The organism is Streptomyces bikiniensis (genome assembly GCF_000716625.1).
GTDB classification, from domain to species: Bacteria; Actinomycetota; Actinomycetes; order Streptomycetales; family Streptomycetaceae; genus Streptomyces; species Streptomyces bikiniensis.
In genome coordinates this window covers 1-83,679 of sequence record NZ_JNXJ01000026.1, presented here as the reverse complement: position 1 = coordinate 83,679, position 83,679 = coordinate 1, and the positions used below count along the sequence as shown (strand labels likewise).

Below are 83,679 nucleotides of genomic sequence, written 5' to 3'. Positions count from 1 at the left end.
GGGGTGGCGGGGTCGGCGGGGGCGGCGTGGTGGACGGGGTCAGTGGGGCGGACGGGGTCGGCGGGGTTACGAGTGGAACGGGAGGCCTGCGTCGGCCGCGAGCTCCAGGTCGTCGCCCTCGGGCGGCGGCAGGAGGGTCGCGGAGCCGTCGCTGACGGGGACGACGCCGAGGTCGAGGAGTTCGGCCATGGCGGCGGAGCCGGCCATGTCGCGGACCTGGAGCTGGTAGCGGGCGGTGGTGCGGTAGGAGCCGCCGCCCTCGTCGCCGGTGCGCTGGAGGAAGCCGGAGTCGGTGAGGAAGGCGGCGGCCTTGCCGACGATGCCGGTGGTGGAGCCGGCGAGCCGGCGGGCGTCCTTGGTGGCGCCGGTGGCGCTGCGGCGGGCGTAGGTCCGCCAGGCGGCCTCCAGGCCGGGGGCGTCGGAGGCCGGGTCGGTGTTCTCGCCCTCCTCCTCCGCGCGCTGTTCGAGCCGCAGGCAGGCCTGGCGCACGAAGGCGTCGACGCCGTTGACGGTGAACCGGCCGATGTACGCGTCGTCGGCGAGGTCCTCGGGACGGGGGAAGGCCATGGCGGCGACGGCGAGGTGGGCCAGGCCGTGCAGGAACCGGTCGGCGGAGTCCGTGGAGGCGCGGCGGGCGTAGTCGCCCATGCGGACGGCGAAGACGGAGTCCTCGGCGGCGGTGACGGCCATCCCCGCGCGCGGGGAGACCTCCAGGACGACGAGGCCGAGGCCGGTGGCGACGGCGTCGGCGAGGCGCGCGAAGGCGGGGTCCTCGCGGTAGCGGCGCAGGAGTTCGGCGTACTCGGCGTCGCGGGCCGGGAGCAGCTTGGGCTGGAGCCCGAAGGAGACGAGCCGGGCCGCGTCGGCCGCGTCGGCGGGAGTGACCCCGGAGCCGCCGGAACCGCCAGACGCGGTGGGGGCGACGGGAGCGGCCGGGGTCTGCGGGGGCTCAGGCCTGTTCCACGCGTCGGCGTGCGGGGGCTCCTGCTCGCTCCACGCGTCGGTGTGCTCGGCGCGGGTCTCGCTCACGGCTGGGGCTCCTCGGGACGGTTCTCGGTCGGTACGGCGCGGACGGCGGGCGGGGGTACGGGCAGCGGGACGGGGGTGACGGCGGCCGGGGCGGCGGCTCTCTCGACGGGAGCGGGCGGTTCGTCCGTGAGCCGCACGGCCCGTACGGAGGGGACGTCGCCCCGCCGTCGCGCGGCCCCGGCGCGGGACGGCCCGGCCAGGGGGACGGTGCCGAGACGGGGGCGGGTACGGGGGGCCTGCGCGGCGCCGGGTGCCGCCGGGGCGGCGCCGCGGCCGGGGGCCGGATCCGGCCCGGATACGGAGGCGGGGTCGGCCGCCGGGGCCGCCTCCGGGTTCCGCTCCGGTCCGGACGCGAGGTCCGGGTCCGCCGCCGGGTTCCGCTCCGGTCCGGACGCGAGGTCCGGGTCCGCCGCCGGGTTCCCTGCGGGCTCCGGCGCGGAGCCCGGGCCGGGCGCCGGGTCCGCCTCGGGTCCGGTTGCGGTTTCCGGTGCCGGTGCCGGTGCCGGTGCCGTGGCTTCCGTGACCGTGCCTTCCGTGGCCGTGTTTTCCGTGGCCGTACCTTCCGCACTCGTGGCTTCCGGACGGGGTGCGGGGACGGCGGCTTCGGGCAGTGCGGTGCCCGCCTGGTCCGGCGGTGCGGCCGGAGCGGGTCCGGCCCCGTCGGTACAGGAGGCCGGGGCGGGGGGTACGAGGGTCACGTCGCCTCCGTGCGGTCGGCGGCCATGCCCGCCGCGTCGAGGAGTGCCGTACCGACGACAAGGTCGGCGCCGCCGAACTCGGGGTCGTCCAGCGGGGTGCCGTCGTCGACGGCGAAGAGCAGCCGCTCCTCGCCCTGGCGGTAGGCGGTGCCGACCGGGGGGCTCGCCGCGTGGACGGCGAGGAGGGCGACGAGGTACGGCAGGTCGGGGTCGATCGCGCGGGCCTCGGCGAGCAGACCGGAGAGGCGGCGCGGGGCGTCGTGCTCCAGGTCGAGCAGACGCATGGCGTGTCCGAGCTGCTCCTCGCTGAAGCGGGAGTCGTCGGGGGTGGCGATCAGGTCGGGCTCGGGCATCTCCGCGCCGAGGTGCTCGCGCTCGACGGGCGGGGTGAGGAGCAGGTCGACCAGGTCGCCGAGGCGGACGGAGGCGGGGGTGCGCAGTCCGGTGCCGTGGGCGAAGAAGGCGTCGGTGGCGCGGGTGGCCTGCTCGACGGGGAGCGTGAGGACCGGGGCGACCAGCTGCCCGTACAGGTCGAGTCCGGTGTACGCGGCGGGGGCGGCGAAGGCCTGGCGGTCCTGCTCGGCGCGGAAGAGGGGTCCGGCCTCCAGGAGGCGGGACTGGAGCTGGGTGTGGCGCCGGATGCAGTCCTTGACGATGTCCACGAGTTCGGCGGCGCGCCGCTTGTGCTCGGCCGTCTTCGCGTCGGTGGCGGCCTCGGCCTCGTCGCGTGCCCGGCGGATGTTGGTGAGGATCGCGTTCTCGTGGCGGTAGCGGTCGGCGACGTGGTCGAGGGCTTCGGCGATCATGTCGGGGACCGTCTGGAGCCAGTCGACCGCGCGGACGTTGCGCCGGGTGGCCTCCAGGGTCCTGCGGAGGGTCTCGGCGTACTGCACGGTCCGGTACCGGGCCTGCTCGGCGGCGAGTTGGGCGTCGGCGAGGCGGCCCCGGTTGATGAGGACCTCCAGCTTCACCTCGGCGGCGATCTGGGCGCTGGTGACGTCGGTGTCGAGGGCTCCGACGAGGACGTTGACCGCTTCGTCGGTGGTGCGGAGGTAGACCCCGCCCCCGTACCCCGGGACCTCCTCGACGAGTTTGAAGTCGTAGTCCCTGCGGACGTAGACGCCGTCGGTGCCGAAGGTGCCGTAGACGGCGCGGAAGCCGCGGTCGACGCTGCCGACGTTGATCAGGTTCTCCAGGACCCAGCGGGCCACGCGCTCGTGCTCGGCGGCGGGGCGCTCGGGGGCCTGGGCGGCGACGCGGGGCAGCAGGCGGGCGACTATCTGCTCGTGGTCGGCGCCGGTGTCGAAGTCCATGTTGAGGGTGATCAGGTCGATCGCGGCGAGGGCCACCTCGGCCATCGCGTAGACCGTGTACTCGCCGGCCAGGTTCGCCTTGCGGGCGTCCAGGTCGTGCAGCGGGGCGGTGCACGCGAGCGCGCGGAGCCGCCGCGCGAGCCCTTCGTCGGCGGCCGGGCCCTGCGCGGGCCGCGGCCCCGCGCTGAGCTGGGGCGGAGCGAGGTCCGTCGAGGCAGGCGAAGTCACGCTGCACAGATTAGGTCCTCACCCTGACAACGGTCGAAACAGTGCGGATACGCCCGGACCCGCGGGGTTCAGCCGCGGGTGCCCGGCGGGGTGCCGGCGGTCCGGGCGCAGGCGTCCGCGACCCGGGCGCGGGAGTCGTCCAGGTAGCGGGCGAGGAGGCGTTCCGCCGTGCCGCGCTCGCCGGCGCGCAGGGCGTCCAGGATCTCCCGGTTCCGTGCGAGGAAGGGCTCGTGGAGGGCGCGCGGGTCGTCCACGAGGTGGAAGACGAGGCGGAGTTCGGCGAGGACGCCGCGCATCAGTTCGTCGGTGCGGGCGCTGCCCGCGAGGGCGACGAGTGCGCGGTGGAAGTGGATGTCGGCCGTGGCGACGCCGTCCCAGTCGTCGGCGCGGGCGGCGTCCTCGCCCGCCGCGACGGCGGCGGCGAGGCCGTCGAGGGCGAACGGCGGCCGTCCCAGGCCCCGGACGACGGCGCACTCGACGAGCCTGCGGGTGCGGTGGATGTCGGCCACGTCGTCGGCGTCGAGGACGCGGACGAAGACGCCCCGGTTCAGCTCGTGGACGAGCAGGCGCTCGTGGGTGAGGAGGCGGAAGGCCTCCCGCAGGGTGTTGCGGGAGACGCCGAGGGCGCCGCCGATGGCTTCCTCGGAGAGCCGGGTGCCGGGCGCGAAGCGGCCCTCGGCGACGCGGGTGCGCAGGATGTCCGCGACCCGTTCCGCCGTGCTCGTGCGTCCGAGCGGCGCGCGGTCGTCCGCCAGGTCCCCGGCCCCGGTCCCCGCCCGTCCCGCCACGGCGTTCCCTCCCGCTCCGTCGGCTTCTGCCGTCCTCCGCCGTCCTCCGCCGTTGTTCCCGCGGTGTCCGCCGGTCCGGCCGCACGGCAGTCAACCGCACGGGGGCGGACGGGACAACACGCTTCCCGCCGGACCGCTCCCCGCCGGATCCCCGTCGCATCACTGCCGGATTCTTGTCGGATCGTTCAACAATCCTCTACGTTGAGAGCATCCCACGGTCCCGCCGTGCCCGCGTGGGCACGCCCCACCCCGCGAGGCGCAGATGAGCACGAACCGGGTGTCGATCGACCTCAACGCCGATCTCGGCGAGGGCTTCGGCCGCTGGACCCTGACCGACGACGAGGAGCTCCTGTCGGTGGTCACCAGCGCCAACGTGGCCTGCGGCTTCCACGCCGGGGACGCGGCCACCATGCGGCGCGTGTGCGACCTCGCGGCCGCGCGCGGGGTGCGGATCGGGGCGCAGGTGTCCTACCGGGACCTGGCGGGGTTCGGGCGGCGGTCGATGGACGTCCCGGCGGCGGAGCTGGCAGCCGAGGTGGCGTACCAGATCGGCGCCCTGGAGGTCTTCGCCCGGGCGGCGGGCTCCCGGGTCGCGTACGTGAAGCCGCACGGCGCGCTCTACAACCGGGTGGTCCGGGACGGCGAGCAGGCGGCGGCCGTCGTCGAGGGCGTGCTGCTCGCGGGCCGGACGCTGCCGGTCCTGGGGCTGCCCGGCTCCCGGCTGCACGAGGCCGCCGCGGCGGCCGGGCTGCCCGTCGTCGCCGAGGCCTTCGGCGACCGGGCCTACCGGGCGGACGGCACCCTGCTGCCGCGCGGGCAGGAGGGGGCGGTCGTCACCGATCCCGCCGAGGTCGTGGAGCGGTCGGTGGCCCTGGCGCGGCTCGGAACGGTCACCGCGCACGGCGGGGCCTCCGTGTCCGTCCGGGCCCGTTCGCTCTGTCTGCACGGGGACACCCCGGGCGCGGTGGAACTCGCCCGGCGGGTCAGGGAGAGCCTCGAATCCTCCGGGGTGCGGGTGGAGGCCTTCGTATGAGCGAGGACCTTTCCGGTGCCCCTTCCACGGACGTACGCGTGCGCGTGCTGCGCGTGGGCGAGCGGGCGCTGCTCGTGGAACTGGACGGCGGCGCCGAGGCGGAGGCGTTCCACGCCGAGGTGCTGCGGCGGCGGGCGGCCGGTGTCCTGCCCGCCGTGCGGGAGGTCGTGCCGGCGGCGCGGACCGTGCTGCTGGACGGGGTGACGGACCCGGACCGGCTCGCCGCCGAGCTTCCGGGCTGGGAGGTGGGACCGCTCTCCGCGCGCGTGGAGCGGGTGGTGGAGGTGCCGGTCCGCTACGACGGGCCCGACCTGGCGGAGGTCGCCGCGTGCTGGGGCGTGTCCGCCGAGGAGGCGGTGCGGATCCACACGGGGACCGGGTTCCGGGTGGCCTTCTGCGGGTTCGCGCCGGGCTTCGGCTATCTGACGGGGCTCGACGAGCGGTACGAGGTCCCCCGGCGGGCCACCCCGCGTACCGCCGTCCCGGCCGGTTCGGTCGCCCTGGCCGGGCCGTACACGGGTGTGTACCCGCGCTCCTCCCCCGGTGGCTGGCAGTTGATCGGCACCACGGACGTGGTCCTCTGGGACACCGGGCGGGACCCGGCGGCGCTCCTCTCCCCCGGCACCCGGGTCCGGTTCACGGCCGAGGACGCGCGGTGACGGGCCGGGGGGTGGCCGTGGTCCGGCCGGGGGCGCTGACCACCGTGCAGGACCTGGGGCGGCCGGGGTACGCGCACCTGGGCGTGGTCCGCTCGGGCGCGCTCGACCCGGCGGCCGTACGGCTCGTCAACCGGCTCGTGGGCAACGCGGAGGGGGCGGCGGTCCTGGAGACCACCGTCGACGGGTGCGCGGTGCGGGCCCGGTGCGCGGTGACCGTGGCGGTGGGCGGCGCGCCCTGCCCGGTCCGGGTGGACGGGCGCCCGGCCGCCTGGGGCACGGCGGTGCGGGTGGCGGCCGGATCGGTGGTCGAGGCCGGGACGGCCGTACGGGGGCTGCGGGCGTACGTGGCATTCGGCGGCGGGATCGAGGTCGAGCCGGTGCTCGGCAGCCGCTCCACCGACCTGCTGTCCGGCCTCGGCCCGGCGCCCCTGGCGCGGGGGGCGGTCCTGCCGCTGGGCACGGAGACGCCGGTACGCGTGCCGATCGACGTCCCTCCCTGGCCGGGACCGCCGGACGCGCTCGTGCTGCGGGTCCGGCTCGGGCCCCGCGACGACTGGTTCACGCCCGGCGCGCTCCGTACCCTCGCCACGCGCGCGTACCGGGTGTCCCCGGCGAGCAACCGGATCGGGCTGCGGCTGGAGGGCCCGGCCCTGGAGCGGGCCGTGCCCGGGGAGCTGGCGAGCGAGGGCATGGTGCTCGGCGCGGTCCAGGTGCCGCCGGACGGGCGCCCGGTGGTCTTCCTCGCGGACCATCCGACGACCGGGGGCTATCCGGTGGTCGGGGTCGTCCGGGAGGCCGATCTGGGCGCGGCCGCCCAGGCGGTGCCGGGGACGGCGGTGCGGTTCGTACCGGTGCGGTGAGGTGGGGTCCGGCCCTCCGTCACGGCCGCGAGCACGGCGGCGAGGGCGTCGTCCGCGCGCACGTCGAGGGGCCCGGCGCCAGGGACGGGGCCGGAGGTGGAGACGGGGCCGGGGTCGGGACTGAAGTCGGGCGGCCCCGGTCGGTTTCCGGCGGCGCCGTCCCCGCGCGCGTGGTGTCCCCGGTCGTCGGCCGGCCTCCCTCGCCGTCGACGGTGCTTCCCGGCCGCCGGTCGGCGTCCCCGATCATCGGTGGACCCCCTCGGGGGCGCGCGGCTCCGGGGCGGGCAGGGCGTCGTGGGCGCGGAGGAAGGCGGTGACGGAGCGGTCCCAGGCGAAGCCCTCCGCACGCGCGCGTGCGGCCCGACGGCGGACGGCCTCCGGGACGGCGAGGAGGCTCTGGACGCCGGAGGCGAAGGCCGCCGGGGTGTCGGCGGCGGCCGCCCCGGCCGTGCCGACGACCTCCGGGAGGGCCGAGGAGGCGCTGACGACGACCGGGGTCCCACAGGCCAGGGCTTCGAGGGCGGAGAGCCCGAACGTCTCGGCGGGCCCCGGCGCCAGGCAGACGTCGGCCGCCGCCTGGAGGTCGGCCAGGGCCTCCCGGTCGGCGAGGTGCCCGACGAACCGCACCGGCAGGCGCCGCTCGCGCGCCCGCCGCTCCAGGGCGGCCCGCAGCGGCCCGTCGCCCGCGACCACGAGCGCCGCCGAGGTCCCCACGTCCCGCAGCTCCTCCAGGGCGTCCAGGGCCGTGCCGGGCCGCTTCTCGACCGAGAGGCGGGAGCAGAGCAGGAGCAGCACCCGTTCCCCGGCCGCGTACCGGGCCCGCAGGGCGGCGTCGCGGCGGCCGGGCCGGCAGTGGTCCAGGTCCACGCCGAGCGGAGCCCGTACGACGTTGCGGGCCCCGATCCGTACGAACTCGCGCTCCGCCCACTCCGTCGTGCAGACGATCCGCGCGAACGCCCAGGCGGTGCGGCGGTTGAGCCGGTCCGCCGCGCGGGCCGCGAGGGCGGGCGGCACGCCCCAGGTGCGCAGGACCCCGTCCGTGGTCTCGTGGGAGACCATGACCGAGGGCACGCGGGCGCGTCGCGCCCACTCGCCCGTCCACCGCAGGGTGGTGCGGTCCGAGACCTCGATCCGGTCGGGGGCCAGCTCGTCGAGGAGGCGGGCGACCCGGCGCCGGTCGGCGAGGACCCGGTAGCCGCCGGTGCCGGGGAGCACGGGCCCGGGGAGGGTGACGACCCGGCCCTGCTCGGTGCGGCGGTCGCTCGCGGTGGCGCCGGGGACGACGAGGACCGGTTCGTGCCCGGCCGCCAGGTAGCCGCGGCCGAGCCGGTCGAGGGCGGTGCGGAGGCCGCCCGAGGCGGGGGTCACGAAGTTGGCGAGCCGCACGATCCGGAGCCCGCCGCGACCGCCCGTACCCGTACCCGTGCCCGTACCCGTGCCCGTATCCGCACCCGTATCCGTACGCACGGCAGTCCGTGTGTCGTTCACGCCGCCACCGCCGTCCGCTCGTGCAGGACCTCCCGGTAGTGCCCGATCAGTTCGTCGCCGAGGGCCTTCCAGGTGCGGCCCTCCACGGCGGCGCGGCCGGCCCGGCCGTGGGCGGCGCGCAGGTCCGGCGCGGCGGCGAGCGCGGCGACGGCGCCGCGCAGGAGGTCCGGGTCGCCCGGGGGCACGAGGAGCCCGGTGCGGCCGTGGTCGACCAGGTCCAGGGGCCCGCCGGCGGCCGGGGCGACCACGGGCACCCCGCTCGCCATGGCCTCCTGGACGGTCTGGCAGAAGGTCTCGTACGGGCCGGTGTGGGCGAAGACGTCGAGCGAGGCGAAGGTCCGGGCGAGGTCGGCGCCGGTGCGGCGGCCCAGGAACCGGGCGCCCGGCAGGGCGGCGCGCAGGGCGGGCCCGCTCGGGCCGTCCCCGACGACCACGACCCGTACGCCGGGGAGCGCGCACACCCCGGCGAGCAGGTCCACGCGCTTCTCGGGGGCGAGGCGGCCCACGTAGCCGACGAGGAGTTCGCCGTCCGGGGCGAGGGCGCGGCGCAGGGCGGGGTCGCGCAGTTCGGGACGGAAGCGGGCGGTGTCGACCCCGCGGCCCCAGAGCCGGACGCGGCCGATGCCGTGGGCCTCCAGGTCGCGCAGGGCGGCGGAGGACGGGGCGAGGGTGCGGTCGGCGGCGCCGTGCACGGCGCGGAGGCGGCGCCAGGCGGTGCCCCCGCCCGCCCCCACGTACGTGCGCGCGTAGCCGGCGAGGTCGGTCTGGTAGACGGCGACGGCGGGGATGCCGAGGCGGGCGGCGGCCGTCATCCCGCGCACGCCGAGGACGAACGGCCCGGCGAGGTGGACGAGGTCGGCGCGGTGCGCGGCGATGGCCGCGGCGACCCGGCGGCTGGGCAGGGCGACCCGTACCTGCGGATAGCCGGGCAGGGGCAGGGAGGGCACCCGGACGACGGCGCAGGGGGCGTCGGCGTCCGCGGCCGGGTCGGCGACGGCGGGGGCGATGACGAGCGGGGCGTGGCCCCGCCGGACGAGGTGGCGCGCGGTCTGCAGGGCGCAGTGCGCCACACCGTTGACGTCGGGAGGGAAGGATTCGGTGACGATGACGACACGCATACGGGTGTTGTCGTCGCGCCCGGCGTGTCCCCGTCGAAGTCGATCTGGACGGGGAGGGAACGTCCCGTGAGCGTTTCCCGCGCGGGGCCCGTGGAGGGGCGGGCCGCTCCACCGGCCCGACCCGCCCCGGGCAGGTCCTAGACCTGCAGATCCGGCCCTATCCGGTTGCGCACCGCCAGCTGGACCTCGACCTCCTCGGCCGGGTCGGCGGCGAGGCGGCGCAGGCGTTCGGCGACGCGGATGTCGCCGGTCTCGGCGTGCTGGGCCGCGACCTCGCGGGTGGTCTCCTCGCAGTCCCAGAGGCATTCGACGGCGAAGCCGGTCGCGAAGGTGGGGTCGGTGGCGGCGAGGGCGCGGGCCGTGCGGCCGCGCAGCTGGGAGGAGGCCGTCTCCCGGTAGACGTGGCGCAGCACGGGAGCGGCGCAGGCGATGCCGAGGCGTCCGGCGCCGTCGACGAGGAAGGGGAGCGCGGGGGCGTCGGGGCCCTGGGAGCGTACGGTCTCGCGCAGCGCGCCGAGGACGGAGGGGGAGTCCTCGGCGGTGCCGCGGCAGGCCAGCACCTCGGAGGCGGCGGCGCCGAGCGCGTCGGGGCGCCGGACCCACGCGCGGGCACGGGCGACCGCGTCGTCGCCGCACATGCGCCGGTAGGCGGCGACGGCGGCCTCGGCGACCTCGCGGGAGCCGTCGTCGGCGGCGTGCTCGACGAGGTCGAGGACGGCGGGGTCCCGTGCCTCGGCGAGGTGGTGGAGGGCGGCGCCCCGGGCCCCTTCCGCGCCGTCGCGGGCGGCGGCGAGGAGTTCGGGCCGGTCCTCGGGGCCGGCGACGGCGGTGAGGCAGCGGGCGGCGGGGCCGTACAGGACGGCACCGCGCTCGTACCCCTCCTGCGCCCAGTCGAGGACGGCGCGCACGCTCCAGCCGGGGCGGGGCCCGGTGGGGCGCATCTGGCGCTGCCAGCGGTCGAAGGAGCCCTGCTCCATGGCGGCCCTGACGCGGGGCCCCACGGCGTCGCGCCGGTCCTCGGCCCACAGCCGCCAGGGGCGGGGCTCGAAGGCGTCGCGCACGGTGCGGGCCAGCTCGGCGTCGCCCTCGGCGCCGGCCGGGAAGCGGGCCAGGACGGAGGGGGCGAGCGCGCGGAGTCCGGCGTCGTCGTCGCGGAGGGCCAGCTCGTCCAGGGCCCAGGCCCAGTTGGTGCCGGTCGCGGCGTAGCGCCGGAGCAGCAGCAGGGCGTCCTGGCGTCCGTAGGAGGCGAGGTGGCCGAGGACGGCGAGCGCGAGCCCGGTCCGGGACTCCTCGGTGTCGAGGTGGTCCTCGGCGCCGAGGAGGTGCGCCTCGATCTCGTCCAGGCCGCCGTGGAGGTCCAGGTAGAGACGGGCGTAGTAGAGGGAGCGGTTCTCGACCTGCCAGTCGTGGCGGGGATCGTCGAGGACGCAGTGGTTCAGGGCCGCGAGGGCTTCGGCGCGGGGCGCGGCGAGCGCGTGCAGGGTGCCGTCGCCGCGGCCCCGCTGCAGCAGGCCGAGCAGGGTGCCGCTCGGCGCTATGACTGGTTCGAACATGGGAGGACGCCTCACATCAAGCTGTCGACACGACCGGGGGATGCCGGGATGACCGGGATGAACCGGGTCAGGCGGTACATCGGTGTACGCCTAGGCCGTGCGGCGGCATGTCGGTCCGCTCGTCGTCCTGCGCTTGCCAGTGATCATCTTCCTCTGCCTCTCGTCGGTGGCCCGTTCTGCCGGGTCCGACGTCATGATGACCCACCCATTTCGCCACCGCGACCACATTTACGACGCCGCCTCACCTGGGGTTCAGCGCCCGTTCACCGGGCTCCGAAGAGTTCCAGGAGTTCGGCCCTGCCGAACATCCGGGCGGTGTCGGCGGCGGACGGAGTCCCTGCCTCCGGATTCGCGCCACCGTCGAGGAGGGCGCGGATCACGTCGGTCTCGCCCTTGAAGACGGCGCCGGCGAGCGGGGTCTGACCGCGGTCGTTGGCGCGGTCGGCGTCGGCGCCCCGCGCCAGGAGGGCGGAGACCGCGGCGGCGTGGCCGTGGTAGGCGGCGAGCATGACGAGGGAGTCGCCCCGGTCGTTGGTGAGGTTCACGGGGACGCCCGCGTCGACGTAGGCGGCGAGGGCCTCGGCGTCCCCCGCGCGCGCGAGGTCGAAGACCTTGGACGCCAGCTCGATGACCTCGGGGTCCGGAGTCTCGCTCATCGGGTGGGACCGCCTCTCTCCTACGGTGTCGGGCCGCGCGCGGGGAGCGCGGCCGTACGGGTGAATCGACAGGGTACTGCCCGTCCGGGGACATGACCGTGCGCGACGGAGGCAAAGATCACGGCGTCCCGTCCCCTCCGGAACCGCCTTAAGGGCACCCCGGGCGTTTCGCCACCGGGCCGGGCGCGCGCCGTCCGCCGGTCAAGTGAAATACCCCGTTTTTCACTCCAATGCACCTTTAGTCACATAGATACTTGCCGTGAACCTGGAAGAACTCGTGGTGACTGTCCCCTCACCCAGGAGAACACCCAATGATCCTGTCCATCTCAGGCGTGGTCCTGCTCGGCATCATCTGCTTCCTGTTCTTCAAGAAGGACGGACTCAAGGCCTCCCACGCCCTCGTCTGCTCGCTGTTCGGCTTCTACCTCGCGGGCACCGCCATCGCCCCGAGCATCACGGCGGGCGGGCAGAGCCTCGCCGGCCTCCTGGGCGGGATCAAGTTCTGACGCCCCTCAGCCCCTTCCACCACTTCAGGAGTACGACGTGGCCCGGCGACCACTCCCCCGCATTCTGAGCAGCGGCAGCGCGCAGATCGCCCGTAGTCGAGAGATCGCGCGCACGGCCGCCGACAGCGCCACCGATGTGCTCCATCCGCTGATCACGGTCTCCCGCGGTCTGCGGAAGCTGGCCGCGTCCGCGCGCGCCAAGTGGGCCGCGACCCCCAAGGAGCGGCGTGGTCCCACGCTGTTCCTGGTCGCGGCCTGCGTCCTGGTCGTCGCCCTCCTGCCGTACGGGCCGTTCCTCGCGCTCGTCGTGCTCATGGGCGCCGCCGCGTGGAAGGGGCGCGAGCGTCCGGTCGTGAAGACCGGACCCGACGAGGCGGAGACCGCCCGCCTCAAGGGCCTGTACGAGGCGCTCGTGCCGTGCTTCTCCGTCCCCGAGGACCCCTCCCCGCTCTTCTCCCACGGGGGCGACTGGAGCGGAGCCTTCGGGGAGTACGCCTTCGACGGGGACGGACGGCTCACCCGGCTGCGGATCTCCTACCCCCCGTACTTCGCCGACGGCGAGCCGGCCGCGCGCGCCCGCGTCGAGCAGTTGCTGCACGCCAAGTCGGGGCGGGGCCGCGAGTACCGCTTCGACTGGGACGAGGAGGGCAACCGGCTCGTCCTGAGCGTGCTGCCCGCCCTGCCCACCACCATCGCCGCCCAGCGCTTCGTCACCGTGCCGGGCGAGACCGTCCTCGGCTTCACCGACGCCGACGCCGTGCAGCGGACCGTGCCGGTGGTCGCGGGGGAGGCGACGGAGGACGCCCCGGCCGTGGTCTGGCGCACCGGGCCCCGCTCCACCGAGCCGCACCTGCTGGCCGTGGGCCGGCCGGGCAGCGGCACCACCTCCCTGCTGCGCTCGATCGCGCTCCAGGCGCTCCCCCACGGCGACGTCCTGATCGTCGAGGGCGGCGGGACCGGCGAGTACGCGTGCCTGACCGGCCGCGCCGGGGTCCTGGCCGTCGAGTGCGGGCTCTCCGGGGCCCTGGCGAGCCTGGAGTGGGCGGCGCACGAGACCGAGCGGCGCCTGATCGCCGCGAACCGGGCCCGGCAGGCCGGCCTGCCCGCCCCGGAGGACACCCGGCGCCCGCTGTGGATCCTGCTCGACCGGCCGGGCGTCCTCGGCCACCTGGCTGCCGCCGACGGGCGCCCCGACCCGCAGGAGCTGCTCCGGGTGCCGCTGCGGCACGGGCGGGCGGCGCAGGTCACGGTGGTGGTGGCCGAGCAGTTCGACGACGTGGACATGCTGAGCGAGGCGGTGCGGAGCCACACCAGGGCCAGGATCGTGCTCGGCCCCGCCGCCCCCGGGCAGATCGAGGCCGTCCTCGGCGCCCAGCCGCACACCACGCCGACGCCCGACGTCCCCGCGGGCCGCGGCTACGCGCGCCTGGGCACCGGCCCGGTCCTGCGGCTCCAGGTGCCGGCGACGCCCGACCCATACGACGACGCGACGAGCGACGCGCACCGCCGGGCGGTCCTGGACCTCCTGCCGGAGCGGAGCCCGGCCGCGCCCGCGACGGCTCCCGCGCCGACGGTGCTGATCGAGAAGATCCCCGTCACCTCCCCCGAACCGGCCCCGGCCCCCCGCGCCGAACCGGCCCCGGCGGGTCCCGGTCCGGGGCCGCTGCACGCCCCCGTTCCGGCGGAGGGCTGAGCACCGGACACGCCGGAGGGGCGGGTACGGACACCACGTCCGCACCCGCCCCTCCGCACGTTCCGGTGGGCGGCCCCGGTGCGACTACGCGACGAACGACCGCGGCGGTTCCGTCCCCCCGCCCGCCGCCCCCGACTCGACCAGGCGGGCCGCGGCCGCGAGCCGGACGGCCGCCTCGTCGGCGACCGGGCCGCCGACCGTGAAGGGCAGCCGGACGAAGCCCTCGAAGGCCCCGTCGACACCGAAGCGGGGGCCCGAGGGCACCCGGACGCCGACCCGCTCGCCCGCCTCGGCGAGCCGGGAGCCGGAGAGGCCGCCGGTGCGCACCCAGAGGGTCAGGCCGCCGCGCGGGACCGTGAACTCCCAGTCGGGCAGCTCCCTGCGGACGGCGGCCACGAGCGCGTCCCGGTTCTCCCTGGCCTGTTCGCACCGCAGGCCCACGGCCTCCTCCCAGCCGCCCGTCCGCATGAGCCAGTTCACGCCGAGCTGCTCCAGGACGGGGGTGCCGAGGTCCGCGTAGGCACGGGCGGCCACCAGGGAGCGGATGACGTCGGGCGCGGCCCGGACCCAGCCGATGCGCATGCCCGCCCAGAGGGCCTTGCTGGCCGAGCCGACGGTCAGGACGGTGGAGCCCGCCGGGTCGAAGGCGCAGACCGGCCGGGGCGCCTCCAGGTCGGCGTCGAGGCGCAGCTCGGCCATGGTCTCGTCGACGACGAGCACCGTTCCGGCCGAGCGGGCCGCCTCCACCAGCTGCCGCCGCTGGTCCTCGTCCGCGAGCGCGCCGGTCGGGTTGTGGAAGTCGGCGACGACGTACGCGAGGCGGGGAGCCGCGTCCCGCAGCACCTGGCGCCAGCGGCCCAGGTCCCAGCCGCCGAGCCCCTCGGACATGGCGACGGGCACGAGCCGGGCCCCGGCCTCGCGCATCAGCTGGAGGATGTTGGCGTACGAGGGGGACTCGACGGCGACGCGCTCGCCGCGCCCGGCGAAGAGGTGGCAGATCGCGTCCATGGCGCCCATGGCGCCGGTGGTGACCATGATCTGTTCGGGCATGGTGGGGATGCCGCGGGCGGTGTACCGGTCGGCGAGCATCTGCCGCAGCACGGGCAGGCCCGCCGGATAGTCCCCGTGCGTGTGGGCGTAGGGCGGCAGCTCCTCCAGGGCGCCCTGGAAGCCCCGGGACAGCCAGGGCTCGGGGGCGGGGAGCGCCGCGCAGCCGAGGTCGATCATCGAGCCGAGGGCCTCGGGCGGCAGCGGTTCGAGGCCGCGCGCGGGCAGCGGGTTCCCGGCGGGGACGGCCGTCCAGCTGCCGGCGCCGCGCCGCGACTCCAGGAAGCCCTCGGTGCGCAGCGCCTCGTAGGCGGCGGCCACCGTGGTCCGGCTGACGGCGAGCGCGAGGGCGAGCTCCCGCTCGGCGGGCAGGCGGGCGGCGACCGGGACGCGGCCCTCCAGGACGAGCAGGCGGATGCCGTCGGCGAGGGCGCGGTAGGCGGGCGGCTTGCGGGCGCCGGGCACGGCGGGCCGGGCCTGCTGCGCCTGGAGTTGCCGGGCGAGCTGCGCCGGCCCCACCGCCGAAGTCCACTGAGCCATGGAAATCAGTCCACCTTTCCCGAATTGGCCATGGTTGGCCTTCAATCCCCTGCCACAGAGTGGCACGAGTCAGTCCACTACCACCACCCTGGGGGGCAGCACCTTGTCCATCGCCTCCGGCCTCCGCGGCCGGCACCTCACCCGTCGTCTGATCCAGCTGTACGTGGGGCTGACGCTGTACGGCGTCAGTTCGGCGCTGCTCGTGCGCAGCGCGCTCGGCCTGGAGCCCTGGGGCGTCCTCCACCAGGGCCTCGCGGAGAAGACCGGGCTGACGATCGGCGTGGTGTCGATCGTGGTGGGGGCGGCGGTGCTGCTGCTGTGGATCCCGATCCGGCAGCGGCCCGGTCTCGGCACGGTCTCCAACGTCTTCGTGATCGGCCTGGCGATGGACGGCACCCTGGCCCTGGTCCCGGAGTCCGACGGCCTGGCCGTGCGGGTGCCGCTGCTCGCGCTCGGAATCGTCCTCAACGGGGTCGCGACCGGTCTGTACATCGCGGCGCGGTTCGGTCCCGGCCCGCGCGACGGCCTGATGACCGGTCTGCACCGGCTCACCGGCCGCTCCATCCGCCTGGTGCGGACGCTGCTCGAAGTGGCCGTGGTGGCGACCGGCTTCCTGCTCGGCGGCTCGGTGGGCGTCGGCACGGTGCTGTACGCGCTCTCGATCGGCCCGCTGGCCCAGTTCTTCCTGCGCCGGTTCGCGGTCCCGGAGCGGGAGGGCGGCATCACGGTGGCCTCTTCCGGCCCCGCCCCCGCGGAGGGCCCCGCTCCGGCCGGGGAGCCCGCTCCGGCCGGGCAGCCCGGTCCGGCGGAGGACGCCGGCCCCGTGACGGCCTCCCGTCCCCCGGTGGTCGCCCCCGGGACACCGGAGCAGGCCATACTGCGGCGGTGACCCGCGTACGCCACCCCTATCTCGACCATCCCGCCCCCCTCCCGTTCGCCCACCGCGGCGGCACGGCGAACGGCCTGGAGAACACCGCGGCCGCCTTCCGCCGGGCCGCCGCGGCGGGCTACCGCTACTTCGAGACCGACGTCCACACGACGTCCGACGGGGTGCTCGTGGCCTTCCACGACGCGACCCTGGACCGGGTGACGGACGCCTCGGGCCGGATCCGCGACCTGCCGTGGGCGGCGGTGCGCGAGGCCAGGGTGGCGGGCCGGGAGCCGCTGCCGCTCTTTGCCGACCTCCTGGAGGAGTTCCCGGAGGCCCGCTGGAACGTGGACCTCAAGGCGGAGTCGGCCCTGGGCCCGCTGGTCGACCTGATCCGCAGGACCGGCGCCTGGGACCGGGTCTGCGTGGGCTCCTTCACCGAGGCCCGGGTGGCCCGGGCGCAGCGCCTGGCCGGTCCGCGGCTCGCCACCTCGTACGGGGTGCGCGGAGTGGTCGGGCTGCGGCTGCGGTCCCTGGGCATCCCGGCGGCGCTGCGGGCCGGGGCGGTGGCGGCGCAGGTCCCGGAGCGCCAGGGCGGGGTCCCGGTGGTCGACCGGCGGTTCGTCCGGGAGGCGCACGCGCGCGGGCTCCAGGTCCACGTGTGGACCGTGAACGATCCGGCCCGGATGAACTCTCTCCTCGACCTGGGGGTGGATGGCATCATGACCGATCACCTGGAGACGCTGCGCTCGGTGCTGACCGAGCGGGGCGCGTGGACCTGAGCGCGCTCCCGGGCGGCCCGGGACGGACCGGGGAGAACACGGACCGCAAGGGGCACGCGCCCACGGGGACGAACGAGGGGGCACGGCCGTGACCGCTGACACCACCGGGCCGGAGGAGCACACCGCCGGCCCCGCCGAGCGGCGGCGCGAGCAGCGCGGCTGGTACTTCTACGACTTCGCGTGCTCGGTGTACTCGACGAGCGTGCTCACCGTCTTCCTCGGCCCGTACCTGACCTCGGTGGCGCGGGCGGCGGCCGACCCGGAGGGGTTCGTCCACCCGCTGGGCGTGCCCGTGCGGGCGGGCTCCCTCTTCGCGTACGCCGTGTCCGCCTCGATCGTGGTCGCGGTGGTCGCGATGCCGCTGGTGGGCGCGGCGGCCGACCGCACGGGCCGGAAGAAGCCGCTGCTCGCGGCGACCGCGTACCTGGGGGCGACCGCCACGGCCGGGATGTTCTTCCTGGACGGCGACCGCTACCTCCTGGGCGCCTTCCTGCTGATCACGGCGAACGCCTCGCTCTCGGTCTCGATGGTGCTCTACAACGCCTATCTGCCGCAGATCTCGGAGCCGGACGAGCGGGACGCGGTCTCCTCGCGCGGCTGGGCCTTCGGCTACACGTCCGGCGCGCTGGTCCTCGTCCTGAACCTGGTCCTGTACTCGGGCCACGACTCCTTCGGGCTCACCGAGGGCGAGGCCGTCCGGATCTGTCTGGCCTCGGCCGGGGTGTGGTGGGGCGCGTTCACCCTCGTGCCGCTGCGGCGGCTGCGGGACCGGCGGCTCCCCCCGGAGGACCGGGAGCGGGCCGGCGGGGGCGCGGTCGGCAGCGGCTGGCGCCAGCTGCGGGCGACCCTGAAGGACATGCGCCGGCACCCGCTGACGCTCTCCTTCCTCCTCGCGTACCTGGTCTACAACGACGGCGTGCAGACGGTGATCTCGCAGGCGTCCCTGTACGGCTCCGAGGAGCTGGGCCTGGACCAGACGACGCTCATCACGGCGGTCCTGCTCGTGCAGGTGCTCGCGGTGGCGGGGGCGCTCGGCATGGGGCGGCTCGCCCGGTCGTACGGCGCCAAGCGGACGATCCTGGCCTCGCTGGCGGTCTGGACCCTGATCCTGGCGGCCGCCTACGTCCTGCCGGCCGACGCGCCCGTCTTCTTCTACTCCCTGGCGGCCGCGATCGGCCTGGTCCTGGGCGGCAGCCAGGCCCTGTCGCGCTCGCTGTTCTCGCACCTGGTGCCGCGCGGCAAGGAGGCGGAGTACTTCTCGGCGTACGAGATGAGCGACCGGGGGCTGAGCTGGCTGGGTCCGTTGGTGTTCGGTCTCGCGTATCAGCTGACGGGAAGCTACCGGGATGCCATCATCTCCCTGTTGATCTTCTTCGCCGTCGGCTTCGCGCTGCTCGCCAGGGTGCCGGTGCGGCGGGCGGTCGAGGCCGCAGGAAACCCGGTGCCGGAGCGTATTTAGACGTGGCGGTGAAAGGGCGGTAGTGTACGCGTTTGGCCTGCCAGGCGGACCGTTACTGCGTGCTGCTTTGGTGAAGACACCACGTCACACCTGCCGTCAGATGTGACAAAACGGGCACTGGTGGGTACAACAAGGGGCGGCACGACGGGCGACGCATGACCCGGCACGGGAATCTTTACCGCCGACCGGACGTTGACCGGATAACGACGACAGCGACATCTGTCCTGTGGGCGACAAGCCCGGGAGGCACGATTCATGAGTGAGCGAGCTCTTCGCGGCACGCGCCTCGTGGTGACGAGCTACGAGACCGACCGCGGCATCGATCTGGCCCCGCGCCAGGCGGTGGAGTACGCATGCGAGAAGGGACATCGCTTCGAGATGCCCTTCTCGGTGGAGGCGGAGATTCCGCCGGAGTGGGAGTGCAAGGTCTGCGGAAGCCAGGCGCTTCTGGTGGACGGGGACGGTCCCGAGGAGAAGAAGGGCAAGCCTGCGCGTACGCACTGGGACATGCTCATGGAGCGGCGCACCCGCGAGGAGCTGGAGGAGGTCCTCGCCGAGAGGCTGGCCGTCCTGCGCTCCGGCGCCATGAACATCGCCGTGCATCCGCGCGACAGCCGCAAGTCCGCCTAGCGGACCGCCGGACGGGCAAACGCCGCGGGGCCCGGTACACGAAGACGTGTACCGGGCCCCGCGGCGTTTGTCGTACGGGCTCCCCCCGAAGTCCCGAGGGGGCGCCGAGGTCAGGGCGTCAGGGGCGGGCGGGAGTCGTCGGCCCGGTACGGGCCGCGGGGGGCGTCCTCGCGGACGACCTCGCCCTGGACCACCTTGCCGTCCGGGCGGTGGATGCGCGCCTGCTGGAAGGCGTCCTGGAGGCTGCCGGGGGTCGCGGCGCTCATCCGGCGCTCGACCGCCCTCTCCGCGGACCGGCCGAGGAAGGAGCGGACCGGGGGGATCAGCAGGAGCAGGCCGGCCGCGTCGGAGATCAGGCCGGGGAGGATCAGGAGCAGGCCGCCGAGCATCAGGAAGCCGTTGCGGTCCTCCGCGCCGGTCCGCTCCGGCGCGGAGGGCACCCCGCCGGTCCGGGCGGCCTCCTGGGCCTGCTGGAAGGTCGAGGTCAGGTTGCGGAAGGCGCGCCGGCCGGCCCGCTTGACGACGACGGTGCCGAGCACGGCACCGCCGACGAGCAGGGCGAGGACGGTCAGCCCGCCCGCCGCGTCCGCTACCACGGTGAGCAGCCAGATCTCCAGGACCAGCCAGGCGGCGAGGCCGAGCGGGAGGAACGTACGCGCGCGGGAGCGCTTCTTGGGGGCGGGGGAGGGCGGTACGCCGGTCGTCATGGTCCCCAGTGTGCCTGGAGCCCCGCCGGAACGGCGTAAAGGGAAGATCAGTACGGACGGGGTCAGGAGGGCTTGCGGCCCAGCCGCTTGCCGACCTTCTCCGCGCGCGCCGTCAGGCCCCAACCGGTGACCCGCCACAGCGCCTCGACCAGGATGTCGCGGCTCATCTTCGAGTCGCCGACCTCCCGCTCCACGAAGGTGATCGGGACCTCCACGACGTGGTAGCCCGCGGCGACCGCGCGCCGGGCCAGGTCGACCTGGAAGCAGTACCCGGCCGAGGCCACGTCGTCCAGGCCCAGGCCCTCCAGGGTCTCCTTGCGGAAGGCCCGGTAGCCGCCGGTGACGTCGCGGATCGGCACGTCGAGCATCACGCGCGAGTAGAGGCTGCCGCCCCGGGAGATGAACTCGCGGGACTTCGGCCAGTTCACGATCCGGCCGCCCGGCACCCAGCGGGAGCCGAGCACCAGGTCCGCGCCCTTGAGGGCGGTGAGCAGCCGGGGCAGCTCCTCGGGCTGGTGGGAGCCGTCGGCGTCCATCTCGACCAGGACGCCGTAGCCGTGCTCGATGCCCCACCGGAAGCCGGCGAGGTAGGCGGCGCCGAGCCCTTCCTTGCCCTTGCGGTGCAGGACGTGCACGTGGTCGTCCTCGGAGGCGATCTCGTCCGCGAACTTGCCCGTGCCGTCGGGGCTGTTGTCGTCGGCGACGAGAACGTGCGCGTCGGGTACGGCTTCCCGCACCCGCGCGACGATCGGCTTGATGTTGTCCGCCTCGTTGTAGGTCGGAATGATCACCAAGGCCTTGCCGAGCGGGCCGTAACGCCTCTGGCCACCGTCGTTCACTACTGCCCCTTCGGATGCAAACACAGGCCCCCACCATAGCGAGGTCCCCGGGATGCTCCGGCGTGGCGGGTCGGGTGGGGCGGGTGACGTGCGGCGCGGTACCGATCGGGCGGCGCGGTCCCGGCCGGGGGGCGCGTCACGCGCCCGGCCGCGCGAACACCGTCCGTCCGTGCACCACCGTGCGCAGGCAGACGGGGAGGTCGGCGCCGGGCGAGAGGTCGGGCAGGCCGGGCGTGCCGGAGCGCGGGTCGGTGGACCAGCGGGCGACCCGGTCGTCGGGCGCCTGGACGACCAGCTCCTCGGTGCGCCAGACCGCGTAGTCGGCGGGGGCGCCGGGAACCAGCGTCCCGGCGTCGTCGCGGCCGACGGCCCGCCAGCCGCCCCGGGTGTGGGCGGTGAAGGCGGCGCGGGCGGAGATCCGGTGCCCGGGGGTGCGGTGGAAGGCGGCGGCCCGGACGGTGCCCCAGGGGTCGAGCGGCGTGACAGGGCTGTCGGAGCCGAAGGCCAGCGGCACGCCGGCGCGCAGCAGCGCCGCGTACGGGTTGAGGGTGCGGGCCCGCTCGGCGCCGAGCCGGTCGGCGTACATGCCCTCCTCACCGCCCCAGAGCGCGTCGAAGGCGGGCTGGACGGAGGCGGTGAGGCCCAGCTCGGCGAAGGCGGCGATCGTCTCGGGGGTGAGCATCTCGACGTGCTCGACGCGGTGCCGGGCGGCTCGGATCCGGGCGGGGCCCAGCTTGTCGGCGGCGGCCCGGAAGCCCTCGACGACCGCGGTGACGGCGGCGTCCCCGATGGCGTGGAAGCCGGCCTGGAGCCCGGCCTCGGTGCAGGCGACGACGTGGAGGGCGACGGTGGCCGCGTCCAGGTGGGCGGCGCCGGTGTGACCGGTGTCGGCGTGGTCGGCGTACGGCTCGTGGAGGCAGGCCGTGTGGGAGCCGAGGGAGCCGTCGGCGAACAGGTCCCCGGCGGCGCCGAGCGCGCCGAGGTCCCGCGCCCGCTCCACGTCGAGGTCGGCCCAGTAGCCGACGACCCGGGGTCCGGCCTCCTCGCGGGCGAGGTCGAGCAGACCGGTGAAGTCCTCCTCGGAGGAGATCCGCGGGCCGCCGCACTCGTGCAGGGTGCCGATGCCGAGGGAGGCGGCCCGGGAGCGGGCGGCGCGCTGGGCCTCGGTGCGCTGGCGCGCCGACACGGCGCCGAAGGCGGCGGCGCGCACGGCGTGGTGGGCGTCGCCGGTGAGGGGCCGCAGGCCGTCGTGGAAGCCGTCCAGGTCCCGGACGCCGGGCACCAGGTCGAGCATGGCGGTGGTGACGACGGCCGAGTGGACGTCGATCCGGGTCAGGTAGAGCGGGCGGCCGCCGGTGAGGCCGTCGAGCTCGTCGCGGGTGAGCGGGCGGCGCTCGGGCCAGCGGGAGGCGTCCCAGCCGTGGCCGAGGAGGACGCGGTCCCCGGGGCGGGCGGCGGCGTGGGCCCGGATGCGCTCCGCCGCCTCGGCGAGCGAGGCGGCGGAGGAGAGGTCGAGCCCGGTGAGGGCGAAGCCGGTGGCGGTGGTGTGCACGTGCGCGTCGACGAACGCCGGGGTGACGAGCGCGCCCTCCAGGTCGACCACCTCGTCCACGCCGGACGCGAAGGCGTCGGCCGCCCCCTCCGACCCGACCCAGGCGACGTGCCCGCGCTCCACCACCATGGCGGTGGCGAAGGGGTCGGCGGGGCTGTGGACTTCTCCGCCGCGCAGCAGCACGGTGCGGTGGTCGCCGGAGGGCGCGGCAGGCATGGACTCGCTCATGGCTCCAGGCTAGGACCTGGGGGGACCCGGTTTGTCCGGCAGGTCCCCCGACGGGTCGCGCCGGGTCCCCGGGGCGGGTGCCGGCGGGTCAGACGCGCGGGGGCCTGGCCTCGTACGGGGTGGACAGGACCACCGTCGTGCGGCTGGACACGCCGGCCTGGGAGCGGATGCGGCTGAGCAGGTGCTCCAGCTCCAGCGGGGTGGCGACCCGGACCTTGAGGATGTAGTTCTCGTCGCCCGCGACGCTGTGGCAGGCCTCGATCTCGGGGATGTCGGCGAGCCGGTCGGGGGTGTCGTCGGGGGCGCTGGGGTCGAAGGGTTTGACCGAGATGAAGGCGGTCAGCGGCAGGCCCACGGCCTCCGGGTCGACGACGGCGGCATAGCCGCGGATGACACCGCGCTGCTCCAGTCGGCGGACGCGCTGATGCACGGCCGACGTGGACAGGCCGGTGGCCTTGCCCAGGTCGGTGTAGCTCATGCGCCCGTCCTTGACGAGCAACTCCACGATCTGACGATCCAGCTCCTCCATGCGGTGACCCTAGTGCTCCGGAGGGGGCGGGGCACAGCCCGGGGCGACCCGTATGGGGCGCTATGCGCCGTCACGAGGCACCTGCGACGGGCATGTGACGAACACCACAGGTTTGCGCCCGACCCGGGGCGACGCCTCACGATTATGCGGAGTTCCGCATGGGAAGTGCTTGCTGTGGTCGAAGGCCGCACAGATCCGGCCGACCCAGCCGAGGGGGAGATTCTCCATGCAGGAGCCTGTTGATTCGGTCGACACGTCCGACGAGCTCGACGCGTACGACACCTTTGAGATGTTCCGGGTCCTCTGCCCGGAGTGCGTGCAGCCCATCGCGCTGCTCGCGGACGAGGACGTGCTGCCGGAGCACGCGCTCTGCCCGACGCCGTGGAACCCCTTCGTGCTCACGGTGTGCCCGGGCACGGGCCTCTCGGCCTCCGAGGCGTCCGCCGCCGACGACACCCTGGAGGTCCAGGAGCAGGACACCGCGCTGCTCCTGACGCTCCCCCAGGGACTCGACTGGCGCACGCAGCCCTTCTCGCACGTCGGCGGCCCGGGCTCGCGCCCGATCCGGGTGCCGCAGATGCGCCGCGCGGCCTGAGGCCGCGACACCGGCGGACGTTCCCGTACCGCGTGACGGCGCGGTACGGGAGACCGGACGGCGCGGGGAGCGGGACCGCCCGGGTACCGGGCGAACTGCCGCTCGAATGCGCTCGGCGGTGACCCCTGACCGCCGGGGCGCGTTGGTCAGGGCATGACCACGCTGCACACGACGCCCAGCGGTTACGGTCGGCACCGGCAGGCCGAGCCGCGCATTGAAGAATCGGTTCCTCAACCGGCTGCGGCGCCGACGACGACGATGACCGTGTCCGCGCCGGCACCCGGATCCGCGGCCGGGACCGTGCCCGCGCCCGTGCCGGCGCCGGTCAGTCCGCCCCTCCCCGCCGACCCGCCGGTCACGATCACCACCCCCGTCCCGGTCGCCGCCCCGGTCCCGCTCTCGGCACAGGCCCCGGTCTCCGCGGCCCTCCCCGCCCCCGTCCCGGCGCACCCGCCCATCTACCAGGACGTGCTCTCGCTCTGGGCGAGCCAGGGCCGCACCCTGCCCGGCCACCGCGACCAGGAGTGGACCCGGCTCGCCGCGGGACCCGTCTGGGCGGACCGGACCGTCCGGGTCAGCGGGACTCTGGTCCGACCAGGTGACGGGCGATGACCACCCGCTGGATCTGATGGGTTCCCTCGACGATCTGGAGCACCTCGGCCTCCCGCAGGAAGCGCTCCACCGGGAAGTCCGCCGTGCAGCCGTACCCGCCGAGCGCCTGCACCGCGTCCGTCGTGACCCGCACGGCGGCGTCCGTGCAGAAGAGCTTGGCCATCGCCGCGCACCGGCCGAAGGGCCGCCCCCCGTCGCGCAGCCGCGCCGCCTCCAGGTACAGCGCCCGGCCCGCCTCGACCCGGGTCGCCATGTCGGCGAGGAGGAAGCGGAGCCCCTGGAAGTCGGCGATCGGCCGGCCGGACCGGCGTCGCTCCCGGGCGTGTCCGACGGCCGCGTCCAGGGCGGCCTGCGCGAGCCCGACGGCGCAGGCGGCGATGCCGAGCCGTCCCGAGTCCAGGGCGTCGAGCGCGATCGCGAAGCCCTGCCCCTCCCCGCCGAGCCGCCGCGCGTCGGGGACCCGTACGCCGTCGAAGCGCAGTTGCGCGGTGGGCGAGCCGCCCATGCCCATCTTCCGCTCGGGCGGGTCCGCGTTCAGGCCCGGCGCGTCCCCCGGGACCAGGAAGGCCGTGATGCCGCGCGCCCGGGCCGCCGGTGCGGGCCATGACCGTGCGGAAGTCGGCGATCCCGCCGTGCGTGATCCACGCCTTGGTGCCGTCGGTCGTCCACGCGTCGCCGTCGCGGACGGCCCGGGTCCGCAGCGCCGCCGCGTCGGACCCGGCGGAGGGTTCGGAGAGGCAGTACGCGCCGAGGAGGCCGCCGCCCGGCAGCGCGGGCAGGTGTGCGGCCCGCTGCTCCTCGGTGCCGAAGCCGGCGAGCGCGTGGCAGGAGAGGGTGTGGACGCTGACGCCGAGGCCGACGGTGAGCCGGGCGGCGGCGAACTCCTCCAGGACCTGGAGGTACGCCTCGTACGGCTGGCCTCCCCCGCCGTACGCGGGGCCGTGGGGCGGTCCGAGGAGTCCGGAGCGGGAGAACAGGGCGAACAGTTCGCGCGGGAAGCGTCCGGCGGCCTCCTCGGCCGCGGCGGACGGGGCGATCTCCCGCGGGGCGATGTCGCACGCCAGGGCGAGCAGCTCACGGGCCTCACCGGTGGGCAGTCGGCGCTCCACGCCGTTCGCGGGGGTGTCGGACACGGCCGGACGCGGGCGGGCCGCACGCGGGATACCGGGGTCGCGGGGAGTACGCCCGCCCGGCGGTCCGGGACCACACGGCCACCGGGGGATCACACCGACGCCGTCACATGAGGCCCGCCCGGGTGACGAACACGGCGAGCAGCACGACCAGGGTCCAGCCGAGGACGTTCTCCAGGATCTTGGGCCCGTCGTCCCGGGGACCGCCCGTGCGGGCGCGGAGGAGGGTGAGGCTGTGGGTGGTGGAGGTCATGACGAACACCATGCGCCACGGAGGCGGCTCCGGGGTAGAGATGTCCGTCACGTCCCCCGGGGCCGCCCCGCCGTGCCGGAGGGCGCCGGGGACCCGGGAGGCCTTGCGCCGAGCGGCCGAAGGGCGTTCGGGGACCCGGGGCCGGCGGGCCCCTCCTGTGCCGGACGCCACGTCGCCGCCCGCGTCGCGCCGCACGATCCGGAGGGGACGGTCAGGGGCGGGCGGGCACCTGTCCGAAACGTCCGCCCGTCCGCCCCGCCCTCACTTGCGGCCGACGCCCGCGTACATCGCGACGTCCGGCGCCGGCCTCTCCGGTCGCCAGGCGGAGCAGGAGACCACGCCGGGCTCCAGCAGCTCCAGGCCGTCGAAGTAGCGCGCGACCGCTTCGGGGGTGCGCTGGGTGAGCTTCGGGGTGCCGTGCTCGTTCCAGAAGGCCACCGCCTCGTCGACGTCCGGCATGTCGGGGCGGGTGACCGTGTGGGAGAGGACGAGGTGGCTGCCGGGCGCGAGCGCGTCCATGAGCCGGCGGACGACTCCGTACGACTCCTCGTCGTCCTCGACGAAGATGACGACCCCGAGCAGCATCAGCGCGACCGGTTTCGACAGGTCGAGCGTCTTCGCCGCGGCGGCCAGGATCGTGTCGACGTCCCGCAGGTCGGCGTCCAGGTAGTCGGTGGCGCCCTCGGGCGTCCCGACGAGGAGGGCGCGGGCGTGCGCGAGGACGAGCGGGTCGTTGTCCACGTACACGACCCGCGCGTCGGGGGCGACCCGCTGGGCGACCTCGTGCGTGTTGTCGGCGCTCGGCAGTCCCGTACCGATGTCCAGGAACTGCCGGACGCCCTCCTGCACGGCCAGGTGCCGCACCGCCCGTCCCAGGAACAGCCGGTCCGCCTTCGCGTACTCCCCGATCCCGGGGTGCAGTTCCCGGATCCGGTCCCCGGCCTCCCGGTCGACCGGGTAGTTGTCCTTGCCGCCGGTCCAGTAGTTCCATATCCGGGCGGTGTGCGGCCGGGACGTGTCGATGCGCGATTCGATGTCGGTCACGCCCTCAACGTAGCGCAGCGCTTCCGCAACTCCCGCGCCCGGACGGCGCTTTGGCCCTCACCGGTTCGCGCCTTCCGCAGGTCCGGGCCCGCTCACACCAGCCCGAGCGACCGCAGCGCGCGCTGCTGGGCCGGGGTCGGGCCGGTCGGCCAGTAGACGTAGCAGACGCCGCCCGTACCGCTCCTGACCCTGCCGTTCGCGTCGTACCGCTTCGTCCGCAGCCAGATGTTCTCCCATTCGCGCCGCCGGTAGACCCGGCGGACGGCCTCGTTGCTCGGGGACGCCGGGTCGTTGGCGACGACGTCGCCGTCCGGGGTGAAGCCGACGACGGTCATCAGGTGGCCCGCGGTGCCGTAACCGGCGCCGGTCAGCTCCTCCTCGAGGAAGGACTGGGACGTCACGGCCGGGATGCCGGCGCGGACCAGGCTCTCCAGTTCGGTGAGCGAGCGCAGCCGGGTGACCACGGCGTTCATGCCGGGGTAGGTGGCGGCGTAGGCGGCGTTGAAGGGCCAGTTGCCGCAGCCCTCGTACTGGTGGTCGTAGGTGAAGCGGGCCGCGTGGCAGACCTGCGGGTCGGCGAAGGCCGGGTCCACCCAGGCCAGGTCCTCCGCCGAGGGGCGGCGCCCCCAGTACTCGACGACCATCTGGGAGGAGGTCGGGCTGCACCAGGCCTCGCCGCCGTTGTCGTACTCGGGGTACTGCCCGACGTGGGTGTTCTGCGAGTAGCGCGGCACGGCCAGCTCGCGGGCCGGGCCGGGCACGGAGGCCGGGACGGTGAAGCGGTCCGGGACGTCCGAGGCCACGGCGCCGACCCGCCACACCGTCGGGGTGCGGCCGCTGCCCGGCGCCCGGTACAGGGTCAGGCGCAGCCGGTACGAGCGCAGCCGCAGCCCGCTCGCCGGGTCGTCGATCGCGAAGGTGTCGGTCCAGACGCTGCTCCTGCCGTCGGTCTGGTCGTCCACCGAGGTGCGCCGGATGTCCTCCTCGCCGTCGCCCGAGGTCCAGCGGCCCAGGACGTACCGGGGGACGGCCGTGGAGTCGGAGTACGTGCCGGACAGCTCGACCTGGATCCAGGTGCCCGGGGGCGTACGGGCGTTCCAGGAGGCGATGACCTCGGTGGCGGGTGCGGCCGGGGTGTGCACGGGCGAGGTCCAGCTCGCGTACTCCCAGGTCGAGGTCCGCCCGGTGTGCGGGTCGGTGTGGTCGGTGCGGCCGGCGGGCCGGTCGAGGACCAGGCCCGGGCGGAGCCCGGGGACCGCCCTCGTACCGGTGGAGGTGCCGCGCCGCCAGTCCGCGTACGAGGACCAGAAGCGGTTGTCGACCGGGCCGGGCGCGGGGGCGCGGCCCCTGGGGGCGGCAGCGGAGGCGACGGCGGGGACGGCGGCCGCGGCCGTTCCCGCGGCGGCCGCGAGCGCCGCGGCGAGGACGGTTCTGCGCGGGGTGGAGCTGGTCATGGGCGGTGACCCCCAGTCGAGAACGGTGGGCGTACGGATGTGTCGAGGTGGCGTACGGGTGTGCCGACGTGGTGTGCGGGCGCGTCGACGTGGCGTGCGGGTGTGCCGACGCGGCGTGCGGACGGGTCGCGCGGGCCCACTATCCCGGCCCCGGCGGGCCTCCGCCAGCACTTCGCCCCGCGTCGCCGGACCAATATTGGTCTCGCCCACTGACGGCGGCACCTCCCTGACCTGGGACGGTCCCCGCTCCCCTACCCTGGGCCCATGGACGACCTCGACCGCGCGGCCCGCGCGCTGCTCCGGCTGCCGCCCTCCTGCGGGCCGGTCCGGCTGGTCGCGGTCGACGGGCACGCGGGCTCCGGCAAGTCCACCCTCGCGGCCCGCCTCTCCGCCGCCCTCGGTGGCGCCCCCGTCCTCCACCTCGACGACCTCGCCACCCACGAGGAGCTCTTCGCGTGGACCGGCCGGCTGCGGGAACAGGTCCTGGAGCCCCTCGCGCGGGGCGCGGCCGCGGCCTACCGCCCGTACGACTGGCGGCTGCGGCGCTTCGGGGAGCCGCGCGCGCTGCCCCCGGCGCCGGTGGTCCTCGTCGAGGGCGTCGGCGCGGGCCGGCGGGCGGTGCGGCCCTTCCTGGCGCGCCTGCTGTGGATGGAGCGCGGCGCGGAGGGGTCCTGGGAGCGGGGCCGGCGCCGGGACGGCCCGGAGCAGGCGGCCTTCTGGGAGGGCTGGACCGTGGCGGAGACTCGCCATTTCTCCGAGGACCCCTCCCGGCCCTTCGCCGACACCCTGGTACGGGAGTGCGGGGAGGGGTACGAGTGGCTTCCCGGGCCCCGTGTGACAGCGGGCACGGACCAGATCATCACCCACCGTGACGACTTTCTGTCCGCGAACTGAGGGGCCCCGGGTCCACTTGCGCAAGTGCCCCAACTCCGCTTGACCCCAGGGGCGTACAGGTCTTACGTTCTGAATGTGCGGCTTTTCGGAGCCGCCGCGGACGCGAAGCCCCCGGTTGTTCCCCCGTGATCGGGGGCTTCGTTCTGCCCCGGGAGCCCCTTCGGAAGCCCTCCCGAGGCCCCTCCAGGGCCCTTCGCGTCCCCTGTCGCTCACCCAGGGTCACCGCTTCCGGATCATGCGCTTCTCCTTAAGCGCGCACCCCCTGCGCAGGTACGATGCCCCCAGGTGCGGTCAAATCCCGTCCATGCGATGACGGTTGTGGGGGACCCGATGGACATCGGCACACAGGGCTCGCAGCCCCCGGCCGAGCTCGCCTGGCTGCGCGGAGTCGACGCCTACACGATGGGCGCCTATCCGCAGGCCGAGGACGAGTTCCGGGCGGCGGTACGGATCGATCCCGGGATGGCGGACGCCTGGCTCGGGCTGCACGCGCTCCGGGTCGACACCACGACCGCGCTGCTGCGCATGCACCGCCACCGCGAGCGCTTCGGCGAGCAGCGGAACCGCTACCGGCGCACCCTGAACTCCTGGTACTGGCTGGGCTGGTGGGTGCAGCCCGTCCTGGAGAGCCCGCGCGACCTGCTGCTCGCACACGCCTCCCACTGGCTCGACGGGCGCCACGTGCCCGAGCTGGACCGGGCCCTCGCGGGGCTCCCCCCGGTCGACACCGACCCCCAGGTGCGCTTCCTGCACGCCTGCCGGGCCTACCTCGTCAAGGACTGGGACCAGCTCGTCCGGCTCACCGAACCCCTCGTCGACGACCCGCTGCTCGGCATCGAGGCCGGGCTCTTCGGCGGCATGGCCCGGGTGCGGCTGGAGATGTACGGCCAGGCCGAGCCGCTGCTGTCGGCCTCCCTGATGCGGTGCCGCAGCGAGCAGCCGCAGCGCAAGGAGCTGCGGTACTGGCTCGCCCGCGCCCACGAGGGCACCGGGCGCAGCGCCGCCGCCCTGCCGCTCTACCGGGCCGTGCACCGGATCGACCCGGCCTTCATGGACACGGCGGCCCGGCTCGCGGCGATCACCGCGTACGACGGCTTCGAGGGCTACGACGGCCTGGAGGACCCGGCCGGGCTCGCGACGGTCGCCCTGGGCACGGTCGGCGGCGGTCTCGGCCAGGACGCGGTGGACACCGTGCCGGGTACCGAGCCCGACGCCGGCGGCCCCGGCGACGGGCTGCTGCTCGCGCCCGACCCGGTGCCGCCGGCCGCGCCGCCGTCCCCGGAGGCCGTACGGCAGACGGCCCGGGTCCCCCGGCAGCCGGAGCCGCCGCGCTTCCCGGCCGGCCCCACCGATCCGGCCCTGCTCGCGGAGGCGCTGGCCGAGCTGGAGGGCATGGTCGGCCTCGAACCGGTGAAGCGGCAGGTCAAGGCGCTCTCGGCGCAGCTGGAGATGGCGCGGCTCCGGGCCGACCGGGGGCTGCCGGTCCAGCCGCCCAAGCGGCACTTCGTCTTCTCCGGCCCCTCGGGCACCGGCAAGACCACGGTCGCCCGCATCCTGGGCCGGGTCTTCTACGCCCTCGGGCTGCTCGGCGGCGACCACCTCGTGGAGGCCCAGCGGGCCGACCTGGTCGGCGAGTTCCTGGGGCAGACGGCGGTCAAGGCCAACGAGCTGATCGACTCGGCGGTCGGCGGGGTGCTCTTCGTGGACGAGGCCTACGCGCTCTCCAACACCGGCTACAGCAAGGGCGACGCGTACGGCGACGAGGCGCTCCAGGTGCTCCTGAAGCGGGCCGAGGACAACCGCGACCACCTGGTGGTCATCCTGGCCGGCTACCCCGAGGGCATGGACCGGCTGCTGTCCACCAACCCGGGGCTCTCCTCCCGGTTCACCACCCGGGTCGACTTCCCCTCGTACCGGCCGCTCGAACTCACCGCCATCGGCGAGGTCCTCGCGGCGGCCAACGGGGACTGCTGGGACGACGAGGCCCGTGACGAGCTGCGCTCGATCAGCGGGCACGTCGTGGAGCAGGGCTGGATCGACGAGCTGGGCAACGGGCGCTTCCTGCGCACCCTGTACGAGAAGTCCTGCGCCTACCGGGACCTGCGGCTCTCCGGTTACCCGGGCAGCCCGACCCGGGAGGACCTGGCCACCCTCCGGCTCGCGGACCTCATGCAGGCGTACGGGGAGGTCCTGTCGGGCCGCGGTCCGGTCGACCGCGGCCCGCAGCAGGAACCGCCCCCGTACTAGCCGGGTGCACTGGGGCCTGTCCGGCGGATCAGGGCCTAACTCCGCGCGGGAGCCGGCGAGGGGTCCGCGCCCGGCAGCGCGGCCGAGGGCCGGGCCCGGGCCGTGTCCGGCACCGGATGCGGCGCCGTGACCGGGATCGTGACCGTGGCCGTCCGGGGGCGCACCCGGTGGGCGGGGTCGCGGACCTCGCCCACCAGCATCTCCAGGACGTCCTCCAGGGCGACGAGCCCGAGGACCCGGCCCGAGCCGTCCGCGACCTGCGCCAGGTGGGTCGCGGCCCGGCGCATCACGGTGAGGGCGTCGTCGAGCGGCAGCTCCGCCCGGAGCGTCGCCATCGGCCGCCACAGCCGCTGCGGCACCGCCCGCTCCCGCTCCTCCAGGTCGAGGACGTCCTTCACGTGCACGAAGCCCATGAAGGCGGCGCCCGCCTCGGCGCGGACCGGGAAGCGCGAGTACCCGGTCCGCACGGTCAGCTCCTCGATCTCGCGCGGGGTGACGGACGGCGGGACCGTGACCAGGGAGGCGGAGGTGATGAGGACGTCGGTCACCGGGCGGGAGCCCAGTTCGAGCGCGTCCTCCAGGCGCTCCTGCTCGGCCGGGTCGAGCAGGCCGGCCTGTCCGGCGTCCTCGACGAGACGGCCCAGCTGGGCGCTGGTGAAGACGGCCTCCACCTCGTCCTTCGGCTCGACCTTGAAGGCCCGCAGGACCAGCCCGGCGCAGGCGCCCAAGGCCGTCGTCACGGGCCGGCAGAGCCGGGCGAAGCCGACGAGTGCCGGGGCCAGCCAGAGCGCGGTCCGCTCCGGGGCGGCCATCGCCAGGTTCTTCGGGACCATCTCGCCGATGACGAGGTGGAGGAAGACGACGGCGGCCAGGGCGATGACGTAGCCGAGCGGGTGGATCAGGCCCTCGGGGACCCCGGCCGCGTGGAAGACGGGTTCGAGGAGGTGGGCCACGGTCGGCTCGGCGACGGCGCCGAGCGTCAGCGAGCAGACGGTGATGCCGAACTGCGCGGCCGCCATCATCCGGGGCAGGTTCTCCAGGCCGTACAGGACCTGCTTGGCCCGGGCGCCGCCGAGCGGCTCGATCTGGCTGCGCCGGACGGAGACGAGCGCGAACTCGGCCCCGACGAAGAAGCCGTTGGCGAGGACCAGGAGGACGGCGAAGAGGAGTTGCAGGGTGCTCATCGGGCTCCCTCCGCGACCAGCGGGGCGGCGGAGGCCGTCGCCACCGCCACCCGGTCCGGGCCCAGGCCCTGGTTCTGGTCCGGGTCCTGGGCCTGGGCCTGGTCCGTCCGGACGATCCGGACCGATGCGGCGCGGTAGCGGTCGACCCGGCGGACCGTGAGGTGCCAGCCGGGCAGTTCGGCCCGGTCCCCGGCGACGGGGATGCGCCCGAGGAGGTCGGCGACGAGCCCGGCGACGGTCTCGTACGGCCCGTCGGGCGCGTCGAGGCCCATCCGGCGCAGGGCGTGGACCCGGCAGGAGCCGTCGGCGTCCCAGGCGGGGCGTCCGTCCTCGGCGGGGACGGCGACCGGCTCGGGCCGTTCGTCGGCCGCGGTGTCGTGCTCGTCGCGGACCTCGCCGACGAGCTCCTCGACGATGTCCTCCAGGGTGACGACGCCGGCGGTGCCGCCGTACTCGTCGACGACCACCGCGATCGGCTGCTCCCGGCGCAGCCGCTCCAGGAGGGTCTGGGCGGGCAGCGACTCGGGGACGAGGAGCGGCGGGACCGCGATCCGGCCGACGGGGGTGCGCGGCCGGGCGTGCGGGGCGACGGCGAGCGCGTCCTTGAGGTGGACCATGCCGACGATCTCGTCGATCCGGTCGCGGTAGACCGGGAAGCGCGAGAGGCCGGTGGCCCGGGTGAGGTTGAGGACGTCGGCCGCGGTGGCGTCCCACTGGAGGGCGTTGACCTTCACGCGCGGGGTCATGACCTGCTCGGCGGTGAGGCCGCCGAGGGACAGGGTCCGTACGAAGAGGTCGGCGGTGTCCTGTTCGAGGGCGCCGGCCAGGGCCGAGTGCCGGGCCAGAGAGACCAGCTCGCCGGGGGTGCGGACCGAGTCCAGCTCCTCGGTGGGCTCGACGCCCAGGAGCCGGACGAGCCGGTTGGCGACCCGGTTGAGCAGGGCGATCACCGGCCGGAAGAGGGCGGAGAAGCGGCGCTGCGGGGTGGCGACGAAGCGGGCGACCTGGAGCGGCCGGGAGACCGCCCAGTTCTTGGGCACGAGCTCGCCGACCACCATCTGGACGGCGGAGGCGAGCAGCATCCCGATCACCACGGACACCCCGGAGACGGCCCCCGCGGGCAGTCCGGCCGCGGTGAGCGGGCCGTGCAGCAGTCCGGCGAGCGCGGGCTCGGCGAGCATGCCGACGACGAGCGAGGTGAGGGTGATGCCGAGCTGGGTGCCGGAGAGCTGGAAGGACAGCTCGCGCAGTGCGGTGACGACGGCGCGGGCGCGCCGGTCGCCGTCGGCCGCGGCCCGCTCGGCCTCGGCCCGCTCGACGGTCACGAGGCCGAACTCGGCGGCCACGAAGAAGCCGTTGGCGAGGATCAGGAGGAAGGCCGCTGCGAGCAGCAGAAGGGAGATGATCATGCCGCCGCCTCCTGGGAGGGAGCGGCGCGGGTACTACCGGACGATCCGTCCATTGCTGGAGGGAGTCACTCCTCGGGTCGAAGGGCGGCCTCGCGGGCCGCCGCGGCGGCCCCGTACACGCGAGGCGGTGGTGCGCTCGGCACCACCGCCTCCAGATTAGTCACGCGAACGCCCCGAGGGGCAGGGGGTCGGCTCCGGATGGGGGACGGACCGGGGTTCTCCCGGACGTTCCACCCGATACGGCCTCCCCGGGGGTCAGGCTCCCTCCGCGCCCGTCCCCCGGCTCTCCGCCAGGGCCCGCAGGGCGCGGGCGTCCCGGACGGCCGCCTCCCTGGCGATGCCGGGCTGGATGCCGAGCACGGGCAGGCTGGTGCCGTCGCTCAGGTCCAGGAAGACCCACGGGTCGCCGGAGCGCAGGTTGACGCGGAGGATCTCCGCCCAGGCGAGTCGGCGGGTCCGGGTGATGTTGACGACCGTGACGCCCTCGTCGTCGGCGACGACCTTGGGGCGGCTCAGCAGGACGAGGACCCCGAGGAAGAGCGCGGCGGTGAAGACGAAGCTGGCGCGCTCCCCCGGTCCGAGCCGCTCCAGCATCATCGCCACCACGGTGACGGTGGCGAACATCGCGATCCCGACGGTCAGCAGGACGGCCCGGGTGCGGCCGGGGCGGAAGGTGACCGGGAGGGCGGGCGTCGTGGGCTCGGACATGGGGTTCCTCTGTGCCTGGTGGTGCCGGTGGTGCCGGTGGTGCCGGTGGTGCCGGACGGAAGCGCTGGTCCGGCCGTCAGAGGCGGCAGGCGTGGATCGCGGTGGTGAGGATGGCGCGGGCGCCCAGCTCGTACAGGTCGTCCATGATCCGCTGTGCGTCCTTGGCGGGGACCATCGCGCGGACGGCGACCCAGCCCTCGTTGTGCAGCGGGGAGACGGTCGGCGACTCCAGGCCGGGGGTGAGGGCGACGGCCTGCTCCAGGTGCTCGGCGCGGCAGTCGTAGTCCATCATCACGTACGAACGGGCGACGAGGACGCCCTGGAGGCGGCGGAGGAACTGCTGGACCTGCGGGTGGTCCTCCGTCGCGCCCTGGCGGCGGACGACGACGGCCTCGGAGGTGAGGATCGGCTCTCCGATGACCTCCAGGCCGGCGTTGCGCAGGCTGGTGCCGGTCTCCACGACGTCCGCGATGACCTGGGCGACGCCGAGCTGGATCGCGGTCTCGACCGCGCCGTCGAGGTGCACGACGGAGGCGTCGATGCCCTGGTCCGCGAGGTGCTTGGCGACGATGCCCTCGTAGGAGGTGGCGATCGTCATGCCGCCGAAGTCCTCGGGGCCCTTGGCGGTGCCCGGCCGGGTCGCGTACCGGAAGGTGGAGCGGCCGAAGTTCAGCGGGAGGATCTCCTCGGCGTTGGCGCCGGAGTCCAGGAGCAGGTCGCGGCCGGTGATGCCGATGTCCAGCTTCCCGGAGGCGACGTAGATCGCGATGTCCTTCGGGCGCAGGTAGAAGAACTCGACCTCGTTGCCGGGGTCGATGACCACCAGTTCCTTGGACTCCTTGCGCTGGCGGTAGCCGGCCTCATGGAGCATGGCCGACGCAGGTCCGGAGAGGGAACCCTTGTTGGGGACGGCGATGCGCAGCATGGGACGGCTTCCTTTGCCTGGGGAGTTGCGTGCGGGCGGAACGGGCGGGGGTCCTGAGGGGGCGTCCGGGGACGGGCGCCTCAGAGGTGGGCGTAGACGTCGTCGAGCGAGATCCCGCGGGCGACCATCATCACCTGGACGTGGTACAGCAGCTGCGAGATCTCCTCGGCGGCGGCCTCCTTGCCCTCGTACTCGGCGGCCATCCAGACCTCGGCGGCCTCCTCGACGACCTTCTTGCCGATGGCATGGACGCCCTTGTCCACCAGCTCCGCGGTGCGGGAGGTGGCCGGGTCGCCGGTCTCGGCCTTGAGCTTCAGCTCGGCGAAGAGTTCTTCGAAGCTTTTACGGGTTCTGTTCGCCATGATGGTCCTAGAGTACGGGGTGGGCGTGGGCGACTCAGCGCCAGGGTTCGCTGACCGTGCGCAGTGTGGTGGCGGTGGCGACGGCGGCGGTGACGGCCTCGTGGCCCTTGTCCTCGGAGGAGCCCTCCAGGCCGGCCCGGTCGAGCGCCTGCTCCTCGTTGTCGACGGTGAGGACGCCGAATCCGACGGGTACGCCGGTGTCGATCGAGACCTGGGTGAGGCCGTGGGTGACGCCCTGGCACACGTACTCGAAGTGCGGCGTTCCGCCGCGGATGACGACGCCGAGCGCCACGATGGCATCGTAGCCGCGTCCGGCGAGGACCTTCGCCACGACCGGGAGCTCGAAGCTGCCGGGGACGCGGAGCAGGGTCGGCTCGTCGATGCCGAGCTCGCTCAGGGCGCGCAGGGCGCCGTCGACCAGGCCGTCCATGATCTTCTCGTGCCACTGGGCAGCGACGACCGCGACCCGGAGGTCGCCGCAGTTCTTCACGCTGAGGACGGGTGCGCCCTTGCCGCTCATGTTTCTCCTTGCCGATGGTGCGTACGGGATTGCGGTGCGTACGGGGTTACTGGTTGCCGCAGGTGGGGGCCGGGGAGCCGTCCAGCCAGGGCAGGTCGTGGCCCATCCGGTCCCGCTTGGTGCGCAGGTAGTGGAGGTTGTGCTCGCCGGCCTGGACCGGCATGGGCTCGCGGCCCTCCACGACGAGGCCGTACCGGGTGAGGGCGTCGATCTTCTCGGGGTTGTTGGTCATCAGGCGCACGCCGCGGACCCCGAGGTCCACGAGGATCTGGGCGCCGGCCGCGTAGTCGCGGGCGTCGGCGGGCAGCCCGAGCTCCAGGTTGGCGTCGAGGGTGTCGCGGCCGCGCTCCTGGAGCTCGTACGCGCGCAGCTTGGACAGCAGGCCGATGCCGCGCCCCTCGTGGCCGCGCAGGTAGACGACGACACCCCGGCCGGCCTCGGTGATGCGGTCCATGGAGGCCTGGAGCTGGGGGCCGCAGTCGCAGCGCAGCGAGTGGAAGACGTCGCCGGTCAGGCACTCGGAGTGGACCCGGACGAGGACGTCCTCGCCGTCGCCGATCTCGCCGTGGACGAGGGCGACGTGCTCGACGCCGTCGACGGTGGAGCGGTAGCCGTACGCGGTGAAGTCGCCGTGCGCGGTGGGGAGGCTGACCTCGGCCTCGCGGCGGACGGTGGGCTCGGCGGAGCGGCGGTAGGCGATCAGGTCCTCGATGGAGATGATCGTGAGGCCGTGCTTGCGGGCGAAGGGGACGAGCTCGGGCAGGCGCAGCATGACGCCGTCCTCGCCGGCGATCTCCACGATGGCGCCGGCCGGGCGCAGGCCCGCGAGGCGGGCGAGGTCGACGGCGGCCTCGGTGTGCCCGTTGCGGACGAGGACGCCGCCGGGCTTGGCGCGCAGCGGGAAGACGTGGCCGGGGCGGACGAAGTCGGAGGGCTCGTGGCGTCCGCTCGCCAGCATCCGCAGGGTGGTGGCGCGGTCGGCGGCGGAGATGCCGGTGGTGACGCCGTGGGCGGGGGACGCGTCGACGGAGACGGTGAAGGCCGTGCGCATCGACTCGGTGTTGTGGGCGACCATCTGCGGGAGTTCGAGGCGTTCCAGCTCCTCGTCCTCCATGGGGGCGCAGATCAGACCGCGGCACTCGCTCATCATGAAGGCGACGATCTCGGGGGTGGCCTTCTCGGCGGCGATGACGAGGTCGCCCTCGTTCTCGCGGTCCTCGTCGTCCACGACGACGACGGGGCGGCCGGCGGCGATGTCCCGGATCGCCTGCTCGACGGGGTCGAGGGCGAGGTCGTCGGCGTCCCACATCGGGAGGGTGCTCATGCGTGGGCTCCTTCCAGAGCGGGGGCGGTGCGGGAGCGGAGCCACCAGTCGCGCATGCCCCACAGGACGAGCGCGCCGTAGATGACGTAGACGAAGCCGGAGAAGGCGTAGCCGTTGGCGAAGTTCAGCGGGACGCCGACCAGGTCGACGAGCAGCCAGGCGAACCAGAACTCGACCATGCCCCGGGCCTGGGCGTACATGGCGACGACGGTGCCGACGAAGATGTAGGCGTCGGGCCAGGGGTCCCAGGAGAGGGTCGGGAAGGCCTTGAAGAGCAGCGCCACCGCGACGGTGCCGGCGGCGGCCGCGGCGATCATGGCGCCGCGCTCGCGCCAGGAGGCGAAGCGCACGGCGATGTGGCCGTCCGCCCCCCGGCCCTTCCCGCGCTGCCACTGCCACCAGCCGTAGAGCGCCACGAGCATGACGACGACCTGCTTGCCCGCGCTGCCGGCGAGGTGGCCGTAGAAGGCGGTGAAGAGGACGAGGCCGGCGAGGAACTGCACCGGCCAGGTCCAGACGGAGCGGCGCCAGCCGAGCGCGAGGGCGGCGAGCCCGAAGACGTTGCCGATCATGTCGGACCAGATGATGCGCTGGTCGAGGACGGTGAACGCCTCGGAGTTGAGCCAGTTCACCGGACGTTCTCCCCCGCGTTCGGGCCGAGCAGTCGCTCGACGTACTTGGCGATGACGTCCACTTCCAGGTTGACCGGGTCGCCGCTCTTCTTGATGCCGAGCGTGGTCAGGTCGAGGGTGGTGGGGATGAGGCTGATGGTGAACCAGTCGTCTCCGACCTCCACGACGGTGAGGCTGACGCCGTCGACCGTGATGGAGCCCTTCTCCACGACGTAGCGGGCGAGGTGGGCGGGGAGGCCGACCTTGACCAGCTCCCAGTGCTCGGACGGGGTGCGGTCGAGGAGGGTGCCGGTGCCGTCGACGTGGCCCTGGACGATATGGCCGCCGAGGCGGCCGCCGACGGCCATGGGCCGCTCCAGGTTGACGCGGGAGCCGACGCCGAGGGCGCCGAGGCTGGACCGCTTGAGGGTCTCGGCCATGACGTCGGCGGTGAACTCGCCGTCGCCGTGCTCGACGACCGTGAGACAGACACCGTTGACGGCGATGGAGTCGCCGTGCCGGGCGCCTTCCGTGACCAGGGGGCCGCGCAGTCGGAAGCGGGAGGCGTCCTCCAGCCGCTCGACGGCGACGACCTCGCCCAGTTCTTCGACGATTCCGGTGAACACGGTCAGGCTCCCTTGAGGGTGGCGGTGATGCGGAGGTCGGGTCCGATGCGGACGGTCTCGGTGATGTCGAGCCGCAACGCCTCGGTGATGGTGCGGATTCCCGCCCCGGCGAGGGCCTGCGGGCCGTCGCCGAGGAGGACGGGGGCGAGGTAGCCGACGACCTGGTCGACGGCGCCCGCGGCGACGAAGGAGCCCGCGAGGGTGGGGCCGCCTTCGAGGAGGACCGAGCGGACGCCCCGGGCGTGGAGCGCGGCGAGCACGTCGTGGACGCCGATCCGGCCGTCACGCAGGGGCAGCCGGAGCAGTTCGGCGTCGGGGAGGTGCCGGGTGTCGGCGTCCTCGCCGACGACGACCAGGGTGGGCGCGGCGCCGTCGAGGACGCGGGCGGTCGGCGGGATCGTGGCGCGGGTGTCGAGGACGACCCGCAGCGGCTGGACCGCGCCCTCGATCCCCCGGACGGCGAGGTGCGGGTCGTCGGCGCGCAGGGTGCCGCCGCCGACCAGGACCGCGTCGGCCTCGGCGCGCAGCCGGTGGACGTCGGCGCGGGCCTCGGGGGAGGTGATCCAGCGGGAGGTGCCGTCGGCGGCGGCGGTCCGGCCGTCGAGGGTGGCGGCGTACTTCCAGCGGACGAAGGGGCGGCCGTTGCGCACGGAGGTGAGCCAGGCGATGTTGACGGCCTCGGCCTCGGCCTCCAGGAGCCCCTTCCCGACCTCGACGCCGGCCGCGCGCAGGGTGTCGGCGCCGCCGCCGGCCTGCGGGTTCGGGTCGCCGACCGCGTAGACGACGCGGCTGATCCCGGCCTCGATCAGGGCCTGGGAGCAGGGGCCGGTGCGGCCGGTGTGGTCGCAGGGTTCGAGGGTGACGTAGGCGGTGCCCCCGCGGGCGAGGACGCCGGCCTCGCGCAGGGCGTGGACCTCGGCGTGCGGCCCGCCAGCGTGCCGGTGGTAGCCCTCTCCGACCTGGTGTCCCGAGGCGTCCGTGATGACGCAGCCGACGACGGGGTTGGGGCTGGTGGCGCCGAGGGCGCGGGCGGCGAGCTCGACGGCGCGCCGCATGGCTGTGGAGTCGGCCTGCCGGTCCACCGGGTCCTCCTGCCTCTTCGGGCACGGACTCCGGGGCCTGTCGATGACGACAGGGAGCGGGAAGAACGCCTCGCGCGGGGTGCGCCGAGGCCGAGGGCCCGGTCCGCCCGAGTACGGCGGACAGCGGACGTACGGCCGGCACGCCCCTGGAGGGGGTCGCCCGCCGCGCACTGCCTCCCATCCGGACTTTCACCGTCGGTCCAGGAATCTCACCTGGTCAACCGGCCGCTGGCTGCGGACGGGTCGCGGACTATACCGCCGGTTCGGAATTACACCGACCCCGGAGTGCGCTGCTGCTGATACAGGGCCAGTGTGCCACGCCCGTGCACGGCGGTGCGGCCCCGGACCTGTGGGCTGGCTCACAGGCTGCCACATTCCCCTTCTTTGGTCCAGACCTATTGACGCACTGGTCTAGTCCTCTTAATCTCCGTGTCACCTCCGAGGTAACGGCCCGCCGGTGTGCGCACTCCACGGGCCCAACACGACCCACCCCCTTGTTCGTTGTGTTTTCCCCACCTCCCCAGGAGGAACCGATCGTGTTGTCCCCCACGACGAAGAGAGCCTCGCTGCTCGCGTCCGGCGCGGCCGTCGCCGGACTGCTGCTCAGCTCGCTCTCCGGCGGCGTCTCGTACGCGGCCGACAACGAGTCCTGTCGCCCCGACGGCCTCTACAAGACGCCCGGCGTCGACGTCCCGTACTGCTCGGTCTACGACGCCGAGGGCCGCGAGAAGATGGGCGCGGACCACCAGCGCCGGGTCATCGGCTACTTCACCGGCTGGCGCACCGGCAAGAACGGCCAGGACGCCTACCTCGCCGACGACATCCCGTGGGACAAGATCACCCACATCAACTACGCCTTCGCGCACGTGGACGCGGCCAACAAGGTGTCCGTGGGCGCCGACGGCCCGAACAACGCGGCGACCGGCATGACCTGGCCCGGCGTCGCGGGCGCCGAGATGGACCCGGCCTTCCCGTACAAGGGCCACTTCAACCAGCTCAACAAGTTCAAGAAGCAGCACCCGGACGTCAAGACGCTCATCTCCGTGGGTGGTTGGGCCGAGACCGGCGGCTACTTCGACGAGAGCGGCAAGCGGGTCGGCTCCGGCGGCTTCTACACGATGGCCACCAACGCGGACGGCTCCGTGAACCAGGCGGGCATCAACACCTTCGCCGACTCCGCCGTGGACTTCGTCAAGAAGTACGGCTTCAACGGCGTCGACATCGACTACGAGTACCCGACGTCGATGAAGGACGCCGGCCACCCGGCCGACTTCCCGATCTCCAACGCCCGCCGCGCCGGCCTCAACAAGGGCTACGCGGCCCTGATGAAGACCCTGCGCGAGAAGCTGGACCGGGCCGGCGCCGCCGACGGCAAGCACTACCTGCTGACCGTCGCCGCCCCCTCCTCCGGCTACCTGCTGCGCGGCATGGAGACCTTCCAGGTCCAGAAGTACCTGGACTACGTCAACATCATGTCGTACGACCTGCACGGCGCCTGGAACGAGTACGTCGGCCCGAACGCCTCCCTGTTCGACGACGGCAAGGACGCCGAGCTGGCCGCGGCCAACGTCTACGGCAGCGCGCAGTACGGCGGCATCGGCTACCTGAACACCGACTGGGCGTACCACTACTTCCGCGGCTCCATGCCGGCCGGCCGCATCAACATCGGCCTGCCGTACTACACCCGCGGCCACAAGAACGTGCAGGGCGGCACGGACGGACTGTGGGGCAAGGCCGCCGCGTCCTCCTGCCCGGCGGGCTCCGGCCTGACCAAGTGCGGTGACGGCGCCGTCGGCATCGACAACCTCTGGCACGACAAGGACGACAACGGCGTCGAGTCCCCCGCGGGCTCGAACCCGATGTGGCACGCCAAGAACCTGGAGAAGGGGATCGTCGGCGACTACGTCACCCAGTACGGCTTCCCCGCCAACACCCAGCTGACCGGCACGTACGCCCGCAAGTACGACTCGACCCTGGTCGCGCCGTGGCTGTGGAACGCGCAGAAGAAGGTCTTCCTCTCCACCGAGGACGAGCAGTCGGTGGCCAAGAAGGCGGACTACGTGGTCGACCGCGGCATCGGCGGCACCATGGTCTGGGAGATGGCCGGCGACTACGCCTGGAACGCCGCCAAGGGCCAGTACGAGGCGGGCTCCACCCTCACCTCGCTGATGTACGACAAGTTCAAGGCGGCCGCCCCGTACGGCGCGAAGAAGTCCAACAAGGCGCTGCCCGCCGAGGCGGTCGACATCGCCGTGGACTTCACCGAGTTCAAGCTGGGCGACTCCAACTACCCGATCACGCCCAAGCTGAAGATCACCAACAACACCGCGACCACCCTTCCCGGCGGCACGGAGTTCCAGTTCGACTACTCCACCGCGGCCCCGGCCAACGCCTCCGACCAGTCGGGCTTCGGCACCAAGGTGATCAGCAGCGACCACACCGGCGGCAACGTCGGCGGCCTGAAGGGCGACTTCCACCGCGTCTCCCTGAAGCTCCCGGCCTGGCAGACGCTGGCCCCGGGCGCGACGGTCGACCTGTCGTTCAACTACTACCTGCCGGTGTCCACCCCCTCCAACTGGACGGTGAACATCAGCGGCAGGACGTACGCCCTCGCCGGTGACCTGGCGCGCGGCACGAAGGTCGTGGAGCCGGGCTCCGGCACCACGCCGACCACCCCGCCGACGACGGAGCCGCCCACCGGCTGCACCGCCCCGGCGTACGTGGCGGGCACGGTCTACAACGCGGGCAACGAGGTCTCCCACAAGGGCCGCAAGTGGAAGGCCCAGTGGTGGACCCAGAACCAGGAGCCGGGCACGACCGGCGAGTGGGGCGTCTGGAAGGACCTCGGCGCCTGCTGACCCCCACCTCCTGAAGGGTCCCTCGCCGAGGGACCCGTCGAAGGACCCCCGGCGGCGGAGACTCACGGCCCTTGCCGCCGCCGGGCACCCTCCGCGCCGCGCCCCCCTGTCCGGGGCGCGGCGCGGTGGCGTTCCCGGGGCCGTGCGCGACCCGCCGGAGCCCCCTTACGGGAAAAGGTCCTCCTGGGCCGCGTCCCGGGCCGTCAGGAGGGCGCCGCGCAGGACGGCCGCGTCGCCGAGGGCGGTGGCCCTGACCTCGGTGCGCAGCGGCGAGAGGGCGGCGAGCTCCGCCTCCACCCGGGCCGCCAGGGCCGCGCCGCCGCTGTGGCCGGTCTCGCCGCCCAGGACCACGCAGCCGGGGTCGAGGACCGAGACCACGGCCGCCGCGCCGACGGCGAGCCGGCGGGCGACGGCGTCTAGGAAGGGCTCGTGGCCCGAGGCGAGCGCGGTCGCCGGGTCCAGGCCGTGCTCGCGGGCCAGCGCCTCGACGGCGGCGGTGCAGGCCAGCTCGTGGAAGCCGCCGTCGCAGCCGGTGGCCGAGGGGAGCCCGCCCGTGCCGGGCACCGGCAGGAAGCCGATCTCGCCCGCGCCGCCCGAGGCCCCCCGGCGCAGCCGCCCGTCGAGGACGACGGCGGCGCCCACGCCCTGGCCGAGCCAGAGCAGGACGAAGTCCTCGCGGTCGCGGGCCGCGCCCTCGCGCAGCTCCGCGAGGGCGGCGAGGTTGGTCTCGTTCTCGACGAGCACGCGCGCGGGGAGCCGGTCCTGCAGGACGGCGACGAGCCGCCGGTGCCAGGCGGGCAGCCCCGTGGAGTCGCGGAGCTCGCCGGTGACCGGCTCGATGAGGCCGGGGGCGCCGATCGCGACGCTGTGCGGCGCGTCGACGCCGGCCTCCTTCACCGTGCGCTCCAGGAGGGAGACGGCCTTCTCCACGGCCGGTCCGGTGCCGCCGTCGTCCCCGACGGGCGCGGAGGCCTCGGCGAGCGTGGCGCCGAGCAGGTCGGCGACGGCGACGGAGACCGAGCGGGTGCGCACGTCGAGGGCGGCGAGGTGGGCGCGGCCGGCCACGATCCCGTACAGCCTGGCGTTGGGACCCCGGCGCTCGGCCCCGGCCTCGCCGACGACGTGGACGAGCCCGGAGCCCCGGAGCCGCTCGACGAGGTCGGCGACGGTCGGGCGGGAGAGTCCGGTGAGCGTCTTGAGCTGAGCGGCCGTCAACGGGCCCTCGTCCTGGAGCAGTCGCAGGGCGAGCCGGTCGTTGATGGCCCGTGCGGTGCTCGGGGATGCGGCCATGCGGCGATCCTCTCAGACGTTCCGGGAGCGGAGGTCCTCCCTGCGGACTATTTATCAGGCAGGGTTCCTGATAGTTTACGCGACACGTCGTGACGGCGGCGCACCACGGCGACAGCACGCCATGACGGCAGCACGTCACGAAGGTGGTGCGTCACGAGGGCGGCACGTCACGACGGCGGCGCACCACGACATCCGCACGATCACGACCCCGGGAGGGCCCATGGCGGCGGAGACCGTCACCACCGAACGCCTGCGGCGGGCGCGCTTCGCCGTCGCCGCCGTCTTCTGCGTCCACGGCGCGGTGACCGGCAGCTTCGCCACCCGCATCCCCTGGATCCAGGAGCACGCGGGCGTCAGCGCCGGGCAGCTCGGGCTCGCGCTCGCCTTCCCCGCGCTCGGCGCCTCGCTCGCCATGCCCCTCGCCGGGGCGGTCTCCCACCGCTTCGGCGCCCGCACCGCGCTGCGCGGCCTGCTCGTCCTGTGGACGCTCTCCCTGATCCTGCCCTCGCTCGCCCCGAACGTCTGGGGGCTGTGCGGCGCGCTCTTCGTGTACGGAGCGACCGCCGGCATGTCCGACGTCGCGATGAACGCGCTGGGCGTCGAGACCGAGACCCGGCTCGGCCGCTCCATCATGTCGAGCCTGCACGGCATGTGGAGCGTGGGCGCCCTGATCGGCTCCGCCGCCGGCACGGTCGCCGCCCACCTCGGCGCCGACGCCCGGATCCACCACCTGGTCGCGGCCCTCGTCCTCACCGCGCTCGGCCTGCTCTTCTGCCAGGGCGTCCTCGACGTGCGCAGCGCACCCGAGGAGGAGGCGCCGCCGCGCTTCTCGCTGCCGCCGAAGTCCGCGCTGGTCATCGGCGCCATCGGCTTCTGCGGGGTGTTCGCGGAGGGCGCCAGCCTCGACTGGTCGGCCGTCTACCTCCGCGACGAGCTGGGCACCTCGGCCGGGCTCGCGGCCGCCTCGACGACCGCCTTCGCCCTGACGATGGCCGTGGCACGGCTGGTCGGCGACCGGGTGGTGGACCGCTTCGGCGCGGTCCGCACGGTACGGGTCGGGGGCGCCGTCGCCACCCTCGGCGGGCTCATGGTGGTCCTCGCCCCGCACGCCGCCGTCGCCCTGGCCGGATTCGGACTCATCGGGCTCGGGGTCGCGGTCGTCGTCCCGCTGGCCTTCGCGGCGGCCGGGCGCAGCGGCCCGAACCCCAGCCAGGCCATCGCGGGCGTCGCCACCATCACGTACACCTCGGGGCTCATCGCCCCCTCCGCGATCGGCGGCATCGCCGACGCGACCTCGCTCGTCTTCTCCTTCGGCCTGGTCACACTGCTCGCGTTCGGTCTGGTGCTGGGCGCGGGCGTGCTCCGGAACGCCGACCGGAAGGCTCCGGAGGCGGCTCCGGCGGGCGGCGTCCCCGCGCAGAGCGGCGGCCCGGCCGCGTAGCGGCGGTCACCGGCCGGGGCGCCGTCCTCCCGGGCGTCCCCGGCCGGTGACCGCGCATACCATGTGGCTGATCTTTTGCGGTCATGACGCGACCGCCGGAACCGGAGAACGGGAGCGACCTCATGAACCTCGGCGTGCGCTGGACCCTGCACGGGGACGGGAGAACACCCGCTCCGGGGGCCGTCGTCCGCCCGGACGAGCGGCTCTCCTGGCCCCGGACCGTCGGACTCGGCGCCCAGCACGTGGTGGCGATGTTCGGGGCGTCCTTCGTGGCTCCGGTGCTCATGGGCCTGGACCCGAACCTCGCGATCATGATGTCCGGCGTCGCGACCGCGATCTTCCTCCTGGCGACCCGGGGCACGGTCCCGTCCTATCTGGGCTGCTCGCTCTCCTTCGTCGGCGTCGCCGCCGCCATCCGGGCCTCCGGCGGCACCAGCGCCACCGTGACCGGCGCGGTCCTGGTGGTCGGCGCCGTGCTCTTCCTGGCGGGCCTCGCGGTGCGGAGGTTCGGCGCGCGGATCATCCACGCGGCGATGCCCCCGGTCGTGACCGGCGCCGTCGTCATGCTGATCGGCTTCAACCTGGCCCCGGTCACCGCGGCCACGTACTGGCCGCAGGACCAGTGGACGGCGCTCCTGGTGATGCTGTTCACCGGCCTGGCCGTGGTCTGTCTGCGCGGCTTCTGGTCCCGGATCGCGATCTTCCTCGGCCTGGTCTTCGGCTACGCCCTGTCCTGGATCCTCGACCTGATCTTCGGCAGGATCCACTCCGTGTCGCCGTCCGGGCAGGTCACCGACCACTGGCGGCTCGACCTCTCCGGCGTCTCGCAGGCCGACTGGATCGGCCTGCCCTCCTTCCACGGCCCCAGCTTCGAGTGGTCCGCGATCCTGGTCGCGCTGCCCGTGGTCATCGCCCTGATCGCCGAGAACGCCGGGCACGTCAAGGCCGTCGGCGAGATGACCGGGAACGACCTCGACGACAAGCTCGGCACCGCGATCGCCGCCGACGGCGCCGCCTCGATGCTGTCGACCGCCGTGGGCGGCCCGCCGAACACCACGTACTCCGAGAACATCGGCGTCATGGCCGCCACCCGCGTCTACTCGACCGCCGCCTACTGGGCCGCGGCCGGCTTCGCGCTGCTCTTCGGCCTCTGCCCGAAGTTCGGCGCGGTCGTCGCCGCCATCCCCGGCGGCGTCCTCGGCGGCATCACCGTCATCCTGTACGGCATGATCGGCCTGCTCGGCGCCCAGATCTGGATCAACGCCAAGGTGGACCTGCGCAACCCGCTCAACCTGGTCCCGGCCGCCGCCGGCATCATCATCGGCGTCGGCGGCGTGAAGCTGACCTTCACCGACACCTTCGAGCTGGGCGGCATCGCCCTCGGCACGATCGTCGTCATCACCGGCTACCACGTGCTGCGGGCCTTCGCCCCGGCCCACCTCAAGGAGCAGGAACCGCTCCTGGACTCCGGCACCAGCTCGTACGAGAGCGGCGCGGACGGCGGGGCGAAGGGCTGAGGGATTCGCCCGTTCCGGGGAAGCCGGGCCCGGAAGGCTCCCCCGCGGGCCCGGCTGCTGAGAGCCTGCCCCCATGACGCAGACCCAGCAGCTCGGGCAGCAACTCGGACCCTTCGTCGCCGTCGATCCCGTGGTGGACCGGATGCGGGCGCTCCGCTCGGCCTGGCACCCGGCCGACGGGGTCGCCGTCTTCAACCGGGTCTACCTGACCGTCACCGAGGAGATCGGCCACGCCATCGAGGCGGGCACCTTCGAGGACCGGCGGGCCGCCGCCACGCTCGACGTGCGGTTCGCCGAGCGGTACCTCGCGGCGGTCGACTCCCTCGCCGGCGGGGGCCCGGCACCCGCCTGCTGGCGGCCCCTCTTCCGCTACCGGCGCCATCCCGGCGTACGGCCGCTCCAGTTCGCCCTCGCCGGGATCAACGCGCACATCGGCCACGACCTGGCGCTCGCCGTCGTGGACGCCTGCCGGGACCTGGAGTGCGCGCCCGCCGACCTGGAGGACGAGTTCGACCGGGTCGGGGACGTCCTCGTCCTCCTGGAGGAGCGCATCCGGGAGGAGCTGATGCCGGGCCCGGACCTCCTGGAGCTCGCGGACCCGCTCACCCATCTGCTCGGCTGCTGGTCCCTGGACCGGGCCAGGGACGGGGCCTGGCTGGCGGCGCGCTCGCTCTGGCAGCTGCGCGGCCTGCCCGAGCTGGCCGGGGAGTTCACCGAGCGTCTCGACCGGTCGGTGGGCCTGGTGGGGCGGATGCTGCTCACGCCCCTGACCAGGCCGTGAACCTCCCCGACCGGGCCCCGGACCGTACGGCTCCGGCCCGGCCCCGAGCCGTACGGCTCAGTCCTCCGGCAGCTCGACCGGGGCGATCTCGTCGTAGACGTCGCCCGGGCCCGGGTTGGTGGCGTCGGTGGAACCGCCCAGGTGGTGCATCACGCCCCAGACCGCGTTGAGCGCCGTCTGCACCGCGCCCTCGGCCCAGCCGGCCGTCCAGGAGATGTCGTCGCCGGCGAGGAAGATGCCCCGCTTGTCCTCCGGCAGCCGGTCCTGCATGAAGTGCGTGAACAGGCGCCGCTGGTAGCGGTAGTGGCCCGGCAGGTTCGCCTTGAAGGCGCCCATGAAGTAGGGCTCGTTCTCCCAGGAGACCGTCACCGGGTTGCCGATGATGTGCTTCCGGATGTCGACCTTCGGGTAGATCTCGCCGAGCGACTTCAGCATGACCTCCATCCGCTCGTTCGCGGACAGCGGCAGCCACTTCAGGCTGTCGTCGCACCAGGTGTACGAGAGGCAGATCGTGGCCGGCTTGCCCGGACCGTCGTCCAGGAGGTACGTGCCGCGGGTCATCCGGTCGGTCAGCGTCATCGACATGACGTCCCGCCCGGTGTCCTCGTCCTTGTCCAGCCAGAACGGCCGGTCCACCGGCACGAACAGCTTGGACGACTCCATGTAGTGGGTGCGCTCGATCGCCGTCCAGTGGTCGATCGGGAAGAGCGAGTCGTCGCAGGCGATCTTGGACAGCAGCATCCAGGACTGCGCGGTGAAGACCGCCGCCCGGTACGTGCGGATGTCGCCGGAGGCGTCGGTGACCGTGATCCGGTTGCCGGCGGTCCGGTTCAGCCGGGTCACGGCCGGCTTCGGGTCGCCGCCGTGCAGGGAGCTGAGGGAGGTGCCCTGCGCCCAGTGCACGATCTTCTCCGGCTCGCGCTCCCACAGGCGCAGCGGGAGCTGCTGCGAGCCGCCGACGATGCCGCGGTGGTGGTCGTCGGCCTCGGTGTAGACGACGCGGAGGATCTCCAGGATGGAGTTGGGGAAGTCGGTGTCCCAGCCGCCGGTGCCGAAGCCGACCTGGCCGAAGATCTCGCGGTGCCGGAAGGACTTGAAGGCCTCGGACTCGCAGAGGAAGCCGTAGAAGGTCTGGTTGTCGAGCTTCTCGACCAGCTGCGCCCAGATCTCGCGGATGCGCGGGACGTCCCGCTCGCGCATCGCGGTGTTCATGTCGGAGAAGTCGGCGCCCTCTTCGAGGCACTTGCCCCAGGCGGCGGCGACGTCGCGGTAGACCTGCGGCAGGTCGTCGATGGTCTCGGCGTAGTGCGACTCGCCCTTGAGGTCCACCACGGTCGAGGGGGTGGCCGGGGAGAGCGGGTTCGGGAAGGGCGTGGTCTCCAGGCCGACCAGGTCGATGTAGTGCTGGAGCGCGGTCGAGGAGGGCGGGAAGCGCATGGCGCCCATCTCGGCGGTCAGCGAGTCGTCGCAGCCCTCGAAGCCGACCGTCCGCAGCCGGCCGCCGATCTGGTCGGCCTCGTAGACGACGGGCTTGAGGCCCATCTTCATCAGCTCGTACGCGGCGATGATCCCGGACAGGCCGCCGCCGATGACCGCGATCTCGGTGCCGTGCTCGGTCGCCGGTATCTGGCCGAGCCCGGCCGGGTGGGCCAGGAAGTCGTCGTAGGCGTACGGGAAGTCCGGACCGAACATGGTGATCGGCGGCTGCGCGTCGGTGTGCTGGACGGCGTTGGGCACCGTGGACGTCATGGGGTACGGACTCCTTGCGCGGAAAAGAAGGGTGGGGCGGGAGGACGGGGGCTCAGACCAGGGGGCCGTAGAGGTCCGGGCGCCGGTCGCGGAGGTAGGGGTTCAGCTCGCGGGAGGCCGCCAGGAGGGCGGGGTCGACGTCGCCGACGACCAGGTCCTCGCCGCGTCCGGCGCGGGCCCGGGCGGTGCCGTCGGGGGCGGCGAGCGCGGAGAGGCCGACGAACTCGAAGTCGCCCTCGGGGCCGGTCCGGTTGGCGTACGCGATGTAGAGCTGGTTCTCGAAGGCGCGCACGGGGACGACGGACTCGGCGACGACCTCGGCCGGGTGCATGAGCGCGGTCGGCACGAGGAGGAGGTCCGTGCCGGCCAGGGCCTGCGCCCGTACGTTCTCCGGGAACTCGACGTCGTAGCAGATCATCAGGCCGACGGTGAGGCCGCCGAGCTCGGCCTGGACGACGTTCTCCCCGCCGGGCGTGAACCACTGGTTCTCGAAGGCGCCGTAGAGGTGGGTCTTGCGGTAGTTCGCGAGCGGGACGCCGTCGGCGCCGATCAGCCGCACCGAGTTGTGGAGGACGCCGTGCTCCTCGGTGTTGCGCTCCGGGTAGCCGTAGGCGACGGCCAGGCCGTGGCGGACGGCGACGGCCGCGGCGGCGCGGGCGGAGGGGCCGTCGGCCGGTTCGGCCAGGCGGGCCATGTCGGCGCCGATGGCGTAGCCGGTGAGGAACAGCTCGGGGGCGAGCAGCAGGCCCGCCCCGGCGGCGGCGGCGCGGGCGGCGGCCTCGTCGAGGATCTTCAGGTTGGCGGCCACGTCACCGAGCTCGCCGGAGCTCTGGAGCAGGGCGGTGCGCAGCGCGGGCATGGCGATCCTCGGGGGGTCCGGAGTACAGGGGGAAGACGTCAAAAACGGTACGGTTCCGGACTCGGCCGGGACAAGGCGCGACCGTTGCGGACCGACCGTCGAACCGTTGCGCGATCGTCGGCCCGAGCGGCGATTCGTTGCGCACGGCTCCTGCCGGGCCGTACGGCCGCGCCGTCGGAACGGACGGGTCCTGTGCGGCGGGCTCCGCGCGAACGGGTCCTACGCGGGCGAGCCCGAGGAGAAGCGCCGCAGCAGCGGCGAGAGCACCAGGACGGACTTGGTGCGCTCCACGAAGGGCTCGCCCGCGATCCGCTCCAGGACGCGCTCGAAGTGGCGCATGTCCGAGGCGAAGACCTGGACGACGGCGTCCGCGTCACCGGTGACGGTCGACGCGGACACCACCTCGGGGTACCGCTCCAGACCCCGCCGGATGTCGTCCGGCGAGGTGTTGTGGCGGCAGTAGATCTCGACGAACCCCTCGGTCTCCCAGCCGAGCGCCGCCGGGTCCACCCGTACGGTGAAGCCGGTGATGGCGCCCTCGGCCCGGAGCCGGTCCACGCGCCGCTTCACGGCGGGCGCGGAGAGGCCGACGAGCGAGCCGATGTCGGCGTACGAGCGGCGGGCGTCCTCCGCGAGGGCGTGGACGATGCGTTCGTCGAGGTCGTTGAGTCGCACTACGGGTGGATCACTTCTCTGCTGTGGGCGCTGCGGTGGCCAGGCGGGAGCGGCGCATGCCGTACAGGAAGTAGAACACGAGCCCGGCGGCCATCCAGCAACCGAAGACGGCCCAGGTGATCGCGTCCAGGTTGTACATGAGGTACGCACAGGCCGCGAAGCCGAGGATCGGGAAGGTCCAGCCGAGCGACACGCGGAAGGTGCGGTCCATCGTCGGGCGGGTCTTGCGGAGCACGATCACCGCGACGTTGACCAGACCGAAGGCGAACAGGGTGCCGATGCTGGTGGCGTCGACGAGCTTGCCCAGCGGGACGACGGAGGCGAGGGCGCCGCAGAACAGCGACACGATGACGGTGTTGACGCGGGGGGTGCCGGTCTTGGCGTTGACCTTGCCGAAGACCTTGGGAACGAGGCCGTCGCGGGACATCGCGAAGAGCACCCGGGTCTGGCCGTAGAGCACGGTGAGCACGACGCTGGCGATCGAGATGACGGCGCCGGCGGCGAGCAGGGTGCCCCAGAACTTCTGGCCGCTGACGTCGTTCATGATCGCGGCGAGCGTGGCCTCGGAGCCGTCGAAGTCCTTCCAGTTCCACGCGCCGACGGCGACGGCCGCGACCAGGACGTAGAGGACGGTGACGATGAGCAGCGAGAGCATGATCGCGCGGGGGAGGTCGCGCTTCGGGTTCTTCGCCTCCTCACCGGCGGTGGAGGCGGCGTCGAAGCCGATGTACGAGAAGAAGAGGGTGGCCCCGGCGGCGCCGACGCCGGCCATGCCGAGCGGCATGAAGTCGGCGTAGTTGCCGGACTTGAAGCCCATGAAGCCGATGGCGCAGAAGAGCACGAGCGCGGCGATCTTCACGAAGACCATGATCGTGTTGACGACGGCGGACTCGCGGGCGCCGCCGAGCAGGAAGACCATCGCGAGCAGGACGACGACCAGACCCGGGAGGTTGATGAAGCCGCCCTCGCCGGGGGCCGAGGAGACCGCGGCGGGGAGGGTGACGCCGATCGTGCCGTCGAGCAGCTCGTTGAGGTACTCGCCCCAGCCGACGGCCACGGCGGCGACCGAGACGCCGTACTCCAGGACCAGGCACCAGCCGCAGACCCAGGCGACGAGTTCGCCCATCGTTGCGTACGCGTACGAGTACGAGGAGCCCGCGACCGGTATGGAGCCGGCCAGCTCGGCGTACGAGAGGGCGGAGAACAGAGCCGCGAGGCCGGCGACGACAAAGGCCAGGGTGACCGCGGGGCCGGCCTCCGGGACGGCGTCGCCGAGGACGACGAAGATGCCCGTGCCGAGCGTGGCGCCGATGCTGATCATGGTCAGCTGCCACATCGAGAGGGAGCGGCGGAGGCTGCCGCCCTCGCCCTGCCCACCCTCCGCGACCAGGAGTTCCACCGGCTTGCGGCGGGTGAGGGCGCCGAGGGCGGAGGGCTTGGGGGCGGTCGTGTCGTCGACCGGTGGGGCTGCGCCGTGGTCCAGCACTGCGGAGGCTCCTTATCGCTGCCTGTGGGGGCGGAGCGGGGACCGCGGCGGTGTGCGGGCATGCCGAAGCAGACCCGCGGGGGGACGGAACCGCCGAGCAGGCGGTCGCCGCCACTCCTGGTACGAGGCATGAGCCTAAGGGTCGGGGTTCGCACTCGTAATGCAGGGTTGTTGCGCAATGGCAGATGATCATTGCGCACTTGCGGCACGAACGGGGGAAACATTGCGCTCCCCCGCATGAATCAGTACATCGGGGGCATGCAGCGATCCACGCACCCGCGTGATCCACGTGCCGGACGACCCGTTCAGCGAGGCCCGGCAGCCCGACGATCGGAGGCCTCGGTGGACTGGCTCGACCCGGAACCGTTCCTGCGCGGTACGGCCTGGCTGGACGGGAAGCGGCCCGTGCGGGCCGACCCGGACGACCTGGCGCGGCTGCCGTGGGACGTGGCGGCGCGGGCCGAACTGCCCATCGGGGTGCGGATCGAGTTCACGGCCGCGCCCGGCACGCGCGCGGTGGAGCTGCGCTACCGGGCGGCCGTGCCGGACCCGGACGACCCGCTGCGGGACCTGCGCCACTGCTTCGCGCTGTGGAGCGGGGCGCGGTTCGTCGGGGAGACCTGTGTCGCCCCGGCGGCCGAGGCCGTCGTGAAGCTCCCGCTGCCCCCGGGCGGCGGCGTCTTCAGCGTGTACCTGCCGGAGGGCCAGGCGCCCGTGCCGCTCGCCCTGCGGGCCGTCGGCGGCGCCCTCTCTCCCGCCCCAACCCGGCCCCGCTGGCTCGTCCACGGCGACTCCATCACGGAGGGCTGGTGGTCGACCCGCCCGGCCCGCTCCTGGCCGGCCACGGCGGGCCGCATGCTCGGCCTCGACCCGGTCAACCTGGGGTACGCGGGCGCGGCGCGCGGCGAGCTGCCCCTCGCCGAGCAGTTGGCGCGGCTCCCGGGCGAGCTGATCACCCTCGCCTTCGGCACCAACTGCTGGTCCCGGGTGCCCGCCACGGCCGACTGGCTGTACGAGACGGTGCGGGCCTTCGTCGGGCTCGTCCGCAAGGGCCATCCCGAGACCCCGCTGCTGATCGTCTCGCCCGTCCTGCGCCCGGAGGCCGAACACACCCGCAACGCCCTCGGGGCGACCCTCACGGAGCTGCGCCGGGCCATGGAGCGGGCGGGCCGGGACCTGGCGGCGGAGGGCGACGGGCACCTCCTCGTCCTCTCCGGCGGCCCGCTGCTCGGCCCGGAGCACCTGGCGGACGGCCTGCACCCGAACGACCGGGGGCACGCCCGGATCGCGGCGGCGGTGGCGGAGGCCCTGAGCGGGGTCCCGGGCGTCCCGGTGGCCCCTTCCCCGACGTGAGCGCGCGTGCGGACACGAGAAGGCCGCGGGCCCCGGGAGAGCGCTCCCGGGGCCCGCGGCCTTCGTGCGTGCGGAGGAGTCAGCTCCAGCTGGCGTGCAGCGGCTTGCCCTCGGCGTAGCCGGCGGCGGACTGGATGCCGACCACGGCCTTCTCCTCGAACTCGGCGAGCGAGCCGGCACCGGCGTAGGTGCAGGAGGAGCGGACGCCCGCGATGATCGAGTCGATCAGGTCCTCGACGCCCGGACGCTGCGGGTCGAGGAACATGCGGGAGGTGGAGATGCCCTCCTCGAACAGCGCCTTGCGGGCACGGTCGTAGGCGGACTCGTCGGAGGTGCGGTTCTTGACGGCGCGGGCCGAGGCCATGCCGAAGGACTCCTTGTAGGAGCGCCCCTGGGCGTCCTGGTGGAGGTCGCCCGGCGACTCGTACGTGCCGGCGAACCAGGAGCCGATCATCACGTTGGAGGCGCCCGCGGCGAGCGCCATGGCGACGTCGCGCGGGTGCCGGACGCCGCCGTCGGCCCAGACGTGCTTGCCGTACTTCTTCGCCTCGGCGGCGCACTCCAGGACGGCCGAGAACTGCGGGCGGCCGACGCCGGTCATCATGCGGGTGGTGCACATGGCGCCGGGACCGACGCCGACCTTGATGATGTCCGCGCCCGCCTCGATCAGGTCCTTGACGCCCTCGGCGGCGACGATGTTGCCCGCGACGATCGGGACCTGCGGGTCGAGCGCCCGGACGGTCCGGACGGCGGAGATCATCGACTCCTGGTGGCCGTGCGCGGTGTCGATGACGAGCGTGTCGACGCCCGCGTCGAGGAGCAGCTTGGCCTTGCCCGCCACGTCGCCGTTGATGCCGACGGCGGCGGCGACGCGCAGCCGGCCGTTCGCGTCGACGGCCGGGCTGTAGAGGGTCGCGCGCAGGGCGCCCTTGCGGGTCAGGATGCCGACCAGCCTGCCCTCCGCGTCGACGGCGGGGGCGTAGCGGCGGTTGGCGGCGTCGAGGGTGTTGAAGGCCTCGCGCGGGTCGATGTCCGCGTCCAGGAGGAGCAGGTCCTTGGACATGACCTCGGAGAGCTGGGTGAAGCGGTCCACGCCGGAGAGGTCGGCGTCGGTGACGACGCCCACCGGGCGCCGGTCCTCGTCGACGACGACGCCGGCGTCGTGGGCGCGCTTGGGCAGCAGGGCGAGCGCGTCGGCGACGGTCTGGTGCGGCTCCAGGACGATCGGGGTGTCGAGGACGTGGTGGCGGCTCTTCACCCACGAGATCACGTCGGTGACGACCTCGATCGGGATGTCCTGCGGGATGACGACCAGGCCGCCGCGGCGGGCGACGGTCTCGGCCATCCGGCGGCCGGCGATGGCGGTCATGTTGGCCACGACGAGCGGGATCGTGGTCCCGGTGCCGTCGGGCGAGGAGAGGTCCACGGCCTGGCGGGAGCCGACGGCCGAGCGGCTCGGCACCATGAACACATCGTCGTACGTCAGGTCGTAGGGCGGCTTGACGTCATTGAGGAAACGCACGTGCTGACATCCCAGTCGTTCGGATCGGCCCCTAGGCATTTCAGCCAGGGGAAAAAGCACGTAGTTCATTGTCCCACGGGTGTACGCATACCAGCCCCGGGCCGATCCTCCGAGCCTTGCGGCAGGAGGTTAGGAGGATCCTCCGAATCCCCCGCCCAGGGAGAGGAGGACGGAGAGGCGGGTGGGGTTCTCGTCGGCGGCCGTGGCGAAGACCTCCCGGGCGGTCCGCCACTCGCGCGGCCGGGCCTCGGCGTACCCCTGCCAGCCGGTGACGACGAGGGCGACCGGCCGGGGCAGGTCGGTGAGGCAGTCGGCGAGGGCGTCCCAGTTGCGGCCGAACCAGTCGGGCAGTCCGAGCGCGTCGGCGCACCGGTCCATGAGGGCGGCCTTGTCCTCGACGCCGGTCAGGTCGAGGACGACGGGGTCGTCAAGCCTCATCCGTGACCACCTCCCGGAAGGTCTCGTAGTGGTCGTCGGTGTAGTACGTCTCGCCGCTGCGCCCGGTGACGATGCGGCGCGCGCCCCGGTCGCGTTCGCCGGGGGTCCGCACGGTGTACTCGCGGTAGTACCCGCGCTCCCGCCGGGGCAGGACCTTCTCGAAGTTGGAGAAGACGGTGCCGTCCTCGGCGTACGGGTAGGGGCCGCCGCGCGCGATGAGGCCGAGCGTCCTGCGCGCCTCGGGCGGCAGGTCGGCGGTCCGCACGGTGGGCAGGCCGGAGGCGCCGGTGGGCGTGGCCGCGACGGTCGTACGGGTCGGGGCGGCGGTTCCCGTGCCCCCGCCGCCCGGGGAGCACCCTGCCAGGGAGCCGCCCAGGAGGACGGCGAGGACGAGCGCGAGGAGCACGCGCGGGGGCCGGAGCAGCATGCCCCGAACATAGCGTCGCGGGGCGGCTCCGGCCCCGGGGGCACGCGCGGCTCCCCTCCGTGGCGTCGTACGCGCCGCCGAAGGCCCCGGCCTCCGGCGGCACGCGCGGTTCAGCTGCCGTCGGGGTCCGTCCGGTCGAGCGCCGGGTGGGTGCCCGGCCTGGACTCGGTGAGCAGGTAGTCCGCCGCGGCCCGGTCGGTCACCAGGCTGGTGACGAGCCCGGAGCGGAGCACCGCGCCGATCGCCGCCGCCTTGCGCTGGCCGCCGGCGATGGCGACGACCTCGGGGATGCGGCGCAGCCGGTCCGCCTCGACGGTGATGCAGCGCTCGCCCAGGTCGCGGCCGACCCGGCGCCCCTCGGCGTCGAAGAGGTGCGCGGACATCTCGGCGGCGACGCCGAGGGAAGCGTAGTGGGCGCGCTCCTCGTCGGAGAGCATGTCGTGGACGGTGGAGATGCCCGGCTCCCAGGAGCCGATGGAGACGCAGGCGACGGTCACCTTGTCGAAGTACTCGAAGGCGCGCGCGATGCCGGTCTGGCTGCGCAGGGCGGCGGCCGTCGCCGGGTCGGGCAGCAGCATGGGGGCGTAGATGGGGTGGGCCTCGCCGCCGGAGACCTGGGCGGCCCGGCGGACGGCCTCGACGGAGCCGCGCTCGGCGGTCCCCGCGTCGTACACGCCGGTGAGCTGGACGACCGTGCAGGGCGGCAGCCGGTCGAGCGCGGCCGCCATGTGGATGGTGGAGCGGCCCCAGGCCAGGCCGAGGACGTCACCCTCGGTGACCAGCTCGCCGAGCAGGTCGGCGGCGACCTCGCCGAGGTTCTCCGGGTCGGGCGACTCGTCCTCGCCCTCCGCCGGGGACTCGACGACGACGGCGTGGCGGAGCCCGTAGCGGGCGCGGAGCGCGTCGGAGCGCTCGGCGTCCAGCTCGGCCGGTACGCGGATCTCGATCCGTACGAGGTCGCGCTCCAGGGCGGTCTCCAGGACCCGGGCCACCTTGAAGCGGCTCACGCCGAACTCCTCGGCGATCTGGATCTTGGACTTGCCCTCCAGGTAGAAGCGGCGGGCCATGGCCGCCGCCTGCACCAGCTCCGCGGGGCCCATCCGCAGGGCTGACCGTCCCGCCGACATTCCCGCCACCGCGATCTCCTCACTGCCGTTCACGTACCGCTTGCTCACGCCACGCTGTCCACGTGGCGAGGTCGTTCACACTCCGGCTCGTCGTTCATCCTGTCAGAAACGACGGGCCTTGATCAGTTCTGTCGGCGACCCGACGGGCCGCGTTCATCCGCCGGAGGCTCAGTGGCCACACGCCCACGCGGCGGAGGCCGTCGCGGTCTCGGCGCGGGCCCGCAGCGAGGCGACGGCGGCGGCCGGGTCGGCCGCTCCGTACACCGCCGAGCCCGCGACGAAGACGTCGGCGCCGGCCTCGGCGCACCGCTCGATCGTGGACTCCGCGACCCCGCCGTCCACCTGGAGCCACAGCTCCAGACCGTGCTTGGAGATCAGCTCGCGGGTGCGGCGGATCTTGGGCAGCATGATGTCGAGGAAGGCCTGGCCGCCGAAGCCGGGCTCGACGGTCATGATCAGGAGCATGTCGAGCTCGGGGAGCAGGTCCTCGTACGGCTCGATGGGCGTGGCCGGCTTGAGCGCCATCGAGGCGCGGGCGCCCTTGGCCCGGATCTCCCGCGCGAGCCGCACGGGGGCGGCGGCCGCCTCGACGTGGAAGGTCACCGAACCGGCGCCGGCCTCCACGTACTGCGGGGCCCAGCGGTCGGGGTCCTCGATCATCAGGTGGCAGTCGAGCGGGGTGTCCGTCGCGCGGGCGAGGGACTCCACGACCGGAACGCCCAGCGTCAGGTTGGGGACGAAGTGGTTGTCCATCACGTCGACGTGCAGCCAGTCGGCTCCCTCGACCGCCTTCGCCTCCTCGGCGAGCCGGGCGAAGTCCGCGGACAGGATGCTGGGATTGATCTGCGCCATGCGCCAAGCCTCCCACGTTCTTGGGCACTTCTTTGCCGCTGGGCGGTTTCGATTCAGGTCCGGACCAGGTTCGGTACGAAACGACGAGCCCGGGACCCGGACGGACCGGGATATTGCGGTCAGATGATCGAAGGGCAGGGCGGTCCGGAGGTCAGGCGGTCCGGCGCAGCAGTGCCAGGTACATGGCGTCCGTACCGTGCAGATGCGGCCACAGCTGGACGTCCGGCCCCTCGCCGAGGGCGGGGACGCCGGGCAGCAGCGGGCGGGCGTCGATCAGCTCGGCGCCGCCGGTCCTCTTCAGGACGTCGTCGACGACGACCCGGGTCTCGGCCAGGTGCGGCGAGCAGGTCGCGTACCCGACGACGCCGCCGACGCGCACCGCGCGCAGCGCCTCGGTGAGCAGTCCGCGCTGGAGCGGGGCGAAGCCGTCCAGGTCCTCGGGGCGGCGGCGCCAGCGGGCCTCGGGGCGGCGGCGCAGGGCGCCGAGACCCGAGCAGGGCACGTCCACCAAGACCCGGTCGAAGGAGCCGGGACGCCACGGCGGGCGGGTGCCGTCGGCGGCGATCACCTGGTACGGGCCGGGGTTGCCGGCGAGGGCGCGCTCGACCAGGCGGGCGCGGTGCGGCTGCTTCTCGGAGGCGAGGAGCGCGGCGCCCCGCTCGGAGGCGAGGGCGGCGAGGAGCGCGGCCTTGCCGCCGGGGCCCGCGCAGCCGTCGAGCCAGCGGGCGTCGGGGCCTTCGAGGGGGGCGTTCGCGAGGGCGAGGGCGACCAGCTGGCTGCCCTCGTCCTGGACGCCGGCCCGGCCCTCCTTGACGGCCTCGATGGCGCCGGGCTCGCCGCCCTCCGCCATCCGCAGGGCGTACGGGGACCAGCGGCCCGGCAGGGTCTCGGTGGCCGCGGCGAGCTCTTCCGTGGTGGAGCGGCCGGGGCGGGCGACGAGGGTGACCTCGGGGCGTTCGTTGTCCGCCTCCAGAAGGTCCTCGATCCCGGCCCGGCCGCCGCCGAGCGAGTCCCAGAGGGCCGAGACGACCCAGCGGGGGTGGGAGTGGACGACGGCGAGGTGGTCCTCGGGGTCCTCGTCGTAGGGCGGGGCGACCAGCTCCACCCAGGCGTCGAGGTCGTGCCGGGAGATCTTCCGCAGCACGGCGTTCACGAACTTGGCCCGCCCGTCGCCGAGCACCACCCGCGCCAGTTCGACGCTGGCGGAGACGGCGGCGTGGGTGGGGATGCGGGTGCCGAGCAGCTGGTGCGCGCCGAGCGCGAGCACGTCGAGCACGGGCGGGTCGACCTCGCGCAGCGGGCGGTCGACGCAGGCGGCGATGATCGCGTCGTACGTGCCCTGGCGGCGCAGCGTCCCGTACACCAGCTCGGTCGCGAGGGCCGCGTCCCGTCCGTCGAAGTCCCCGGCCTCGCGGGCCTTCCTCAGGAGCGGCGGGAGCACCAGGTTCGCGTAGGCGTCCCGCTCGTCGACCGCCCGCAGCGCCTCGAAGGCGAGCATCCGGACCGGGTCCTTCTTGGGCTTCCGGTAGGGCTTGGGGGGACGGCGCCGTGCCTGCTCGCTCAAAAGGTGCTCCGCGTGACGAAATGACGAGGTCGAACGCTCCCAGCGTAGTCCTTCGCGGCGGCGGGCCCGGAGACGGTCCTTCCCGGAGCTTCCCGGCGGCGGGCCCGGGGCGGCGCGGTCCCGCGTCCGCTTCCGTACCCGCTTCCGCGCGCGACAGCCCGCGTACCGCACGGTACGGTCAAAATGCGCTTATACGACAGAAGCTCGCATACACCCCCCTTCCGGGAGGAGGAGACATGGCCTCTCCGTTCGGCACCGACCCGGCGCCGGCCGGCCCGGCGGACCGGCTGGCACGGCTGGGCGCCTCCTGGGCCTGGTTCCTCGGCGCGGCGGTCGTGACGCTGGTGCCCGGCGTCATGGCCCTGGTCTGGCCGGACGCGACCCTCCACGTCCTGGGCGTGCTGATCGGCCTCTACCTGCTCGCGACGGGGGCCTTCCGCTTCGTCATGGTCTTCGGCCGCCGGGACGCGGGCGAGCGGCTTCCCGGGCTGCTCGTGGCCGTCCTGTTCGTCCTGGGCGGGGTGCTGTGCCTGCGCCATCCGTTCCAGACGGTCGCCGCGCTCTCCCTCGTCGTGGGCGCCGTCTGGCTGGTCTCCGGGATCGTCGCGCTGTACGGCGCCGTCGCCGCCGAGCACCTGCCGCGCCGGGGCACGGTCGTCGCGCTCGCCGTCCTCGGCATCGCCGCCGGCATCGTGGTGCTGGCCCTTCCCGCCGAGTCGGCCCGCGCCCTGACCCGGCTGCTCGGCCTCTGGCTCGTCCTCCTCGGGCTGGCCGAGACCGCGCTCGCCCTGGCCTGGCGCTCGGCGCTGCGCGGGGCGGGCGCCTCCCCCTCCCCGCACCCGAAGTGGAAGTGAGCCATGAAGGACCTGAAGTTCGAACAGAAGCGTTCCGTCTCGCGCCTCGAAGCCGCGGAGCAGCTGATGGCGCTCGCGACCGCCCTGAAGGAGGGCGGGGACGTCGAGTGGGACATCGGCCACGGCAGGCTCGGCCTGCACGTCCCGGACGAACTCCGGACGGAGATCGAGGTCGAAACGGGGGAGGGCGAGGTGGAGCTGGAGATCGAGCTGAAGTGGCCGGTCGCGGGGGCCCGCCCGGAACGCGGGAAGTCCAGGAGGTCCGCGGAGCCCGAGAGGACCGCAGAGCCCGAGGAGACCGCGGAGGCCGAGGAGGCCACGGAGACGCGGAGGCCCGCGAAGACTCCGGCCGGGAGGAAAGAGAGGGCCGGGCAGCGCAAGGCCGCCCCGCCCGAACCCAAGCCCAAGCGCTCCGGGACCGGGACCGGCACCCGCAGGAGCGCACCCGCGAAGCGTTCCGCCCCGTCCTCCTGATCCCGATCCGGGGCCGATCCCGGTCCCAGGGCCGATCCCGGTCCGGGGCCGATCCCGGTCCGGGGCCGATCCCGGTCCGGGGCCGATCCCGGTCCGGGGCCGATCCCGGCCCCAGGGCTACGCGCCCAGGCGCTCCCCCGGGGCGATCCGCACCCCGCGGGCCCAGTCGGCGGCCTTCATCGGCTTCTTGCCCTGGGGCTGGACCCAGAGGAGTTCGACGGCGTACGAGCCGGTGCCCGCGTACACGTTGTTCTTGCCGACCGACAGCTCGCCCGGCGCCAGGTCGGTGCGGTCCGGGAGGGGCACGGCCTGGATCAGCTTGAGGCGCTCGCCCCGGAAGACGGTCCAGGCGCCGGGGGCCGGGGTGCAGCCGCGCACCACGCGGTCCACCCGCAGCGCGGGGGCGGCGAAGTCGACGTGGGCGTCCTCGACCTGGATCTTCGGGGCGAGGGTGACGCCCTCGACGGGCTGCGGGACGGCCTGGAGCGTGCCGTCCTCGATGCCGTCCATGGTCGCGGCGAGCAGCCCGGCGCCGGCGAAGGCGAGCCGGGTCAGCAGGTCGCCGCTGGTGTCGGTCGGGCGCACGTCCTCGGTGACCACGCCGTAGACCGGCCCCGAGTCCAGGCCCTCCTCGATCAGGAAGGTCGAGGCGCCGGTCACCTGGTCGCCCGCCATCAGCGCGTGCTGCACGGGGGCCGCGCCGCGCCACGCGGGCAGCAGCGAGAAGTGCAGGTTCACCCAGCCGCGGGCCGGGACGTCGAGGGCGACCTTGGGCAGCAGCGCGCCGTACGCGACGACCGGGCAGCAGTCCGGCGCGATCTCCCGCAGCCGGGCGAGGAAGTCCTCGTCGCGGGGCCTGGCCGGCTTCAGGACCTCGATCCCCGCCTCCTCCGCCCGCTGGGCCACCGGGCTCGCGACGAGCCGCCGGCCGCGCCCCGCCGGGGCGTCGGGCCGGGTGACCACCGCGGCCACCTCGTGCCGCTCGGAGGCGATCAGGGCGTCCAGGGCGGGAACGGCGACCTCGGGGGTGCCTGCGAAGACGAGCTTCATGGGTGGCGACTGCCTGTCTCTCCGGGGGCGTTGCGGGCAGCGCACCAGTCTAGGGGGTGTTCCGCCGCCCACGCGGGGCCCGCGGGGCCGGGGCCGGAGAGGGGCGGAGGGGGCGTACGCGGGGGCGGGCGCCCCGCGCATATGCGTGTACGCCCCCGCAGCGTGACCCAACTCCCGGTGGCGCGTTGGTCAAGAGAGATTGACCTCATCGGGTCGCGCCGCTCCTCTCGCGACCCGCCCCTCCATCGCCGGTTCGAGAGGCTTTCACATGGCCGACCACGCAACCCACGACGCCCAAGCCCGGGCGAGTCTGCACCTGCTCGTGCGGGACATCGAGCGGGTCCGGCGGCAGGTGGACGCGCTGCGCACGCTCACGGCCCAGTTGGGCAATGTCTACCGCCCTCGCCGCTCCGGCCCGTCGACGGGCTTCGTCGTCTACGGGCGCGCGCCCGCCCCGACCGTACGACTCGCCCAGGAGCTGCGGGACAGCGTCGAGACCCTGGTGACCGCGGCCGTCGACTTCGACCGCTCGCTCGGTTTCTCGTGGGACGCGGTGGGGTCCGCGCTCGGGGTCACCAAGCAGGCCGTCCACCGCCGCTACGGCGCCCGCCGGGCGTCCCGGCAGAGCGCCGTCGCGGAGCAGGAGCACGGGATGGAGCCGGGCGGGATCCGCCCCGTCCCGTCGGTCCCCGCCGCCCGCTCGATGCCGCCGCAGCCGTCCACGGGCGGCTCCGCCCTCCGCGAGGACCCCCGCCCGCCGGCCTTCCCCGCACCCCGCAACGTCTGAGCGGCACCCGCCGCACGAGACGCCACGGCCGCCCGCCCCTCGTGGGACGGGCGGCCGTCTCGCGCCCGTACGGGGAGAGGCGGGGCCGTCCCGCGTCCGTGCGGAAGGACCCGGGCTGCCGTCCCGCGTCCCTGCGGGAGAACCGGGACGGCCGTCTCTCGTCCGTACGGGAGGGCCCGAACGGCCGTCCCGCATCCGTACCGGAGGAACCGCGTCCTCCGCACCTCGCGGGGCGGCCCCGCCTCAGCCGATGTCCGGCGGGTCCACGCGGATGCGTACCGGGTCACCGCCGCCGCGTGCCGTGCGGGCCGCCCGGGCCTGCTTGAGGGCGGCCGCCAGGGCCGCGCCGCTGCCCGGCGGGACCCGGACCAGGGCCCGGTCCCACTGCTCGCCCGGCGGCGGGTCGCCGGGCCGGCGGGTACCGCCGGGGCGCACCACGGGCAGCGGCACGGGGCCGAGGACCTCGGCGTCGGGGGGCAGCGCGACCGCCGCCAGGAAGCCCTCGACGGCCTCCGGCGGGCCGCTCACCGCGGCCATCCGGGAGACCGGCGGGAAGCCCAGCTCGGCGCGCTCGGCCAGCTCGCGCCGGGCGTGCCCGACCGGGTCCCAGCGGACGAGCGCCTGCACCGGCCGCAGCGTCGGCTCGGCCACCACGACGACCGTGCCGCCCTCGGCCTGCCCCCGCACCAGGGAGGCCGCGTCGATCCAGCGGCGCAGCGCCTCCTCGCCCGCGCGCAGGTCGGGGCGGCCGAGCATGGCCCAGCCGTCGAGGAGCAGCGCGGCCGCGTAGCCGCCCTCGGCGACGGGCTCGGCGCCGGGCGTGGAGACGACGAGCGCGGGCCGCCCGGGCACGCTGTCCAGGACGTGGTCACGGCCCGAGGTGCGGACCGGCACGGCCGGGAAGGCCCGGCCGAGCTCCTCGGCGGTCCGCCGGGCGCCGACCACCTGGGCGCGCAGCCGGGTCGAGCCGCACTCGACGCAGTGCCAGTCGGGGGCGTCGCGCCCGCACCAGCCGCAGCGCAGCTCCCGCTGCTCGGGGGCCTCCAGGGGCCCGGCGCAGTGCCGGCAGCGGGCGGGCGTCCGGCAGCGCTCGCAGGCCAGCCTGGGCACGTATCCCCGGCGGGGCACCTGGACGAGCACCGGACCGGTCTTCAGGCCCTCCCGCACGGTCTGCCAGGCGAGCGAGGGGAGCCGGGCGGCGCGCGCCGCCTCGTCCCGGGCAAGTTCGCCGTCGCCGACGGTACGGACCAGGGGGGCGGCGGCGCGGACCTGCTCGCGTCCGGCGGTCAGCGCCCGGGCCCAGCCGGACTCGACGAGCTGGGCGGCCTCGACGGTGCAGCTCGTGCCGCCCAGGAGGAAGGCGCACCGGTCGTGGGCGGCGCGCAGCAGCAGCACCTCGCGCGCGTGGGGCTGCGGGGCGTGCGGTTCGCTGTGGCTGCCGTCGCCGTCGTCCCAGACGACCACGAGCCCGAGGTCCCGTACGGGGGCGAACATCGCCGCCCGGGTGCCGACGACGGCCCGCACCGCACCGCGCCGCACGGCGAGCCAGCGCGCGTACCGCTTCTCGGGGCCCGCCTCGGCGGTGAGCAGCACGTGCCGCCCCTCCCCCAGGACGCCGGTCAGAGCCGCGTCGACCCGGTCGGCGGCCCGCCCGTCGGGGACGACGACGAGGGCGCCGCGCCCGGAGGCGAGGGTCGCGGCGACGGCGCGGGCGATCTCCTCGGCCCAGTACGGCCCCGGCAGCGCGTTCCACACGGCCCGGGGCGCCCCGCCGCCCGCGAGGGAGTCCAGGAAGGCGGGCCCCTGCTCGTACCGCGTCCAGCTGCCCGGCTCCGGGGCGTCCGGCGGCGGCAGCGGCTCCGGGGAGGGGCGGCGCTCGGCGGCGGCGCTGCGCGGCGGCACGGCGAGCTGGAGCACGTCGGCGAGGCTGCCCGCGTACCGGTCGGCGACGGCCCGGGCGAGGCCGAGCAGCTCGGGTCCGAGGACCGGTTCCGGGGAGACGACGTCGGCGAGGGCGGCGAGCGGTCCGGAGTAGTCGGACTCGGCCCGGCGCTCGACCAGGAAGCCGTCGATGAGCCGGCCGCCCTCCCGGCGCCCGTTCTTGACCTGGTGCGCCCCGGCCCCGAACCGCACCCGCACCCGCACCCCGGGCCGGGCGGCCCCGTCCAGCTCCTCGGGGACCGCGTAGTCGAAGAACTGGTCGAGGTGGAGCACGCCCTTGTTGACGACGACCCGGGCGACGGGCAGCTCCTTGGCGAGGGCGGCCCCCCGCCAGGTCCGCGGCTTGGCCTTCGGCACCTTCGCCTTCCGCACGGTCTCCCGAATGAGCGCGAGCTGCTCGGGTTCCTCGGAGGGCTTCTCGTTCTCGCTGCTCACGGCCCCATACCTACCAGACGCCACCGACAGCCCGGACACGACGGAGCCCGGCGCCCCTTCGCGGGGTGCCGGGCTCCGGTCACGTGCGTCCGGGACCTACAGCCCGGCGGCCTTCTTGAGGGCGTCGACGCGGTCGGTGCGCTCCCAGGTGAAGTCCGGCAGCTCGCGGCCGAAGTGGCCGTAGGCGGCGGTCTGCGAGTAGATCGGGCGCAGCAGGTCGAGGTCGCGGATGATCGCGGCCGGCCGCAGGTCGAAGACCTCGGCGATGGCGTTCTCGATCTTCTCGGTCTCGACCGTGTGGGTGCCGAAGGTCTCCACGAACAGGCCGACCGGCTCGGCCTTGCCGATCGCGTAGGCGACCTGGACCTCGCAGCGCGCGGCCAGGCCGGCGGCGACGACGTTCTTGGCGACCCAGCGCATCGCGTACGCGGCCGAGCGGTCCACCTTCGACGGGTCCTTGCCCGAGAAGGCGCCGCCGCCGTGGCGGGCCATGCCGCCGTACGTGTCGATGATGATCTTGCGGCCGGTGAGGCCGGCGTCGCCCATCGGGCCGCCGATCTCGAAGCGGCCGGTCGGGTTCACCAGGAGCCGGTAGCCGTCGGTGTCGAGCTTGATGCCGTCCTCGACGAGCTGCTTGAGGACGTGCTCCACGACGAACTCGCGGATGTCGGGCGCGAGCAGCGACTCCAGGTCGATGTCGCTCGCGTGCTGCGAGGAGACGACGACGGTGTCGAGGCGGACGGCCTTGTCCCCGTCGTACTCGATGGTGACCTGGGTCTTGCCGTCGGGGCGCAGGTACGGGATGGTCCCGTTCTTGCGGACCTCGGTCAGACGGCGGGAGAGCCGGTGCGCCAGGTGGATCGGCAGCGGCATCAGCTCGGGCGTCTCGTCCGACGCGTACCCGAACATCAGACCCTGGTCGCCGGCACCCTGCTTGTCCAGCTCGTCCTCGTCGCCCTCGACCCGCTTCTCGTAAGCGGTGTCCACGCCCTGGGCGATGTCCGGGGACTGCGACCCGATGGACACCGACACGCCGCAGGAGGCGCCGTCGAAGCCCTTCTTCGAGGAGTCGTAACCGATCTCCAGGATCTTGTTCCGGACGAGGGTGGGGATGTCCGCCCACGCCTTGGTGGTCACCTCGCCGGCGACGTGCACCAGGCCGGTGGTGATCAGCGTCTCGACGGCGACGCGCGAGGTCGGGTCCTCGCGCAGGAGGGCATCGAGGATGGTGTCGCTGATCTGGTCAGCGATCTTGTCGGGGTGCCCCTCGGTGACGGACTCCGAGGTGAACAGACGACGGGACACAACGCTCCCTGGGGTTGCAGCGGCTGCTGGCTACTCGTGGCTCGGACCGGCAGGGGGCTGCGCCCCGCGACGTTCCACGAACAGTCTATCGGTCGTGGTCGGGCTGTGGACCAGGTGTCTCGCCCGGCGAATGCCCCACGGCGGCCGGAACCGGCCGCCGACAAGGGCGGAACGTCCGTTCCGGTGGGACGCGAATCACTCGCGAGGAGGTGTTTCGTCCCCCTCCTCCCGGGTGACGGCGCACCGGCCGGTGGCCGGACCCGGACATCTCAGTCCGTGGGACGCAGTCGGGGCAGGACCAGGTCCCAGACCGTCTCGGCGAGCGCTTCCTTCGGGCCGTACGGCACGGGGGTCTCGGCGCCGTCCGCGGCGAGCACCACGGCCTCGTTCTCCTCGGAGCCGAAGGTCTTGCGCTCCCCCACCTCGTTGACGACGAGGAGGTCGCAGCCCTTGCGGGCGAGCTTCTCGCGCCCGTTGGCGAGGACGTCGTCGGTCTCTGCGGCGAAGCCGACGACCACCTGGCCGGGCAGGGGCCGGTCGGCGGAGAGCTCGGCGAGGATGTCGGGGTTGCGGACGAGTTCGACGACGGGGGCGCCGTCGTCGCCCTTCTTCTTGATCTTACCGGGGGCGTAGACGGCGGGGCGGAAGTCGGCGACGGCGGCGGCCATGACCACCGCGTCGGCGTCGGCGACGGCCTTGAGGACGGCCTCGCGGAGCTGGACGGCGGTGCCGACCCGGACGACGTCGACGCCGGCCGGGTCGGGGAGGCCGGTGTTGGCCTCGACGAGGGTGACCCGGGCGCCCCGGGCGGCGGCGGCCCGGGCGAGGGCGTAGCCCTGCTTGCCGGAGGAGCGGTTGCCCAGGTAGCGGACGGGGTCGAGGGGCTCGCGGGTGCCGCCCGCGCTGACCACGACGTGGCGGCCGGCGAGGTCGGGGGCGGTGGCGCCCCGGGCCAGGACCCGGCGGCACACCTCGAAGATCTCGCCGGGGTCGGGGAGCCGGCCCTTGCCGGTGTCGACGCCGGTGAGGCGGCCGACGGCGGGCTCGATGACGACGGCGCCGCGGCGGCGCAGGGTCGCCACGTTCTCCCGGGTCGCCGGGTGCTCCCACATCTCGGTGTGCATGGCGGGGGCGAAGACGACGGGACAGCGCGCGGTGAGCAGCGTGTTGGTGAGCAGGTCGTCGGCGAGGCCGTGGGCGGCCTTGGCGAGCATGTCCGCGGTGGCGGGGGCGACCACGACGAGGTCGGCGGCCTGGCCGATGCGCACGTGCGGCACCTCGTGGACGGACTCCCACACCTCGGCGGAGACGGGGTTGCCGGAGAGCGCGGACCAGGTGGCCTCGCCGACGAAGTGCAGTGCGGAGGCGGTGGGCACGACCCTGACGTCGTGGCCCGACTCGGTGAGCCTGCGGAGCAGCTCGCACGCCTTGTAGGCGGCGATGCCGCCGCTGACGCCCAGGACGACCTTCGGCTTTGCCACGACTTCCACGACTCCCCGCACTCGGACGCGCACTCGGATGCGTACGACTCCATGAGACACCACGGGCCCGGCGGATGTTCCGCCGGGCCCGTGGTGACAGATATGACGAGCGACGTGCGCTTACTGCGCCGGGCCCTCGATGGCCTCGGACGTCAGCAGGCCCGCGTTGATCTCGCGCAGCGCGATCGAGAGCGGCTTCTCGTGGACGTGGGTGTCGACGAGCGGACCCACGTACTCCAGCAGGCCCTCGCCGAGCTGGGAGTAGTACGCGTTGATCTGACGCGCGCGCTTGGCCGCGTAGATCACGAGGCTGTACTTCGAGTCGGTGGCCTCGAGCAGCTCGTCGATCGGTGGGTTGATGATGCCCTCGGGCGCGGTGATGGAAGAGGACACGCTCTACCTTCCGAAGATGGAAAAAAGATCAGACAACGTGCATCAACGTTAGCAGCTCGCGCGCGACGTCCTCGACGGAGGTGTTGACGAGGGTGGTGTCGAACTCGGACTCGGCGGCCAGCTCGACCTTCGCGGCGTCGAGGCGGCGCTCGATGACCTCGGGGGACTCGGTGCCGCGGCCGGTGAGGCGGCGGACCAGCTCCTCCCAGCTCGGCGGGGCCAGGAAGACCAGCTGGGACTCGGGCATGGAGTCCTTCACCTGGCGGGCGCCCTGGAGGTCGATCTCCAGGAGGACGGGCTCGCCGGCGTCGAGGCGGTCGAGGACCGCGCCGCGCGGGGTGCCGTAGCGGTTGCCCGCGAACTCGGCCCATTCGAGGAGCTCGCCGTTGGCGATCAGCTTGTCGAACTCGTCGTCCGCCACGAAGAAGTAGTGGACGCCGTGCTTCTCGCCGGGGCGGGGCTTCCGCGTCGTCGCCGACACCGAGAGCCAGACCTCGGGGTGGACCTTGCGCATATGCGCGACGACCGTGCTCTTGCCGACCCCGGAGGGGCCGGAGAGCACGGTCAGCCGCGGACGTACCTCTGCTGCCATGCAGCGATTATTCCAGTGGTTCACCCCTGCTTGCGCAGGGAGGACGCCGCATGCCGGGAATGTCCCGAAAGGTCAGGCGCCGGTGGAGCCGAACTCGCGCTCCAGGGAGGCGATCTGGTTGGAGCCGAGACCACGCACCCGGCGGCTCTCGGAGATGCCGAGCCGCTCCATGATCTGCTTGGCGCGGACTTTGCCCACGCCCGGCAGGGACTCGAGGAGCGCGGAGACCTTCATCTTGCCGATGACGTCGTTCTCCTGGCCGGTCTTGATGACCTCGTGGAGGGAGGCTCCGGAGTGCTTGAGTCGATTCTTGACCTCGGCCCGCTCCCGGCGAGCCGCGGCGGCCTTCTCGAGCGCGGCAGCGCGCTGTTCAGGGGTAAGGGGCGGAAGAGCCACGCCTACGTCACCTCGGATGTCGATCTGTCGGATACGGACCGGTGAGGAACCTAGTCGCCCCGCACCAGTGGAGCAACGGTCAACGGAGTGGCCGCTGAACGCCTGCTCTGCCCCGGAGACTAGCGGCCGAGGCCGCTCCAGTCAGCGAGAACAGCGGAAAAGTCCTGGTCAGCATCGACCGACCAGGACTTTTCCGGCATAACGACCGGGTTTTGAGCCAAGTTTTCGTCAAGTGGTGAGACGGTGGGCCGGGGCGGCGGCCGGAACCGGCCCGATCCGCTCCGACCTGCGGATTGGCCCCGGACCGGTCCGCGCCCCACCCCCGGAGGGGCTACGCGCCGACGGTCGCGCGGATCTCGTCCGCGTACCGGAGCGCCGAGTCCCGCAGGGCGGTCGCGTCCGGGCCGTGCCGCAGGACCCCGCGGCTGACGTTCGGGACGACGTTGCGGACCGCCGCGCCGAAGACGGCGGGGAGGTCGGCGGGGGTCGCGCCCTGGGCGCCGATGCCGGGGGCCAGGAGCGGGCCGTTGATGTCCAGATCGAAGGAGGACAGGTCGCCGAGGGTGGCGCCGACGACCGCGCCGAAGGAGCCCATGGGGGCCTCCCCCGCGTTCTCCTCGGCCAGGTGGGCGAGCATCGTCGCGCCGATCGTCCGCCCGGCGGGGTCGTCGGTGCGCACGGCCCGCTGGACCTCGCTCCCCTCCGGGTTCGAGGTGAGGGCCAGGACGAAGAGGCCGGCGCCGGACTCTCGGGCCAGGTCGACGGCCGGCTTCAGGGAGCCGTAGCCGAGGTACGGGGAGACCGTGAGCGCGTCGGAGAAGAGCGGGGACTCCTTGCGCAGGAAGGCCTCGGCGTAGGCGGCCATGGTGGAGCCGATGTCCCCGCGCTTGGCGTCCATGACGACCAGGCCGCCCGCCGCGCGCAGGTCGGAGACGGCGCGCTCCAGGACGGCGACGCCCCGCGAGCCGAAGCGCTCGAAGAAGGCGGACTGCGGCTTGAAGACGGCCACGGTGCCGGCGAGGGCTTCCACGACGGTGAAGGTGAAGCGCTCCAGGCCGGCGATGTCGTCGGTGAGGCCCCAGGAGTCGAGCAGGGCGGCGTGCGGGTCGATGCCGACGCAGAGCGGGCCGCGCTCGTCCATGGCGGAGCGCAGGCGGGTGCCGAAGGAGATCGTCACTTCGCGGCCTTTCGGTTGTCGGCGCCGACGGCCTCGGCGAGGGTGGCGTACGGGGAGGCCGCGAGGCGCGCGGCGAGGCCCTTGTGGATCGCACGGGCGTAGGACGGGCCCTCGTAGATGAAGGCGCTGTAGCCCTGGACCAGGGTGGCGCCGGCGAGGATGCGCTGCCAGGCGTCCTCGGCGTTCTCGATGCCGCCGACGCCGACGAGGACCAGGCGGTCGCCCACGCGCGCGTGGAGGCGGCGCAGGACCTCCAGGGAGCGCTGCTTGACCGGGCGGCCGGAAAGCCCGCCGGTCTCCTCGACCAGCTCGGGGGCGGACTTCAGGCCCAGGCCCTCGCGGGCGATGGTGGTGTTGGTGGCGATGATGCCGTCCAGGCCCAGCTCCAGGGCGAGGTCGGCGACCGCGTCCACGTCCTCGTCGGCCAGGTCGGGGGCGATCTTGACCAGGAGCGGGACCCGGCGGTCGGTGACCGTGCGGTCGGCGGCCTCCCGCACGGCCGTCAGGAGGGGGCGCAGGGACTCGGTGGCCTGGAGGTTGCGCAGGCCCGGGGTGTTCGGGGAGGAGACGTTGACGACGAGGTAGTCGGCGTGCGCGGCCAGGCGCTCGGTGGACTTCACGTAGTCGGCGGCGGCCTCGGCCTCGGGGACGGCCTTGGTCTTGCCGATGTTGACGCCCACGACCGTCCTGAAGACCGGTACGCGCGCGCGGAGGCGGGCGGCGACGGCGGCGGAGCCCTCGTTGTTGAAGCCCATGCGGTTGATCAGGGCGCGGTCCGGGACCAGCCGGAAGAGGCGCTTCCCGGGGTTGCCGGGCTGGGCCTCGCCGGTGACGGTCCCGATCTCGACGTGGTCGAAGCCGAGCATCGCCATGCCGTCGATGGCGACGGCGTTCTTGTCGAAGCCGGCGGCGAGGCCGAAGGGGCCGTGCATGCGCAGGCCGAGGGCCTCGGTGCGCAGCTCCTCGTACCGGGGGGCGAGGGCGGCGGCGACGAAGGTGCGGAGCACCGGGACGCGGGCGGCCAGACGGATCCAGCGGAAGGCCAGGTGGTGGGCCTCCTCGGGGTCCATCTTCTTGAAGACCAGGTGGAAGAACAGCTTGTACATCGTCCGAAATATCCCTTGTTCGGTCATGAAGAGGGGGACACCGCACGGTGGCCGGTGTCCCCCTCTTCGTACGGGCTGCTAGTCGCGGGCCGCGACGAGGTGCTCGGCGTGCTCCTGGAGGGAGCGGACGCCGGCGCCGCCGTGGCTGAGCGCGTCGATGCCCTGGACGGCCGCGGCGAGTGCCTGGACGGTGGTCAGGCACGGGACGCCCCGGGCGACGGCGGCGGTGCGGATCTCGTAGCCGTCGAGGCGGCCGCCGGTGCCGTAGGGGGTGTTGACGATGAGGTCGACCTCGCCGTCGTGGATCAGCTGGACGATCGTCTTCTCGCCGTGCGGGCCCTCGCCCTCGCTGAGCTTGCGGACGACGGTGGCGTTGATGCCGTTGCGCTTGAGGACCTCGGCGGTGCCGGAGGTGGCCAGGAGCTCGAAGCCGTGAGCGACCAGCTCGCGGGCCGGGAAGATCATCGAGCGCTTGTCCCGGTTGGCGACCGAGATGAACGCACGGCCCTTGGTCGGCAGCGGCCCGTAGGCCCCGGCCTGCGACTTGGCGTACGCCGTGCCGAAGACCGAGTCGATGCCCATGACCTCGCCGGTGGAGCGCATCTCCGGGCCGAGGACGGTGTCGACGCCGCGGCCGTGGATGTCGCGGAAGCGGCTCCAGGGCATGACGGCCTCCTTGACGGAGATCGGCGCGTCGAACGGCAGGGTGCCGCCGTCGCCGTTCTTCGGCAGCAGGCCCTCGGCGCGCAGCTCGGCGATGGTGGCGCCCAGCGAGATGCGGGCGGCGGCCTTCGCCAGCGGCACCGCGGTGGCCTTCGAGGTGAAGGGCACGGTCCGGGAGGCGCGCGGGTTGGCCTCCAGGACGTAGAGGATGTCCCCGGCCATCGCGAACTGGATGTTGATCAGGCCGCGGACGCCGACGCCCTTGGCGATGGCCTCGGTGGAGGCGCGCAGCCGCTTGATGTCGTGGCCGCCGAGGGTGATCGGGGGCAGGGCGCAGGCCGAGTCGCCGGAGTGGATGCCGGCCTCCTCGATGTGCTCCATCACGCCGCCGAGGTAGAGCTCCTCGCCGTCGTAGAGCGCGTCCACGTCGATCTCGATGGCGTCGTCGAGGAAGCGGTCCACCAGGACCGGCCGGGTGGGGCTGATCTCGGTGGACTCCGCGATGTACGACTCCAGGCGGGCCTCGTCGTACACGATCTCCATGCCGCGGCCGCCGAGCACGTACGACGGGCGGACCAGGACGGGGTAGCCGATCTCGTCCGCGATGGCCTTGGCGCCGGCGAAGGTGGTGGCGGTGCCGTGCTTGGGGGCCGGGAGGCCCGCCTCGGCGAGGACCCGGCCGAAGGCGCCGCGGTCCTCGGCGGCGTGGATGGCCTCCGGGGAGGTGCCGACGACCGGCACGCCGTTGTCCTTGAGCGCCTGGGACAGGCCGAGCGGGGTCTGGCCGCCGAGCTGGACCACGACACCCGCGACCGGACCGGCGAGGGTCTCGGCGTGGACGATCTCCAGCACGTCCTCGAGCGTGAGCGGCTCGAAGTACAGGCGGTCGGAGGTGTCGTAGTCGGTGGAGACGGTCTCGGGGTTGCAGTTGACCATCACGGTCTCGTAGCCCGCCTCGCTCAGGGCGAAGGAGGCGTGGACGCAGGAGTAGTCGAACTCGATGCCCTGGCCGATGCGGTTCGGACCCGAGCCGAGGATGATCACGGCGGGCTTCTCGCGCGGCGCGACCTCGGACTCCTCGTCGTAGGAGGAGTAGAAGTACGGCGTCTTCGCGGCGAACTCGGCGGCGCAGGTGTCGACCGTCTTGTAGACCGGGCGGACGCCGAGGGCGTGCCGGACCTCGCGGACGACGTCCTCGCGCAGGCCGCGGATCTCCGCGATCTGGGCGTCGGAGAAGCCGTGGCGCTTGGCCTCGGCCAGGAGCGCGGGGTCGAGCTTCTCGGCGGCGGCCAGCTCGTCGGCGATCTCCTTGATCAGGAAGAGCTGGTCGACGAACCACGGGTCGATCTTCGTGGCGTCGAAGACCTCCTGCGGGGTGGCGCCGGCCCGGATCGACCGCATGACCGTGTTGATCCGGCCGTCGGTCGGGCGGACGGACTCGCGCAGCAGCTCGTCCTTGTCCCCGGGCTCGCCCACGAAGGTGAACTGCGAGCCCTTCTTCTCCAGGGAGCGCAGGGCCTTCTGCAGCGCCTCGGTGAAGTTGCGGCCGATCGCCATGGCCTCGCCGACCGACTTCATGGTGGTGGTCAGGGTGGAGTCGGCGGCGGGGAACTTCTCGAAGGCGAAGCGGGGGGCCTTGACGACGACGTAGTCGAGCGTGGGCTCGAAGGACGCCGGGGTCTTCTCCGTGATGTCGTTCGGGATCTCGTCCAGCGTGTAGCCGACGGCGAGACGGGCCGCGATCTTGGCGATCGGGAAGCCGGTCGCCTTGGAGGCCAGGGCGCTCGACCGGGAGACGCGCGGGTTCATCTCGATGACGATGATCCGGCCGTCGTCCGGGTTGACCGCGAACTGGATGTTGCAGCCGCCGGTGTCGACGCCGACCTCGCGGATGATCGCGATGCCGATGTCGCGCAGCCGCTGGTACTCGCGGTCGGTGAGCGTCATCGCCGGGGCGACGGTGATCGAGTCGCCGGTGTGGACGCCCATCGGGTCGAAGTTCTCGATGGAGCAGACGACCACGACGTTGTCGTTCTTGTCGCGCATCAGCTCCAGCTCGTACTCCTTCCAGCCGAGGATGGACTCCTCCAGGAGCACCTCGGTGGTGGGAGAGAGGGTCAGGCCCTGGCCGGCGATGCGGCGCAGCTCCTCCTCGTCGTGGGCGAAGCCGGAGCCGGCGCCGCCCATGGTGAAGGAGGGGCGGACGACGACGGGGTAGCCGCCGAGCGTCTCGACGCCCTTGAGGACGTCGTCCATGGAGTGGCAGATGACCGAGCGGGCGGACTCGCCGTGCCCGATCTTGCCCTTGACGGCCTCGACGACGCCCTTGAAGAGGTCGCGGTCCTCGCCCTTGTGGATGGCCTCGACGTTGGCGCCGATCAGCTCGACGCCGTACTTCTCCAGGACCCCCTGCTCGTGCATGGAGATCGCGGTGTTCAGCGCGGTCTGGCCGCCGAGGGTCGGCAGGAGGGCGTCGGGGCGCTCCTTGGCGATGATCTTCTCGACGAACTCCGGGGTGATCGGCTCGACGTACGTGGCGTCGGCGATCTCCGGGTCGGTCATGATCGTGGCCGGGTTGGAGTTGACCAGGATCACCCGCAGGCCCTCGGCCTTGAGGATGCGGCACGCCTGGGTGCCGGAGTAGTCGAACTCGGCGGCCTGGCCGATCACGATCGGACCGGAGCCGATGACCAGGACGGACTGGATATCGGTGCGCTTAGGCACGCTCGGCCTCCATCAGGGATACGAAGCGGTCGAAGAGGTACGCGGCGTCGTGCGGACCCGCGGCCGCCTCGGGGTGGTACTGGACCGAGAAGGCGGGTCGGTCGAGCAGCTGGAGGCCCTCCACGACGTTGTCGTTGAGACAGACGTGGGAGACCTCGGCGCGCCCGAAGGGGGTGTCGGAGACCTTGTCGAGGGGCGCGTCCACGGCGAAGCCGTGGTTGTGCGCGGTGACCTCGACCTTGCCGGTGGTGCGGTCCTGGACCGGCTGGTTGATGCCCCGGTGGCCGTACTTCAGCTTGTACGTGCCGAAGCCGAGGGCGCGGCCCAGGATCTGGTTGCCGAAGCAGATGCCGAAGAGCGGCGTCCTCCGCTCCAGGACGGCCCGCATGAGGGCGACGGGGCCGTCCGCGGTGGCCGGGTCGCCGGGGCCGTTGGAGAAGAACACCCCGTCGGGCTGGACGGCGTAGACGTCCTCGGCGGTGGCGGTGGCGGGCAGGACGTGGACCTCGATGCCGCGCTCGGCCATCCGGTGCGGGGTCATGCCCTTGATGCCGAGGTCGACGGCGGCGACGGTGAACCTCTTCTCGCCGACCGCGGGGACGACGTACGCCTCCTTGGTGGCGACCTCGGCGGAGAGGTTCGCGCCCTTCATCTCGGGCTGCGCCTTGACCTTGGCGAGCAGGGCCTCGTCGCGGACGCCCGTCCAGGCGTCGCCGGAGAAGATGCCGACGCGCATGGCGCCGCGCTCGCGCAGGTGGCGGGTGAGGGCGCGGGTGTCGACGCCGGAGATGCCGACGACGCCCTGGCGCTCCAGCTCCTCGTCCAGGGAGCGCTTCGCGCGCCAGTTGGAGGAGACGCGGGCGGGGTCGCGGACGACGTAGCCGGAGACCCAGATGCGACCGGACTCGGGGTCCTCGTCGTTGACGCCGGTGTTGCCGACGTGCGGGGCGGTCATGACCACGACCTGGCGGTGGTACGACGGGTCGGTGAGGGTCTCCTGGTAGCCGGTCATGCCGGTGGAGAACACGGCCTCGCCGAAGGTCTCCCCCACGGCCCCGTAGGCGCGGCCGCGGAAGATGCGGCCGTCCTCCAGGACGAGTACGGCGGGAGCCTTGTCGGCTCCCCTGGTGGAGGTCGTCATCGTGCGATGCCTTCCGTTGCGCTGATCATGGAATTGACGGTCTCGACCCAGGCGGTGTGCTCCGCCGCCCGGTCGGACCGGAAGCCGGAGTCGAGGAGGGTGCCGCCGTGCTCCCAGGTGACGATCAGGAGCCCGCCCTCGGCGAGGACCTTTCCGGCGATGCCCTTGTCGAGGCGTGCCTCGCGCAGGGCGTCGGCCGGGATGTGGAAGTCGTTCGCCCCGGGGCGGACGACCGTGATCCCGGCGTCGGTGAGCGTGAGCTCGACGCGGCTGCGGACGCCGAGGCCGTGGGCGACGATCCGGTCGAGCCACTGCCCGGCGGTCGTGGACCCGTGGTACCGCCCGCCGAGGGTCAGTTTCGCCTCGCCGGCCGTCTCCGGCGCGGCGGGCAGGGCGGGGAGGCCGGACTGGAGGCTGCCGCGCCACTTCCAGCCCTGGCGCATGAGCCAGTACACGAAGGCGATGAAGAGCAGCAGTCCGGCGACCCAGCCGATCCTTCCGGCCCAGTCGGTCACCTCCGCCGACTTCTTCTCGGCTGCCTCTGCGGCGATTGCGATGAGTGGTGTCACGCCAGCTTCCCGTCCACGACCGTTGCCCGGCCCCGCAGGAAGGTGTGGGTGACGCGTCCCGGCAGCTCGCGGCCCTCGTACGGGGTGTTGCGGCTGCGGGAGGCGAAGTCCGCGGGGTCCACGACTCCACGGTAAGCCGGATCGACCAGGGTCAGGTTCGCGGGCTCACCAGCCGAGACGGGGCGTCCGTGGCCGGTGGCCCGGCCGATGCGGGCGGGGGCGAAGGACATGCGGTCGGCGACGCCGGCCCAGTCGAGGAGTCCGGTCTCGACCATCGTCTGCTGGACGACGGAGAGGGCGGTCTCCAGGCCGACCATGCCCATGGCGGCGGCGGCCCACTCGCAGTCCTTGTCCTCGTGCGGGTGGGGGGCGTGGTCGGTGGCGACGATGTCGATCGTGCCGTCGGCCAGCGCCTCGCGGAGCGCGAGGACGTCCTTCTCGGTGCGCAGCGGCGGGTTGACCTTGTAGACCGGGTTGTACGAGCGGACCAGCTCGTCCGTGAGGAGGAGGTGGTGCGGGGTGACCTCGGCGGTGACGTCGATGCCGCGGGACTTGGCCCAGCGGACGATCTCGACGGAGCCGGCGGTGGAGAGGTGGCAGATGTGGACGCGGGAGCCGACGTGCTCGGCGAGGAGGACGTCGCGGGCGATGATCGACTCCTCGGCGACGGCGGGCCAGCCGCCGAGGCCGAGCTCGGCCGAGACGATCCCCTCGTTCATCTGGGCGCCCTCGGTGAGGCGGGGCTCCTGGGCGTGCTGGGCGACGACGCCGCCGAAGGCCTTCACGTACTCCAGGGCGCGGCGCATGATCACGGCGTCGTCCACGCACTTGCCGTCGTCGGAGAAGACGGTGACGCCGGCGGCGGAGTCGTGCATGGCGCCGAGCTCGGCGAGCTTCTCGCCCTCCAGGCCGACGGTGACGGCGCCGATGGGCTGCACGTCGCAGTAGCCGGACTCCTTGCCGAGGCGCCAGACCTGCTCGACCACGCCGGCGGTGTCGGCGACCGGATGGGTGTTGGCCATGGCGAAGACGGAGGTGTAGCCGCCGGAGGCGGCGGCGCGGGTGCCGGTGAGGACGGTCTCGGAGTCCTCGCGGCCGGGCTCGCGCAGGTGGGTGTGGAGGTCGACCAGGCCGGGGAGGAGGATCTGTCCGCCGGCCTCGACCACGGTCGCGCCCTCGGCGGACAGTCCGGTTCCGACCTCGGCGATGGTCTCGCCGTCGATCAGGACGTCCTGCGGCTCACCGCCCAGTACCTTCGCCCCGCGGATCAGGATCTTGCTCATGGTTACTTGTTCTCCTCGGTGCGGGCGGCGGGGGTGGTGGTGGTGACGGCGGGCTCGGAGCCGCCCAGGAGCAGGTAGAGCACGGCCATGCGGACGGAGACGCCGTTGGCGACCTGCTCGACGACCGTGCAGCGGTCGGAGTCGGCGACCTCGGCGGTGATCTCCATGCCGCGGACCATGGGGCCGGGGTGCATCACGATGGCGTGCTCGGGCATCTTCGCCATCCGCTCGCCGTCGAGGCCGTAGCGGCGCGAGTACTCGCGCTCGGTGGGGAAGAAGGCGGCGTTCATCCGCTCGCGCTGCACGCGCAGCATCATCACGGCGTCGGACTTCGGCAGCACGGCGTCGAGGTCGTACGAGACCTCGCAGGGCCAGGTCTCGACGCCGACGGGGACCAGGGTGGGCGGGGCCACCAGGGTGACCTCGGCGCCGAGGGTGTGCAGCAGGTCGACGTTCGAGCGGGCGACCCGGCTGTGCAGGACGTCGCCGACGAGGGTGATCCGCCTGCCCGCGAGGTCCTGGCCGAGTCCGGTGTCGCGGCCGACGAGGCGGCGGCGCATGGTGAAGGCGTCCAGGAGGGCCTGGGTGGGGTGCTGGTGGGTGCCGTCGCCGGCGTTGACGACGGGGGCGTCGATCCAGCCGGAGGTGGCGAGGCGGTACGGGGCGCCGGAGGCGCCGTGCCGGATGACGACCGCGTCGACGCCCATGGCCTCCAGGGTCTGGGCGGTGTCCTTCAGGGACTCGCCCTTGGAGACGCTGGAGCCCTTGGCCGCGAAGTTGATGACGTCGGCGGAGAGGCGCTTCTCGGCGGCCTCGAAGGAGATCCGGGTCCGGGTGGAGTCCTCGAAGAAGAGGTTGCAGATGGTGCGGCCGCGCAGGGTCGGCAGCTTCTTGATGGGCCGGTCGGCCACTCGGGCCATCTCCTCGGCGGTGTCGAGGATCAGTACGGCGTCGTCGCGGGTGAGGTCGGCGGCCGAGATGAGGTGACGCATCATCGGGGTTTCTCTCCGTGGTGGGGAGGCGTGAGGGCGTGCGGGGGCAGGGGGGTGCCCCGGCCCGGGCAGGGGAGCCGGTCCGGCTAGGAGGCGGGCTTGGAGCCGAGCAGGACGGTGTCGCGACCGTCCTCCTCGGCGAGCAGGACCTTGACCGTCTCCCGCAGCGACGTGGGGAGGTTCTTGCCGACGTAGTCGGCGCGGATGGGCAGCTCGCGGTGGCCGCGGTCGACGAGGACGGCGAGCTGGACGGCGCGGGGGCGGCCGATGTCGCCGAGGGCGTCGAGGGCGGCGCGGATGGTGCGGCCGGAGAAGAGGACGTCGTCGACGAGGACGACGAGGCGTCCGTCGATGCCGTCGGCGGGGATCTCGGTGCGGCCGATGGCGCGGGCGGGCCTCATCCGCAGGTCGTCCCGGTACATGGTGATGTCGAGGGAACCGACCGGGATCTTGGTGCCGGTGATGGAGGCGAGCTTCTCGGCGAGCCGGCGGGCGAGGAAGACGCCGCGGGTGGGGATGCCGAGGAGGACCACGTCGTCGGCGCCCTTGGCGCGCTCGACGATCTCGTGGGCGATGCGGGTGAGGACCCGCGCGATGTCGGGGCCTTCGAGAACGGGCCGCGCGTCGTCGCCGTACTGCCGGGGATCCAGCTGGGTGTCCATGAGAAACGGACCTCCTTCTCCGCCTCACGGGACGGCTCTTAAAGGACGTCGTACTTGCGCCTCAACCCTACCAGGGGTGGCGCGGCGCCCTCCGCGCACCCCCGGCGCCCCTCCGGGCGCCGTCCCCCGGGCGGGGGCGGTACGGACCTTTCGGCTTGACGGGTGGGTGTAACGCTGCGTAACCTCACAGTGAGTTACCAGCCGCGCGGCGCAGCCGCATGTCGTCACAGCGTCCGGGAGCGTTATGTCCAGCGAATACGCAAAGCAGCTCGGGGCCAAACTCCGCGCCATCCGCACCCAGCAGGGTCTTTCGCTCCACGGGGTGGAGGAGAAGTCCCAGGGCCGCTGGAAGGCCGTGGTGGTCGGCTCGTACGAGCGGGGCGACCGCGCCGTGACCGTGCAGCGTCTCGCCGAGCTCGCGGACTTCTACGGGGTGCCGGTGCAGGAGCTCCTGCCGGGCACGACGCCGGGCGGGGCGGCCGAGCCGCCGCCGAAGCTGGTCCTGGACCTGGAGCGCCTGGCCCACGTCCCGCAGGAGAAGGCCGGCCCGCTCCAGCGCTACGCCGCGACGATCCAGTCGCAGCGCGGCGACTACAACGGCAAGGTGCTGTCGATCCGCCAGGACGACCTGCGCACCCTCGCCGTCATCTACGACCAGTCCCCCTCGGTCCTCACCGAGCAGCTGATCAGCTGGGGCGTGCTGGACGCGGACGCGCGCCGCGCGGTCGCCCACGAGGACAGCTGACCCCTTCGGAGGGCCCAGCAGAAACGTACCGCCGGATCCGTGGACGTCGCCGACGTCCACGGATCTCGTGTTTTCCGGGCCGTACGGATCGCTCCCCGGCGCGCGGGGGCTCCCCGGGTCCGGGAGGGGCGCCGGGGAGGCCCGGGGGGCCTGCAGGGGCCGGAAGGGCCCCGGACAGGCCGAAGGGGCCCGCGGCACGTCTCGGTGCTGCGGGCCCCTCCGGCTACCGGGTGGGGGCGGGACTCAGGCGTCCACGTCCCGGCGCAGCCGCGGCTTCAGGTCCTTGAAGCGCGCGAGCAGGCCGTTGACGAAGGCCGGCGACTCGTCGGTGGAGAACTCCTTGGCGAGCTGCACCGCCTCGTCGATCACGACCGCGTCCGGCGTGCCGTCCTCCCAGATCAGCTCGTACGCGCCGAGGCGCACGATGTTCCGGTCGGCGACGGGCATCCGGTCGAGGTCCCAGTCCACCGCGTAGGTCGCGATGAGCTCGTCGATCCGCGCCACGTGGGACGCGTACCCCTCCACCAGCTGCATGGTGAACTCGCTGACCGGTGGCTGCCGGTCGTCCGAGCGGGCGTACCGGACCTGGTCCGCGAGGACCTCCTGGACGGAGGTGCCGCGCTGGTCGGCCTCGAAGAGGATCTGGAAGGCGCGCTTGCGGGCCTTGCTCCGAGCGGCCACGGTTAGTCGTTCACCCGGCCGAGGTAGTCGCTGGTGCGCGTGTCGACCTTGACCTTCTCACCGGTGGTGACGAAGAGCGGGACCTGGATCTCGTGGCCGGTCTCCAGCGTGGCGGGCTTGGTGCCGCCGGTGGAGCGGTCGCCCTGGACGCCCGGGTCGGTGTGCTGGATGGTCAGCGTGACGGCGGCGGGGAGCTCGACGTAGAGCACCGAGCCCTCGTGCTGCGCGACGGAGGCCGTGAAGCCCTCGACCAGGAAGTTCGCGGCGTCGCCGACGGCCTTGCGGTCGACGTGCAGCTGGTCGTACGTCTCCATGTCCATGAAGACGAAGTAGTCGCCGTCCATGTAGGAGAACTGCATGTCACGACGGTCGATGGTGGCCGTCTCGACCTTGACGCCCGCGTTGAAGGTCTTGTCGACGACCTTGCCGGACAGCACGTTCTTGAGCTTGGTGCGCACGAAGGCCGGGCCCTTGCCGGGCTTGACGTGCTGGAACTCGACGACGGACCAGAGCTGGCCGCCTTCGAGCTTGAGCACCATGCCGTTCTTGAGGTCGTTCGTGGAAGCCACGGTTGCGGAATCTCCTGGACTCTGGACTGACGTGGGACCGGGGAGGCGTGCGCGCCCTACAGCGCGAGCAGCTCCTTGGTCGTGATGGTGAGTAGCTCGGGTCCGCCGTCCGCCTCCTGGCGCACGACGAGCGTGTCATCGATCCGGACCCCGCCCCGGCCCGGGAGGTGGACCCCCGGTTCGACGGTGACCGGCACACAAGCGTCCAGTTTACCCATGGCTGAAGGTGACAACTGCGGGTCCTCGTCGATTTCGAGCCCCACCCCGTGCCCCGTGAGGGGGACGGCGGCCTCCGCGTGCCCCGCCGCCTTCAGGATCCGGCGGGCCGCCCGGTCCACGTCCCGGTACTCGGCGCCGGGCACCAGGGACTCCCGGCCGGCCCGCTGAGCGGCGAAGACGAGTTCGTACAGCTCGATCTGCCAGTCGGCGGGGGTGGTGCCGATGACGAAGGTCCGGCCGATCTCGCACCGGTAGCCGCGGTAGTCGGCGCCGAGGCAGACGGAGAGGAAATCGCCTTCCTCCACCCGGCGGTCGGTGGGCCGGTGCCCCCGGCGGCCGGAGTGCGGGCCCGTCGCCACCGAGGTGGGGAAGGCGGCCCCGTCGGCGCCGTGGTCGACCAGCCGGCGCTCCAGTTCCAGGGCGAGGTGGCGCTCGGTCCGCCCCACCAGGATGGATTCGAGGAGTTCGCCGAGGGCCTGGTCGGCGATCTCGGCGGCGATCCGCAGGCAGCCGATCTCGTCCTCGTCCTTGACGATCCTGAGCTGCTCCACGGCGCAGTCGAGGTCGGTGAGGCGGGGCGCGGACGCGACGGCGCCCATGGCCCGGTGCCGGGCCACCGTCAGGTGGTGCTCCTCGACGGCGAGCGCGTCGGCGCCCGCCCGGCGGGCGAGGTCGACGGCGGCGACGGCCGGGTCCCCTCCCCCGGTGGGCAGGACCTGCTGCCGGAGCAGTTCGTCCAGCCGCCCGTCGACCGCTTCGCCCCCGGGCGGGACGGGGCGGAGCAGGACGTCCGCCTCCGGTTCGGGGCCGACGAGCAGGACGGCGCCCGGCGGGGAGCCGCCCGCGAGATAGCGGACGTTGGCGGGGCGGGAGACCAGGGCCGCCGGGCTGCCCGTGGCCGCGCACCGGTCGCGCAGCCGTACACGGCGGTCCGCATACACCTCTGACATGCTCCGAGCCTACGAGGAGCGGGCCGCGACGGCCTGTTCGGAACGGCCGACCGGGCGCCCGGCGGTCCCGGGCTCACCAGGTGGGCGGGCTCGCGATCGCGCGGGCGAGGACGTCGTCCAGGACGCGGGCGGTGGTCTCGACGTCGTACGTGGAGTTGTCGATGATCGGCAGGCCCGAGCCGTACCAGCCGGCCATCCGGCCGTGGATGGCGGCGACCTCCTCGTCCGAGAGGCGCCGGTTGCCGCTGCGCTTGGCGTTGCGCTCCAGGACGACCTCCAGGCCGGGCAGGAGGACGACGGGCAGCAGGCCGGGGCCGACGTGGCGCTTCCAGCCGCCGAGGCCGACGACGGGCCGGTCGGGGAAGACGGCGTCGTCGACGATGCAGGAGATGCCGTTGGCGAGGAAGTTGCGCGCGGCGAAGCCGCAGGTGCGGCGGGCGAGCCGGTACTGCGCCTCGGAGTGCTCGTTCCATCCGGACTGGGGGTCGGCGAAGCCGGAGCAGACCCATTCGCGGACGTCGTCCAGGCTGATGTGCGCGGTGGGCACGCGGCGGCGCTGCGCCCAGTGCCGGGCGACGGTCGTCTTGCCGGCGCCCGCGGGGCCGATGAGCAGCACGGCCAGGGTGGCGCCGCCGGTTCCGGTGCCGTGCTCCACGGGCGGCGCGAGGGGCGCGACCGGGGGTGGCGGCGGGACGGCCCCGGTGCTGTCTCTTATACACATCTCCGAGCCCACGAGACTAGGCATGATCTCGTATGCCGTCTTCTGCT

The 83,679-nt window shown here is 73.8% G+C and carries 78 protein-coding genes, 1 pseudogene and 1 riboswitch; of the genes and pseudogenes, 22 read left to right on the top strand and 57 right to left on the bottom strand.

Annotated elements, in window-relative coordinates:
* Window positions 1–66 precede the first annotated feature (66 nt).
* From OO47_RS21170 to OO47_RS21155, 4 genes are all read right to left on the bottom strand, one after another.
* Window positions 67–1,029, bottom strand: a complete 963-nt coding sequence (locus tag OO47_RS21170; protein ID WP_030215155.1) for a hypothetical protein — start codon at window positions 1,027–1,029, stop codon at window positions 67–69.
* The gene (locus OO47_RS37345) at window positions 1,026–1,727 is read right to left on the bottom strand and encodes a hypothetical protein (protein WP_030215152.1); all 702 of its coding nucleotides are present in this window, start codon (window positions 1,725–1,727) and stop codon (window positions 1,026–1,028) included. Before OO47_RS37345 ends, OO47_RS21170 begins: the two co-directional genes overlap by 4 nt.
* Complete coding sequence (locus tag OO47_RS21160) at window positions 1,724–3,268, bottom strand: hypothetical protein (RefSeq protein WP_030215149.1); 1,545 nt, start codon at window positions 3,266–3,268, stop codon at window positions 1,724–1,726. The genes OO47_RS37345 and OO47_RS21160 overlap by 4 nt, the downstream gene beginning before the upstream one ends.
* 68 nt (window positions 3,269–3,336) lie before the next feature.
* Complete coding sequence (locus OO47_RS21155; protein WP_030215147.1) at window positions 3,337–4,056, bottom strand: GntR family transcriptional regulator; 720 nt, start codon at window positions 4,054–4,056, stop codon at window positions 3,337–3,339.
* Between the two features lie 262 nt (window positions 4,057–4,318).
* Here OO47_RS21155 and OO47_RS21150 point away from each other — a divergent pair, with 262 nt between their 5' ends.
* Genes OO47_RS21150 through OO47_RS21140 form a run of 3 tightly spaced genes read left to right on the top strand, consistent with a single transcriptional unit; the run spans window position 4,319 to window position 6,608 of the window.
* A complete protein-coding gene (locus OO47_RS21150; protein WP_030215145.1) occupies window positions 4,319–5,089 on the top strand; it encodes a LamB/YcsF family protein in 771 nt (256 codons plus the stop codon).
* The gene (pxpB, locus tag OO47_RS21145) at window positions 5,086–5,748 is read left to right on the top strand and encodes a 5-oxoprolinase subunit PxpB (protein WP_051716098.1); all 663 of its coding nucleotides are present in this window, start codon (window positions 5,086–5,088) and stop codon (window positions 5,746–5,748) included. Before OO47_RS21150 ends, pxpB begins: the two co-directional genes overlap by 4 nt.
* Window positions 5,745–6,608, top strand: a complete 864-nt coding sequence (locus tag OO47_RS21140) for a 5-oxoprolinase subunit C family protein (RefSeq protein WP_030215139.1) — start codon at window positions 5,745–5,747, stop codon at window positions 6,606–6,608. Before pxpB ends, OO47_RS21140 begins: the two co-directional genes overlap by 4 nt.
* A 243-nt stretch (window positions 6,609–6,851) precedes the next feature.
* Here OO47_RS21140 and OO47_RS21135 read toward each other — a convergent pair whose 3' ends face one another.
* From OO47_RS21135 to OO47_RS21120, 4 genes are all read right to left on the bottom strand, one after another.
* Window positions 6,852–8,075 (bottom strand): glycosyltransferase, encoded by a 1,224-nt coding sequence (locus tag OO47_RS21135; protein ID WP_051716097.1) that lies wholly within the window; start codon window positions 8,073–8,075, stop codon window positions 6,852–6,854.
* 17 nt (window positions 8,076–8,092) lie between these two features.
* Complete coding sequence (locus OO47_RS21130) at window positions 8,093–9,214, bottom strand: glycosyltransferase family 4 protein (protein ID WP_030215134.1); 1,122 nt, start codon at window positions 9,212–9,214, stop codon at window positions 8,093–8,095.
* 137 nt (window positions 9,215–9,351) lie between these two features.
* Entirely contained in the window at window positions 9,352–10,767 is a 1,416-nt protein-coding gene (locus tag OO47_RS21125) for a hypothetical protein (protein ID WP_030215132.1), read from the bottom strand.
* A 263-nt stretch (window positions 10,768–11,030) separates the two neighbouring features.
* Window positions 11,031–11,423 carry an ankyrin repeat domain-containing protein gene (locus tag OO47_RS21120; protein ID WP_030215131.1) on the bottom strand — a complete coding sequence of 131 codons (393 nt, stop codon included), beginning with the start codon at window positions 11,421–11,423 and terminating at the stop codon, window positions 11,031–11,033.
* Between the two features lie 311 nt (window positions 11,424–11,734).
* Here OO47_RS21120 and OO47_RS21115 point away from each other — a divergent pair, with 311 nt between their 5' ends.
* Together OO47_RS21115 and OO47_RS21110 are read left to right on the top strand one after the other, a co-directional pair.
* The gene (locus tag OO47_RS21115) at window positions 11,735–11,929 is read left to right on the top strand and encodes a hypothetical protein (RefSeq protein WP_030215129.1); all 195 of its coding nucleotides are present in this window, start codon (window positions 11,735–11,737) and stop codon (window positions 11,927–11,929) included.
* A gap of 37 nt (window positions 11,930–11,966) precedes the next feature.
* Window positions 11,967–13,622, top strand: coding sequence for a membrane protein (locus OO47_RS21110; protein WP_030215127.1), 1,656 nt, complete (start codon window positions 11,967–11,969; stop codon window positions 13,620–13,622).
* Between the two features lie 84 nt (window positions 13,623–13,706).
* On the opposite strand, the gene OO47_RS21105 is transcribed toward OO47_RS21110, so the two are convergent.
* The gene (locus OO47_RS21105) at window positions 13,707–15,209 is read right to left on the bottom strand and encodes an SCO1417 family PLP biosynthesis transcription factor (RefSeq protein WP_030215125.1); all 1,503 of its coding nucleotides are present in this window, start codon (window positions 15,207–15,209) and stop codon (window positions 13,707–13,709) included.
* Window positions 15,210–15,312: 103 nt separating this feature from the next.
* Between OO47_RS21105 and yczE the strand changes: the two genes are divergently transcribed.
* The 4 genes from yczE (at window position 15,313) to OO47_RS21085 (ending at window position 18,948) form a co-directional block, all read left to right on the top strand.
* On the top strand, window positions 15,313–16,098 hold the full coding sequence (gene yczE / locus OO47_RS21100) for a membrane protein YczE (protein ID WP_234323254.1): 786 nt from the start codon (window positions 15,313–15,315) through the stop codon (window positions 16,096–16,098).
* Complete coding sequence (locus OO47_RS21095; protein WP_030215119.1) at window positions 16,095–16,859, top strand: glycerophosphodiester phosphodiesterase; 765 nt, start codon at window positions 16,095–16,097, stop codon at window positions 16,857–16,859. Before yczE ends, OO47_RS21095 begins: the two co-directional genes overlap by 4 nt.
* Before the next feature lie 88 nt (window positions 16,860–16,947).
* On the top strand, window positions 16,948–18,318 hold the full coding sequence (locus tag OO47_RS21090) for an MFS transporter (protein ID WP_030215116.1): 1,371 nt from the start codon (window positions 16,948–16,950) through the stop codon (window positions 18,316–18,318).
* A gap of 255 nt (window positions 18,319–18,573) precedes the next feature.
* Complete coding sequence (locus tag OO47_RS21085; protein WP_026278069.1) at window positions 18,574–18,948, top strand: RNA polymerase-binding protein RbpA; 375 nt, start codon at window positions 18,574–18,576, stop codon at window positions 18,946–18,948.
* Between the two features lie 110 nt (window positions 18,949–19,058).
* On the opposite strand, the gene fxsA is transcribed toward OO47_RS21085, so the two are convergent.
* From fxsA to OO47_RS21065, 4 genes are all read right to left on the bottom strand, one after another.
* Window positions 19,059–19,655 carry an FxsA family membrane protein gene (gene fxsA, locus OO47_RS21080; protein WP_030215109.1) on the bottom strand — a complete coding sequence of 199 codons (597 nt, stop codon included), beginning with the start codon at window positions 19,653–19,655 and terminating at the stop codon, window positions 19,059–19,061.
* 62 nt (window positions 19,656–19,717) lie between these two features.
* Window positions 19,718–20,494, bottom strand: coding sequence for a polyprenol monophosphomannose synthase (locus OO47_RS21075; RefSeq protein WP_030215106.1), 777 nt, complete (start codon window positions 20,492–20,494; stop codon window positions 19,718–19,720).
* A 136-nt stretch (window positions 20,495–20,630) separates the two neighbouring features.
* A complete protein-coding gene (locus OO47_RS21070) occupies window positions 20,631–22,274 on the bottom strand; it encodes an amidohydrolase (RefSeq protein ID WP_030215103.1) in 1,644 nt (547 codons plus the stop codon).
* Between the two features lie 88 nt (window positions 22,275–22,362).
* Complete coding sequence (locus OO47_RS21065; RefSeq protein WP_015032222.1) at window positions 22,363–22,803, bottom strand: Lrp/AsnC family transcriptional regulator; 441 nt, start codon at window positions 22,801–22,803, stop codon at window positions 22,363–22,365.
* Window positions 22,804–23,029: 226 nt separating this feature from the next.
* Between OO47_RS21065 and OO47_RS21060 the strand changes: the two genes are divergently transcribed.
* Both OO47_RS21060 and OO47_RS21055 read left to right on the top strand, forming a co-directional pair.
* Entirely contained in the window at window positions 23,030–23,398 is a 369-nt protein-coding gene (locus OO47_RS21060) for a hypothetical protein (protein WP_106969431.1), read from the top strand.
* Between the two features lie 264 nt (window positions 23,399–23,662).
* Complete coding sequence (locus OO47_RS21055) at window positions 23,663–24,010, top strand: hypothetical protein (protein WP_158708681.1); 348 nt, start codon at window positions 23,663–23,665, stop codon at window positions 24,008–24,010.
* On the opposite strand, the pseudogene OO47_RS33490 reads toward OO47_RS21055, so the two are convergent.
* The 4 genes and pseudogenes from OO47_RS33490 to OO47_RS21040 form a co-directional block, all read right to left on the bottom strand.
* Window positions 23,973–25,143: pseudogene (locus OO47_RS33490) on the bottom strand (acyl-CoA dehydrogenase family protein). The gene OO47_RS21055 and the pseudogene OO47_RS33490 overlap by 38 nt on opposite strands.
* A gap of 103 nt (window positions 25,144–25,246) precedes the next feature.
* Complete coding sequence (locus OO47_RS36315; protein ID WP_234323253.1) at window positions 25,247–25,393, bottom strand: SCO1431 family membrane protein; 147 nt, start codon at window positions 25,391–25,393, stop codon at window positions 25,247–25,249.
* A 261-nt stretch (window positions 25,394–25,654) separates the two neighbouring features.
* Window positions 25,655–26,437, bottom strand: a complete 783-nt coding sequence (locus OO47_RS21045; protein ID WP_030215095.1) for an SAM-dependent methyltransferase — start codon at window positions 26,435–26,437, stop codon at window positions 25,655–25,657.
* 92 nt (window positions 26,438–26,529) lie between these two features.
* Entirely contained in the window at window positions 26,530–27,891 is a 1,362-nt protein-coding gene (locus tag OO47_RS21040; RefSeq protein WP_030215092.1) for a peptidase C39 family protein, read from the bottom strand.
* A 264-nt stretch (window positions 27,892–28,155) separates the two neighbouring features.
* Here OO47_RS21040 and OO47_RS21035 point away from each other — a divergent pair, with 264 nt between their 5' ends.
* Together OO47_RS21035 and OO47_RS21030 are read left to right on the top strand one after the other, a co-directional pair.
* Window positions 28,156–28,785, top strand: coding sequence for a uridine kinase family protein (locus tag OO47_RS21035; RefSeq protein WP_030215089.1), 630 nt, complete (start codon window positions 28,156–28,158; stop codon window positions 28,783–28,785).
* Between the two features lie 330 nt (window positions 28,786–29,115).
* A complete protein-coding gene (locus OO47_RS21030) occupies window positions 29,116–31,032 on the top strand; it encodes an AAA family ATPase (RefSeq protein WP_030215086.1) in 1,917 nt (638 codons plus the stop codon).
* A 35-nt stretch (window positions 31,033–31,067) separates the two neighbouring features.
* Here OO47_RS21030 and OO47_RS21025 read toward each other — a convergent pair whose 3' ends face one another.
* The 10 genes from OO47_RS21025 to ribD all read right to left on the bottom strand — a co-directional run bounded on the left by OO47_RS21025 (window position 31,068) and on the right by ribD (window position 39,783).
* The gene (locus OO47_RS21025; RefSeq protein ID WP_078489771.1) at window positions 31,068–32,216 is read right to left on the bottom strand and encodes a hemolysin family protein; all 1,149 of its coding nucleotides are present in this window, start codon (window positions 32,214–32,216) and stop codon (window positions 31,068–31,070) included.
* Window positions 32,213–33,625 carry a hemolysin family protein gene (locus OO47_RS21020; RefSeq protein WP_033209812.1) on the bottom strand — a complete coding sequence of 471 codons (1,413 nt, stop codon included), beginning with the start codon at window positions 33,623–33,625 and terminating at the stop codon, window positions 32,213–32,215. Before OO47_RS21020 ends, OO47_RS21025 begins: the two co-directional genes overlap by 4 nt.
* Window positions 33,626–33,880: 255 nt before the next feature.
* Window positions 33,881–34,333, bottom strand: coding sequence for a PH domain-containing protein (locus tag OO47_RS21015; RefSeq protein WP_030215080.1), 453 nt, complete (start codon window positions 34,331–34,333; stop codon window positions 33,881–33,883).
* A 76-nt stretch (window positions 34,334–34,409) separates the two neighbouring features.
* Window positions 34,410–35,258, bottom strand: coding sequence for an ATP phosphoribosyltransferase (gene hisG / locus OO47_RS21010; RefSeq protein WP_030215077.1), 849 nt, complete (start codon window positions 35,256–35,258; stop codon window positions 34,410–34,412).
* Between the two features lie 80 nt (window positions 35,259–35,338).
* Window positions 35,339–35,620, bottom strand: a complete 282-nt coding sequence (locus OO47_RS21005; protein ID WP_030215075.1) for a phosphoribosyl-ATP diphosphatase — start codon at window positions 35,618–35,620, stop codon at window positions 35,339–35,341.
* Between the two features lie 34 nt (window positions 35,621–35,654).
* Entirely contained in the window at window positions 35,655–36,140 is a 486-nt protein-coding gene (gene ribH / locus OO47_RS21000; RefSeq protein WP_030215072.1) for a 6,7-dimethyl-8-ribityllumazine synthase, read from the bottom strand.
* Window positions 36,141–36,186: 46 nt separating this feature from the next.
* Window positions 36,187–37,464 (bottom strand): bifunctional 3,4-dihydroxy-2-butanone-4-phosphate synthase/GTP cyclohydrolase II, encoded by a 1,278-nt coding sequence (locus OO47_RS20995; RefSeq protein ID WP_030215069.1) that lies wholly within the window; start codon window positions 37,462–37,464, stop codon window positions 36,187–36,189.
* Entirely contained in the window at window positions 37,461–38,096 is a 636-nt protein-coding gene (locus OO47_RS20990) for a nicotinamide mononucleotide transporter family protein (protein WP_030215066.1), read from the bottom strand. Before OO47_RS20990 ends, OO47_RS20995 begins: the two co-directional genes overlap by 4 nt.
* The gene (locus OO47_RS20985; protein ID WP_030215061.1) at window positions 38,093–38,701 is read right to left on the bottom strand and encodes a riboflavin synthase; all 609 of its coding nucleotides are present in this window, start codon (window positions 38,699–38,701) and stop codon (window positions 38,093–38,095) included. Before OO47_RS20985 ends, OO47_RS20990 begins: the two co-directional genes overlap by 4 nt.
* A gap of 2 nt (window positions 38,702–38,703) precedes the next feature.
* Entirely contained in the window at window positions 38,704–39,783 is a 1,080-nt protein-coding gene (gene ribD / locus OO47_RS20980; protein WP_106969429.1) for a bifunctional diaminohydroxyphosphoribosylaminopyrimidine deaminase/5-amino-6-(5-phosphoribosylamino)uracil reductase RibD, read from the bottom strand.
* A 163-nt stretch (window positions 39,784–39,946) separates the two neighbouring features.
* Window positions 39,947–40,076: riboswitch (FMN riboswitch) on the bottom strand.
* Window positions 40,077–40,319: 243 nt separating this feature from the next.
* Here ribD and OO47_RS20975 point away from each other — a divergent pair.
* Entirely contained in the window at window positions 40,320–42,641 is a 2,322-nt protein-coding gene (locus OO47_RS20975; RefSeq protein ID WP_030215056.1) for a chitinase C-terminal domain-containing protein, read from the top strand.
* A gap of 165 nt (window positions 42,642–42,806) precedes the next feature.
* Here OO47_RS20975 and OO47_RS20970 read toward each other — a convergent pair whose 3' ends face one another.
* Complete coding sequence (locus OO47_RS20970) at window positions 42,807–43,931, bottom strand: ROK family transcriptional regulator (RefSeq protein WP_030215052.1); 1,125 nt, start codon at window positions 43,929–43,931, stop codon at window positions 42,807–42,809.
* 220 nt (window positions 43,932–44,151) lie between these two features.
* Between OO47_RS20970 and OO47_RS20965 the strand changes: the two genes are divergently transcribed.
* From OO47_RS20965 to OO47_RS20955, 3 genes are all read left to right on the top strand, one after another.
* Entirely contained in the window at window positions 44,152–45,372 is a 1,221-nt protein-coding gene (locus OO47_RS20965; RefSeq protein ID WP_030215050.1) for an MFS transporter, read from the top strand.
* 122 nt (window positions 45,373–45,494) lie between these two features.
* Window positions 45,495–46,889, top strand: a complete 1,395-nt coding sequence (locus OO47_RS20960) for a uracil-xanthine permease family protein (RefSeq protein WP_030215047.1) — start codon at window positions 45,495–45,497, stop codon at window positions 46,887–46,889.
* Window positions 46,890–46,962: 73 nt separating this feature from the next.
* A complete protein-coding gene (locus OO47_RS20955; RefSeq protein ID WP_030215045.1) occupies window positions 46,963–47,670 on the top strand; it encodes a DUF5995 family protein in 708 nt (235 codons plus the stop codon).
* A 57-nt stretch (window positions 47,671–47,727) separates the two neighbouring features.
* Here the strand turns inward: OO47_RS20955 and OO47_RS20950 are convergent, their stop codons facing one another.
* From OO47_RS20950 to OO47_RS20935, 4 genes are all read right to left on the bottom strand, one after another.
* A complete protein-coding gene (locus OO47_RS20950) occupies window positions 47,728–49,419 on the bottom strand; it encodes a flavin monoamine oxidase family protein (RefSeq protein WP_030215042.1) in 1,692 nt (563 codons plus the stop codon).
* A gap of 52 nt (window positions 49,420–49,471) precedes the next feature.
* Entirely contained in the window at window positions 49,472–50,278 is an 807-nt protein-coding gene (locus OO47_RS20945; protein ID WP_030215039.1) for a carbon-nitrogen hydrolase family protein, read from the bottom strand.
* Between the two features lie 219 nt (window positions 50,279–50,497).
* Window positions 50,498–50,953: an Lrp/AsnC family transcriptional regulator gene (locus OO47_RS20940; RefSeq protein ID WP_015032260.1), complete on the bottom strand. Its 456-nt coding sequence runs from the start codon at window positions 50,951–50,953 to the stop codon at window positions 50,498–50,500.
* 10 nt (window positions 50,954–50,963) lie between these two features.
* The gene (locus OO47_RS20935) at window positions 50,964–52,439 is read right to left on the bottom strand and encodes an amino acid permease (protein WP_030215036.1); all 1,476 of its coding nucleotides are present in this window, start codon (window positions 52,437–52,439) and stop codon (window positions 50,964–50,966) included.
* Window positions 52,440–52,781: 342 nt separating this feature from the next.
* Here OO47_RS20935 and OO47_RS20930 point away from each other — a divergent pair, with 342 nt between their 5' ends.
* Window positions 52,782–53,792 (top strand): GDSL-type esterase/lipase family protein, encoded by a 1,011-nt coding sequence (locus tag OO47_RS20930; RefSeq protein WP_030215033.1) that lies wholly within the window; start codon window positions 52,782–52,784, stop codon window positions 53,790–53,792.
* Between the two features lie 79 nt (window positions 53,793–53,871).
* On the opposite strand, the gene OO47_RS20925 is transcribed toward OO47_RS20930, so the two are convergent.
* The 6 genes from OO47_RS20925 to OO47_RS20900 all read right to left on the bottom strand — a co-directional run bounded on the left by OO47_RS20925 (window position 53,872) and on the right by OO47_RS20900 (window position 59,722).
* Window positions 53,872–55,314 (bottom strand): GuaB1 family IMP dehydrogenase-related protein, encoded by a 1,443-nt coding sequence (locus OO47_RS20925; protein ID WP_030215030.1) that lies wholly within the window; start codon window positions 55,312–55,314, stop codon window positions 53,872–53,874.
* 129 nt (window positions 55,315–55,443) lie between these two features.
* Window positions 55,444–55,752 (bottom strand): barstar family protein, encoded by a 309-nt coding sequence (locus tag OO47_RS20920; protein ID WP_030215027.1) that lies wholly within the window; start codon window positions 55,750–55,752, stop codon window positions 55,444–55,446.
* Complete coding sequence (locus tag OO47_RS20915) at window positions 55,742–56,179, bottom strand: ribonuclease domain-containing protein (RefSeq protein ID WP_030215024.1); 438 nt, start codon at window positions 56,177–56,179, stop codon at window positions 55,742–55,744. Before OO47_RS20915 ends, OO47_RS20920 begins: the two co-directional genes overlap by 11 nt.
* Before the next feature lie 110 nt (window positions 56,180–56,289).
* Window positions 56,290–57,306, bottom strand: a complete 1,017-nt coding sequence (locus OO47_RS20910) for a sugar-binding transcriptional regulator (protein ID WP_033209824.1) — start codon at window positions 57,304–57,306, stop codon at window positions 56,290–56,292.
* A 168-nt stretch (window positions 57,307–57,474) separates the two neighbouring features.
* On the bottom strand, window positions 57,475–58,158 hold the full coding sequence (gene rpe / locus OO47_RS20905) for a ribulose-phosphate 3-epimerase (RefSeq protein WP_030215017.1): 684 nt from the start codon (window positions 58,156–58,158) through the stop codon (window positions 57,475–57,477).
* A gap of 151 nt (window positions 58,159–58,309) precedes the next feature.
* Window positions 58,310–59,722, bottom strand: coding sequence for an RsmB/NOP family class I SAM-dependent RNA methyltransferase (locus OO47_RS20900; protein ID WP_030215014.1), 1,413 nt, complete (start codon window positions 59,720–59,722; stop codon window positions 58,310–58,312).
* 236 nt (window positions 59,723–59,958) lie between these two features.
* On the opposite strand from OO47_RS20900, the gene OO47_RS20895 reads away from it, so the two are divergent.
* Window positions 59,959–60,576: an HdeD family acid-resistance protein gene (locus tag OO47_RS20895; protein WP_030215013.1), complete on the top strand. Its 618-nt coding sequence runs from the start codon at window positions 59,959–59,961 to the stop codon at window positions 60,574–60,576.
* Window positions 60,577–60,579: 3 nt separating this feature from the next.
* The gene (locus OO47_RS20890) at window positions 60,580–61,050 is read left to right on the top strand and encodes an amphi-Trp domain-containing protein (RefSeq protein ID WP_030215010.1); all 471 of its coding nucleotides are present in this window, start codon (window positions 60,580–60,582) and stop codon (window positions 61,048–61,050) included.
* A gap of 117 nt (window positions 61,051–61,167) precedes the next feature.
* Here the strand turns inward: OO47_RS20890 and fmt are convergent, their stop codons facing one another.
* On the bottom strand, window positions 61,168–62,100 hold the full coding sequence (fmt, locus tag OO47_RS20885; RefSeq protein ID WP_030215007.1) for a methionyl-tRNA formyltransferase: 933 nt from the start codon (window positions 62,098–62,100) through the stop codon (window positions 61,168–61,170).
* Between the two features lie 268 nt (window positions 62,101–62,368).
* On the opposite strand from fmt, the gene OO47_RS20880 reads away from it, so the two are divergent.
* The gene (locus tag OO47_RS20880) at window positions 62,369–62,887 is read left to right on the top strand and encodes a hypothetical protein (RefSeq protein ID WP_030215004.1); all 519 of its coding nucleotides are present in this window, start codon (window positions 62,369–62,371) and stop codon (window positions 62,885–62,887) included.
* Between the two features lie 243 nt (window positions 62,888–63,130).
* On the opposite strand, the gene OO47_RS20875 is transcribed toward OO47_RS20880, so the two are convergent.
* The 14 genes from OO47_RS20875 to pyrR form a co-directional block, all read right to left on the bottom strand.
* Entirely contained in the window at window positions 63,131–65,263 is a 2,133-nt protein-coding gene (locus OO47_RS20875; RefSeq protein WP_030215001.1) for a primosomal protein N', read from the bottom strand.
* Window positions 65,264–65,359: 96 nt separating this feature from the next.
* Window positions 65,360–66,568, bottom strand: a complete 1,209-nt coding sequence (metK, locus tag OO47_RS20870; RefSeq protein WP_030214995.1) for a methionine adenosyltransferase — start codon at window positions 66,566–66,568, stop codon at window positions 65,360–65,362.
* A gap of 269 nt (window positions 66,569–66,837) precedes the next feature.
* A complete protein-coding gene (gene coaBC, locus OO47_RS20865) occupies window positions 66,838–68,049 on the bottom strand; it encodes a bifunctional phosphopantothenoylcysteine decarboxylase/phosphopantothenate--cysteine ligase CoaBC (protein ID WP_033209804.1) in 1,212 nt (403 codons plus the stop codon).
* Window positions 68,050–68,169: 120 nt separating this feature from the next.
* Window positions 68,170–68,442 carry a DNA-directed RNA polymerase subunit omega gene (gene rpoZ, locus OO47_RS20860; RefSeq protein ID WP_005319902.1) on the bottom strand — a complete coding sequence of 91 codons (273 nt, stop codon included), beginning with the start codon at window positions 68,440–68,442 and terminating at the stop codon, window positions 68,170–68,172.
* Between the two features lie 28 nt (window positions 68,443–68,470).
* Window positions 68,471–69,034, bottom strand: a complete 564-nt coding sequence (gmk, locus tag OO47_RS20855) for a guanylate kinase (RefSeq protein ID WP_030214992.1) — start codon at window positions 69,032–69,034, stop codon at window positions 68,471–68,473.
* Window positions 69,035–69,106: 72 nt separating this feature from the next.
* Window positions 69,107–69,430 (bottom strand): integration host factor, encoded by a 324-nt coding sequence (locus OO47_RS20850; protein ID WP_030204477.1) that lies wholly within the window; start codon window positions 69,428–69,430, stop codon window positions 69,107–69,109.
* A 331-nt stretch (window positions 69,431–69,761) separates the two neighbouring features.
* Window positions 69,762–70,607: an orotidine-5'-phosphate decarboxylase gene (gene pyrF / locus OO47_RS20845; RefSeq protein WP_030214990.1), complete on the bottom strand. Its 846-nt coding sequence runs from the start codon at window positions 70,605–70,607 to the stop codon at window positions 69,762–69,764.
* Window positions 70,604–71,713, bottom strand: coding sequence for a quinone-dependent dihydroorotate dehydrogenase (locus OO47_RS20840; RefSeq protein WP_033209799.1), 1,110 nt, complete (start codon window positions 71,711–71,713; stop codon window positions 70,604–70,606). The genes pyrF and OO47_RS20840 overlap by 4 nt, the downstream gene beginning before the upstream one ends.
* Before the next feature lie 78 nt (window positions 71,714–71,791).
* Window positions 71,792–75,100 (bottom strand): carbamoyl-phosphate synthase large subunit, encoded by a 3,309-nt coding sequence (gene carB, locus OO47_RS20835; protein ID WP_030214985.1) that lies wholly within the window; start codon window positions 75,098–75,100, stop codon window positions 71,792–71,794.
* Window positions 75,093–76,241, bottom strand: a complete 1,149-nt coding sequence (gene carA, locus OO47_RS20830) for a glutamine-hydrolyzing carbamoyl-phosphate synthase small subunit (protein ID WP_030214981.1) — start codon at window positions 76,239–76,241, stop codon at window positions 75,093–75,095. Before carA ends, carB begins: the two co-directional genes overlap by 8 nt.
* The gene (locus tag OO47_RS20825; RefSeq protein ID WP_030214979.1) at window positions 76,238–76,810 is read right to left on the bottom strand and encodes a PH-like domain-containing protein; all 573 of its coding nucleotides are present in this window, start codon (window positions 76,808–76,810) and stop codon (window positions 76,238–76,240) included. The genes carA and OO47_RS20825 overlap by 4 nt, the downstream gene beginning before the upstream one ends.
* A complete protein-coding gene (locus OO47_RS20820) occupies window positions 76,807–78,093 on the bottom strand; it encodes a dihydroorotase (RefSeq protein ID WP_030214975.1) in 1,287 nt (428 codons plus the stop codon). The genes OO47_RS20825 and OO47_RS20820 overlap by 4 nt, the downstream gene beginning before the upstream one ends.
* Window positions 78,094–78,095: 2 nt before the next feature.
* Window positions 78,096–79,088 carry an aspartate carbamoyltransferase catalytic subunit gene (locus OO47_RS20815; protein WP_030214972.1) on the bottom strand — a complete coding sequence of 331 codons (993 nt, stop codon included), beginning with the start codon at window positions 79,086–79,088 and terminating at the stop codon, window positions 78,096–78,098.
* Window positions 79,089–79,171: 83 nt separating this feature from the next.
* Window positions 79,172–79,747 carry a bifunctional pyr operon transcriptional regulator/uracil phosphoribosyltransferase PyrR gene (gene pyrR / locus OO47_RS20810; RefSeq protein WP_030214969.1) on the bottom strand — a complete coding sequence of 192 codons (576 nt, stop codon included), beginning with the start codon at window positions 79,745–79,747 and terminating at the stop codon, window positions 79,172–79,174.
* A gap of 244 nt (window positions 79,748–79,991) precedes the next feature.
* On the opposite strand from pyrR, the gene bldD reads away from it, so the two are divergent.
* Window positions 79,992–80,492, top strand: coding sequence for a transcriptional regulator BldD (gene bldD, locus OO47_RS20805; protein WP_030214967.1), 501 nt, complete (start codon window positions 79,992–79,994; stop codon window positions 80,490–80,492).
* Between the two features lie 243 nt (window positions 80,493–80,735).
* Here the strand turns inward: bldD and nusB are convergent, their stop codons facing one another.
* The 4 genes from nusB to OO47_RS20785 form a co-directional block, all read right to left on the bottom strand.
* Window positions 80,736–81,173: a transcription antitermination factor NusB gene (nusB, locus tag OO47_RS20800; protein WP_030214965.1), complete on the bottom strand. Its 438-nt coding sequence runs from the start codon at window positions 81,171–81,173 to the stop codon at window positions 80,736–80,738.
* Window positions 81,174–81,175: 2 nt separating this feature from the next.
* A complete protein-coding gene (gene efp / locus OO47_RS20795; RefSeq protein ID WP_030214960.1) occupies window positions 81,176–81,742 on the bottom strand; it encodes an elongation factor P in 567 nt (188 codons plus the stop codon).
* Between the two features lie 56 nt (window positions 81,743–81,798).
* Window positions 81,799–82,911: an aminopeptidase P family protein gene (locus OO47_RS20790; protein WP_030214959.1), complete on the bottom strand. Its 1,113-nt coding sequence runs from the start codon at window positions 82,909–82,911 to the stop codon at window positions 81,799–81,801.
* 73 nt (window positions 82,912–82,984) lie between these two features.
* On the bottom strand, window positions 82,985–83,679 hold a 695-nt coding region (locus OO47_RS20785), incomplete at its 5' end, for an AAA family ATPase (protein WP_051736401.1).

Bases quoted from the DNA above. Each gene is read 5' to 3' on its own strand.
- OO47_RS20960 (WP_030215047.1), top strand. From the start codon at position 45,495: ATGAACCTCGGCGTGCGCTGGACCCTGCACGGGGACGGGAGAACACCC.
- OO47_RS21120 (WP_030215131.1), bottom strand. From the start codon at position 11,423: ATGAGCGAGACTCCGGACCCCGAGGTCATCGAGCTGGCGTCCAAGGTC.
- OO47_RS20910 (WP_033209824.1), bottom strand. From the start codon at position 57,306: ATGTCGGCGGGACGGTCAGCCCTGCGGATGGGCCCCGCGGAGCTGGTG.
- OO47_RS20840 (WP_033209799.1), bottom strand. From the start codon at position 71,713: ATGTACAAGCTGTTCTTCCACCTGGTCTTCAAGAAGATGGACCCCGAG.
- OO47_RS20950 (WP_030215042.1), bottom strand. From the start codon at position 49,419: ATGACGTCCACGGTGCCCAACGCCGTCCAGCACACCGACGCGCAGCCG.
- hisG (WP_030215077.1), bottom strand. From the start codon at position 35,258: ATGCTGCGCATCGCCGTCCCCAACAAGGGTTCCCTCTCCGGACCTGCG.
- fxsA (WP_030215109.1), bottom strand. From the start codon at position 19,655: ATGACGACCGGCGTACCGCCCTCCCCCGCCCCCAAGAAGCGCTCCCGC.
- OO47_RS20895 (WP_030215013.1), top strand. From the start codon at position 59,959: ATGGCCTCTCCGTTCGGCACCGACCCGGCGCCGGCCGGCCCGGCGGAC.
- OO47_RS21025 (WP_078489771.1), bottom strand. From the start codon at position 32,216: ATGAGCACCCTGCAACTCCTCTTCGCCGTCCTCCTGGTCCTCGCCAAC.
- OO47_RS21130 (WP_030215134.1), bottom strand. From the start codon at position 9,214: ATGCGTGTCGTCATCGTCACCGAATCCTTCCCTCCCGACGTCAACGGT.
- OO47_RS20970 (WP_030215052.1), bottom strand. From the start codon at position 43,931: ATGGCCGCATCCCCGAGCACCGCACGGGCCATCAACGACCGGCTCGCC.
- OO47_RS21020 (WP_033209812.1), bottom strand. From the start codon at position 33,625: ATGATCATCTCCCTTCTGCTGCTCGCAGCGGCCTTCCTCCTGATCCTC.
- OO47_RS21005 (WP_030215075.1), bottom strand. From the start codon at position 35,620: ATGGCGAACAGAACCCGTAAAAGCTTCGAAGAACTCTTCGCCGAGCTG.
- bldD (WP_030214967.1), top strand. From the start codon at position 79,992: ATGTCCAGCGAATACGCAAAGCAGCTCGGGGCCAAACTCCGCGCCATC.
- rpe (WP_030215017.1), bottom strand. From the start codon at position 58,158: ATGGCGCAGATCAATCCCAGCATCCTGTCCGCGGACTTCGCCCGGCTC.
- OO47_RS20790 (WP_030214959.1), bottom strand. From the start codon at position 82,911: ATGTCAGAGGTGTATGCGGACCGCCGTGTACGGCTGCGCGACCGGTGC.
- OO47_RS20815 (WP_030214972.1), bottom strand. From the start codon at position 79,088: ATGATGCGTCACCTCATCTCGGCCGCCGACCTCACCCGCGACGACGCC.
- OO47_RS21070 (WP_030215103.1), bottom strand. From the start codon at position 22,274: ATGAGCGAGTCCATGCCTGCCGCGCCCTCCGGCGACCACCGCACCGTG.
- gmk (WP_030214992.1), bottom strand. From the start codon at position 69,034: ATGGCAGCAGAGGTACGTCCGCGGCTGACCGTGCTCTCCGGCCCCTCC.
- OO47_RS21040 (WP_030215092.1), bottom strand. From the start codon at position 27,891: ATGACCAGCTCCACCCCGCGCAGAACCGTCCTCGCCGCGGCGCTCGCG.
- OO47_RS21115 (WP_030215129.1), top strand. From the start codon at position 11,735: ATGATCCTGTCCATCTCAGGCGTGGTCCTGCTCGGCATCATCTGCTTC.
- carA (WP_030214981.1), bottom strand. From the start codon at position 76,241: ATGACGACCTCCACCAGGGGAGCCGACAAGGCTCCCGCCGTACTCGTC.
- pyrR (WP_030214969.1), bottom strand. From the start codon at position 79,747: ATGGACACCCAGCTGGATCCCCGGCAGTACGGCGACGACGCGCGGCCC.
- OO47_RS21065 (WP_015032222.1), bottom strand. From the start codon at position 22,803: ATGGAGGAGCTGGATCGTCAGATCGTGGAGTTGCTCGTCAAGGACGGG.
- OO47_RS20890 (WP_030215010.1), top strand. From the start codon at position 60,580: ATGAAGGACCTGAAGTTCGAACAGAAGCGTTCCGTCTCGCGCCTCGAA.
- OO47_RS20820 (WP_030214975.1), bottom strand. From the start codon at position 78,093: ATGAGCAAGATCCTGATCCGCGGGGCGAAGGTACTGGGCGGTGAGCCG.
- OO47_RS20955 (WP_030215045.1), top strand. From the start codon at position 46,963: ATGACGCAGACCCAGCAGCTCGGGCAGCAACTCGGACCCTTCGTCGCC.
- ribH (WP_030215072.1), bottom strand. From the start codon at position 36,140: ATGAGCGGCAAGGGCGCACCCGTCCTCAGCGTGAAGAACTGCGGCGAC.
- OO47_RS21150 (WP_030215145.1), top strand. From the start codon at position 4,319: ATGAGCACGAACCGGGTGTCGATCGACCTCAACGCCGATCTCGGCGAG.
- OO47_RS20915 (WP_030215024.1), bottom strand. From the start codon at position 56,179: ATGCTGCTCCGGCCCCCGCGCGTGCTCCTCGCGCTCGTCCTCGCCGTC.
- OO47_RS36315 (WP_234323253.1), bottom strand. From the start codon at position 25,393: ATGACCTCCACCACCCACAGCCTCACCCTCCTCCGCGCCCGCACGGGC.
- OO47_RS20965 (WP_030215050.1), top strand. From the start codon at position 44,152: ATGGCGGCGGAGACCGTCACCACCGAACGCCTGCGGCGGGCGCGCTTC.
- pxpB (WP_051716098.1), top strand. From the start codon at position 5,086: ATGAGCGAGGACCTTTCCGGTGCCCCTTCCACGGACGTACGCGTGCGC.
- OO47_RS21125 (WP_030215132.1), bottom strand. From the start codon at position 10,767: ATGTTCGAACCAGTCATAGCGCCGAGCGGCACCCTGCTCGGCCTGCTG.
- OO47_RS21105 (WP_030215125.1), bottom strand. From the start codon at position 15,209: ATGGCTCAGTGGACTTCGGCGGTGGGGCCGGCGCAGCTCGCCCGGCAA.
- OO47_RS21085 (WP_026278069.1), top strand. From the start codon at position 18,574: ATGAGTGAGCGAGCTCTTCGCGGCACGCGCCTCGTGGTGACGAGCTAC.
- OO47_RS21030 (WP_030215086.1), top strand. From the start codon at position 29,116: ATGGACATCGGCACACAGGGCTCGCAGCCCCCGGCCGAGCTCGCCTGG.
- OO47_RS21015 (WP_030215080.1), bottom strand. From the start codon at position 34,333: ATGTCCGAGCCCACGACGCCCGCCCTCCCGGTCACCTTCCGCCCCGGC.
- OO47_RS20945 (WP_030215039.1), bottom strand. From the start codon at position 50,278: ATGCCCGCGCTGCGCACCGCCCTGCTCCAGAGCTCCGGCGAGCTCGGT.
- OO47_RS20920 (WP_030215027.1), bottom strand. From the start codon at position 55,752: ATGAGGCTTGACGACCCCGTCGTCCTCGACCTGACCGGCGTCGAGGAC.
- fmt (WP_030215007.1), bottom strand. From the start codon at position 62,100: ATGAAGCTCGTCTTCGCAGGCACCCCCGAGGTCGCCGTTCCCGCCCTG.
- OO47_RS20880 (WP_030215004.1), top strand. From the start codon at position 62,369: ATGGCCGACCACGCAACCCACGACGCCCAAGCCCGGGCGAGTCTGCAC.
- OO47_RS21060 (WP_106969431.1), top strand. From the start codon at position 23,030: ATGCAGGAGCCTGTTGATTCGGTCGACACGTCCGACGAGCTCGACGCG.
- OO47_RS20995 (WP_030215069.1), bottom strand. From the start codon at position 37,464: ATGAGCACCCTCCCGATGTGGGACGCCGACGACCTCGCCCTCGACCCC.
- OO47_RS21035 (WP_030215089.1), top strand. From the start codon at position 28,156: ATGGACGACCTCGACCGCGCGGCCCGCGCGCTGCTCCGGCTGCCGCCC.